The 113,515-nt window shown below is 68.0% G+C and carries 109 protein-coding genes, 2 tRNA genes and 2 pseudogenes (2 of these 113 only partly in view); 54 read left to right on the top strand and 59 right to left on the bottom strand.

The genetic code is table 11. From position 1 onward, the window contains the following. A pseudogene (locus tag ACFMRZ_RS33210) lies at nt 1-82 on the top strand (SDR family oxidoreductase) (it extends 798 nt beyond the left edge of the window). A 113-nt stretch (nt 83-195) separates the two neighbouring features. Here the strand turns inward: ACFMRZ_RS33210 and ACFMRZ_RS33205 are convergent. Further along, the gene (locus tag ACFMRZ_RS33205; RefSeq protein ID WP_400182161.1) at nt 196-2,397 is read right to left on the bottom strand and encodes a molybdopterin-dependent oxidoreductase; all 2,202 of its coding nucleotides are present in this window, start codon (nt 2,395-2,397) and stop codon (nt 196-198) included. A 187-nt stretch (nt 2,398-2,584) separates the two neighbouring features. Between ACFMRZ_RS33205 and ACFMRZ_RS33200 the strand changes: the two genes are divergently transcribed. Further along, entirely contained in the window at nt 2,585-3,076 is a 492-nt protein-coding gene (locus tag ACFMRZ_RS33200) for a carbonic anhydrase (RefSeq protein WP_280273731.1), read from the top strand. 30 nt (nt 3,077-3,106) lie between these two features. On the opposite strand, the gene ACFMRZ_RS33195 is transcribed toward ACFMRZ_RS33200, so the two are convergent. Then, nucleotides 3,107-4,012, bottom strand: coding sequence for an NmrA family NAD(P)-binding protein (locus ACFMRZ_RS33195; protein WP_400182160.1), 906 nt, complete (start codon nt 4,010-4,012; stop codon nt 3,107-3,109). 98 nt (nt 4,013-4,110) lie between these two features. Between ACFMRZ_RS33195 and ACFMRZ_RS33190 the strand changes: the two genes are divergently transcribed. Next, entirely contained in the window at nt 4,111-4,659 is a 549-nt protein-coding gene (locus ACFMRZ_RS33190; RefSeq protein ID WP_280273729.1) for a helix-turn-helix domain-containing protein, read from the top strand. A gap of 17 nt (nt 4,660-4,676) precedes the next feature. Here the strand turns inward: ACFMRZ_RS33190 and ACFMRZ_RS33185 are convergent, their stop codons facing one another. Next, a complete protein-coding gene (locus ACFMRZ_RS33185; RefSeq protein WP_400182159.1) occupies nt 4,677-5,252 on the bottom strand; it encodes a CGNR zinc finger domain-containing protein in 576 nt (191 codons plus the stop codon). A 102-nt stretch (nt 5,253-5,354) separates the two neighbouring features. Between ACFMRZ_RS33185 and ACFMRZ_RS33180 the strand changes: the two genes are divergently transcribed. From ACFMRZ_RS33180 to ACFMRZ_RS33140, 9 genes are all read left to right on the top strand, one after another. After that, on the top strand, nt 5,355-6,527 hold the full coding sequence (locus tag ACFMRZ_RS33180; protein WP_400182158.1) for an epoxide hydrolase family protein: 1,173 nt from the start codon (nt 5,355-5,357) through the stop codon (nt 6,525-6,527). Nucleotides 6,528-6,641: 114 nt separating this feature from the next. Then, nucleotides 6,642-6,830: a hypothetical protein gene (locus ACFMRZ_RS33175; RefSeq protein ID WP_280273727.1), complete on the top strand. Its 189-nt coding sequence runs from the start codon at nt 6,642-6,644 to the stop codon at nt 6,828-6,830. A 130-nt stretch (nt 6,831-6,960) separates the two neighbouring features. Then, nucleotides 6,961-8,100, top strand: a complete 1,140-nt coding sequence (locus tag ACFMRZ_RS33170; protein WP_400182157.1) for an LLM class flavin-dependent oxidoreductase — start codon at nt 6,961-6,963, stop codon at nt 8,098-8,100. 2 nt (nt 8,101-8,102) lie between these two features. Then, entirely contained in the window at nt 8,103-8,768 is a 666-nt protein-coding gene (locus tag ACFMRZ_RS33165; RefSeq protein ID WP_400182156.1) for an FMN reductase, read from the top strand. A gap of 293 nt (nt 8,769-9,061) precedes the next feature. Next, complete coding sequence (locus ACFMRZ_RS33160) at nt 9,062-10,066, top strand: Acg family FMN-binding oxidoreductase (protein ID WP_400182155.1); 1,005 nt, start codon at nt 9,062-9,064, stop codon at nt 10,064-10,066. Between the two features lie 190 nt (nt 10,067-10,256). After that, nucleotides 10,257-11,384: an acyl-CoA dehydrogenase family protein gene (locus ACFMRZ_RS33155; RefSeq protein WP_400183028.1), complete on the top strand. Its 1,128-nt coding sequence runs from the start codon at nt 10,257-10,259 to the stop codon at nt 11,382-11,384. A 95-nt stretch (nt 11,385-11,479) separates the two neighbouring features. Continuing rightward, nucleotides 11,480-12,193 carry a 3'(2'),5'-bisphosphate nucleotidase CysQ gene (locus ACFMRZ_RS33150; protein ID WP_400182154.1) on the top strand — a complete coding sequence of 238 codons (714 nt, stop codon included), beginning with the start codon at nt 11,480-11,482 and terminating at the stop codon, nt 12,191-12,193. A gap of 50 nt (nt 12,194-12,243) precedes the next feature. Further along, nucleotides 12,244-12,687: a pyridoxamine 5'-phosphate oxidase gene (locus ACFMRZ_RS33145; RefSeq protein WP_400182153.1), complete on the top strand. Its 444-nt coding sequence runs from the start codon at nt 12,244-12,246 to the stop codon at nt 12,685-12,687. An 87-nt stretch (nt 12,688-12,774) separates the two neighbouring features. Beyond that, entirely contained in the window at nt 12,775-13,911 is a 1,137-nt protein-coding gene (locus ACFMRZ_RS33140) for a Fic family protein (protein WP_400182152.1), read from the top strand. Nucleotides 13,912-13,919: 8 nt separating this feature from the next. Here ACFMRZ_RS33140 and ACFMRZ_RS33135 read toward each other — a convergent pair whose 3' ends face one another. Next, entirely contained in the window at nt 13,920-14,603 is a 684-nt protein-coding gene (locus ACFMRZ_RS33135; RefSeq protein ID WP_400182151.1) for a class I SAM-dependent methyltransferase, read from the bottom strand. 128 nt (nt 14,604-14,731) lie between these two features. Between ACFMRZ_RS33135 and ACFMRZ_RS33130 the strand changes: the two genes are divergently transcribed. Together ACFMRZ_RS33130 and ACFMRZ_RS33125 are read left to right on the top strand one after the other, a co-directional pair. Further along, entirely contained in the window at nt 14,732-15,577 is an 846-nt protein-coding gene (locus tag ACFMRZ_RS33130) for a 3-hydroxybutyryl-CoA dehydrogenase (RefSeq protein ID WP_400182150.1), read from the top strand. A 64-nt stretch (nt 15,578-15,641) separates the two neighbouring features. Further along, nucleotides 15,642-16,295: a TetR/AcrR family transcriptional regulator gene (locus ACFMRZ_RS33125; protein WP_400182149.1), complete on the top strand. Its 654-nt coding sequence runs from the start codon at nt 15,642-15,644 to the stop codon at nt 16,293-16,295. Nucleotides 16,296-16,297: 2 nt separating this feature from the next. Here ACFMRZ_RS33125 and ACFMRZ_RS33120 read toward each other — a convergent pair whose 3' ends face one another. The 9 genes from ACFMRZ_RS33120 to ACFMRZ_RS33080 are packed head-to-tail and all read right to left on the bottom strand — an operon-like array spanning nt 16,298 to nt 25,126. Continuing rightward, complete coding sequence (locus ACFMRZ_RS33120) at nt 16,298-17,170, bottom strand: hypothetical protein (protein WP_400182148.1); 873 nt, start codon at nt 17,168-17,170, stop codon at nt 16,298-16,300. A 27-nt stretch (nt 17,171-17,197) separates the two neighbouring features. Then, complete coding sequence (locus tag ACFMRZ_RS33115) at nt 17,198-18,160, bottom strand: MlaD family protein (protein ID WP_400182147.1); 963 nt, start codon at nt 18,158-18,160, stop codon at nt 17,198-17,200. Continuing rightward, the gene (locus ACFMRZ_RS33110; protein ID WP_400182146.1) at nt 18,157-19,179 is read right to left on the bottom strand and encodes an MlaD family protein; all 1,023 of its coding nucleotides are present in this window, start codon (nt 19,177-19,179) and stop codon (nt 18,157-18,159) included. Before ACFMRZ_RS33110 ends, ACFMRZ_RS33115 begins: the two co-directional genes overlap by 4 nt. 44 nt (nt 19,180-19,223) lie before the next feature. After that, on the bottom strand, nt 19,224-20,348 hold the full coding sequence (locus ACFMRZ_RS33105; protein ID WP_280368041.1) for an MlaD family protein: 1,125 nt from the start codon (nt 20,346-20,348) through the stop codon (nt 19,224-19,226). Beyond that, complete coding sequence (locus ACFMRZ_RS33100; RefSeq protein ID WP_400182144.1) at nt 20,348-21,403, bottom strand: MlaD family protein; 1,056 nt, start codon at nt 21,401-21,403, stop codon at nt 20,348-20,350. Before ACFMRZ_RS33100 ends, ACFMRZ_RS33105 begins: the two co-directional genes overlap by 1 nt. After that, nucleotides 21,391-22,398 carry an MlaD family protein gene (locus ACFMRZ_RS33095; RefSeq protein ID WP_400182143.1) on the bottom strand — a complete coding sequence of 336 codons (1,008 nt, stop codon included), beginning with the start codon at nt 22,396-22,398 and terminating at the stop codon, nt 21,391-21,393. The genes ACFMRZ_RS33100 and ACFMRZ_RS33095 overlap by 13 nt, the downstream gene beginning before the upstream one ends. Continuing rightward, nucleotides 22,395-23,429: an MlaD family protein gene (locus ACFMRZ_RS33090; RefSeq protein WP_400182142.1), complete on the bottom strand. Its 1,035-nt coding sequence runs from the start codon at nt 23,427-23,429 to the stop codon at nt 22,395-22,397. The genes ACFMRZ_RS33095 and ACFMRZ_RS33090 overlap by 4 nt, the downstream gene beginning before the upstream one ends. A 6-nt stretch (nt 23,430-23,435) precedes the next feature. Next, complete coding sequence (locus ACFMRZ_RS33085) at nt 23,436-24,290, bottom strand: MlaE family ABC transporter permease (RefSeq protein ID WP_400182140.1); 855 nt, start codon at nt 24,288-24,290, stop codon at nt 23,436-23,438. Beyond that, nucleotides 24,290-25,126, bottom strand: a complete 837-nt coding sequence (locus ACFMRZ_RS33080; RefSeq protein WP_280368067.1) for an ABC transporter permease — start codon at nt 25,124-25,126, stop codon at nt 24,290-24,292. Before ACFMRZ_RS33080 ends, ACFMRZ_RS33085 begins: the two co-directional genes overlap by 1 nt. Nucleotides 25,127-25,437: 311 nt before the next feature. On the opposite strand from ACFMRZ_RS33080, the gene ACFMRZ_RS33075 reads away from it, so the two are divergent. Together ACFMRZ_RS33075 and ACFMRZ_RS33070 are read left to right on the top strand one after the other, a co-directional pair. After that, nucleotides 25,438-25,986 (top strand): hypothetical protein, encoded by a 549-nt coding sequence (locus ACFMRZ_RS33075; protein WP_400182138.1) that lies wholly within the window; start codon nt 25,438-25,440, stop codon nt 25,984-25,986. A 172-nt stretch (nt 25,987-26,158) separates the two neighbouring features. Further along, the gene (locus tag ACFMRZ_RS33070) at nt 26,159-27,736 is read left to right on the top strand and encodes a GMC oxidoreductase (RefSeq protein ID WP_400182137.1); all 1,578 of its coding nucleotides are present in this window, start codon (nt 26,159-26,161) and stop codon (nt 27,734-27,736) included. Here ACFMRZ_RS33070 and ACFMRZ_RS33065 read toward each other — a convergent pair. Further along, entirely contained in the window at nt 27,714-27,857 is a 144-nt protein-coding gene (locus tag ACFMRZ_RS33065) for a hypothetical protein (RefSeq protein ID WP_280273706.1), read from the bottom strand. The genes ACFMRZ_RS33070 and ACFMRZ_RS33065 overlap by 23 nt on opposite strands. A gap of 282 nt (nt 27,858-28,139) precedes the next feature. Between ACFMRZ_RS33065 and ACFMRZ_RS33060 the strand changes: the two genes are divergently transcribed. Together ACFMRZ_RS33060 and ACFMRZ_RS33055 are read left to right on the top strand one after the other, a co-directional pair. Further along, entirely contained in the window at nt 28,140-29,387 is a 1,248-nt protein-coding gene (locus tag ACFMRZ_RS33060) for a cytochrome P450 (RefSeq protein ID WP_400182136.1), read from the top strand. Between the two features lie 292 nt (nt 29,388-29,679). Beyond that, the gene (locus ACFMRZ_RS33055) at nt 29,680-30,891 is read left to right on the top strand and encodes a cytochrome P450 (RefSeq protein ID WP_400182135.1); all 1,212 of its coding nucleotides are present in this window, start codon (nt 29,680-29,682) and stop codon (nt 30,889-30,891) included. A gap of 87 nt (nt 30,892-30,978) precedes the next feature. Here the strand turns inward: ACFMRZ_RS33055 and ACFMRZ_RS33050 are convergent, their stop codons facing one another. From ACFMRZ_RS33050 to ACFMRZ_RS33030, 5 genes are all read right to left on the bottom strand, one after another. Continuing rightward, on the bottom strand, nt 30,979-32,250 hold the full coding sequence (locus ACFMRZ_RS33050; protein ID WP_342213861.1) for a cytochrome P450: 1,272 nt from the start codon (nt 32,248-32,250) through the stop codon (nt 30,979-30,981). Nucleotides 32,251-32,555: 305 nt separating this feature from the next. Continuing rightward, nucleotides 32,556-34,316: a 3-deoxy-7-phosphoheptulonate synthase gene (locus tag ACFMRZ_RS33045; RefSeq protein WP_400182134.1), complete on the bottom strand. Its 1,761-nt coding sequence runs from the start codon at nt 34,314-34,316 to the stop codon at nt 32,556-32,558. Nucleotides 34,317-34,340: 24 nt separating this feature from the next. Beyond that, nucleotides 34,341-35,822 (bottom strand): NAD(P)/FAD-dependent oxidoreductase, encoded by a 1,482-nt coding sequence (locus tag ACFMRZ_RS33040; protein WP_280369076.1) that lies wholly within the window; start codon nt 35,820-35,822, stop codon nt 34,341-34,343. 576 nt (nt 35,823-36,398) lie between these two features. Further along, a complete protein-coding gene (locus ACFMRZ_RS33035) occupies nt 36,399-37,457 on the bottom strand; it encodes a hypothetical protein (protein ID WP_400182133.1) in 1,059 nt (352 codons plus the stop codon). Between the two features lie 386 nt (nt 37,458-37,843). Beyond that, complete coding sequence (locus ACFMRZ_RS33030; RefSeq protein WP_400182132.1) at nt 37,844-39,190, bottom strand: family 1 glycosylhydrolase; 1,347 nt, start codon at nt 39,188-39,190, stop codon at nt 37,844-37,846. Nucleotides 39,191-39,330: 140 nt separating this feature from the next. Between ACFMRZ_RS33030 and ACFMRZ_RS33025 the strand changes: the two genes are divergently transcribed. The 3 genes from ACFMRZ_RS33025 to ACFMRZ_RS33015 are packed head-to-tail and all read left to right on the top strand — an operon-like array spanning nt 39,331 to nt 40,384. Next, nucleotides 39,331-39,744 (top strand): phage holin family protein, encoded by a 414-nt coding sequence (locus ACFMRZ_RS33025; protein ID WP_280274549.1) that lies wholly within the window; start codon nt 39,331-39,333, stop codon nt 39,742-39,744. Beyond that, nucleotides 39,741-40,121 (top strand): DUF3618 domain-containing protein, encoded by a 381-nt coding sequence (locus ACFMRZ_RS33020; protein WP_400182131.1) that lies wholly within the window; start codon nt 39,741-39,743, stop codon nt 40,119-40,121. The genes ACFMRZ_RS33025 and ACFMRZ_RS33020 overlap by 4 nt, the downstream gene beginning before the upstream one ends. After that, entirely contained in the window at nt 40,121-40,384 is a 264-nt protein-coding gene (locus tag ACFMRZ_RS33015) for a DUF4235 domain-containing protein (protein ID WP_400182130.1), read from the top strand. Before ACFMRZ_RS33020 ends, ACFMRZ_RS33015 begins: the two co-directional genes overlap by 1 nt. 32 nt (nt 40,385-40,416) lie before the next feature. On the opposite strand, the gene ACFMRZ_RS33010 is transcribed toward ACFMRZ_RS33015, so the two are convergent. From ACFMRZ_RS33010 to ACFMRZ_RS32990, 5 genes are all read right to left on the bottom strand, one after another. Next, nucleotides 40,417-41,922, bottom strand: a complete 1,506-nt coding sequence (locus tag ACFMRZ_RS33010; protein WP_400182129.1) for a hypothetical protein — start codon at nt 41,920-41,922, stop codon at nt 40,417-40,419. Between the two features lie 113 nt (nt 41,923-42,035). After that, the gene (gene katG / locus ACFMRZ_RS33005) at nt 42,036-44,267 is read right to left on the bottom strand and encodes a catalase/peroxidase HPI (protein ID WP_400182128.1); all 2,232 of its coding nucleotides are present in this window, start codon (nt 44,265-44,267) and stop codon (nt 42,036-42,038) included. 36 nt (nt 44,268-44,303) lie between these two features. Then, entirely contained in the window at nt 44,304-44,708 is a 405-nt protein-coding gene (locus ACFMRZ_RS33000) for a Fur family transcriptional regulator (protein WP_280274555.1), read from the bottom strand. 120 nt (nt 44,709-44,828) lie between these two features. Continuing rightward, a complete protein-coding gene (locus tag ACFMRZ_RS32995) occupies nt 44,829-45,764 on the bottom strand; it encodes a sigma-70 family RNA polymerase sigma factor (protein ID WP_400182127.1) in 936 nt (311 codons plus the stop codon). Nucleotides 45,765-45,774: 10 nt separating this feature from the next. Beyond that, nucleotides 45,775-46,962, bottom strand: a complete 1,188-nt coding sequence (locus ACFMRZ_RS32990) for an NAD(P)/FAD-dependent oxidoreductase (RefSeq protein WP_400182125.1) — start codon at nt 46,960-46,962, stop codon at nt 45,775-45,777. 116 nt (nt 46,963-47,078) lie between these two features. On the opposite strand from ACFMRZ_RS32990, the gene ACFMRZ_RS32985 reads away from it, so the two are divergent. Continuing rightward, nucleotides 47,079-47,474, top strand: a complete 396-nt coding sequence (locus ACFMRZ_RS32985) for a hypothetical protein (RefSeq protein WP_400182124.1) — start codon at nt 47,079-47,081, stop codon at nt 47,472-47,474. Nucleotides 47,475-47,651: 177 nt separating this feature from the next. On the opposite strand, the gene ACFMRZ_RS32980 is transcribed toward ACFMRZ_RS32985, so the two are convergent. Beyond that, nucleotides 47,652-48,104: a GNAT family N-acetyltransferase gene (locus ACFMRZ_RS32980; RefSeq protein WP_400182123.1), complete on the bottom strand. Its 453-nt coding sequence runs from the start codon at nt 48,102-48,104 to the stop codon at nt 47,652-47,654. A gap of 104 nt (nt 48,105-48,208) precedes the next feature. Next, nucleotides 48,209-49,129, bottom strand: coding sequence for a class I SAM-dependent methyltransferase (locus ACFMRZ_RS32975; RefSeq protein ID WP_400182122.1), 921 nt, complete (start codon nt 49,127-49,129; stop codon nt 48,209-48,211). Here ACFMRZ_RS32975 and ACFMRZ_RS32970 point away from each other — a divergent pair. Next, entirely contained in the window at nt 49,010-49,786 is a 777-nt protein-coding gene (locus ACFMRZ_RS32970) for a TetR/AcrR family transcriptional regulator (RefSeq protein ID WP_400182121.1), read from the top strand. The genes ACFMRZ_RS32975 and ACFMRZ_RS32970 overlap by 120 nt on opposite strands. Here ACFMRZ_RS32970 and ACFMRZ_RS32965 read toward each other — a convergent pair. The 3 genes from ACFMRZ_RS32965 to ACFMRZ_RS32955 form a co-directional block, all read right to left on the bottom strand. Next, complete coding sequence (locus tag ACFMRZ_RS32965) at nt 49,738-50,742, bottom strand: hypothetical protein (protein WP_400182120.1); 1,005 nt, start codon at nt 50,740-50,742, stop codon at nt 49,738-49,740. The genes ACFMRZ_RS32970 and ACFMRZ_RS32965 overlap by 49 nt on opposite strands. 251 nt (nt 50,743-50,993) lie before the next feature. After that, complete coding sequence (locus tag ACFMRZ_RS32960) at nt 50,994-52,283, bottom strand: cytochrome P450 (RefSeq protein ID WP_400182119.1); 1,290 nt, start codon at nt 52,281-52,283, stop codon at nt 50,994-50,996. A 1-nt stretch (nt 52,284) separates the two neighbouring features. After that, nucleotides 52,285-53,583: a hypothetical protein gene (locus ACFMRZ_RS32955; RefSeq protein ID WP_400182118.1), complete on the bottom strand. Its 1,299-nt coding sequence runs from the start codon at nt 53,581-53,583 to the stop codon at nt 52,285-52,287. Between the two features lie 261 nt (nt 53,584-53,844). Here ACFMRZ_RS32955 and ACFMRZ_RS32950 point away from each other — a divergent pair, with 261 nt between their 5' ends. After that, the gene (locus tag ACFMRZ_RS32950; protein WP_400182116.1) at nt 53,845-54,843 is read left to right on the top strand and encodes a prephenate dehydrogenase; all 999 of its coding nucleotides are present in this window, start codon (nt 53,845-53,847) and stop codon (nt 54,841-54,843) included. Continuing rightward, nucleotides 54,840-55,808: an EamA family transporter gene (locus ACFMRZ_RS32945; RefSeq protein WP_400182115.1), complete on the top strand. Its 969-nt coding sequence runs from the start codon at nt 54,840-54,842 to the stop codon at nt 55,806-55,808. The genes ACFMRZ_RS32950 and ACFMRZ_RS32945 overlap by 4 nt, the downstream gene beginning before the upstream one ends. A 249-nt stretch (nt 55,809-56,057) precedes the next feature. Here ACFMRZ_RS32945 and ACFMRZ_RS32940 read toward each other — a convergent pair whose 3' ends face one another. Beyond that, on the bottom strand, nt 56,058-57,311 hold the full coding sequence (locus ACFMRZ_RS32940) for a serine hydrolase domain-containing protein (protein WP_400182114.1): 1,254 nt from the start codon (nt 57,309-57,311) through the stop codon (nt 56,058-56,060). Nucleotides 57,312-57,336: 25 nt separating this feature from the next. Further along, nucleotides 57,337-57,882: a dihydrofolate reductase family protein gene (locus tag ACFMRZ_RS32935; RefSeq protein ID WP_400182113.1), complete on the bottom strand. Its 546-nt coding sequence runs from the start codon at nt 57,880-57,882 to the stop codon at nt 57,337-57,339. A gap of 127 nt (nt 57,883-58,009) precedes the next feature. On the opposite strand from ACFMRZ_RS32935, the gene ACFMRZ_RS32930 reads away from it, so the two are divergent. Continuing rightward, on the top strand, nt 58,010-58,909 hold the full coding sequence (locus ACFMRZ_RS32930) for a LysR family transcriptional regulator (protein ID WP_400182112.1): 900 nt from the start codon (nt 58,010-58,012) through the stop codon (nt 58,907-58,909). Between the two features lie 13 nt (nt 58,910-58,922). On the opposite strand, the gene ACFMRZ_RS32925 is transcribed toward ACFMRZ_RS32930, so the two are convergent. Beyond that, entirely contained in the window at nt 58,923-59,570 is a 648-nt protein-coding gene (locus ACFMRZ_RS32925; protein WP_400182111.1) for a LysM peptidoglycan-binding domain-containing protein, read from the bottom strand. Nucleotides 59,571-59,906: 336 nt separating this feature from the next. Between ACFMRZ_RS32925 and arfB the strand changes: the two genes are divergently transcribed. Continuing rightward, on the top strand, nt 59,907-60,335 hold the full coding sequence (gene arfB, locus ACFMRZ_RS32920) for an alternative ribosome rescue aminoacyl-tRNA hydrolase ArfB (protein WP_280271875.1): 429 nt from the start codon (nt 59,907-59,909) through the stop codon (nt 60,333-60,335). Between the two features lie 199 nt (nt 60,336-60,534). On the opposite strand, the gene ACFMRZ_RS32915 is transcribed toward arfB, so the two are convergent. Then, on the bottom strand, nt 60,535-61,533 hold the full coding sequence (locus ACFMRZ_RS32915) for an alpha/beta fold hydrolase (RefSeq protein ID WP_400182110.1): 999 nt from the start codon (nt 61,531-61,533) through the stop codon (nt 60,535-60,537). A gap of 107 nt (nt 61,534-61,640) precedes the next feature. Here ACFMRZ_RS32915 and ACFMRZ_RS32910 point away from each other — a divergent pair, with 107 nt between their 5' ends. Beyond that, nucleotides 61,641-62,264, top strand: a complete 624-nt coding sequence (locus ACFMRZ_RS32910; protein ID WP_400183027.1) for a TetR/AcrR family transcriptional regulator — start codon at nt 61,641-61,643, stop codon at nt 62,262-62,264. Nucleotides 62,265-62,702: 438 nt separating this feature from the next. Here ACFMRZ_RS32910 and ACFMRZ_RS32905 read toward each other — a convergent pair whose 3' ends face one another. Beyond that, complete coding sequence (locus ACFMRZ_RS32905; RefSeq protein WP_400182109.1) at nt 62,703-63,182, bottom strand: hypothetical protein; 480 nt, start codon at nt 63,180-63,182, stop codon at nt 62,703-62,705. Nucleotides 63,183-63,774: 592 nt separating this feature from the next. Between ACFMRZ_RS32905 and ACFMRZ_RS32900 the strand changes: the two genes are divergently transcribed. The 3 genes from ACFMRZ_RS32900 to ACFMRZ_RS32890 all read left to right on the top strand — a co-directional run bounded on the left by ACFMRZ_RS32900 (nt 63,775) and on the right by ACFMRZ_RS32890 (nt 67,635). Then, on the top strand, nt 63,775-64,098 hold the full coding sequence (locus ACFMRZ_RS32900) for a transposase (protein ID WP_280330709.1): 324 nt from the start codon (nt 63,775-63,777) through the stop codon (nt 64,096-64,098). Next, nucleotides 64,098-65,015: an IS3 family transposase gene (locus ACFMRZ_RS32895; protein ID WP_400177742.1), complete on the top strand. Its 918-nt coding sequence runs from the start codon at nt 64,098-64,100 to the stop codon at nt 65,013-65,015. Before ACFMRZ_RS32900 ends, ACFMRZ_RS32895 begins: the two co-directional genes overlap by 1 nt. 325 nt (nt 65,016-65,340) lie before the next feature. Further along, entirely contained in the window at nt 65,341-67,635 is a 2,295-nt protein-coding gene (locus ACFMRZ_RS32890) for an AAA domain-containing protein (RefSeq protein ID WP_400182108.1), read from the top strand. A 616-nt stretch (nt 67,636-68,251) separates the two neighbouring features. On the opposite strand, the gene ACFMRZ_RS32885 is transcribed toward ACFMRZ_RS32890, so the two are convergent. The 7 genes from ACFMRZ_RS32885 to ACFMRZ_RS32855 form a co-directional block, all read right to left on the bottom strand. After that, a complete protein-coding gene (locus ACFMRZ_RS32885) occupies nt 68,252-68,437 on the bottom strand; it encodes a hypothetical protein (protein WP_400182107.1) in 186 nt (61 codons plus the stop codon). Nucleotides 68,438-68,854: 417 nt separating this feature from the next. After that, entirely contained in the window at nt 68,855-69,634 is a 780-nt protein-coding gene (locus tag ACFMRZ_RS32880) for a hypothetical protein (RefSeq protein ID WP_400182106.1), read from the bottom strand. A gap of 287 nt (nt 69,635-69,921) precedes the next feature. Beyond that, nucleotides 69,922-70,290 (bottom strand): hypothetical protein, encoded by a 369-nt coding sequence (locus ACFMRZ_RS32875; RefSeq protein ID WP_400182105.1) that lies wholly within the window; start codon nt 70,288-70,290, stop codon nt 69,922-69,924. A 237-nt stretch (nt 70,291-70,527) separates the two neighbouring features. Then, nucleotides 70,528-70,602, bottom strand: a tRNA-Val gene (locus ACFMRZ_RS32870). A 65-nt stretch (nt 70,603-70,667) separates the two neighbouring features. Continuing rightward, nucleotides 70,668-71,132, bottom strand: coding sequence for a peroxiredoxin (locus tag ACFMRZ_RS32865; RefSeq protein ID WP_280271883.1), 465 nt, complete (start codon nt 71,130-71,132; stop codon nt 70,668-70,670). A 99-nt stretch (nt 71,133-71,231) separates the two neighbouring features. Next, a complete protein-coding gene (locus ACFMRZ_RS32860; RefSeq protein ID WP_280271960.1) occupies nt 71,232-71,654 on the bottom strand; it encodes a DUF3052 domain-containing protein in 423 nt (140 codons plus the stop codon). Nucleotides 71,655-71,795: 141 nt separating this feature from the next. Next, nucleotides 71,796-72,245, bottom strand: coding sequence for a hypothetical protein (locus tag ACFMRZ_RS32855; RefSeq protein WP_280271884.1), 450 nt, complete (start codon nt 72,243-72,245; stop codon nt 71,796-71,798). A 354-nt stretch (nt 72,246-72,599) separates the two neighbouring features. Here ACFMRZ_RS32855 and aceE point away from each other — a divergent pair, with 354 nt between their 5' ends. The 7 genes from aceE to ACFMRZ_RS32820 all read left to right on the top strand — a co-directional run bounded on the left by aceE (nt 72,600) and on the right by ACFMRZ_RS32820 (nt 81,574). Continuing rightward, complete coding sequence (gene aceE, locus ACFMRZ_RS32850) at nt 72,600-75,479, top strand: pyruvate dehydrogenase (acetyl-transferring), homodimeric type (RefSeq protein ID WP_400183026.1); 2,880 nt, start codon at nt 72,600-72,602, stop codon at nt 75,477-75,479. Nucleotides 75,480-75,525: 46 nt separating this feature from the next. Continuing rightward, the gene (locus tag ACFMRZ_RS32845; protein ID WP_400182104.1) at nt 75,526-76,854 is read left to right on the top strand and encodes a PucR family transcriptional regulator; all 1,329 of its coding nucleotides are present in this window, start codon (nt 75,526-75,528) and stop codon (nt 76,852-76,854) included. Between the two features lie 128 nt (nt 76,855-76,982). After that, on the top strand, nt 76,983-77,897 hold the full coding sequence (locus ACFMRZ_RS32840) for an ACP S-malonyltransferase (RefSeq protein ID WP_280369352.1): 915 nt from the start codon (nt 76,983-76,985) through the stop codon (nt 77,895-77,897). A 129-nt stretch (nt 77,898-78,026) separates the two neighbouring features. Continuing rightward, the gene (gene acpM / locus ACFMRZ_RS32835) at nt 78,027-78,329 is read left to right on the top strand and encodes a meromycolate extension acyl carrier protein AcpM (protein WP_187684323.1); all 303 of its coding nucleotides are present in this window, start codon (nt 78,027-78,029) and stop codon (nt 78,327-78,329) included. Between the two features lie 12 nt (nt 78,330-78,341). After that, nucleotides 78,342-79,592, top strand: a complete 1,251-nt coding sequence (locus ACFMRZ_RS32830) for a KasA/KasB family beta-ketoacyl-ACP synthase (RefSeq protein WP_280271886.1) — start codon at nt 78,342-78,344, stop codon at nt 79,590-79,592. Between the two features lie 129 nt (nt 79,593-79,721). Further along, nucleotides 79,722-81,152, top strand: a complete 1,431-nt coding sequence (locus ACFMRZ_RS32825; protein WP_280271887.1) for an acyl-CoA carboxylase subunit beta — start codon at nt 79,722-79,724, stop codon at nt 81,150-81,152. A 182-nt stretch (nt 81,153-81,334) separates the two neighbouring features. Further along, the gene (locus ACFMRZ_RS32820; RefSeq protein ID WP_400182103.1) at nt 81,335-81,574 is read left to right on the top strand and encodes a hypothetical protein; all 240 of its coding nucleotides are present in this window, start codon (nt 81,335-81,337) and stop codon (nt 81,572-81,574) included. A 17-nt stretch (nt 81,575-81,591) separates the two neighbouring features. Here ACFMRZ_RS32820 and ACFMRZ_RS32815 read toward each other — a convergent pair whose 3' ends face one another. From ACFMRZ_RS32815 to ACFMRZ_RS32805, 3 genes are all read right to left on the bottom strand, one after another. Beyond that, nucleotides 81,592-82,125, bottom strand: coding sequence for a DUF3145 domain-containing protein (locus ACFMRZ_RS32815; RefSeq protein WP_187684327.1), 534 nt, complete (start codon nt 82,123-82,125; stop codon nt 81,592-81,594). Nucleotides 82,126-82,219: 94 nt separating this feature from the next. Further along, entirely contained in the window at nt 82,220-83,053 is an 834-nt protein-coding gene (locus tag ACFMRZ_RS32810) for a serine hydrolase domain-containing protein (RefSeq protein WP_400182102.1), read from the bottom strand. 65 nt (nt 83,054-83,118) lie between these two features. Beyond that, a complete protein-coding gene (locus ACFMRZ_RS32805; protein ID WP_400183025.1) occupies nt 83,119-84,168 on the bottom strand; it encodes a phosphotransferase family protein in 1,050 nt (349 codons plus the stop codon). 172 nt (nt 84,169-84,340) lie between these two features. On the opposite strand from ACFMRZ_RS32805, the gene pabB reads away from it, so the two are divergent. Together pabB and ACFMRZ_RS32795 are read left to right on the top strand one after the other, a co-directional pair. Beyond that, complete coding sequence (gene pabB / locus ACFMRZ_RS32800) at nt 84,341-86,449, top strand: aminodeoxychorismate synthase component I (protein ID WP_400183024.1); 2,109 nt, start codon at nt 84,341-84,343, stop codon at nt 86,447-86,449. Nucleotides 86,450-86,519: 70 nt separating this feature from the next. Next, complete coding sequence (locus ACFMRZ_RS32795; RefSeq protein ID WP_400182101.1) at nt 86,520-88,142, top strand: TerD family protein; 1,623 nt, start codon at nt 86,520-86,522, stop codon at nt 88,140-88,142. Nucleotides 88,143-88,449: 307 nt separating this feature from the next. Here the strand turns inward: ACFMRZ_RS32795 and ACFMRZ_RS32790 are convergent, their stop codons facing one another. The 4 genes from ACFMRZ_RS32790 to ACFMRZ_RS32775 form a co-directional block, all read right to left on the bottom strand. Continuing rightward, entirely contained in the window at nt 88,450-89,280 is an 831-nt protein-coding gene (locus ACFMRZ_RS32790; protein WP_400182100.1) for an alpha/beta fold hydrolase, read from the bottom strand. A gap of 82 nt (nt 89,281-89,362) precedes the next feature. Then, a complete protein-coding gene (locus ACFMRZ_RS32785) occupies nt 89,363-90,400 on the bottom strand; it encodes an NAD-dependent epimerase/dehydratase family protein (RefSeq protein WP_400182099.1) in 1,038 nt (345 codons plus the stop codon). Then, nucleotides 90,397-90,678 (bottom strand): hypothetical protein, encoded by a 282-nt coding sequence (locus ACFMRZ_RS32780; protein WP_280361150.1) that lies wholly within the window; start codon nt 90,676-90,678, stop codon nt 90,397-90,399. The genes ACFMRZ_RS32785 and ACFMRZ_RS32780 overlap by 4 nt, the downstream gene beginning before the upstream one ends. Further along, nucleotides 90,675-92,351 (bottom strand): fatty acid CoA ligase family protein, encoded by a 1,677-nt coding sequence (locus tag ACFMRZ_RS32775; RefSeq protein WP_400182097.1) that lies wholly within the window; start codon nt 92,349-92,351, stop codon nt 90,675-90,677. The genes ACFMRZ_RS32780 and ACFMRZ_RS32775 overlap by 4 nt, the downstream gene beginning before the upstream one ends. 462 nt (nt 92,352-92,813) lie before the next feature. Between ACFMRZ_RS32775 and ACFMRZ_RS32770 the strand changes: the two genes are divergently transcribed. The 10 genes from ACFMRZ_RS32770 (at nt 92,814) to ACFMRZ_RS32725 (ending at nt 101,132) form a co-directional block, all read left to right on the top strand. Next, nucleotides 92,814-93,815: a 3-oxoacyl-ACP synthase III family protein gene (locus ACFMRZ_RS32770; protein ID WP_400182096.1), complete on the top strand. Its 1,002-nt coding sequence runs from the start codon at nt 92,814-92,816 to the stop codon at nt 93,813-93,815. A 2-nt stretch (nt 93,816-93,817) separates the two neighbouring features. Continuing rightward, nucleotides 93,818-94,759: a hypothetical protein gene (locus tag ACFMRZ_RS32765; RefSeq protein WP_400182095.1), complete on the top strand. Its 942-nt coding sequence runs from the start codon at nt 93,818-93,820 to the stop codon at nt 94,757-94,759. A 196-nt stretch (nt 94,760-94,955) separates the two neighbouring features. Further along, nucleotides 94,956-97,076, top strand: coding sequence for a LuxR C-terminal-related transcriptional regulator (locus tag ACFMRZ_RS32760; RefSeq protein WP_400182094.1), 2,121 nt, complete (start codon nt 94,956-94,958; stop codon nt 97,074-97,076). A 401-nt stretch (nt 97,077-97,477) separates the two neighbouring features. Further along, nucleotides 97,478-97,858, top strand: coding sequence for a hypothetical protein (locus ACFMRZ_RS32755; protein ID WP_187684332.1), 381 nt, complete (start codon nt 97,478-97,480; stop codon nt 97,856-97,858). Continuing rightward, entirely contained in the window at nt 97,855-98,619 is a 765-nt protein-coding gene (atpB, locus tag ACFMRZ_RS32750) for a F0F1 ATP synthase subunit A (RefSeq protein WP_400182093.1), read from the top strand. The genes ACFMRZ_RS32755 and atpB overlap by 4 nt, the downstream gene beginning before the upstream one ends. 54 nt (nt 98,620-98,673) lie before the next feature. Continuing rightward, nucleotides 98,674-98,931 carry a F0F1 ATP synthase subunit C gene (locus ACFMRZ_RS32745; protein ID WP_187684334.1) on the top strand — a complete coding sequence of 86 codons (258 nt, stop codon included), beginning with the start codon at nt 98,674-98,676 and terminating at the stop codon, nt 98,929-98,931. 6 nt (nt 98,932-98,937) lie between these two features. Further along, nucleotides 98,938-99,447: a F0F1 ATP synthase subunit B gene (locus ACFMRZ_RS32740; protein ID WP_400182092.1), complete on the top strand. Its 510-nt coding sequence runs from the start codon at nt 98,938-98,940 to the stop codon at nt 99,445-99,447. Beyond that, nucleotides 99,444-100,019 carry a hypothetical protein gene (locus ACFMRZ_RS32735; protein ID WP_400182091.1) on the top strand — a complete coding sequence of 192 codons (576 nt, stop codon included), beginning with the start codon at nt 99,444-99,446 and terminating at the stop codon, nt 100,017-100,019. The genes ACFMRZ_RS32740 and ACFMRZ_RS32735 overlap by 4 nt, the downstream gene beginning before the upstream one ends. A gap of 168 nt (nt 100,020-100,187) precedes the next feature. Continuing rightward, on the top strand, nt 100,188-100,604 hold the full coding sequence (locus ACFMRZ_RS32730) for a group 1 truncated hemoglobin (RefSeq protein WP_280271903.1): 417 nt from the start codon (nt 100,188-100,190) through the stop codon (nt 100,602-100,604). 108 nt (nt 100,605-100,712) lie between these two features. Continuing rightward, nucleotides 100,713-101,132: a hypothetical protein gene (locus tag ACFMRZ_RS32725; protein WP_400182090.1), complete on the top strand. Its 420-nt coding sequence runs from the start codon at nt 100,713-100,715 to the stop codon at nt 101,130-101,132. A gap of 10 nt (nt 101,133-101,142) precedes the next feature. On the opposite strand, the gene ACFMRZ_RS32720 is transcribed toward ACFMRZ_RS32725, so the two are convergent. Genes ACFMRZ_RS32720 through ACFMRZ_RS32710 form a run of 3 tightly spaced genes read right to left on the bottom strand, consistent with a single transcriptional unit; the run spans nt 101,143 to nt 104,232 of the window. Then, nucleotides 101,143-102,345: a hypothetical protein gene (locus ACFMRZ_RS32720; protein ID WP_400182089.1), complete on the bottom strand. Its 1,203-nt coding sequence runs from the start codon at nt 102,343-102,345 to the stop codon at nt 101,143-101,145. Further along, nucleotides 102,338-103,909, bottom strand: a complete 1,572-nt coding sequence (locus ACFMRZ_RS32715) for a hypothetical protein (RefSeq protein WP_400182087.1) — start codon at nt 103,907-103,909, stop codon at nt 102,338-102,340. Before ACFMRZ_RS32715 ends, ACFMRZ_RS32720 begins: the two co-directional genes overlap by 8 nt. Beyond that, nucleotides 103,906-104,232: a hypothetical protein gene (locus tag ACFMRZ_RS32710; RefSeq protein WP_280271907.1), complete on the bottom strand. Its 327-nt coding sequence runs from the start codon at nt 104,230-104,232 to the stop codon at nt 103,906-103,908. Before ACFMRZ_RS32710 ends, ACFMRZ_RS32715 begins: the two co-directional genes overlap by 4 nt. 294 nt (nt 104,233-104,526) lie before the next feature. Between ACFMRZ_RS32710 and ACFMRZ_RS32705 the strand changes: the two genes are divergently transcribed. Then, the gene (locus tag ACFMRZ_RS32705; protein WP_400182086.1) at nt 104,527-105,297 is read left to right on the top strand and encodes a hypothetical protein; all 771 of its coding nucleotides are present in this window, start codon (nt 104,527-104,529) and stop codon (nt 105,295-105,297) included. A 51-nt stretch (nt 105,298-105,348) separates the two neighbouring features. On the opposite strand, the gene ACFMRZ_RS32700 is transcribed toward ACFMRZ_RS32705, so the two are convergent. From ACFMRZ_RS32700 to ACFMRZ_RS32690, 3 genes are all read right to left on the bottom strand, one after another. Further along, nucleotides 105,349-105,777 (bottom strand): type II toxin-antitoxin system VapC family toxin, encoded by a 429-nt coding sequence (locus ACFMRZ_RS32700; RefSeq protein WP_400182085.1) that lies wholly within the window; start codon nt 105,775-105,777, stop codon nt 105,349-105,351. After that, on the bottom strand, nt 105,774-106,028 hold the full coding sequence (locus ACFMRZ_RS32695; RefSeq protein WP_280271910.1) for a FitA-like ribbon-helix-helix domain-containing protein: 255 nt from the start codon (nt 106,026-106,028) through the stop codon (nt 105,774-105,776). Before ACFMRZ_RS32695 ends, ACFMRZ_RS32700 begins: the two co-directional genes overlap by 4 nt. 420 nt (nt 106,029-106,448) lie before the next feature. Next, nucleotides 106,449-106,525, bottom strand: a tRNA-Ile gene (locus ACFMRZ_RS32690). A gap of 106 nt (nt 106,526-106,631) precedes the next feature. On the opposite strand from ACFMRZ_RS32690, the gene ACFMRZ_RS32685 reads away from it, so the two are divergent. Then, entirely contained in the window at nt 106,632-107,063 is a 432-nt protein-coding gene (locus ACFMRZ_RS32685) for a nitroreductase family deazaflavin-dependent oxidoreductase (protein WP_400182084.1), read from the top strand. A 5-nt stretch (nt 107,064-107,068) separates the two neighbouring features. Here ACFMRZ_RS32685 and ACFMRZ_RS32680 read toward each other — a convergent pair whose 3' ends face one another. Then, nucleotides 107,069-108,064 carry a zinc-binding dehydrogenase gene (locus ACFMRZ_RS32680; protein WP_400182083.1) on the bottom strand — a complete coding sequence of 332 codons (996 nt, stop codon included), beginning with the start codon at nt 108,062-108,064 and terminating at the stop codon, nt 107,069-107,071. A gap of 265 nt (nt 108,065-108,329) precedes the next feature. On the opposite strand from ACFMRZ_RS32680, the gene ACFMRZ_RS32675 reads away from it, so the two are divergent. Both ACFMRZ_RS32675 and ACFMRZ_RS32670 read left to right on the top strand, forming a co-directional pair. After that, entirely contained in the window at nt 108,330-109,352 is a 1,023-nt protein-coding gene (locus ACFMRZ_RS32675) for a TerC/Alx family metal homeostasis membrane protein (RefSeq protein ID WP_400182082.1), read from the top strand. 81 nt (nt 109,353-109,433) lie between these two features. Next, nucleotides 109,434-109,895: a hypothetical protein gene (locus ACFMRZ_RS32670; RefSeq protein ID WP_400183023.1), complete on the top strand. Its 462-nt coding sequence runs from the start codon at nt 109,434-109,436 to the stop codon at nt 109,893-109,895. Nucleotides 109,896-110,338: 443 nt separating this feature from the next. Here the strand turns inward: ACFMRZ_RS32670 and ACFMRZ_RS32665 are convergent, their stop codons facing one another. The 4 genes and pseudogenes from ACFMRZ_RS32665 to ACFMRZ_RS32650 all read right to left on the bottom strand — a co-directional run. Then, nucleotides 110,339-110,476 carry a hypothetical protein gene (locus ACFMRZ_RS32665; RefSeq protein WP_400182081.1) on the bottom strand — a complete coding sequence of 46 codons (138 nt, stop codon included), beginning with the start codon at nt 110,474-110,476 and terminating at the stop codon, nt 110,339-110,341. A 50-nt stretch (nt 110,477-110,526) separates the two neighbouring features. Further along, nucleotides 110,527-110,718 (bottom strand): hypothetical protein, encoded by a 192-nt coding sequence (locus ACFMRZ_RS32660; protein ID WP_400182080.1) that lies wholly within the window; start codon nt 110,716-110,718, stop codon nt 110,527-110,529. A gap of 9 nt (nt 110,719-110,727) precedes the next feature. Further along, nucleotides 110,728-112,559 (bottom strand): annotated as a pseudogene (locus ACFMRZ_RS32655) (SDR family oxidoreductase). 20 nt (nt 112,560-112,579) lie between these two features. Then, a protein-coding gene (locus ACFMRZ_RS32650; RefSeq protein WP_400182078.1) for a PDR/VanB family oxidoreductase crosses the window boundary here: on the bottom strand, nt 112,580-113,515 show its 3' portion. The gene runs 174 nt beyond the window's last position; only the last 936 of its 1,110 coding nucleotides appear in the window; the start codon falls outside the window, past its right edge — the gene reads right to left on this strand; the stop codon is at nt 112,580-112,582.

The raw sequence follows: 113,515 nt of genomic DNA, 5'->3' as shown, positions 1-113,515 counted from the left end.
CGGCATGACCAAGGCCTTCACCCAACCCGACCCCGAGGCCCGCGAGATCTACCACCGCCGCATCGCGGAGTCGCACCGCTGAGCGCGAGCCATAGCCCTGCTCGGCCTGGGCGGTCACGAATCGCTCCGACATGGCACCCATTGCCACGTCGAGCCGGTTTGTGACCGCCCAGGCCGGATGATCTTGTCGCGGGGTTACGGCGCGCTCGCCGCTGCCGCTTCGACCGAGCGCTCCGGGGTGTCCGACGATGTGGCCGTGACGCTGACCCAGGTGTTGTTCACCGCGGAGGTGCCGGAGAGGGGATCCACCAGCGCGGGGTCGTGGAGGAGATTGACGTTGGCGCCGGGGAGGGAGGCTGCCAGTCGCCAGCCGACGCCCGGCTCCTGGTGGCCCCAGCCGTGCGGGATGGCGACGGTGCCGCGGCGGATGTCGTCGCTGATCTCCACGGTCACGACGATGGAGCCGGTGCTGGAGGAGACGCTGACCGAGTCTCCGTCGGCGAGGTTGCGGGGTTCGGCATCGTCGGGGTGCATGAGGACGGTGCAGCGGGCGCGGCCCTTCACCATGGCGGGCACGTTGTGCAGCCAGGAGTTGTTGCTGCGCAAGTGCCTTCGGCCGATCAAGCGCAGATCGTAGCCGTCCGGTCCGGCGGGCGGGGCCTGCCGGAGGTCTTCCACGATCGTGCGGGCGGCGGCGACGAAATCGGTCGGGGCGAGGTGCACCTTACGGTCGCGGGTTCCGATCAGTTTGGGCAGCCGGGGCCGCAGCGGGCCGAGGTCGATACCGCCGGGGGCCTCGCGAACATCCTTGACGCGCAAGCCTTTCCGCCCCCGCCGCAGCACACCGTAGGGACCGGCCGCGATACCCAGCGCGCCCAGTCGCAACGGGCTGAGCCGCTCGAACACGCCGTTGAGAGCGCGGCCGGTGAAGCGGCGGGCGAGCAGCGGCGCCAACTCGGTGACCATCCGCGCCAGAATCTGCCAATCCTCCAGGCCGTCGGCAGGCGGCTCGAAGACGCGGGCGTCGTACCGCAGGTTGTTGCGCACGCTGAAAACGGGGAACAACAGGTTGACGTCCTCGCGTTCCAGCGGGGACACCGGCGGCAGGATGATGTCGGCATGCCGGGTGGTCTCGGTGATGTACATGTCCACGGCCACATAGAAATCCAGCGATTCCAGCGCCGCGTCCAGGCGGCCCGCCTGCGGCGTCGACAGCACCGGATTCCCGGCGTAGGTGATCATCGCCCGGACCTGTCCCGCACCCGCGGTGAGGATCTCGTCGGCCAGCGCCGCCACCGGCAGTTCGGAACGGAAGGACTTGTACTTTCCGGAGCGATCGGTCCACGCGCCGTGGGCCATGGGCAGATACTTGCCGGCCCGAGGGGCGTCGACGGGCGGCGTCGAAAACATCTGCCCGCCCGCACGATCCAGATTTCCGGTGACCGCGTTGATCGTGTTCACCAGCCAGTGCGTCAACGTGCCGGTCACCTGCTGGCACACGCCGATGCGCGCGTACAGCACCGCCGACGGGGCGGCCGCGTGCTCGCGCGCGAAGCGGCGGATGGTCTCCGCGTCGACGCCCGCGTGCGGCGCGGCCAGTTCCGGAGTGAAGTCCGCGACCAGCGCGCGCAGTTCGTCCCAGCCCGCGCACTGCCGCCGAATCGCCGTGTCGTCACAGAGGTTTTCGGTGACCAGCACGTGCAGCACGGCCAGCAGCAGATGAACATCGCCGCCGGGGACTACGGCGATATGCTCGTCGGCCAGCCGCGCGGTCTCGGTGCGCCGCGGGTCGATCACCACGACCTTCCCGCCGCGGCCGCGCACATCCTTGATGCGCTGCTTGGCATTCGGCATCGTGGTCACCGAGCCGTTCGACACCGCCGGATTCGCGCCCAGGATCACCAGCCGGTCGGTGCGGTCGATATCGGCGATCGGCATGAGCACGTTCGAACCGAACATCCGCCAGGCCGCGAACTCCTGCGGGAACTGGTCGATGGACGACGCGGTGTAGAAATTGCGCGTCAGCAGCGCCATGCGCAGCAGTGCCCCATACAGCACCGAGGAGCTGTGTGCCGCCGGATTACCCAGATACATCGCGATCGCGCTCGGCCCGTGCGCGTGCCGGATCGTGCGCAGCCGCTGCCCGATCTCCCGGAACGCCTCGTCCCAGCCGATCGGCTCGAACCCGTCGGCAACCCGCCGCACGGGGGTCCGCAGCCGGTCCGGGTCGTGGTGCAGTCCGCCCATCGCGGTTGCCTTCGGGCAGATATACCCTTGGGAGAGAACGTCTTCCGGGTTTCCCTCGATCCGCGCGACCTGATCTCCCTCGACGGTGACCAGGATCCCGCAGTGCGCCTCACACAGGGTGCACTGCCGAGCAACAATGCGACTACTCATAGCTCATCCTCTCGAGCGGCCCACCGCGAGCGTACCGCTCCCCTCCGCCCCGGTACACCCATCCCGAGACGGATATCGACACGCCAGGTTTCAACTCAGCGTGGGTCTATCCATCGCGGCATCGGCGCCCGGCCTGCCACCGTGAATGCGCACATTCGCATATCGAAACCTTCGGAGGTTCGCGCACATGACCGTGACCGATGAGTACCTGGACAACAACGCGCGGTACGCCGCGCAGTTCAGCGGTCCGCTCCCCTTGCCGCCGAGCAAGCACGTCGCGGTGGTCGCCTGCATGGATGCCCGCCTGGACGTGTATCGCATCCTCGGTCTCCAGGAGGGCGAGGCCCACGTCATCCGCAATGCCGGCGGCGTGGTGACCGACGACGAGATCCGTTCGCTGGCAATCAGTCAGCGGCTGCTCGGCACCACCGAGATCATCCTGATCCACCATACCGATTGCGGCATGCTGACTTTCACCGACGACGACTTCAAGCGCGGCATACAGGACGAGACGGGACTGAAGCCGGCATGGGCGGCCGAGGCGTTCGCCGACCTGGACGAGGATGTGCGGCAATCCTTGCGCCGCATCGAGGCGAGCCCCTTCGTCACCAAGACAACGTCACTGCGTGGCTTCGTCTTCGACGTCGCCACCGGCAAATTGGCGGAGGTGACCGCCTGATTCGCCGTATCGCGTCGACATCCAGGCCCGTTATGCGCGGAAGGTAGTGGTGGCCCACTCCGCGAAAGTCGTAGTGGGCAAACCCAAGTCGTGCGCGGCTCGGGGGTGCGCCGGTGCGGGATGTGCGCTCACGTATCGCTGCGACCGGACGAATTCGGGCATCAAACCTTGCGCCGCAGCGTCTTCCGGACTGTCGGGAAGTTCGATCGTCGTGCCGAGCGCCTCGGACAGCAGCTTCGCGGCGGTGCGGAAGGTCAGGCGTTCACCGGCCAGTTCGAGTTCGACGCCATGGAACCGGGCCGGATCGGCGAACGCCGCGGCCGCGGCCGCCCCGATGTCGTCCACCGCGACGAAGGGCTGCGGGGTATCCGGATCGACGGCGACCAGCAGACGATCCGAATCACCTCCGGCGAAGTAGAAGGACGGCCGGACGAAATTCTCCATGAACGTCGACGGCCGCAGGATCGTCCAGTACCGGAAGCCCGCCTCCCGCACGACCTGCTCCACAGCGGCCTTGCTGCGCCAATAGTGCCCCATATGCGCACCCCAGCGCTCCTCGTCGATTTCGCGCGGATCACGGCCCGCGCCCGACACCGACGTGTGCACCATGTGCGACACCCCGGCCGCACGAGCCGCCTCGGCCAGGGCCCGGCCGTAGCGGACCTCCGCATCACCCATGAGATCGGCCATGTCGGGCATCTGCACCGAGAACACGCCGCGGGCGCCCTCGAGGGCCGCGCGCAGCGAATCCGGATCGCCCAGATCACCGCGTACCAGCGTGGCGCCCAGATCGGCCACCGCGCGGGCACGGCCGGAATCCGGATCACGCACCAGCGCACGCACCGCCACACCGTCGGCCAGCAGCGCCCGGGCGACCGCACCGCCCTGCCGCCCGGTAGCGCCGGTGACCAGTACGAACCCATCGCTCGACGACATCTCGGACTCCTCTCGACATAAATGGGGTGGTACCCCACTTCATGCCGACTAGCATATGGAGGAGCACCCCGTTTTGTCGAGGGCGAGAGGAGAGGGCGATGGCGCCGACCCGTGCGGCACGACCGCAGCGGTCGGATTGGCAGCGCAATCACCAGCGGCTGCTGACCGTGGCGGCGGAACTGGTCGCCCGCGACGGCGCCGGGGTGTCGCTCGAGGAGATCGCCCGGCGGGCCGGGATCGGCTCGGCGACGCTGCATCGGCACTTCCCCTCGCGACAGGCGTTGCTGGAGGAGATATTTCACGACGGCGTCGAACGACTCTGCCGCCGCGCGGACGAACTCGCCCGCGAGGATCCCGCGCACGGTCTGGTTCGCTGGCTGGAGGAACTGACCGTCTACACCGCGAACACCCGCGGCCTGGCCATGTCCCTCGCCATGCCCGCGCGGCCCGATACCTCCTGCCACGCTTGGGTTTCCGATGCCGCCGGCGGACTGATGACGCATGCGGTCGAGGCGGGCGCCGTCCGCGCCGGGGTATCCCTGGCCGACCTGCTCGACCTGGTCAATGCCATCTCGATCGCCACCGAGGGTGACGAACCGGCGGCCCGCCGCCTGCTACGCCTCGCAGTCGAGGGCCTGCATCCCTGAGCCGGCTCGCGTGTCGCTCACTCCGTTGACGCGGCGCCTTTGCGATGGTTGGCGTGGAAGCGCGCCTTCTTCTCCCGATTGCCGCACGTATTCATGTCACACCATCTACGGGTGCGGCTTCGGCTCGTGTCGAAGAAGGCGGCTCGACAGGTCGGCGAGGCGCACAGGGCCAATTTTCCGTCGCGTTCGCCCGCGATGATGCCGATCGCGTCGGCGGCGATGACTCCCAGGGCATCTTCCACACAGGACGGCGAGCTGAGTCGCCATTGCCGATTACCCTCGGGCGTCAGAACGGCCACCGCCCGGCCCTGAATGCTGCGGTCGTTGATGATTCGCACGGCGGACGCGGGGAGAGCGTCCCCGGTCGCGGCCGCTGTCGCGGCGGCGTGAATCGATTCCCTCAGTTCGCGAGCGAGTTCGAGTTGGGCTGCGGTGCAGGAGTTTACGGCCAGGCCGTTCACCGCCAGCCAGTCGACGAGTCGCCGCGGCGTGGGAATGCGTTCCACGGCATCGCCATAGCGCTCGGACAGAGTCCCGGTGAAGCTGGTCGCCAGCACATTACCGAGGCGGAAGTCAGGAAACCCAGCAGGCATGGAACCACCATAGCCGGTTGCACGCCCACCCGACGGCATGTTAGAACCGTCTTAGCCGGTTCACGAGAGGTGGTGGCCGCCGATCGACAGCCAGGAGGTCTCATGAACAGTCCAGCCAGCGACGTGCACGCATTCGAAGCCCACGCGACCGACGCCGACCTCGCCGACCTCCACGCGCGATTAGCCGCCGCGCGGCTACCGGAAGCCGAGACAGTCCCTCGCGCCGCGCCCGGACCGCGCCGGTGGGAACAGGGCGTCCCCCTCGCCGATCTCGTCGATCTCGTGGACTACTGGCGCACGGAATACGACTGGCGGTCGTTCGAAACGCGCCTCGACCGAATCGGCCAGTTCCGCACGACAATCGACGATCTCGGAATCCATTTCCTGCACCGCCGATCCGCGCGCGCCGATGCCACTCCGCTGATCTTGACCCACGGCTGGCCGGGCAGCGTCGCCGAATTCATCGATGTAATAGACGAATTGGCCGATCCGGAAGATGCGGACGCACCGGCGTTCCACGTCGTGGCTCCGTCGTTACCGGGCTTCGGATACAGCGACAAACCGGATACCACCGGCTGGGGCATCGAAAAGATCGCGGCCGCATGGGTGGAACTGATGGGAAGGCTCGGCTACCGCAAATTCTTGGCCCACGGCGGCGACTGGGGCGGCGTCATCACCACCATCCTCGGCGGCAGGTTCCCGGAGCACGTGCTCGGCATCCACACCACGACCGCGCAGGCACCGCCCGGCTCTACCACCGACGGATTGACGACACTCGAGCGCGAATGGACCGAGGAAACCCGCGACTTCTGGCGCCATCGCGCCGCGTACGCGAAGCAGCAGGCGACCCGGCCGCAGACCATCGGCTACTCGCTCGTCGATTCGCCGGTCGGGCTCCTCGCCTGGATCCTCGACAAATTCGCCGAGTGGACCGATACCGAGAACAGCCCGTTCGAGGCGATCTCCCGGGATCGCATTCTCGACGACGTCACGCTGTATTGGCTGACGCGGACCGGCGCGTCGGCGGCCCGCATCTACTACGAAAGCCACAACTCCCTCGACCCCGAACTCCGGGTCGACGTCCCGTCGGCGATCACCGTCTATCCCCGCGACATCGAGAAATACCCGCGTCCCCGGGCACAGGAACGGTTCCGCCAGATCGTCCGCTGGCGGTCCCCCGAAACCGGAGGACATTTCCCGTCCCTGGAAGTCCCCGAGTATTTCGTCGATGACCTGCGAGCAGGCCTCGCGGCGGTGCTGGCCGCCGGTCGGTGAACGAAAGACGGCTTCCTGAACTCGATTTCAGGCCGGTTCAGGCCCGCTTCAGTCACCCGTTGCGACAGTGGCCTCGCGATCGAGACCACCATCGAGCGAGAGGCGGAACAGGGTATGGACCACACAGTGCGCATCGGCCGGCATCCCTACCGGATCGTCGGCAAGGCTCCACTGTCCACGGTGTCGCGGGCCTGCTACGGCAAACACCGCTACACCTTGCAGCGCGTCACGGACGGGTCGCTGTGGCTGGCCTTCGGCGCCCGGCTCACCGCCGCGTCGGAACTGGTTTGCGCACACCGGTAGGTCCCGGGATGCCGTCCCGGCGTGCACCCGTCCCCGCACGCCGGGACCACCGGAATACGCGCGCACGGTACCGTGTTCCCTTGGTTGCCATGTCCACCAAATTGGTGGAGCGAGAACCGAGGAGGACACCGTGCAGTTCGGAATCTTCAGCGTCGGGGACGTCACCGCCGACCCGACCACCGGCCGGACGCCCACCGAGGCCGAGCGCATCAAGGCGATGGTCGCCATCGCGTTGAAGGCGGAAGAGGTCGGGCTCGACGTGTTCGCCACCGGTGAGCACCACAATCCGCCGTTCGTGCCGTCGTCGCCGACCACCCTGCTCGGCTACGTGGCCGCCCGCACCGAGCGGTTGCAGTTGTCCACCGCGACGACGCTGATCACGACCAACGACCCGGTGAAGATCGCCGAGGACTTCGCCATGCTGCAGCACCTGTCCGACGGCCGGGTGGACCTGATGCTGGGCCGCGGCAACACCGGCCCCGTCTACCCCTGGTTCGGCAAGGACATTCGCGAGGGCATCCCGCTCGCCGTCGAGAACTACCATCTGCTGCGCACGCTGTGGCGCGAACCCCGAGTGGACTGGCAGGGCAAGTTCCGCACTCCGCTGCAGGGCTTCACCTCGACGCCCGCGCCGCTGGACGGGACGCCGCCGTTCGTGTGGCACGGCTCCATCCGCTCGCCGGAGATCGCCGAACAGGCCGCCTACTACGGTGACGGTTTCTTCCACAACAACATCTTCTGGAACGCCGAGCACACCGCGCAGATGGTGCACCTGTACCGGCAGCGCAACGAGCACTACGGGCACGGCGGCGCCGACCAGGCCGTCGTCGGTCTGGGCGGACAGGTGTTCATGGCCGAGACCGAGGCGGCGGCGAAGAAGTTCTTCCGGCCCTACTTCGACAACGCGCCCGTCTACGGCCACGGACCGTCGCTGGAGGAGTTCACCGAACTCACCCCGCTGACCGTGGGAACGCCCGAGCAGGTCATCGAGCGCACCCTCGGCTTCGCCGACAACGTCGGTGATTATCAGCGTCAGCTGTTCCTGATGGATCACGCCGGGCTGCCGCTCGAGGTGGTGCTGGAACAGCTCGAGATCCTCGGCCGCGAGGTCGTGCCGGTGCTGCGCCGGGAATTCGAGGCCCGCCGTCCCGCGCACGTGCCCAGCGACCCGCCGACCCACGCCACGCTGGTGGCCGCCGGGCCGGACACGCCGTACCACCTCGTCGAGCCCGCCCGCGAGCGCATGCTCGCCGAAACCCGGAAGGAATGACCGTGAGCCGCACCGTCGTCGTCCTGACCGCAGGACTGTCCCAGCCCTCCACCACCCGGCTGCTCGCCGACCAGTTGTCCGGCGCGGTGGCCGCCGCCGTCACCGCGCGCGGCGAATCGGTCGACTTCGAGGTGGTCGAATTGCGGGAGCTGGCAACGGATCTGGCAACCACCATGACCACCGGCGGCCTGCCGACACCGGCGGTCGCCGCGGTCCGGGAGAAGATTTCCGCGGCCGACGGGGTCATCGCCGTCACGCCCGTGTTCGCCGCGAGCTACAGCGGCCTGTTCAAGATGTTCATCGACATCCTGGACCCCGACGCGCTCAACGGCATGCCGGTGCTGATCGCCGCCACCGCGGGCACCCCGCGCCACGCGCTGGTGCTCGACCACGCCATGCGGCCGCTGTTCAGCTATCTGCGCGCGGTCGTCGCGCCGACCGGAATCTTCGCGGCCACAGCGGATTTCGGCTCCGAAGGCCTCGACGAACGGGTCCGGCGCGCCGCCGCTGAGTTCGCGCCGCTCGTGCTCGCCGAACAGACCACGGTCGCGGGCTTCCGCGCCGAGCAACCGGCCCGCGCACGCACCTCCGGCAATTCCCTCCCGGCCCCGACGCCGTTCGCCGAACTGCTCGCCGGGCACAACGGAGTGCTCACCGGGGCCGAGTAGGACCGCCGCGCGAAGCGTGCGGCAGCGGGTTTACACGGCTCGGACGTGAGCGCCCTACTGGCCGGGTTGCGAGGTCGACGGACTGCTGCGCGCCCGGCCGCGGACCCGGCGTGAGCCGAGCCCGGGAGCGGTCCGTGCCGCGGTATCCGTCCGCTGACCCGGCATTGCGCCTCCGGCACCCACGTGGCGTTTGCGCAAACTCGGGGCAACGCCCAGCATGGACAGTGACCACTGGCCCGCCGCCCTGGACGCACGACCCTGACGGGTCACCGAACCCAACGGAGGCTGGAACCATGACCTTCCCGAACCCGTCCGGCACCCGCGCCGAACCCGACGAGGAGACCATCCTCGCGGTGCTGAGGCTCGCGCAGCGGGCGCCGTCGGTGCACAACACCCAGCCCTGGCAGTGGGTGCTCGCCGACGGCGAACTGCATCTGCACACCGACCCCGATCGCATGCTGCCCGCGGCCGATCCGCACAGCCGCCAGCAGGTCATCAGCTGCGGCGCCATGCTGCACCACGTCCGCACCGCGCTCGCGGCCCGCGGCTGGCACACCGACATCACCCGCCTGCCCGACCCCGCGCGCCCGGACCACCTGGCGGCGCTCGAGTTCCGACCCTGGCCCGATCCCCCGCCGGGCATCGCGGCGCGCGCGGCGGCGATCGAGCGGCGGCGCACCGACCGCCTCCCGCTGCTCGAACCGCGCGGCTGGGACGATCTGCTGCCCGCCCTGCGCAAGCTGGTGTCACCGCACGACTTGGCCTTCGAGGTGCTCGACGACGCCGCCCGCGAACAGCTCGCAAAGGTGTCCGCGCGCGCCACAACCGCCCGCGACGACGACGCCCTGTATCAGATGGAGTTGCATTGGTGGACAGGGCATTCCGGCACCTCGGAGGGCGTGCCGGAGAGCGCGCGGGTCTCGGCCGCCGAATCCGCCCGGGTCGACGTCGGCCGGGAATTCCCCGCCGCCCCGCACTCGATGCGCCGCCCCGCACTCACCGACCGCGCGGAACTGGTGGCACTCGGCTCGTACGGCGACGCGACGCCACAGTGGCTGCGCACCGGCGAGGCCCTGTCCGCCGTCCTGCTCGAAGCCACCGCTGCCGGCCTGGCGACCTGCCCGATCACCCATGTCACCGAACTTCCCGCGGGCCGTAGCGCCGTCGCCGACCTCCTTCCCGACCGAGCCGCGCCACAGGTCGTAGTCCGCATCGGCACCGCCCCCGCCGGTGAACCGGAACTACCTCCCACCCCGCGCCGCCCGCTCGCCGACATCCTCACCGTCCACCACAGCTGACAAAGGTTTCGGGAGGGACGGAGTTCCCGCTGCCACAGTCGAAGACGATGTGCTGACGGGATTGCCGGCTGGTGGATAGTCTTGGCCCGGCGGCATTCCGAGTGTCTCCGAACAGAGGTCGTTCGGCTGGCGCGTATCGGACGGCGGAGGAGGTCCTCACGTGGATGAACTGGCCGAAAAGGCCTCGCGCATGCGAGCTTTCATCGACGGGGAGGTCATTCCGCAGGAGTCGGCGCTGGTCGCCGATGACGCGGCCGCGCTGGCCCGATTGCGCGAGCGCGCCAAGGAACTCGGGCTGTGGGCGCTGGGCCATCCGGCCGAACTCGGCGGTGGCGGTGTGCCGTTCCTCGACTTCGTCCACCTGAACGAGATCATCGGCCGTTCGGAGTTCGGGCAGCTGGCGGTGGGCTCGGTCTCCATGCAGGACACGCTGATGCTGCACCGGCACGGTACCGAGGAGCAGCGCCGCCGCTGGATCCCGCCCATGGTGGCCGGCGACATCCTGCCGTCGGTGGGGCTGACCGAACCGGAGGTCGCGGGCTCGGACCCGACCCTGATCGCCAGTCGCGCCGAACTCGACGGCGACAGCTGGGTTATCAACGGGCACAAGTGGTTTACCACCGGAGCACAACAGGCCGCCTACTGCACCGTGTTCGCCCGGACGGAGCCGGAAGACGTCCCGAAGCACGCCAGGATCAGCGCGATCATCGTGCCGACCGATACTCCGGGCTTCGAGATCGTGCGCTCCATCCCGACCATGGGTCACGACCCCAGCGACCACTACGAGGTCCGTCTCACCGACGTGCGCGTCCCCGCCGAGAACCTGCTGGGCGAGCGTGGCAAGGGTTTCGCCGTGGCGCAGGACCGGCTCGGCCCCGGCCGGATCTTCCACTGCATGCGGTGGCTCGGGCAGGCCCAGCGCGCCTACGAACTCATGTGCGAGCGGGCCAACACCCGGTACGCGCACGGCTCCCTGCTCGCCGAGAAGGGCGAAATCCACAGGTACATAGCCGAATCCGCCGCCGAGATCCACGCCGCCCGGCTGATGACCCTCGACGCCGCCCGCGCGATGGACGCCGGAGAGGACTACCGGGTGCGCGTCGGCCTGGTGAAATTCTGGGGTGCGCGCATGCTGCACAACGTCATCGACCGCGCCATCCAGGTGCACGGCGCGCTCGGCCTGACCGCCGACACCCCGCTGGAACGCATGTACCGGCAGGCCCGCTACGCCCGCGTCTACGACGGGCCGGACGAGGTGCACCGCATGTCCACCGCGCGCCGCCTCCTGCGCTCCCCGGCTGCTGCACCGTGGCGGTGACACCGTAATCCGCAACCGCAGTGCCTGTGGACCGGGTGATCAACAGGCCGTGGCGGGCGGGCATACTCGGTCGGGTACCGAGGATTAGGACGGGCATGGACGATCACTACCTGGCGGCGGCGCTCGCCGAGGAAGCCGGTGAGCTGTTGCTCGCCATCCGGTCGGAGGGCGGGGCCGTCGGAGACCGTCGGTCCAACACGCTGCTGCTGGAGCGGCTGCGGCAGGAGCGGCCGGACGATGCCGTGCTGTCCGAGGAGAGTCCCGACGATGCGGTGCGTCTCGGCCGGTCGCGGGTGTGGATCATCGACCCGCTCGACGGCACCCGGGAGTACGGCCAGCCGCCCCGCGACGACTGGGCGGTGCACGTCGCGCTCGCGGTGGACGGCGCGCCGGAGGCGGGCGCGGTCGCGCTGCCCGCGCAGGGCATGGTGCTGCACACCGGCGAACCGCCCGTACTCACTCCCGCGCACTCCGGACCCGTCCGCGTCGCGGTGTCCCGCAGCCGGATGTCGCGGGAGGTGCAGCGGTTGACGACCGAGTTGTCGGCGACGCCGGTGCCGATGGGGTCCGCGGGCGCGAAGGCGATGGCCGTCGTGCGCGGCATCGCCGACGTCTACGCGCACTCCGGCGGTCAGTACGAATGGGATTCGTGCGCACCGGTGGCCGTCGCCGCGGCGGCCGGACTGCACGTCTCCCGCCTCGACGGCTCGCCGCTGCGCTACAACCGGCCCGACCCGTACCTGCCCGACCTGCTCATCTGCCGCCCCGAACTCGCGCAAACCGTACTGGCCGCGGTGCGGCACGGCTGAGTCCCCCGTTCACGACCGCGGGGCGGGTACGGCGCACGTAGACTCCGCACGTGACCGATCTCGCGGACTTCGCACGGCTGCTCGCCGGTGATCACGGCCTGTGCGTCGTGTCGACCGCCCGGGCGGACAGCAGCATTCAGTCGTCCTTGGTGAACGCCGGTGTGCTGCCCCACCCCGGCACGGGCGATCAGGTGGTCGGCATGGTGGTGCGGGGCGGCACGCGCAAACTCGAGAACCTCCGCGCCCGCCCGCACATAACGGTCGTCGCCCGCGTCGGCTGGCAATGGGCCGCCGCCGAGGGTCCTGTGTGGCTCGCCGGACCCGACGACCCGGCCCCCGAGATCGACCCCGAACGCCTACGCCTCCTCCTACGCGAGATTTTCACCGCCGCCGGCGGCACCCACGACAACTGGTCCGAATACGACCGAGTAATGACCGAAGAACATCGCACCGCCGTCCTACTGACCCCCACCCGCCTCTACAGCAACGGCTGAAGCCGACACCGTCTACTGCCGTCATCATGCTGAGACAGGATGCGACGCCAACTCGACGCAATGATTACGTCATAGTAGTCTAGCGTCATGCTGTTTCCGACGCCCGCCCTGACAGCCACCGACGAACACGTCTTGGCCGAAGTGGACCGGATGCGAGCCGAGCTACGTCACGAAGTGCAGTCGAAGCCTGGCAGGTGGGTCGGCGGTCTGCGCAAATTCCTGACAGCGGATGCTGTCGCGGCATCGAACTCCATCGAGGGGTTCAAGGTTTCGACCGTCGATGTCGAGGACCTGATCGCAGGTGAACGTGATGTCGAAGTCTCCGAGGAGGACAAGGCCGAAACGCTCGCCTACGAGCGCATGATGACCTACATCCAGACGCTGCACGACGTAGATGACTTCGCCTACAGCAAGGGTTTGCTCAATTCGCTGCACTGGATGCTGCAGGGGCACCGGCACACCGAGCGACGACCGGCCGGCCAGTGGCGACGCGGACCGGTGTATGTCACCGATGCCCGCGACCCGAGCATCGCCGCATATACCGCCCCGGATGCCGATGAAGTGCCGCAGTTAATGGCGGAACTGGTGGACTGGCTCGATGCCGACGATGGCACACACCCGCTCGTCCGCGCGGCGATGGCCCATCTGCACCTTGTCTCCATCCACCCCTGGGCGGACGGCAATGGGCGGATGTCGAGGTCCCTGCAAACGTTGCTCATCGCTCGGGAAAGCGTTCTCGCACCGGAGTTTTCGTCCATCGAGGCCTGGCTGGGTAGGCCCGGCAATACTTGGGAGTACTACCAGGTGCTCGGTCGGCGCGGCAGTACGTATCGGCCGGATCGGGATGTGGCCGAATGGATCACGTTCAATCTGACCGCGTATCACCAGCAGGCGCAGACCGTCCACGCCAGGTGGGTTCGGGCCGGTACCGTGTGGTCGATGCTGGAACAGTATCTAGCCGGTATCCGCATAGACGAACGGGCGGTCAGCGCGCTGCACGATGTAGCGCTGTCCGGTCGGGTTCGCCGGACTCGCTACGAGCAGGCCGAAGGGCTGAGTGTGCAGCAGGCACAACGGGATCTGCGTGATCTCGTGGCGCTTGGCGTCCTCGAACCGGTCGGCCGCACCAGGGCCCGCTTCTACAAGGCGGGGCCCGAGTATCCGGCGGATGTGCTGGCGGTCGCCCGGACGCCGACCGCGCTGACCGAACCCTATCGTCGTTGACGAGGCGATCAGTCGCGGTGGGCCGACAGCAGCCAGGCCGGGATGGATTTGCGGCCGTTGCCTTCGTCGCGTAGGCCCGCGCCCATCACCTCGTCGAGGTTGGGAAGGTGGTTGGGGAGATGGGCGTGGATGCGGGCGGGGCGGATCTCGTCGATCGTCCAGTAGCGGCCGACGATGTCGCGCAGTTCGTCGGCTGTGACCGGGTTGACCGGGTTCACGGGCACGGAGGCCCTGTCGAACACCAGCACGAAGTAGGAGGCGCCGGGGGCCGCGGCACGCACGATCGACTGCTGGTAGCCCTCGCGCAATTCGACCGGCATCGAGTGGAACAGGGTGCTGTCGACGATGGTGCCGAAGCGGTTGTCGTAGCCGGTGAACGCGCTGATGTCGGCCACCTCGAAGCTCGCGTTCGACAGACCGCGGGCCGTGGCCTCCTTGCGCGCGAGTTCGATCGCCGTCGGCGACTGGTCCAAGCCGACCGTCGTGAAGCCCCGCGCGGCCAGGTGCAGCGACAGCGCGGCCTCGCCGCAACCGGCGTCGAGCACCTCGCCATGGAACTTCCCGGCCTCGATCAGCGCGGCGATCTCGGGCTGCGGCTCGCCCAGACTCCACGGCGGACGATCCCCGCCCATCTCGGGTCGCTCACCGCGATAAGCGGATTCGAAGATCTCGTCGGACGAAGGTGTTGTCATACACCCGGTGTATCAGAGGTCGGCGTCGAGCGCACCGAGCGACAGGGCGGGCCGGGGCTGTGCGACCCTCGTAGCGAAAGTTGTCGCGCCGGGGGCCGGTGCGACGCCGCAGGACGAAGGAGAGACGCGTGCAACGGATCGGCGTGATCGGTGGCGGAACGATGGGGGCGGGCATCGCCGAGGTGGCCGCGCGAGCCGGCGGTGAGGTGCTGGTGCTGGAGCGCGACGCGGAAGCCGCGGACGCGGCCGTCGCCCGCCTGGAGAAGTCGCTGGCGCGGGCGGTGAAGTCCGGTCGGCTGGAGCAGGCCGACGCCGACGCGGCGCGGGCCCGCATCACGCTCACCGTCACGATCGACGACTTCGCCGACCGGGAACTGGTGATCGAGGCGGCCCCGGAGATCGAGGAGCTGAAGGCCGAGTTCTTCGGCAAGCTCGACGCCATCGTCTCCCCCGAGACCATCCTCGCCACCAACACCTCCTCCATCCCGGTGATCCGGCTGGCCAACGCCACCACCCGGCCCGGCCGCGTGGTCGGCCTGCATTTCTTCAACCCGGTGCCGGTGCTGCCGCTGGTCGAGATCGTGGTCACGCTGAAAACCGAACGGGCCGTGGCCGATTCGGTGACCGCCTACGCCCGAGACGTGCTGGGCAAGCGCACCATCGAATCCAAGGACCAGGCCGGTTTCATCGTCAACGCGCTGCTCATTCCCTACCTGTGCGCGGCGATCCGCATGTTCGAGACCGGCTTCGCCAGCGCCGAGGACATCGACGAGGGCATGGTGTCGGGCTGCGCCCACCCGATGGGCCCGCTGCGCCTGACCGACACCATCGGCCTGGATGTCACGCTCGCCGTGGCGGAATCGCTCTACCAGGAGTTCGGCGAATCGCAGTACGCCCCGCCGGTGCTGCTGCGCCGCATGGTCGAGGCGGGGTATCTGGGCCGCAAGACCGGGCGCGGGTTCTACACCTACTGATCCGGGGGCCGGTTTCCGGCGCATAGAATGGCTGGTCGTCGGCTAGGTGGTGGGAGGCGTTGGTGTGACGCAGTTGTCGGGCGTCTACGACGCGTCGAAGCCGGGGTTACCGCGGGGGCGCAGCAGCCTCCCGGCCGCACAGGCCCGTGAGGAGCAGCGGTCGCGGCTGCTGCGCGGGGTGATCTCGGCGGTGGCGGAGAAGGGGTACGCCGCCACCACCGTCGCGGATATCGTTGCGCGAGCGCGGGTTTCGCGTCGCGAGTTCTACCAGCACTTCACCGACAAGCAGCAGTGCTTCCTGGACGCCGCGCTGGCCGGCGCCGAGGTGGTGTTCGCCGCGCTGGAATCGCCCGCGGAGCGGAGCGACCCGCTGGACGAGCTGCGGCGGAGCATTCGCGGATACCTCGAATTATGTTCCGCCGAACCGGAATTCACGCGGTGCCTGATCATCGAGCTGCCGGGCATGGGCGAACTCGGGCTGGCGCTGCGCAATGTCGGTTATCAGCGGATCGCGGACATCCTCCGGGAGTGGCACATTCGGGCGCGGGCGGTGCACCCCGACTGGCCCCCGGCGCCGGGCGCGATGTTCACGGCGGCGGTGGGTGCGATCGAGGAGCTGGTGCTGGGGCCGATCAGCGCGGGGTTCCCGGAGGAGCTACCCGAGGTGGAGCAGTCGGCGGTGGAGGTGCTGGTGCGGCTGTTCGCCGTGCCGGGGTGAGGTCAGCGGGTGGGCAGGGCGCCGTCGAGTCCGCCGACGTCGGTGATCTGCCAGCCGCCGTTGCTGTCCACGGTGACGTTGTAGGTGACCGTCATCTGCCCGCCCTTGGGGTTCTGGGCATTGGTGGAGGTGACGTCGACGAAGACGTTGACCTTGTATACGCCACCCGACACCGAAGCGACCTTCGCCGCGATCGGCACGGCCGTGGAGGTCCACTTCAGCGGCAGCAGGATCTCCTCCAATTTCGGTGCGGTGGCGTCGAATTTGTTCGCCAGCTGCGGGCTGGTGTTGGCCTTGAGCTTGCTCACCCACGCCGCGACATTCTGGTGATCGATGGTCGACGCCCCCACCGCATAGTCCGTGGCCACCTGCTCGGCATGCCGCTCCCCCGCCGCCCCCGACCGCATCCCCTCCACCTCGTCCCGAGCCGACCACCACCCGAAACACGCCACCGCCAGCCCGGCCACCAACACCAGCACCCCGGCCCCCACAACAATCGCCGACAACGGCACCGACACGCTCCGCACCCCGTCCCCGGACCGACCACCCTCCCCAGCCTGTTCCTCCCCCACCTCTGAGATGCCTTGTTGCCCAAGCGTTTTACTGTCACCCGCGGCTACCGATGTCGCAGCGTTCGGATCGACGGCAGCCTCTACGGGCTCGTCGCCGGTCCCCGCGTTGTGCGGGTCCGGCATGCCCTCGTGCGGCGTACTCGCACCACCGAGTTCGGCGGCGACCGCGGCGAACCCTTCCGAGGCGGCGGTCTCCGGGGCTTGCGAGGTGGCGTTGCCCGTCTCGGCGAGAATGCGGTCCAGGGTTGACCGGTCTGGCGCGGCGTCGGGAATTGCGTTGCGGGGGTTGGGTTCCGGGGGCATGGGTGGGATCCTTTGCGCGGTCGGAGGTTAGTTGAGGGCTATGCGTAGGTGGATGGCGCCGTCGGCGGGGTCGGTGGCGGCGAGGGCGGCGGAGATGAGGGCGCTGAGGTCGACCCGCGGGAGGGCGGTGACGACGGTTTGGACGAGGGGTTGGAGCATGGGCGCCAGGGGGGCGAGCTGGGGGCCGATCTCGTCGACCCAGGTGCCGAGCCGGTGGACGAACGGCACCAGGCCCATGTCCTCCTGATACATCCGGGGCGCGTCCCCGGTGCGGAAGAGACGGCCGATCGACTCGGCGATATCGTCCACGCGGCGGCCGAATTCGATCAGCGGCGGCCGGGCGACCGTCATCGCGGGCCCGGCGTCGGCCATGTCCGGCGCGATGCTCTGCAGGTCGCGCAGCAGTTCCCCGACCGCGGGCGACCGGTCGGCGATGGCGGCGGCGAGCAGCCCGGTGGACCGCGACAACTCGGGAACCACCGCGTCGGTTCCCGTCAGCGCCGCGGTGAACGTGTCGACGAGGGCGTTGGCGGCGGCCGGGTCGATCCGGCCCAGTACCCGGGTGACCAGCCGGGCCAGCTCCGGTATCGACAGCGGCGGACGCACGAGCGCCGTATCGACCGCCTCCCCGTCGCGCAGGTTGCGCCCGCCCGGCGTCCGCGGCGCGAACTCCACGTAGGGCTCGCCGAGCCAGGACAGATTCTCGATGGTGACGAGGCTGTCGACCGGAACCTGGTACACCGAGCGAATATCCATCGTCACCCGCACACCGGCGGCGGTCGAGTCGACGGCCGCGATCTCCCCCACCTCGATCCCGGACAGCAGCACCGGCGACCCGATCGCGAGACCACCGGAGTCGGCCACCCGCATGGTGACGGTGGTGTACTCCGCGAACGGATCTACGCCCACGACACCGAAGGCGAGATACGCCGAGCCCACGACCGACACGACGGCGATCGCGCCGAGGGACAACACCGATCGCGCCTTCATCGCACCACTCCGATCATCCGCAGGGTCCGCAGAATCTGTTCGACCTGATCGTCGGCGGATACCGGCGGCCCTTGCTCCGGTGTCACCGTCACCCCGCGCAACCGCACCTTCGGCCCGTGCTCGACGAACGGGATGATCTTGTCGCGGATCACCGCCACCAGGGCATTGAGATTCGACGGCGCCCGCAGATCCAGCGGCCGGCTGGTGAACAGCAGCGGGAAGATCGCCCCGAGCGCGCCGTCGGCGGACTGCGCCACCGGGGCGAGCCAGGTGAGCGCGTGCGCCACCGGAGCCATGCCGCCGAGGACGCCGATCACGTTGACGATGGTCGCGACGGAGGCCGACAGCTGTTCGACGGCGGGTTCGGTGAGGAGCTCGGCCAGTGTGTCGCGCCGGCGATTCATCACCTCGGAATCCTTGGTGAAGCCGTTGAGCAGATGGTCGACCTGATCCAGATCGGCGGACAGATCCGCGGCATCGGCGCCGAGTACCTGGAAGATGCGCGCGGTCTGCGCCGGGTCCTCCGGCAGCACGCCGTTGAGGTCGGTGATCAGGCCCTGGAGGTGGTCGATCGCGCCGCCCTGCACGAATGTCGCGACCCCGGCCAGGGTGTCCTCGACGCGGACCGCGGGCCGGGTCTGGCCGACGGGAATGGTATCGCCGTCGTGCAGGAGCCGCCCGAAGCCGTCCGGCGGCGTGGTCAGCGCGATGTGGATGTCGCCGAGCAGCGTGTTCTGCCGCAGTACCGCCGTCGTCGTGGTGGGCAGTTCGACCGCGTCCTCGATCTCGGCGTCGACGACCACGTGTCCGCCCGATCCCCGCTCCGGCTGTGCCAGCACGATATTCGTCGCGACGCCGACCTGTGCGCCGTTGGCGATCACCTTGGCCCGCGCGGGCAGATTCAGCACATCGGTGAACTCGATACGGATGTGATAGCCGGACCCGGCCACACCGGCCCCGGGCAGCGGCAACTCCGCCGGATCGAACGCGCATGCACCGCAGGACAATACGGCGACCATCGCGGCAGCCGATCCCGCTCGGCGCAGGCCGGCGAACCCCCGCCTCATCGGGCGCCCGCCGAGGCCAGGATCATCCGCACCAGATCGACGTTCGCCATGCCGTCGGCGGCCGAACACCTGCCTGGCGCGACGAGATCAACTGCGGCACAGACCTTCTCCGCGTCGGGCGTCGGAATCGCGACCCGCGGCGGCGCGAAGGTGAGCCCGGGCGCGCCGGTGCGGGGATCGAGGATCGCGGTGAACGCGCCGGTGATCACCGGAACCATGTCGAGGATCTGCCGCAATGTCGCGATATGCGCGCCGAGGAACCGGATCAGCGGCACCGACGCGTCCAGCAGCAGGAAGATCGGATCCCCGAACATCGTGGTGATGTCGTTGAGCATGGGCAGAACTCGGCGGAAGTGATCGATGATGACGGTGGTCTCGCTGAACAGTTCGTTGTTGACCTGACGCAGGATCTGCTCCAGCCCCAGCACCATCGCGTCAATGGTGCCCCAGTGCGTGGAGACGCTGTCGGCCAGTGCCGAGAGGCTGTCGATGATGCCGGACAGCCGGCCGATGGCCGCATCGGGATGGTCCAGTGCGGCACCGAGCTTGCCGATGACGGCGTTGAGTTGCGGCCCGGTGCCCGCTGTTGCCGCGTTCAATTGTGTGACCAGGCGGCCGATCTCGTCGTTCTGCTCGGGTTCGGGGCCCAGCAGCTGTTTCGACAACTCCGCCACGGCGTGCAGGGTTTCGGTCAGGCTTTTCGGCGTCAGCGTTCGGGTGAGGCACTGTGCCGGATCCCACCGATCGAGGACGGTCCCGCTGTTCAGCACGGCCAGGTCGCGGTCGGTGGTGACATTGCGCGACAGCGTGGTCGCGGCGGCATCGGCCGGCACCGGATGCTCGGCGTCCACGGCGAAGTCGACCCGCACCTTGTCTCCGGCGGGCCGGACAGCCGTGACGGTCCCGACGGGAATGCCACGCATCGTGACGTGGTTGCCCCGGTACAGCCCGACGCTGTCGGGCATCAGCGCGCAGTAGGACACCTTCTCGCGCAACGGATTCGCGACGACGAGATAGCCGACCACGGCGACCACGACCAGCGCCAGCGCCCCGGCCGCCGACATGGTCGCCCGCGAACCGAGCACGCTGTGCGGAGCCGTTGTCCGGTGTCGTCGGAACATCAGCAAGCCTTTCCGGGGACCGGGACGCAGATCTGCCCGAGCAGTGTCCCGGTATCGATCGGCTGTTCGGCCACCACGGTCGCGGCCGGATCGCCGACCTGCACCCGGCCGTCGGGCAGCACGAGTCCGGTCAGGTGCTCTCCGATACCGTGCACGGAATCGACCAGGGCGCCGAGCTTTTCGCCGATGCCCTCCAGCTCGTCGATGGCGTCGGCCAGTTGCCGGGCCATCGGTTTCAGCGTCGTCTCCCAGGACGGTTGCAGGGCCGCGACGCGGCCGAACACCGAGCGCAGCAGCTGCACGGCCTCACGCACCTCGGCCCGCTTGTCCCCGAGCAGCGTCTCCAGCAGTGTGATCTTCTCGATCATCCGGCGCAGCTGACCTTTTCCGAGATTCACGACGCCGAGATATTCCTGGGCGACAGCGATGGCCTTCGACACGTCGGTGCGCTGACGGTTCAGGACGTCGACGAGATGCTCGGCGCCGGTGAGCATGTCCCGGATACTGCCGGGCGCCTGGGTGAGCGAGTCGGCGAGAGCCGTCAGATTTTCGCGCAGGGTGCCGCCGTCGATGCCGCGGACCGGGTCCACCGCGTCCTGGAAGGTTTCCATGAGGCTGTACGGCAGCCGCACGTGGTCGGCCGGAATCGCCCGGCTACCAAGCGGTTTCGTCCCGGTCGGGAACAGTGCCACGTAATGCCCGCCGACCAGGGTGAGCATCCGCACGTCCAGGGTCGTCTCGCTGCCGACGAAAACGTCGCTGTCCACGGTGAACCGCATGATCACCTTGTCCGGTCGCAGGTCGAGTGCGTCGACCGTGCCCACCGAGATACCGGCCAGCCGCACGTCGTCACCGGCTTTCACGGTCTCCGCCTCGGCGAGTTCGGCGGTGTAGGTGGTGTGGCCGAACGGGATCGCGTAGACCGCCGCGGTCACCAGCAGCGCCAGCGCCACCAGGACCGCGCCGAACGCGCCGAGGCCGAACTCCCTTCGCCGCGTGTTGATCTCGTCGCGACCGAAGCGGAGCCCGCGCACCGTCCGGGTCAGGCGTTGCATATCGACACCCGCCCTCCGTCGAGAAGGATCTGCAACGGTCGCGGCACGGCCGCCGTTCCCTTGCTGCACACCGGCGACGAGCCCGGAATGCGCCGCGGTATCGACGCGTCGAGCGCGGCCAGCGCCGCGGGCAGCCGGCTCAGCACGTCGACGACCAGCTGCGGGTCCGGGATCAGCAGGCGCAGAACGGCTTCGATGTCGGGGTTGTCGTTCTCGGTGAAACCCAGCGTGGACAGCAGACTGTCGGCCGGGCGCAGCACCGGCGGCGCGGTGAGCGAGAAGTCGATGAGGCCGACGACATTGCGCTGCAGGGAATCGAAGATGTCGGCCGCGTTGCCGAGCAGCGTGATCAACGGCGCCGACGCGCCACCGATCTTGTCGTTGATCTGGGACATATTGCGTATCAAGGTGGTGATGACCTGCTGACGGTCGGTGACGTAGCCGGCCAGCTCCCCGATGGCGTCCAGAGCCGGGCCGACACCGCTGCCGTTGCCCTCGATCACGGCGAGCATGCTTTCGGTGAACTTGTTGAGCCGCTCCGGCGACAGCGTGGCCAGCACCGGTTTCAACCCGTTGAACAGGCTGGTTACATCGAACGAGGGCACGGTGTGCGCGACGCCGACGGTCGTGCCCGGACGCAGGGGCGCGCCGGGCTCGGGCGCGTGCTGCACGTCGATGTAGCGCTGTCCCACCAGGTTCTGGTACCGGACGGCGAGTGTGCTGTTGTCGAACAACGGTGTCGAGGTGGTGAGATCGAATCCCACCCTGGCCTTGTCGCCTTGCAGCGCAATGGTTCTCACCTGGCCCACGGCGATGCCGCGCAGCCGTACCTCGTCGCCCGCGCGCAGGCCGTTGACATCGGTGAACAGCGCCGCGTACCCGCGGGTTTCGCCGTCCACCGGCTGCCGGATCACCGAGACGATCGCGGCCAGCAACAGCCCGATCACCGCGGCGAACAGGGCGAACCGCCAGGCGGCGGCGCGCATCGTCCTCATCGTCCACCTCCGTCGGGGAGCGCGGCCGCCGGCGCCGCGAGCACGGGAATATTGCGCAGGTCCACGTCGGTCTGCAGCACCGGGCCGTCGGGGGTGTCGGGCAGGACGGCACCCATCCGATCGATCAGTTCGCGCAGCTCCGCGCCGGACCGCCGCGGCTCGGGCACCGCCTGCGCCACCACCTGCAACACCGGTATCGCCAGGTCGGTGTAGCCGGCGAAGCCGGTCCCGGCGTAGCGCAGGGCCCGTGCCACCTCGGGCAGCAGCTGATCGATCACCATCGAGATGCCGCCGTCGATGCGTACGCGATCGTTGCGCAGCGTCTGGATCCGGTACACGCGGTCGAGCAGGTCGACGAGGGAATCGATGAAGTCGCCGCCGCCGTCGAGGGTGGTGCCGAAGCGCCCCAGGATCAGCGACAGCGGCACATCCTGCACCTCGGTGACGGTGCGGGCCAACGTGACAACGGATTCCAGGAACGGGGTGAACGCCCGAATGTCGGCGGCCAGGGTGGCGAGCAGCGTCGCCATGCGCGGGGTGAGCACGGCGTCACCGACCTGCGACACGCTGCGCAGCAGGTTGCCCATGGTGGCGTCGTACACCGCGTCGGACGCGGACAGATTCAGCACCGTCCCCGGCCGCAGCGGCGGTCCGCCGGGCCCGCGGCGCAGCTCGATCTCGCTGATACCGAACAGGTTTCCGGTCGCGTAGTCCACGCGCAGGCTGGCGTCCAAGCCGGGTAAGCGCGCGGAATCCAGTCGGAGCGCGATGTTCTGGGTACCGCGCTCGCCGGGTGCGATGCCGGTGACGCGGCCGACTCGCACACCGTCGAGCCGCACCTCGGTGCCCGCGGTGACGCCGTCCCCGATGCGGCTGGTGCGCAACATGATCCGGAGGCCGGGCTCCTCCCGCACCGCGCGATATCCCGTCGTCACGAGCGCGGCCAGGACGACCAGCGCGAGGGCCAGCGCACCGACGGCCAGCGAACGGCGCCGGTCGACGGCCACCCCGGGAATCCCATAGTTCGGCATCGGCGCTCACCCCGTGAAACTGACCGCGGAGTCGATGCCCCACAGCATGATCGACAGCACCATGTCGATGGCGATGATCGCCACCGAACTGGCGCGCACGGCCCGCCCCGACGCGATCCCCACCCCTTCGGGACCGCCCGCGGCGAAGAACCCGTAGTAGGAGTGCACCAGGATGACCACGGTGGCGAAGATTCCCACCTTGAGCACCGCGGCGACCACGTCGAAGCCGGAGACGAACTGGAAGAAGTAGTGGTCGTAGACCCCCGCCGACTGCCCGTGCACCAACGTGATCAATCCCCGGCACGCCAGATACGACAGGATCAGCGCCATCAGGAAGGTCGGCACCATCGCCACCGCTCCGGCGATCACCCGGGTCGTCACCACGAACGGCACCGAACGCAGCCCCAGCGCCTCGATCGCGTCGATCTCCTCGCTGATCCGCATGGCCCCGATCTCGGCGGTCATCCGGCAGCCCGCCTGACCGGCAAAGCCGACCGCCGCCGCGATCGGCGCCAGCTCGCGGGTGATGGCGTAGGCCGACACGATGCCGGTGACCGGGCCCATGCCGAGAATGTCGAGGGTGGCGAAGGATTCGATCGCCACCGACGCGCCCATCACCAGGCCGAGCACGATCATCATCGGCACCGTGCCACCGCCCACGATCACCGAACCCGCGCCCCAGGTCATATTGGAGATCGCGCGCATCGTCTCCGCGCCGTAGCGCCGCAGCGTCAGCGGAATCGCCGCGAGCACCTGCCAGGTGAAGGCCAGCACGAAGCCGAGCGACTCGATCCGGGGCAGGCCGAACCGGCGGCGGCGCAGCCGACGGAATCCCCTGGGGGCGTAGCTCGATGCCGTCATCAGGCCAGCCTCGTCGGCAGGAACATGGCGGTGATCTGCGTGATGACCAGGTTCACCAGCACGATCGACACCACCGACAGCACCACCGCCGCGTTCACCGCGTCGGCCACCCCGCGCGGCCCGCCCTCGGCCTCGAGACCGCGCTGGCAGGCGATCACCACCACCAGGAATCCGAAGATCATCGCCTTCACCAGCGAGATCCAGACGTCGGCGAGCGTGGTGAACGATCCGAACGTGGTCCAGTAGCTACCCGGAGTGACGTTCTGGCCACCGACGGCCACGGTGTATCCGGCCAGCACGCCCACGAAGATGATCAGCACGTTCAGTAGCGGCGCCACCACCAGCATGGCGATGATCCGCGGAATCACCAGGCGGTGCACCGGATTGATGCCCATGGTGGTCAGCGCGTCGATCTCCGCGCGGATGGTGCGCGAGCCGAGATCCGCGGCGATGGCCGCCGCGCCCGCTCCGCCGAGCAGGAACCCGGTCGCCAGCGGCGCGCCCTGTTTGATGACCCCCAGCCCGCCGGTCGCGCCCAGCAGCGAATCCGCGCCGAGCGTGCGAATCAGGTTGCCGACCTGCACCGACACGATGACGCCGAACGGGATGGCCATCAGGATCGCCGGAATCGCGGTCACCGTGACCAGCCACCAGCCCTGCACGATCGCCTCGCGCCAGTGCAATCGGCCGCGCACGAGGTCGGCGACCGCGCCGAGCACCGCCTCCGCGGCGATGCCCACCGCGCGGCCGAAGGTGCGTACGGCGGACAGCGCCGTGTCGGAGAAGTTCCGCCGCAGCACTGCCACGGCGGACGGGTGCACGCGGCGCGGCGGCATGTCCGGCGGGTTCGGATCGGTCACTGTCACAACGGCTTCGTTCGACGTCGGGGCGGTACGGCGTTCATTGGTACGAAATATTTCCTTTGGCGGACGCCGGATCCGGTCAACGCTGGAGGTGTCCCAATCGCGGGCCGCGAGAGCGCCGCGATGTCACAATGCGGCGTCCTCGCGAACAGGCGCGCGTCGTTCCCGGACGGTAGTATCGGCATCCGGTCGCCGGGTTCGGTGACCGAACGAAATGTCTGGCCGGGCACGGCCATTCAGGGGATGTGTCGGCACGAACGCTGCCGACGGAATGTGGGGAATCGATGACAGTCGACAAGTTCGCCGCCGCGGCCCTACTCGCGATCGGCGCCACCGTCGCCACCGCCGGGGTCGTCCACGCCCAACCGGTACCCGCGGGCGAGATCGCCGTGCGGGCAAGCGATCACGGCATCGGCTACACGACCGCGCCGACCGCGGACCACTTGGGCGTGACCACCACCGTCGAGTCGGGACGGTTCGTCGCCGCGCCCGACGCCGCCTCGATCGCGCTCACCGACGCCGCCGGCGTCACCGTCGCGGTCGTGCCGCTGGGCCTGCAGACCGCCGCCGGAGCGGTCGGGATCACCCCCCGCATCGACAACGACGGCCGCACCCTCACTCTCACACCGCAATCGGCCACCGCGCAGACGGCGCAGTCGATCGACGAAGCCGCCGACACCCTGGCCCGCAAGCAGTACAACGCGGGCGTCGGCGCCCTCATCGGCGCCGGTATCGGCGCGGTGATCGGCTTCTTCCTCGGCGGCGTCGGCGCCCTCGTCACCGTCCCCCTCGGAGCGGGGCTGGGTGCGCTGATCGGCTACTCCACCCCGTAGCGCGCCTCGAGAGGACTGCCCGCGGACGCTGAAGTCTTTGGTGCACTTCATAGTTCGCGGGCAGCGCGGGGAACCGTCACCACATAATTTCGACGAACCCGCCGCGCCGTCGCCCGTACCGTCTTTCCCTGGATCGCACAGCAATTCATCCTCGGTGCGATCAGGAGTCACCATGTCGGACGAGGAAACGGCATTCACGGCGGCCGGTCGCCGCGACTTCCTGCGGTACGCGGCGGGTTTCGCGGCCACCGCGAGCCTCGGCGGGGCGGCGGCGCCCGCGCCGGTCGGCGCCCGGTCTCCCGGCCCGCTCGGCGCATTCGAGGCGTTGGTCCTCGACTCGGTGCGCGGCGTGTGCGTGATGGTATTTCCGGGGCCGGACGAATGGTCCCGCGCGCAAGGCGTGTCGCGGCCCGGACCGGGCCCGATCGAGGCCGGTGGCGGCGAGTTCACGGTCGCGCTGTTCGATCAGTACCTCGCCACCGGCGACCAGCTGACCAGGCCGCTGGCCGCCGCGCTCGCGGCCGGGCTGACCGATCTCGGCATTCCCGCGCCCCCGCTGCTCGGGGTGACACCGGAGCAGGGACGAACCCTGGACCAGATGCTGGGCTTCGCCTATTCCGATCGCACACTGCCGTTGTCGCTCCTGGTCGGGCTCGTGCTGACGTTCGGTGCGCTGCTGATCGCGCCAGGCAGTCTGGTCGGGCCGCTCGGGTCGCCGTTCGCGCGCCTGAGCCTGCCGGACAAGTGCCGGGTGATCGAGTTGCTCGAACGGCCACTGCCGGCACTGGTCTCGCTGATCGACGGCGGACTGCCCGGGCCCCTGCGCGGCTCGGCCAGCGGCTTCCTGCGGTTCGCGGGCGGAATCCTGTTGGAGGGCACGGCTTTCGCCGTGCATTCGGAAATGACGATGTTCGATCCGGTGGCCCGGACCGTCGTGGGTCGGCCACCGTCGTGGGAACTCACCGGTTACCGTCCGGACGGATTGGTCGAGGGTCACGACGAGCTGATCGGCTATTACCGGCACGGCGGCATCGAGAACGTCGGGCTGACCCCCGCCATCCAGGCGTTCTCGCTGTCGCTGTCCGACAGCGGCATTCGCGGCGTCTACGACAACGGTCGCGGCCCGCTCGGTCCCTGGGACGGCCCGGCCGGGCGGCTGGTCGGCGCGGAGCTGACCGAACTGCTCTCCGACGGCATCGACCATCTGCTGAACTTCCTGGTCCTCACCGACGACCATGTCGAACCGCGGAACCGGATCAGCCTCGCGCTGTTCCCCGCCGACGAGAACGGCGCCCCCGCCAAGATCGATGTCGCACGGCGGCAACGCGATCCGCGGACACTGGCGAACCGGGAATTCATGTCCACCCGCGCCGCGGAGATCATGCGAGCGGCCGGTGCGCGGAAGGTCTACCGGATGGACTGGGCGCCGCTGCTGCTGCACGTGCACTCGTCGATGCGGATGGGCGCCTCGCCGACCGATTCCGTGCTCGACTCCGACGGACAGGCGCGCTGGGTCCGGCGGCTCTACATCGCCGACAATTCGGCCCTGCCGAACTCGCTCGGCGGCCCGAATCCGACCCTGTCCACCCAGGCGCTGGCGACCCGGACCGCGGAGCACATCTTCCACACCTATTTCGGCGGCGACCCCTGGGTCGGCAAGGAGTCGCCGATCGTCAGTACCGACGCGCGCATCTCCGCGCGCCTGGCCGAACTCGGCGACCCCGGCGTCACAGCAGCAGCAGGCCGATAGCCGCGGCGGCGACCAGCAGCGCCCACACGGCCATGACGCCGTGCGCGGAGGTCGTGGAGCCGAAGCACTCGGCCACGCGAATCGGTCGATGGTCTCTGGTCACCGGATCAGAGGTGTTCATTGTCGATCATCCTCTCGGGACTCGTCACGCGGACGCGCATTGCGTCCACACCTGTCGCGATACCCGCCCGCGTTGCGTACCAACAGGTTTGAAGTTCGAAAGGCTGTGACACCGCTCACCGATGCGGCGATCCGGCCGGTCCGCCGTTCGGACTGCGGGACCGGCGGCGGGTGCGTAGGATCGAACACCGTTGCCCGAAAGATGCTACAGGGCAATGATTTTGCGGTGACGTTCCCACCGCCGGACCCGCAACCGTCCGGCTTCAGCCAGTAAGGCTTCCCGATGTTGGAGTCTGTGTCGCACCCGATCGTCCTGAATCCCGACGGACTGGACATTCAAGGCGAGTCCGCCCGCATCCGCGCGCAGGGTCCCGTCACCGCGGTCGCGCTACACGACGGGGTGCGCGCCTGGTCCGTGACCGACCAGGCCATCCTCCGGGACCTGCTGCGCGACAAGCGCGTATCCAAGGACCCACGGCAGCACTGGCCCGCCTTCCAGGACGGCCGGATCACCCCGGCCTGGGGCCTGTTCACCTGGGTGGCGGTGACCAACATGTTCACCGCCTACGGCTCGGACCACACCCGCCTGCGCCGGCTGGTCCAGCCCGCGTTCACCCAGCGGCGCACCGACGCCATGCGCCCGCGCATCGAGGCGATCACCCAGGACCTGCTGGATCGGCTCGCGCAGACGCCTCCCGGCGAGGCGGTCGACCTGCGCGAGGAGTTCGCCTACCCGCTGCCCATCCGGGTCATCTCGGAGCTGATGGGGGTACCGGAGTCGCTGAATCCCGGCCTGCGCACCTGCGTCGACGGCATCTTCGACACCTCGCTGACCGCCGAGCAGGCCCAGGCCAATTTCGCCGAGATGCAGCGCATCCTGCGCGAACTGGTCGAATACCGCCGCGGCACCCCCGGCGACGACATGACCAGCGTGCTCATCGCGCACCGCAGCGAGGAGGACGGCTCGGCGCTGACCGAGCAGGAACTGGTCGACACGCTGCTGCTGGTGATCAGCGCCGGCCACGAGACCACTGTGAATTTGCTGGATCAGGCGATCTTCCTCTTGCTGACCCGGCCCGACCAGCTGGCGCAGCTGAATTCCGGTGCGGTCGACTGGAAGAACGATCTGGTCGAGGAGGTGCTGCGATACGAGGCGCCGGTCGCGCATCTGCCGCTGCGGTACGCCGTCGAGGACATTGATATCGAGACCGCCGACGGCATCGTCCACATCGGCCGCGGCGAACCGATCCTCGCGTCCTACGCCGCGGCCAATCGCGACCCGAAGGTGCACGGCGACACCGCCGACCAATTCGACGTGACGCGAATCAACAAGGCGCACATGGCCTTCGGATACGGCGCCCACCTCTGCCTGGGCGCGCCGCTGGCCCGGATGGAGGCCGAGGTGGCGCTGCCCGCGATATTCCGCCGCTTCCCCGGCATGCGCCTGGCGGCCGACCGGTCGGAACTGGGAACCGTGGCGAGTTTCATCTCCAACGGCCACAAACGACTGCCGGTGCTACTGACCTCCTGACCCTCGCATCACCTTTCGAACGGTCCGGTCGCCACGTTTCCGGCGGCGTCCGGACCGGCCGGTCATCGCCGCCGATTTCCGAATAGCCTGCGGGATGCTCCGAGGGTAGCTACGATGTAGGGCTGTTGCCCGAATTGTTCTCAGGGGCAACGAGTTTGACTCATCATGGGTTTTTCACCGCGAGTGCCGGACGCATCCCGGTCGTCGGCTGGGAGGGCGCCGATGCCCGTATTACGTCTTGTCTACCGTTTGGAGATCATCTGTGACCGGTTCTCGTCCACCAGGCGCCTTCATGGACTCGCCGCTGTTCATCGAGGGGCAGCGATTCTCGATGTACACACCCGAATTCGCCGCCGACCCCCATCCCGCCTACCGGGAGATGCGCCGCCAGCACGGTTCGCTGGTGCCCGTCATGCTCGCGCCCGGCGTGCCGGCCACCTTGGTGATCGGCTACCGCGCCGCGCTGGAGATCCTCAACGATCCGGCCCATTTCCCGGCCGATCCCCGGGCATGGCAACAGTCCGTCCCGGAGAACTGCCCGCTGCTGCCGATGCTCGAGTGGCGCCCGAACGCCCTGCGCACCGACGGGCGCGAGCACGACCGCTATCGGGAGGCCAATACCACCGCTATCGACAGCATCGACCTGAACACCATGCACACGGTGGTCGAGCGGATCGCAATCGGACTGATCAACACGTTCTGCGAAGAGGGTTACGCCGATCTGCTCGACCAGTACATCTACACGCTGGTCCGCAGCACGCTCGATCACATGCTGGGCTGCACCGCCGAAATCGGCGAACGGGTCGCCACCGGCAGCGCGATGATGTTCGATGCCCAGGGCGACGCCGAGGCCGGTAACCGGATGCTGCTCGAGGCCCTGCAGGAACATATCGCGTACAAGCGCGCACATCCCGGAAACGACATCACCAGCAGGCTGATCGGCCATCCCGCCGGGCTGGACGATGCGGAGATGGTGCATCAACTGGTCACGCTCTACGCGGCCGGTGTCGAGCCGGGTGTCCATCTGATCGCGAACACGCTGCGCATCATGCTGACCAACGACCGCCTCGGCGGGGATCTGGTGGGCGGCAGCCTGTCCACCCGCGACGCGCTCGACGAGGTGCTGTTCACCGATCCGCCGCTGGCGAACTACTGCGTCAGCTACCCGCGACAGCCGATTCTCATCAACGACGTCTGGCTGCCGGCGAACCAACCGGTCGTGATCAGCATGGCCGCCGTCGGCGCCGACCCGTCCGTCTCCGGTGGCGACCGCACCGGCAACCGGTCACACCTCGCGTGGAGCGCCGGCCCGCACGCCTGCCCCGCCCGCTCGGTGGCATACCTGATCGCGCAGGACGCGATCGACCAGCTGCTCGACGCCCTGCCCGACATCCGCCTCGCCGTGCCGGTCGAGGAGCTGACGTGGCGGCCGGGCCCGTTCCACCGCGCGCTGGTGTCGCTGCCGGTGGCGTTCCCGAAATCCGCACCCTTCAACCTGGTCTGAGGACACCGGCCGCCCGCGGCCCGCGCTTTTCCCACGGCCGCGACGGCGGTGGTCGGCGCGGGCCGCGCTCGGGTTCCGGCGTCCGGCCTACATGGCGGGCAGCGGTGGCGACGGCGAGAAGGTGACCGGCAGGTCCACCAGGGCGCGGTGGAACGGCCCGGGCCGCCACACCAAATCCTGTTCGGCCCTGGCCATCTGCATGTCCGGGATGGCGTCGAAGAGCTGATCGATACCGGGCTGCACGGTCAGCCGGGCCACGTCCTGCGCCGGGCAGCGGTGCGGGCCGGCGCTCCACGCGAGGTGCGAGCGATTGCCGATGCTGCTCTCGCCCAGCTCGGTACCGCGGATCTCCGGGTCGTTGTTGCAGGCGGCCAGGCTGATCACCACCGGCTTGTGCGCGGGCAGCCAGACCCCGTCGACCATGATCGGCTGCCGCGGGTAGGTGGTGCAGAAGTTCGCCATCGGCGGGTCGTTGAACAGCACCTCGTCGATCGCGTCCACGGTCGACAGGTTCCGCCCGAGCACGTTCTGGCTCTGGAACCGGTCGTCGGTCATCATCAGCCGCAGCGCGTTGGTGATCAGATTGCGCTGCGCCTCGAATCCCGCGCCGTAGAAGCTCATCAGCTGCGCGAAGACCTCGTCGTCGTTGAGGTCGTACTGCGGGTCGGCCAGCACGGAGGTGACGTCGTTGCCGCCGTATTCGCGCTTGAGCTGGATGAGTTCCATCAGCGCCCGCTTCAGCGTCTGCATGCCCTCGGGACGGCCCTCGAACCGCTCGGCCATGCCCTGGGCCACCCGGGTCCCGATGTCGGGCGGGCAGCCGACCATATCGTTGATCACGTCGAGCACGAGCGGAAACGCGTACTGCGTCACCAGATCCGCGTAACCGTTGCCACAGAAGTTGTTGATCAGCGGCCGGGCCAGCCGCTCGACCGTGGCGGGCACGACGTGCAGGTTGATGTTGTTGATGGCGGCGACCGAGGGCCGCCGGTACCGTTCGTGCGCGGGGCCGCTGTTGTATCGCGCGGCAGGCAGGTAGGCCATCATCGGGCGGACCGGCGAATCCGCGGGGATGGTGTCCTGCCAGGTGCGGGGGTCGGTGGGGAAATGCTCCGGATCGTTGAGGATCCGCACGGCGGTGGCGTATCCGATCACCAGGGTGGCCGGCACACCGGGCGCGAGCATGACCGGTACCAGGGAGCCGTACCGCTCACGCCAGTTGCGGTAGGCGCCGTGCGGGTCGTCGACGAACTCCTGGGTGTACATGGGTACCCCGTCGTCGATGTCACCGGAGGCCGCGTGCTGGACGGGGCACATTCCGGTCGCGGTGGTGTAGGAGGGGGGCTGTGGTGTGGTCAAAGACGTGACTCCAGACAAGCGAACTGAGGTAAGCGATCAGTGAGCGCGGGCACGTAAAACACGTAATACCGGCCGCGTGCCGCGAGCGAATACCGCGGCGCGCCGGGTCGCTGAGGGGTCGAAACTGCAGCCTCCATGACCCGTCGACCGGAAACCTGGCGACTCGCCCACGGGTAGCAACATAGCAACGATCGCCACCGCGTGCGGCAGCATCATCCCAGAGCTGGCCCGAACTCACCATCGACGCGCGGATGTAGCTGCGCACCAACCCAGCACACCGCGGCCCAGAACCCGCCGCGCCCTGGTCAGGTTGCTCGCAGCTCGGCCAGCGCGGCCATCACGCTCCGCAGAATGTGCGTTTCGCCCCATCCGTCGAATTCCGCGGCGCCGGACGCACATTCGAGATGCAGTCCGCCGGGAACCGTACCGACCGCCCGGCAAACGCGGAGAAACTCCGCGATCGCGGCGCTCACCTCGCCGACGCGAGAGCCGCTGTTGCCGTTGCGCGTTCGCCCGCTGGCCCGCATCGGATCGCCCATCCAGCACACCGGGGTCTCCCGCGCGGCGGCCGCCTCGAGCAACCCCGGCAACCAGTCGCCGATCGGTTCGGCGCCCAGCCGCGCCACCAGCGTGAGCCGGCCCGCGCGTTTGCCCGGATTCAGCTCCAGGCACAACCGCTCGACCTCGCGGGGCGTGGTCCGCGGCCCCACCGGCACGGCCACCGCGTTGCGCACCCGAGCGGCGAACCTGATGTGCGCCTGGGCATTTCGAGCGCGCTCGCCGATCCACACCAATTGCGTCGAACAATCCCACCAGTCGGGACCGTGACGGGTGAGCGCGGCCGCGTACCGCAGCGTGGGCGCCTCGTGCGAGATCCGCAGCCGCGTCATGGAACTGAACAGCTCACGCGCGGCCGTCGGCGCGGCCGCGGCCAGCGGCAGCAGCCCGGCGACCTCGCGGAACACATCGCGCGCCACCAGATCGGTGGACCGGTCGGCGGCATGGCGCAGCAGGTCTCCGCTCAGCCCGACCGGCGCGTGCCGGGTGTGCCAGTAGTTGACGGCGGCCGCGGCGTGAAAGTAGGTCTGCAGCAGCGGATCCGGCGTCTCCGCGACCGTGCCGAGGCTGCCGGTCAGGTGACTGACGGGCACGACCCGCACCTCCGCGCCCAGCCCGTGGGTGAGCACGGCGGTGGCGGCGTGGATGAGCGCGCGCCGGGCGGCGAGCGAACGGGTGTCACAGGCCAGTGGCGCGTCGTCGCTGTCGCCGAGGTGCAGCAAGAAGGCCCGGCCGCGGGTGGCCGCGGCCAGGTCGCCGAGCAGCGCCTCGCAATCGCTCGGGTCGACCAGCGGAGGCAGCGCCCGCAGCCGCTCGTCGCTGCCGGGCAGCGTCTCGTCCTGCGGGACCGCCGACTCCCACAGCGCCGTCGCCGGGTCGGCCGCGTCCGGTTCGGGGGTATCGGGTTCGTCGAACCAGGGCAGATCACCGTCGGCAGCGATCTCGGCGCAGTCCGGCGGAATCACGTCGGGGTTGAACGATTCCCGGATGTAGCACAGCGGCCGATCGCCGAGCACGATGATGTACGCCTTCGCGGCGCACAGGCGGCCGTCGGGCCACCGCGCCACGCCCGCGCGCAGCACCTGTCGCCGCTGCGGCACGCCGCGCGACACCAGGGTGTACCCGATCGGCATATGCACGTCGTCCACCCCGCACGCCGCGGCCGGACCGCTGACGGTGACGACGTGGTTGACCGACACGGTCACCATGTCGGGATCGATCAGGCACGAGCGGCGGACGATGACCCGGTCGGTATCCGACACCTGCAGGGCATCGGTGACCGCGGCCGGGATCCGCGCGGCCGCGACGTCGTCCTGTCGCAGCACCCGCACCTGGAGTTCGGTACGCAGGATCGCCTCCAGGACCGGCATCGTGAAGCCGTCACTGGCGAGCAGCATCCTGGTGAGTGGATGCGCGAATTGCGCGATTTCGCTTCTGGGGGACCGCGCCCCCGAATCGCCGGGCGACTGATCGCCGGGCGATTCGGGGACGGAGTGAATAATCGTCACGACAACATCCGTGTCCGAAGACCGCTACAGCGCCTCGGCGTCGCGCTTCGGTGGGATGAACGGCCGGACGACGCCCTCCATTTCCGCGGCGGTGCGCGGCCGGCTGGTGAGGCCCAGGACCGGTGCCGTCGTGATGCGCACATCACCCATCACGGTGTCCGCGCCCAGCGGGTCACGCCAGATGTTCCATACCGGGGACATGTCCAGATGCCCCATGTATTTGATGTTCACGCCCTCCTCGTTGACGTGCTCGGCCTCGGCGACGATGGTGTCGGTCTCGATACGCTTCTGCTCGCCCGCCGACTCGCTCACGTCGGTCAGCCCGGCCATGATCCGGGTGAACGATTCCTCCGGTGTGTCACCGGCTTTCACGTCGGTCAGCGTGCTGGCGTGCGAGAAGTACTCGTTGGCGCCGATGTACTGCTCGTACATGCGCGACACCAGTACCAGGAAGCGCTCGTAGGCGCGGCGATAGGTGTAATCGAAGAACGCCAAGGCCTCGGCCTCGGGCATCTCGCCGCGCAGCGCGGTGGCGATCGATGCCGCGGCGCACAGCCCGCCGTACGTCGCGAGGTGCACACCGGTCGACAACAACGGGTCCAGGAAGCACGCCGAGTCGCCGACGATGGCGTAACCCGGCCCGCAGAACCGGTCGGACACATAGGAATAGTCCTGCTCGGCGCGCACGTCGGTGACCTGCCGCGCGCCCTCGAGCATCACCGCCAGCTTCGGGTTCTTGCGGATGGAGTCGTGATAGAACGCCTCCCGCGAGCCGAGTTCGCGCACCCGCGCGCCGGCGACCGTGGTGGCGACCACGTAGCCGACGCTGTAGCGACCACCGGCCAGCGGGATGTGCCAGAACCAGCCGCCCTCGTCGGTCGAGACCACGTTGATCGCGCCCTCGGGGCTGTCGGGGTGCAGCTGTGCGCCCTCCCAGTAGGACCAGACGGCGATATTGCGAAAAGCGTTGTGCTGCTTGCGCATATCGAAGTACCGACGGGAGAGCAGACCGGCCCGGCCGGAGGCGTCGACGAGGAAGTCGAAGGTGGTGGTGCGGACCTCGTCGTCACCGGCGAGGGTCCATTCGACCGCGGTCGGACGGTCCTCGTCGAATACCACGTTCTGCACCGTGGCCCGCTCGATCACCTCGGCGCCCTGCTTGGCGGCGTTGCGCAGCAGGATGTTGTCGAATTCCGCGCGATCGACCTGCCACGACCAGGCCTCCGCGTCGACGAGCTTGGACCAGTCCAGCAACCAGGTGTCGTCCTTCCATTGGAAATATCCACCGCGCTTCACCTGGAATCCGTGGGCGGCAACCTCGTCGTACGCGCCGGACAGGCGCAACGTCGACAGGCAGGAAGCCAGCAGCGATTCCCCGATGTGGTACCTCGGAAATTGGTCCTTTTCCAGGAGTGTTACTCGAATGCCCGAGCGTGCGAGCAGGGCTGCGGTGGTCGACCCGGCAGGGCCTCCACCTACTACTAGGACGTGCGGATTGTTCCCCATAGCAAACTCCCTGGAAACTGCCGACAACAAGAATGCGCGCGTCCGCACCGGCGACCGGACCCGCTCCGGGCTCCAGGCTGGCCAGCAACCCGAAACAAGCATTGCCGCTGGATAACTAGAAGACGTGGCGCAATAGTTATTGTAGGAAACGATCATTGAAAGCTCAAGTGCAAGAACATTTCTCGGCGATCACCAGCACCACTCGGAAGGGTGCTGAAAGGTAGCGGGTACCCACAGAGGGCGCGGCCTGCCGCGCTGTCGCCCACGGCATGTCGGATATTGATGCCGAAGGAATCGGGAAACCCGGAAGGTGTCTACCGAGCCGTACGCTTCGCCGGGAACGTCACCGGAGGGACGGAAGGCCTGGCCGGAAGCGGCAACGATCATCTCGTCTCGTCATCACCCGCTCTTCCTCGTAAAGAATTGGTTTGGCGGCCTTGATCCAGGGTAAAGCCATCGACGACCGCACGGGGGCGTTGCGGGCAAATCGGTCGAAACCCTGTGTTCGCACTATTGCGAATCCAGAGGACAGGCTCCGCCCCCGGGCGATTCGTCGATACTTCGGTGTCGGTCTGTCTACCCGCGTGGACCAGCGGCGACGGCGACCGTCGTGGCGGCGGCCTGTTCCGCCTCGGCCACCGAGCAGCGGCCGAGGCCACAGGCGGTCGCGACGCCGTAGGCCGCGCGGCCCGCCGCCGCCTCGAACAGGTCACGGGCGCGGGCGCTTTCGTCGCCCGGTTCCGACGACGCCACTCCGGCGATCACCCGCCAGCCCGGATCGAGTCGGCGCAGTGGCGCATAGAACTCCGGGTCGAGCGGTGCCGGCTCGGCGCCGAACGCGCAGGGCACGTGCGCCGGCGGTAGCGGGAGCCCGGCCTGGTGGAGCCGTCGCGCGGTGTGGTTGAGGAGTGTGACCGCCGGGGCGAGATCGCGGGGCGACAGCAGGCTCTTGTGCCCATAGTCGCCGTAGCAGAGATGGACGATCCGGTCCGCCCCGATCGCCGCCATCCGCTCGAGAAATCCGGCGAGCTGCCCGGCGACGAGGGGCGCCACCGCCCACTGGGACCGCAACTGCTGGGCTTTGACCATGCTGAGCAACGCGAAAGGCGACTCCACCTGCCAGACGACGCTGTCGCCGTAGCGCTGCTGGACCTCGGACATCTCGCCCAGCACCGCCTCGGTGAACACCGGCAGATGCCGTAACGCGGCGACCACGACACCGCTGTGCCGCAGCGCCTTTCCGACCGGCAGCCCGGCCGAGACGGCCGCACCGGCGAAGACGAACATCGCCAGATCCAGCGGATTCGGTTGGCTGATCTGCACTTTCACCCCGGCCAGCTCCGGGCGCTCGCCCTGCAGCGCCTGCCACGCCGAGACGACGTCGCCGATCCGCTCGACCCGCTCCATGGCCACGTGCTCGGGCTCCAGCCGACGGCCCTGTCGCACGCCGTAGCTGGGGAAAGTGCTGTAGTCGGTGTAGTCACCGGCAGCGACGATCTCGAAGACATCGTGCTTGCCGCGGGTCTGCAGGTATTCGAGAATCCAGTCGGGGTCCAGATCGCAGGGCAGGCCCGTCACCGGGGTGCCCGCGGTGTGGTCGGCGAACCATCGCAGAACGGCTCTGTCCCCCGTCATCAACTCCCCCGGAAGAGACCCGACAAAGTGTGCGTACCTGGCCTGATGCGGCTCTTCTGTGCTGTTCATGCGGGGCCCTGCCATCCGTAGCTCGAGCCGGGCACCGGCCCGGCCACGTCGTTCGTCAGCCTTTCCAGGGTACCCGGGCATACCGCCCCGCTACTCCCGTTCGTGAGAGACGAACGCATCGCAGCAGCTCGGGAGGGTTCTGGACGGCCTCCCAATAGCATTAGCGGGCAACAGCTTTCACGACGCCCCGCGAACCGGGCGAGAACATCGTCCGAACGCGCCCGGCCCGGCCGCCGCATCCGGCAACCCCCCTCGGCGCCTCCGGCAAACGGTTCCGCGGCGGCGCGCGGCCGCCGCGGAACCCCGGCCCCGGAGTGTCAGCCCGCCGCCAGCGGGGTGAGGCAGCTGGCCGGTGGGTCGACGAAGATGCACAGCGACGGGGCGTGCGAGGGGCGGTACCCGGCGGGGACGCCGCCCGCGGCGACGATCTGCGAATAGGCGCCCACGGCGTCGGTCGGGCGGCGGGTGAGGGCGGGATCGGTGCGCACGTCGACCGTGTAGAGGCCGAAACGTGGTGTGTAGCTGCCCCATTCGTAGTTGTCGGTGAGGCTCCAGTAGTTGTAGCCGATGACGTTCATGCCGTCGGCCTTGGCGCGCTGGAGCCAGTACACGGTGTCGCGCAGATGATCACTGCGGGTATAGCCGTCGGCGCGGGGCAGGCCGTTCTCGGTGGGCATGCCGTTCTCCACGATGTAGAGCGGCTTGCCCGGAAAGCGCTTCGAATAGTGTTGCAGCGCATAGTAAATACCCTCCGTGCGCAGCGGCATCTCCCAGATGCGCGGCCCCGGCAGGGTCGGGATGGCCGAACCGCTGGCCCGGGAGATGGCGCCGAGCAGCGACTGCGCCGGATCGAAGCCGAAATAGTAGTCCACGCCCACGAAGTCGAGCCGGGCCCCGACCCGGTCGGCGAACGCGCCGTTGACCTGATCCTCGGAACCGGCGACATATCCGACGTTGGCGGTCACCTGCGCGCCGGGCTGCACCTGGTGGATGTAGTCGTAGATGTCGTTGTGCGCCTGCACGATTCGATCCTGCATGCTCCCCGCGTCGGCGGCGCCGCCGCGGATCTCGTGCTGAATGTAGGCAGCGGGTTCGTTCACGGTGACCCACAACGGATTTCGCGAGGCGTACCGGTCGACGACCGCGCGCATATTGGCCAGCCAGTCGCCGACCATGCCCGCGCCGCGCCAGCCGCCGCGGTCCACCGCCCAGCCGGGGTACACCCAGTGGTCCAGGGTGATCATCGGCCGCATCCCGGCCGCCACGATGTTCGCGACGACGTCGTCGTAGAAACGGAAGGCGTTCTCGTCCCAGACCCCGGGCTCGGGCTGCAACCGCGCCCATTCGATTCCCACCCGGAACACCCGCACACCCATGTCGGCGGCCAGGCGAATATCCGAGGCGTACCGCTCGGTGAAATCGACCGAGTCCTGTAGTGGCTCGAAGCTCGTGTTCTTGGCGATGTAGCGCGTCCAATTACTGTCCGGCGCACGGCCTTCGGACTGGAATCCGGAACTCGCCACCCCCCAGAGGAATTCCGAGTCGAGTGGTGCCAGGGCGGCCGACCGCAACGGCGGGGCGGCCAGGGACTGCGTACCGAGCAGCAGAGTCGACGCGACGACGACGAACGCGGCCAGGACACATCGTTGAAACCGAGATCGCATCGACTCAGCGTAACGGGCGCCGAGGGGTCGACGCCGGAGATCGCGGCTAGTCGATACAGCCGCAAAGACTTCCGCGATTGACCGCCGCCCGACCGGGTAGCCGAAACAACGACACGCCTCAGCGAGGAAAGGAGTCCCTGGTGGTAGACGAAATCAGGGCGGCGCCGGCCCGGGAGCGCCCGGTGGGCGAGCTGGTCGGCGACGCCTCCGAGCAATTGTCCCGCCTGGTCCGCGACGAGATGCGGCTCGCGGTCGCCGAACTGCAGCAGAAGGGCAAACGGACCGGGATCGGGGCGGGCCTGTTCGGCGTGGCGGCCGTGCTGGCGTTCTACGGCGGTGCGGCGCTGGTGGCCTGCGTCGTGCTGGCGCTGGCCACGGCGCTCGCCGGGTGGCTGTCGGCGCTGCTCGTCGGCGCGGTGCTCCTGCTGATCGCGGGAGTGGCAGCGCTGATCGGGAGCAAGCAGGTACGCGCCGCGACCCCGCCGGTACCGCAGGAGGCGGTGAGCGGCGTGCAGACCGATATCGAGACCGTGAAGGAGGGACTGCGCCGATGACCGGATCACACCGTGACACCGACGCCGAGGCGGCGGCGCCGACCGAACCGGACGCCATCAGACGCGATATCGAGCGGACGCGCGCAGAACTCGGCGAGACGGTCGACGCGCTGGCGCACAAGGCCGATGTCCCCGCCCGCGCCAAGGAGAAAATTCACGACGCCTCCACCACCGCGCAGGCGAAGGCGAGCGAGTTGTCCGCGCGGGCCGAGGACGCCGCCGGCCGGGCGATCGCCACGACGGAGGCGCGCGCGGACCAGGCGGGCGCGGCAGTCCGCCGTCGTCCGCTCCCCGCCGCCGCGGCCGCCGCAGCCGCCGCGGTCCTGGTGACGTGGCGGCTTGTGCGCCGCCGCAACCGCAAGGATCGGCGGTCGTGATGAAACTGCTCTACAAACCGCTGGGCATGCTCGTCGGCGTCTTGGGCGGATTGGCCGCGTCCGCCGTGTTCGCACACACCTGGAAGCTGCTGACCGGTGAGGACGACGCGCCCGCCGCCACCGACCGCGACCGTACCTGGGGCGAGATCGTGGCCGCCGCCGCCCTGCAGGGCGCGGTGTTCGCCACCGTCCGAGCCGTCATCGACCGCGGCGGCGCCACCGGTTTCCGAAAGGTCACCGGTACCTGGCCCGGCGCCGACTGAGCGGCACGGCAGGCGGCGTCACCGCAGCGCGCTCAGGGCCGCGGGTCGTGGCGCGTCGGTGCCGTGGTGGGCGCGGGATCAGCTTGTCTTTCAGGTGATTTCGATGGTGCGGCGGCGTCGGTCGACTCCGGAGCGAACGCCTTGGGAGACGGCGGAGGGGCGTGGGTCTTCTCCGACCACGGCGTCCGTGGGGTATCGCGAGATTCCTGCGCACGATTCCCCGTTCGGCCGCCCGTCGGGCGGCGCGGCTTCCGAGCGGTTTGCCGCCCGCCCGCCTTCGGCCGTTCCCAGGGTGTCGAGGACTGAGACCTGTTCGCCGCGGCCTGCGCACCCCCGTGACCACCGGACTGCGCCGCGCCCGGTGGGGAAGAATCGTGGCCCGCTACCGGCCGCCGATCACTCCTCGGCACGACATCCGCCGACTCCGGCAACGGATCCTGCTGTGCAGGTGTAAATGAAACTTGTTGCGCGGCTATGCTTTTTGAAGCATACGGTACTTCCGTCGAAGGCATTCGCGCCGCAACCCCGCCGTCCGTAGCGACCTCGCCGTCCGTAGCTACTTCCCCACGTCGCGAGCCCGAGCCGTCGACCGAGGGCTTCCCATCGGCAGCAGCGCCACCCGGCCGCTCACCACCCTCCGGTCCACCGGCCGGTTCGTGCGCCCCCGGCCGAGCCGTCCGCTCGGCGGCACTGCTGTGGTCCGAATCCCTCTCGCCCGCAGTGCCTTTCGGGTCGACCGGCGAAGGTACGCCACGATCCACCGCCTCGGTCGGCGCACCGCCGGGCCCGGAAGACGCCGCCCACTCCGACCCGGCCGAACCCCCGAAATTCAGCGCCGCGACATTGTCCGCGAACCGCACGGCATGCCGGAGAATGTCGTCGGCATACTCGTCCATCAGGTCCGCGTACCGCATCACCTCGTCGGGTTCGATGTGCAGGGGCGCACTCGACGACGGCGGTACCCCGAGCGCCTTCTCCGCCGCCTCGTAGATCACCCCGTTCACCATCCGCCCCACGAGGTCCTCGAGCGGCTCGATCGCCTTTCCGATCACCTCGGCCGCCACATACGCGATCAGCATCTGCTCCATCGCGGTGAGCAGCCGGCTCGCGGCCGCCCGCACCGCCGTGGTCAGCGCCGCCGACACCCCCATCGTGGCCGCCGACGCCGCGAGCAACGACAGGTACCCGGCGGCCAGCCCCGCCAACTCCGCCAGCACCGCGGCCTTGACCACGGCGATCACCTCGGCGGCGACCTCCAACGCCCGCGCGACCACCGCACACGCCCGGTCCAGCCCCGCCATGTGGTCGGCGCTCATCCGCGCCCACGACGCCGCCAACTGCTCATACGAGTAGCCGGAATACACCGCGCCCATGTCGCGCACGGCACCGGTCGCCGCCTCGTGCGTCTGCGCGACGTTCGCCGCGAACGACCGCACCTGCCGGGCCAGCTCGCGCACCTGGTCCTCATCGATATCCGGGTACGGCACGCCCAGCAGGTTCAGGAACGTCGCCACTTCGTGGGGTATCTCGATACTCACCCCGTGCCCCCCGAACTCACCTCGGAGACAAGGGATTTGGATAGCACATCCTCTTATTGATCCGACAGCGACGCCGGGCCGTCCCGTGGGACAGCCCGGCGTCGCCTACGGAATCAGCGGAGGTCGAACCGATCGTTGTTCGCCACCTTGACCCAGGCGGCGACGAAATCGTTCACGAACCGCTGTTCGGCGCCCTGCTGGGCGTACACCTCGGCCACCGCGCGCAGCACCGAGTGCGAGCCGAAGACGAGATCGTTGGCGGTAGCGGTCCACTTCGCCGCGCCGGAGCGGCGGTCGAAGCCCTCGTAGACGTTCTCGGCCGACTCCGACGCCTTCCACTCGGTGTTCTGATCGAGCAGGTTGACGAAGAAATCGGTGGTCAGAGTGCCCGGCCGCTCGGTGAAGACGCCGTGCGCGCTGCCGCCGAAGTTGGCGCCGAGCGCGCGCAGCCCGCCGATCAGCACCGTCAGCTCCGGCGCGGTGACGTCGAGCATGTACGCCCGGTCGAGCAGCAGACGTTCCAGCGGAGCCTTCTCACCGGCGCGCACATAGTTGCGGAAGCCGTCGGCCCGCGGTTCGAGCACCGCGAACGACTCCACATCGGTGTCCTCCTGCGTCGCGTCCGTGCGTCCCGGCGCGAACGGCACCGTGATGTCCTGGCCCGCGTCCTTGGCCGCCTTCTCGATCGCCGCCGATCCGGCGAGGATGATCAGGTCGGCCAGTGAGACCTGCTTGCCCCCGGCGGCCGAGTCGTTGAACTCCTGCTGGATCTGCTCCAGCACGGGCAGCACCTTCGCCAGTTCGGCCGGCTCGTTGACCTCCCAGTTCTTCTGGGGCTCGAGCCGGATCCGGGCACCGTTGGCGCCGCCGCGCTTGTCGGTGCTGCGGAAGCTGGCCGCCGACGCCCACGCCGTCTTCACCAGCTGCGGTACCGACAGGCCCGATTCGAGGACCTTGCTCTTCAGCGCCGCGATGTCCTGCTCGTCGATCAGCGTGTGCTCGACGGCGGGCACCGGGTCCTGCCACAGCTGCGGCTCGGGAACCCACGGACCCAGGTAGCGGCTGACCGGTCCCATATCGCGGTGCAGCAGCTTGTACCACGCCTTCGCGAACGCCTCGGACAGCTCCTCCGGGTGCTCCAGCCAGCGGCTGGTGATCTCCCGGTAGATCGGGTCCTCGCGCAGGGCCAGGTCGGTGGTCAGCATGGTGGGCGTCCGCGCGGGGCCGTCGAACGGGTCAGGGATGGTGCCCGCGCCCGCGCCGTCCTTGGGCTGCCACTGCCAGGCCCCGGCCGGGCTCTTGGTCAGCTCCCACTCGTAGCCGTACAGGTTTTGCAGGAAACCGTTGCCCCACTTGGTCGGGGTGGAGGTCCACACGACCTCGAGGCCGCTGGTGATGGCGTCGCGACCCTTGCCCGACCCGTAGCTGCTCTTCCAGCCCAGACCCTGCTGCTCGATCGGGGCGCCCTCGGGTTCGGCGCCCACCAGGTCGGCGTCGCCCGCGCCGTGGGTCTTGCCGAAGCTGTGCCCGCCGACGATCAGCGCCGCGGTCTCCTCGTCGTTCATCGCCATACGGCCGAAGGTCTCCCGGATGTCACGCGCCGCGGCCACCGGGTCCGGACGACCGTTCGGACCCTCCGGGTTCACGTAGATCAGACCCATCTGGACCGCGCCGAGCGGGCCCGACAGTTCGCGGTCACCGCTGTAGCGCTCGTCGCCGAGCCAGGTGTCCTCCGGGCCCCAGAAGATCTCTTCAGGTTCCCAGATGTCGGGTCGGCCGAAACCGAAACCGAAGGTCTGGAAGCCCATCGACTCGAGGGCCACGTTGCCGGCGAACACCAGCAGGTCGGCCCAGGAGATGCTGGTGCCGTACTTCTGCTTGACCGGCCACAGCAGGCGGCGGGCCTTGTCCAGGTTGGCGTTGTCGGGCCAGCTGTTCAGCGGCGCGAAACGCTGCGCGCCCTGGCCACCGCCACCGCGCCCGTCGGCGATGCGGTAGGTGCCCGCCGCGTGCCAGCTCATCCGGATGAACAGGCCGCCGTAGTTGCCGTAGTCGGCCGGCCACCAATCCTGCGAATCGGTGAGGACCGCCGCGACATCGGCCTTGAGCGCCTCGACGTCGAGCTTCGCGAATTCCTTCGCGTAGTCGAAGTCCGCGCCCAGCGGGTTCGACTTGGACGAGTGGGCGTGCAGCACCGAGACGTCGATCTGCTCCGGCCACCAGTCCTTGTTGGTGTGGGGGCGGTGGTCGGTCTTGGCGGTCGGGGACGGGATCGCCGGGTTCTCGCTCTCGCTGTTGCTTCCGGTCGCGGTGTCAGGAGCGGGCGGGCGGCTTTCTGATGTCACGTCATTCCTTCCTGAATGGGTGATGCGGGCTGCGAATCAAGGACGTTGTGATGCCGCGCAATCGGGGCACTGGCCCCAGTAGATGACTTCTGCTTCGTCGATCGAGTAACCACGGTCGTCGGACGCGGTCAGGCAGGGCGCGGCACCGACCGCGCAGTCGACGTCGGCGATCGCCCCGCACGACCGGCACACGACGTGATGGTGGTTGTCACCGACGCGCGCCTCGTACCGGGCCACCGACCCCGACGGCTGAATGCACCGCAGCAGACCCGCCGCGGTGAGCGTGCGCAGCGAGTCGTAGACCGCCTGGTGCGACACCGTGGACAGCTGGTCGCGCACGGCGCGGATGACGGAATCCGTATCGGTGTGCGGATTCCCGTGCACCGCCCGCAGCACCGCGATCCGCGGGGCGGTCACGCGCAGCGAAACCCCCCGCAGCATCTCCTGGAACTCCGTGGCCGTAGGCACCTTTGGAAGTGTCGTCCCCATTCTGGAACGAGTCAAGCATTTGATTCAGAACGATCGAACTTCCCGCGTCGGACCCGCGCTGCGCGGACTCGGCTACCAGGATTCGATCAAGGGCGCCTCGTGGTCGTGGCGTCGCCACTGCGCGGTGAGGCGGCCGAGCCGGGCGGGCGACGCCATACCGCACACGGCCGCGATCTTGTCGCCGCGCACCTCGAGGACGGCGATGCCGACGACGCGATCGTCGAGGACGGCGAGGACCGCCGGGGCACCGTTGATCACTCCGGTATGAATCGACGGAGATCCGCCGGCCAGTCGGCGCTTCGCCGGAGTCGGCTTGAACGCGGCCCGCACCGCGGCCGCGAACCGCTCCGGAACCGAGTACCGCAGCAACTTGTCGTTCAGCCCAGCGCCGTCGGAGACCGCGGTCGCGTCGGCGGTCAGCAGCGCCACCAGCCGCTCGGTCCGGCCCGAGGCGGCGGCATCGACGAACGCCGCCGCGATCCGATGCGCGGCGGCGCGATCCACCTGCGTCGTGTTGCGGGCGGCGGCGAGGTGGCGGCGGGCGCGATGCGCGTGCTGCTGGCTCGCGGACTCGGTGATGTCGAGAATCCGCGCGATCTCGGCGTGACCGTACGAAAAGGCTTCGCGCAGTACGTAAACCGCCCTTTCGACCGGCGACAGCCGCTCCATCAGCAGCAGCACCGCCAGGCTGACCGATTCGCGCTGCTCGACGGTGTCGGCCGGGCCCAGCATCGGATCGCCGTCGAGCAGCGGTTCGGGCATCCAGGCGCCGACAGCGCGTTCGCGCCGCACCTTGGCCGAACGGAGCTTGTCGACCGCCAGATTCGTGACGATCTTGGTCAGCCAGGCCTCCGGCGTCACGATGTGCTCGCGGTCGGCGGCCTGCCAGCGGAGGAACGCGTCCTGCACCGTGTCCTCGGCGTCGGCGGCCGAGCCGAGCAGGCGGTAGGCAATCGAGGCCAGCCGGTCCCGGCTGGCCTCGAAGCGCGCCACGGTGGCGGTGTCCATGGGCGCCACCTTAAGCGGCGACGGCCTTCGCCGAACGCTCCCGCGTCGGTGCCAGGCGGTGCTTGCGCCCCGGCATCCCGTAGGTCGGGCGGCTGATGCTCCAGGCGGCGGTCGTGAGGATCGCCGACTTGAAGCGGGCGGCCGTCCGGCCGAGCAGCGCCCAGGATTTCGACTGCGCGTCACCGTCGACCGCCTGGAAGATCCCGTCCCGGCGGCCGAGACTGATGTGGTTGCCGACGTAGGCCAGCGCGGTCGTCGAGATCTTGCGCCCCGTCAGATCGCCGATGATCGCCGAGGTCGCCTGCATGCCGGTGAATCCCGCCGAAGCGCACGACATCGGTAGCGGACGCCCGTTCTCCCCGATGACGAACACGCTGTCGCCGGCGACATAGACGTCCGGGTGCGAGACCGACCGCATCCACCGGTCGACCGTGATCCGGCCGTCCGGTTCCACCGCGAGCCCGCCCGCCGCGGCGATCGGATGGGCGGCGAACCCGGCCGCCCACACGGTCGCGTCGGCGGCATAGGTGGTGCCGTCCGCGACGACGACGCCGTGTTCGGTCACGCGGTCGACGGTGGCGTGCTCGTGTACCGCGATATCGAACCGGTCGAAGGCGCGCAGCAGGTGACGCCGCGCCCGCGGTCCCAGCCAGCCGCCGAGTTCGCCACTCGTCACGAGACTGACCCGCAAGCCGGGCCGGGATTCCGCGATCTCGGTGGCGGCCTCGATCGCGGTCAGGTTACCGCCGACGACCAGGACTTTCCCGTGCTCCCCCAGCTCGTCCAGCCGCGCCCGCAGGCGCAGTGCGGCCGGGCGGGCGGCGACCTGGAAGGCGTGCGCGTCCACCCCGGGAACGCCGTGTTCGGCGGCGGTGCTGCCGAGCGCGTAGACCAGGCTGTCGTACTCCAGACGCTCGACGCCCGCGTCGTCGGCGACCACGACTGCCCGGCGCTCCGCGTCGAGGTCGGTGACCCGTGCCACCCGCAGCCGAATCCCGGTGCCCGCGAAGACATCCGCCAGCGGACGGTGTCGAAGGTCCTGTCCCGCCGCGAGCTGATGCAGCCGCAGCCGCTCGACGAAATCGGGCTCGGCATTGACGACGGTGATCTCGAAGTCGTCGGCATGCAGCCGGCGCGCCAGATATCCCGCGACGTAGGCTCCGGCGTATCCGGCCCCGAGAACGATGATGCGATGCATGGTCCGCTCCTGTCTGTTGCGTTCGCACCCTGAACGAGACAGCCCCCGGTTTCCTGACAAGCTGTCCTATGGCGTGCATCACCCCGGGTGCCCTGTCAGAAATCGGAGACCAGGCCATGACGAGACCGGACGCAACGCCGGGACGCGGGCAGACACTCGCACTGTTTCTGATGCTGATTGCCGGACTGGTTGCGGGAGTGGTCGTTACGACGGTGGCCGCGATCGGGCTGTTCATGCATCGCACCGAAACAGTTCACACCTACCCGCAATCGCCGCCCGGCGGTTACGCCGCGGCGGTGAAACGAATCCACAGTCCGATGGACATCGACCGCTACGAAATCTGGCTGGGACCGTCGGCCGGCGATGATGTGCCGCGCGGCCACGTCGTGGCGATCCCGCTGGCCTGGAGCACCGAGCCGCGCATCGACTGGACCCCGGACACGGTCGTCCTGTCCTTCGAGCCCGGCGGAGAAATTCGCGTTCCCATGACGATGGTGCTGGACAAGCGGTAGGCCCGGTAAAGGGAGTCCGAACGGATGGATGGCCGAAACCCTCCCCGGCCTCACCCTTTCCCCCGCCGCATCATCAGCAAACCTGAGCCGAGACCTCTCGGCCCAGCTGAGCGCCTGGATGCTCCTGGAATCAGACCACCAACTCACAGCCGCCGGCCTCTGATCCTGCCGAGCAACTCAACGCCCCGGAAACTCGTTCTCCCACATAAAGCTCAGCTGCGCACCCAGTTCACAAATTCCGAGAGCCCCGGCAACCCGCCTGGATTCCGTTGTGCGAGCGCGCCATTGCGGAACCAGCCCCTCCGCGAGAGCATGCTCCACGGCAGCCCCCGCGGCCACGCGCGCCAGCCCATGCCCGCGCAGACCACGCGCCGTCAGCACCGACATGTGCGCGGTACCCCGCAGCCATATCCGATACCCAGCGGCCGATACGACCTCCCCGCCCGATCGCACGACGAACGCGGGCGAGGTGATCTCGTCCAACCCGCTTTCCTCCCGGTCCGCTTCTCCAGCGGACTCCAACAGCCCGGTCAACGCTGTCATCTCCTCCATCACCCGCTGCCCCCGCACCGGGCGGAACAACTCTCGATCGGTGTACGCAAGGGTGGCAGGACCGAGCGCCTCGGCCACCGGCAGCACGCTCCCGAGCCGCTCCGCGACAACGACATCCGCAACCGGAATACGTCGACAAGCGCGCCTGATCGACACCGATTTCTCCGACATCGCAATCCCCCTCAAAAACCGCATTCGCGACGAGCGCCACTGACGTAGAGCACGTCGCCCATACGCAAATCATCCGCCCCGAGCGCTGCAAGTCCGTTGGCGGCGAAGAGATCTCGGTTGCTGATGGTGTTCAGCGCCCAGCCGCGGTCGGCCAGGTAGGGGCCTGCTTCGTTGCGTTCACCGAAGTATCGCAGCCTCGCGTGGTCGATATCGAAACCGTGTGCGCGCCAACGTTCGGAGAGGCGATACAGGCCTTCCTTCGTCTCGGCCTCCTCGCCGGGCCGCGGATTCGGCCTGCTCTCGGTAGCCACCCGGCTTCCCGGCACGCTGAGTGCGGTGACGGTGTCCAGCAACCGATCCTGCGCCTCGGGCGGCAGATAACCCAGCAGCCCTTCGGCGCTCCAAGCGGCCTGCCGCTCCGGATCGAATCCGGCGCTCCGCAACGCGGCGGGCCAATCGTCGCGCAGATCGGCGGCGACCACCCTCCGATCGGCGGTGGGCACAGCACCCAACTCGGCCAGCGCGCGGGTCTTGAACTCGAGAACCTTCGGCTGATCGACCTCGAACACCACGACCCCGTCCGGCCAGGACAACCGATACGCGCGGGAATCCAGCCCCGAACCCAGGATCACCACCTGCGCGAGACCCGCATTCACCGCGTCCGAGAAGAACTCGTCATAGAACTTGGTACGCACCTTGGCCCCGTCGATCGCCACCTGCTCGACCAGATCGTCGGGCTCCACTTCGCCGGTCGCGAACCGGGTGAGGAAATCGATGCCGACCGCCCGCACGAGCGGCTCGGCGAACGGATCATGAATGAGCCTCGGATCCGTACGACTCGCTATCGCCCGCGCCGCCGCGGCCATGGTGGCGGTCGCACCGACACCGGATGCCGGATCCCAAGAATCCCCGTCGTGTCTGGTAGGAGTCACGCTCGGACCATAGCCAACACCACTGCCCGCCTGGCTAAAGTGAGAGCGATGACAGCCCGTTCGTCTCACCCTCCGCGTTCGGACGCCCGAGACAATCGCGCCCGCATTCTCGACGCGGCCCGCACGGTCTTCATCACCGCTGGCCTGGACGTACCGATCAGGGAAATAGCCCACCGCGCCGAGGTCGGCCCCGCCACCGTCTACCGCCACTTCCCGACCAAACAGATGCTGGCCACCGAGGCGTTCACCGCCGAACTGCGCACCTGGCAATCCGTCATGGAGAAAGGTCTCGCCGATCCCGACCCCTGGCACGGCTTCTGCCGAACAGTCGAAAACCTTTGTGCCCTGCGAGCATCCGACCACGCCTTCACCGCGGCATTCAAATCCACCTACCCCCGCGCAATGAACTTCAGCGCAACACGCGCCTCCTCACTGACCTCCGCAGCCGAACTGATCCGCCGCGCCAGGACCACCGGCCACCTACGCCCCGACGTAGTGCCGAACGATCTAGCTCTCATGCTCATGGCCACCGACGGCCTCCGCCCAAGCTCACCGTCAGCTTCCCAACGCTTCGCCACCCACATCATCCGAGCGTTCCGAGCCGGTGCTCACCCATCCCCATCCGAAGGCTCTCTCCGGGCAAGCGCCCCGAGGTAGTCGGTGAACCGCGATGTCGGCCGGATCGCGATGCCGTCGTCACTCGGACGGGTGGTGGCGGCCAAGTCCAGAGTTCCGTTGTGCCACCAATACACCCACGGGTTGATCGGCCACGGATCCTGCGCGGCATGCGACGCAGCCAGGTGCGCGAGCACCGTGACCGACCGAATCACCTCCAGGCCTGCGACCGGGTAGGCGTACATGGATTCCTTGGCCGGCAAGATCAGCACCGCCCCGTGTGGGCCGGTCACCGGGTACGCGCCGAGCCAGCGGGCATGCGCGGTCAGATATTCCGGGCCCGTGAGCAACGCGATCGGTGCAAGCCCCTCGGCAAGGTCCACGTCGAATCGAGTGCGGTGAATGTCGACACCGCCATCGGCGTACACGTTTCGATCGGCGAGGGCGAAAAGCTCCCATTCACCGATCGCCCAGTGCGCCAGCATGTCGTACGTGACGGGTCTGACGGTATGGACCCGGTCGATCACCACGCGCTGGATCAGCCCGGGCGCGACGACCCGTCGCACCTCGTTCCCGAGCCCGCCGGCGGTGGAGTACAAGCGGGTCCGGATCAGATGACGCATCACACCGAAATCGGTGTAGTCGAGCGGACTGTCACGATCCAGCGCCTGCTCGACCTCCTCTGTGTCGAGGACGTCGGCAACCAGCACCGGCCATTCCTCCGCGTCGAGCGGCGCGACCTGCCGCCGCAGGTTATCCAGGAACCACACGAAAGTGGTTGGTCCCGAAAGCCGCATCGCGTTCCGCGCAATCAGTCGGCAGGTGTATCCGCGGTGCCGCGCGACCGACTCCACCACCGCCACCAGCGGATCCTCGTTTGTCCCCGACATGTCGATCCCCCGATCTCCACCGCCCGCCGGCACGAACTCATCCATGCCCGTCGCGTCATTATGGCCCGGGGCACCGACACATTCCGGCGCGAAGTTGTCGGCTGACATCCCAACTCCAGCCTTTCTCACCCGGGGACGCGGCGGCCGCCTGGTGTGCGACATGCGGGCGCGATATCCGTATTCGGGGCAACGGACCATCCGGTCCCCGCCGATCAGCCACGCATGGGATGCCCGCGGCTGCTCGGCAGATCTTCCCCCTAGGCGTGCGGAGTCGCGACCCGGCGCACGGGGTCGCGACTCCGTGCGCCGGGCCGCGGGGATCGTCGCCGGGCGGCTCGCGGGGGCCGCGATGTTCAGCGCTACCAAGGCGTGACGCGCATGCGCAGGCGGTCCGGGGTGAGGGCGGCGGAGGGCTTCGGCGAGGTGGGTAGCACGGGATCGAGCCGGAACCGAGCGGCGATCGTCGCGGCGACCGTGGTGATCTCCAGCATCGCGAGGCCCTCACCGATGCAGTTCTGCGACCCCGCACCGAACGCCAGGAACGCGGTTCTGGAAACCTCGGCGCGACGATCGGGCAGCCAGCGGTCCGGGTCGAAGACGTCCGGATCCGGAAAATGATCCGGATGTCGCTGCAGCGCATAGGGACTGAACAACACGTGTGCGCCCGCGGGGAGACGATACCCACCGAGTTCGACCGCAACGCGGGTCTGCCGGGACACCAGCCACGGCGGCGGATACAGCCGCAACGTCTCCCGCGCGACCCGCTGCGCGTAATCGACCGAGCCACCGCATGATTCATCGTGCAGCCGCTGCGCGACCGCCGGATGTGCCGAAACGGCGTGCCACAACCAGGCCATCGCATTGCCGGTCGTCTCGGTGCCCGCGAACAGCAGATTCACCATCTCGTCGCAGACCTCGTCATCGGTCGGGCCCGCTCCGGTATCCGGATGCCGCGCGGCCAGCAGCAGCGACAACAAGTCGCCGTTGTCGACACCCGCGGACCGATAGTGGGCGACCAGGTCGGCGACGACCTGCCGCAGCCGCCGATTCGCGGCGGTGAACCGGCGATTCGCGGGCAGCGGCAGGCGTTCGAGAACCGGCGCGGAGACCAGCACCCGCCACGCCACACCGCGCAGGACGGTGGGTAGGTCACGGCGAATCACCGTGATCGCCTGCGTGTTCGGAGCCGCCGAGCACAGCGCCCTGGCCACCACGGTGAGAGCCAGCTCCCGCATAGCGTCGTCGATCGCGAGCACCGCGCCCGCGCGCCAACCGTCGATCAACTCCAGCGTGGACTCGCGGATGAGGTCGGCATAGCGGGCGAGATGACCGTGGTGGAATGCCGGTTGCAGCAGTCGACGCCGCTCGCGATGGCGGCGGCCGTCGGTTGTCGACAGCGAATTACCCAGCAGCGCAGCAAGTTTCTGGTAGTGCAGACCCTTGGTGAACCGGGCGGCATCGGCGACCAGCACGCGCCGGACCAGTCTGGGATCGGTGACCAGATACGCCGAGACCGGCCCCAGCCGCAGATGCACGACCGGCCCGGTGTCGGTGAGCGACCGGAGGAACGGCAGCGGCCGGCGTAGTAGCACCGGCGCGTGTCCCAGTACCGGAAACCGCTGCGGCGCAGAGGGTATCGAGGTCGGCACGTCAGATCGCATAGTCGCCGGCCAAGGTGTCGTAGCGGTGGGAATACAGGTGCTCGTGGAAGTCGACGAAGCGCCGCGCCAACTCGATGCCGCGCCGATCCCGCAGTCGCCGTTCGAGTTCGGCGAACTGCTGTTCCAGCTCTCGGCGCAGCCGGGCGTAGCGGCGAGCGAAGTAGTCGAGGTCGTCGATCAGGATTCGAAACCCTTCCGCGGCGTCCTCGGCGGTATGCAGCGCACTCAGACAGATGTTGAACTCGTTGTGCGCCAGGTCCTTCCGGAATCGGTTGAGGGGCGGTTCGTCGGCGGCACGGGCGAGAATCTGCAGCGTGCTCGCCCCGGCGTTCCGGTCGTGTCGCCGCCGCACCGAGGCGAACAGGTCGGCGCGCTCGGTGCAGGTCATGTGCAGTAATGCCGTGCCGATGTCGTTCTGCAGTCGCACCAGAACCGCGGCCGTCTCGAAAGACGCCATCAGCGAGCCGTCCCGCAAAGCCGCGAGGTAGCCGCGGTCGGTGCCCGACATCTCACCGAACACGGTCGCGAAATAGCCGAGCGTCGCGGTGACGAGAATGGCCTTGCTCCCGGTGCCGAGCAGTTCGGCCCTGGTGCGGTCGAGGTGACGGACAGTCCGATCGACGGCCGTGTACCGCTCGATCGTGGCCGTCCGCACCGCCCGTTCGCCCGCCGTGTCCGCGATGGCCGCGAGGACATCGCGCCCGGAGACCAGATTGGCCACGAGCCCGCACCACACGCTGTACTCGAGCGCGGCCGGGGCATCGGCGAGTCCGCGATCGGCGCGGTAGCGGTCGGTGATCTTGCGCTGATGCTCCGCGGTCAAACTCTGCTCGAAGCCGGAGATCCGGTCGCAGCGGGCGCGCAGCGGCGCCAGCAGTTCCGTAACCGGCCGCGACGACGGGTGTCGCAGATCGTCGGTGGCGACGGTGTCGAAGTCCAGCAGGAGGTCACGCACTTCCGGCCGCGCGCCGGGGACGGCGAGCCCGATACCGAGATTGTCGGAAACGACCTCGAAGATCTGGTACAGGTTCACCGGGACGGCATGCCGCAGCAGTATCGGCCATTCGGCGGCGTCCGACAGCCCCGCCAGCAATTCCGCCGTGAGATTTCCCAGCTGCGTCAAGGCGATGATCCGGGTGAACAGATCGCGATCCGGATTCTTCGCCGACAGCGCCCATGCGAAGAACTCGCGATATTCCGGATCGGGCAGGAATCGGTCCAGCCGCGCCAGCAATGCCTGCCGCGTCACGTCCACGGCCTCGCCGCGCTGCGCGGAACTACTTCTCATTACAGAACCCTGCCATCGCGTGAACGGAGGTCAGGACTATAACCAGGGAAGACGCACGTGACAAGCGGTGGACAACGGTCGTGATACATACCTACGAAGCGGGCGCCTCTAAGCATTCTTAGGTACCCATAGGTAATTCCGGAATCATTCTCGGCCAACGCAGTCCGAGCCATTGACCGGCCTCCGCGCGGCGGCGTACATTTGCCCGCGTTCGGACGTGGTCAAGCGTCCGGAAATACATCGCAAAGATGAGGGTTCGCGATGGTTATCAAAGAAACACCTGTCGGCGTTACCGCTGCGCATACCGCGCCTTCCGATACCGGGCGACGGCCTTCCGGCAATCCGGCAATACACACGGTCGCCGTGATCGGCTGCGGGTTGATCGGCACCTCGGTGGCCTTGGCATTGCGTCGGCGCGGGGTGATTGTCCACCTGAACGACATCGATCCCACCCAGGCCGTCGCGGCCGCGAACCTGGGTGCGGGAGTTCCGGGGCCGCCACCCGCTCCCGTCGACCTGACGGTGATCGCGGTGCCGCCCGGCAGCACCGCGGCCGTACTCGCCGATTGCCAGGCCAAGGGCCTGTCGCGGATCTACACCGACGTGGCCGGCGTCAAATGCGCTCCGGCGCGAGAGGCGGAGTGGCTCGGCTGCGACCTCGCCACCTACGTGGGCGGGCATCCCATGGCCGGCGGCGAGCGGTCGGGTCCCGCGGCGGCCTCCGCCGGACTCTTCGACGACCGAGTGTGGGTCCTCACCCCGGACAGTCGGACCCGGCCCGACGCACTACGAGCGGTCGAGGAACTGCTCACCCGCCTCGGCGCCCGCCCGGTCGTCATGCCATCGCCCGACCATGACCGCGCGGTTGCCCGCACATCCCATGTGCCACACCTGATTTCGGCGCTACTCGCCGCCCGCCTCGCGGACACGAACGAGTCGGTACTCACCCTGTGCGGCGCCGGCATCCGCGACACCACCCGAATAGCCGCCGGCAACCCCCACCTGTGGACCGAGATCCTGCGCGCCAACGCCGACGAAATCACCACAGTCCTAACAGAATTCGCCACCGACCTCCACACCGCCACCCAAGCCCTACACGACGACCCCACCCCCCTGACCGCTCTACTGGCCCGCGGCAACGCAGGCCGAGCGGCCCTCACAACACCCCCACAGTCGAAATCCCCAGCCATCTCGCCGCCGACCACACCCCGGACAGCATCCGGCGTCCTACGGCGGCTCGTCGCCGCGGTGTCGCGATGACGCTCGATATCCGCGGACCGGCGGCCGTGCTGGGTGGGCGGATCGAATTGCCGCGCGAGACGGTGCTGTTGTCGACGGCCGTGGGGCCGTGCCTGTTCGGCACCGCGTTCCTGGTCACGGCATACCTGCCGGGCACACCCGGGTGGAATGCGATCTATCGGGTGCTGCCCGCGGGGGTATTGCTGCTCGCGCTGCGCCCGGCCCGGCCGCACGGCGTGTGGTGGCTGCGCTCGATGTTGCTGGGCGCCTTGAACTTCGGTGGTTTCTTCGCCTTACAGGCACTGGCCGCGCACCGCCTGCCCGGCGGCGTGGTCGCGACGGTCTCCGCGGCCCAATGCCTGGTGGTGCCGGTGCTGTTGACCGCGCTCGGCCAGCGCGTCGGCAGCCGCGATTTCTGGGTACCCCCGATCGGACTGGCCGGCATCGCACTGCTGGTCTTCGAGGGCGAGACGGCGTTCGACGCGCTGGGCCTCGGCGCCGCGGCCGGACTGGCGGTGCTCTCGGCCACCGGCATGGTGCTGACGCGTCGCTGGGGCGCGCCGCCCGGCGTGCACCCACTCAGCGCCACGGCATGGCAGATGATCGCGGGCAGCCTCCTGCTACTACCGATCGCCACCCTGATCGACGGAACGCCACCACCATTGAGCCTCGGCCAGCTGAGCGCGACGATCTGGCTCTCGGTAGGCGCTACGGCCCTGGCGTTCGCGCTGTTCTTCGGCGGGCTCTACCGCGGCGTCCCCGCGACGACGGCATCCCGGCTGATGCTGCTGGGCCCCGTCGTCGCCACCACCCTCGGCTGGACCATCGCTCACGAAAGCCTGCGCCCCGCCCAACTGGCCGGAATCTTCCTGGTCCTCACCGCACAACTGATCGGCCTGCCCCGCCCCGCCGAACCAGCCACCCGCAGACCGAAGGCAACCGTTATCGGAAGTCCGGAAGGAACCGCCCCGATGGGCGCCTCCTGAAATCGAACAAGGGCCCATAGTCACGCAGCCCACCAACAGCGAATCGCCGCCGGACGTAATGTCCGGCGGCGATCACGCTGGGAAGCCGACGTCCAACAAGCGCCTCTCGGCGAGTGGTCGCTCGAAGCGACAAATGGGGTGCGGCCCGGGGCTGTCCGGACGCCGACAAGTTCTTCAACGGCGGTACCGTCCCGACAATTCCACCGAACCTTGTGACTCACCTCATCCTCGAGGTGCGGGAGAGCGCACTCAGGCGATCGCTTCGTAGGCGGCAGCACGGAAGTCGCTGTGTACCTGCGGGAGTCCCGGCGAGTCGAACAGCCGTTGGGTCAGCACGAGCACCGTGAGGTCGTGCCGAGGATCGGCAATCCACGAGGTACCGAAGCCGCCGTCCCAGCCGTACGCGCCGCTGTCGGCGACCGACACGCCATATCCCCAGGAATTGCCGGTGAAGAAGTCCGGCAGCAGACCGCCGTACGACCGTTGCTCCGGAGTCAATTGGCCGGTGGTCATGGCACGAACCGACGCGCCGGACAGCACCGGCGCGCCGCCGCGCAACAGCATGCGGGAGAAGGCGAGCATGTCGTCGGCCGTCGACACCAGCCCCGCCGCGCCGTCGCCGAAGGCCGGCGGCCGAGACCACGCCCCGTCGGGTGGATCGGCCACGTCGAGTCCCTGCGCCGTAGCCCGGTAGGCCGTGGCCAAGCGGCTGGTGTCCTGCGCCCAGAACCCGGTGTCGCGCATACCGAGCGGCTCGAACACCCGGTGCCGCAGGACGTCGGCGAAGGATTCCCGCTCGGCCCGGGCCAGCAGCACACCCAGGATCGAGGAGCCCGTGCTGTACAGCCACCGCTCCCCCGGCGGGGACATCAGCGGCAGTCGCCCCAGAGCGGCGATCCAGGTGTCGGGGTCGGGCTGCACGCCGGGATCGGGCGGGCCGAGTGTCGCCAGGTGCGCGTCCTCCGCCGCGGAGACGATCGGCCACGGCGACGCGGCGGTCATCATTTCCCCGGCCGCGCCGAACCCGCAGGTGAAGGTGAGCAGGTCACGAACGGTCACCGGCCGATGCGCGGGCACGGTGTCGCCGAGCGGCCCGTCCATTCTGCGCAGCACCCGCCGGTCCCGCAGTTCCGGCAGCAGGCGGTCGACCGGTTCGGTCAGATCGAACAGTCCGGCCTCGACGGCGGCGAGGGCAGCGACCGCGGTGATCGGTTTGGACATCGAGGTGATCCGGAACAGCGAATCTCGCTGCACCGCAGAACCTTCCAACGACAAGGCACCCGCCGTCTCGACATGAACCTCGTCGCCACGAGCAACCAGTGCGACCAGGCCCGGCACCAGATCCGGGCCGATGTGACGGCGAGCGACGTCGCGCAGACCATCCAGCCGCAGCCGCGAGTCGCCGTGATCGGTCACCGCGCACCCCGCGGCCGCGAGTCCGGCAAGACCGATGCTCCGCAATGCCCGCCGACGAGACAAATGCGCCCGCGAGGATGATGCCATCGACTGCTCCTGCGCTCCGCGACTCTCATCGCCCCGCGACGTCCGCGGCGAGCGTATAAGTATGCTCCACCGCCCCGTCCTCCAGCGCCCGGGTCGATTCCAGGCGCAGATACTGCGGCGGACTGCCGGCCGGTGTCAGCCGCATGCCCTCGCCGAGCAGGATCGGCAGCAGCACGACACCGAAGCTGTCCAGGGCGTGGATGCGACGGAACGCCTCGATGGTCTGCTGCCCGCCGACCAGATGGACGTCACCGTCGAAGTCCGCCTCGCGCATCAGTTCCAGCAGCTTCTCCGGTGTCGGCGCGGAGACCACGTCCTCGGGCGATCCGGGCGGCAGCGGGCGAGTCGTCAGCACGAACACCCGCAGCCCGGGCCACGGCCAGTGCGGCGCGCCCACCGCGGGCTCGAAAGTGTTGCGGCCCATGACCACCGCACCACACCCGGCGATGAATTCCGGCAGTCCGTGCGATCGCCCGGGTTCGAAGGTCGGCATCGACAACACCGCCGGAAGACCGTCGGGCGAGGTGATGAAGCCGTCGAGGCTGACACCGATGTGGGTCTTGATCTTCATATCCGCTCCTGGATACTCGAATGGAATCCGCCCTCAGCCTCGTCCCAGCGTCGTGCCTGATCAACGGCAGAATAAGCACACCAGCCATTAGCGGGACTTATCAATACCGGCTGCCTAGTATTCGTCCATGGAGTTGCGCGAGGCGGAGATCTTCCTGGTGCTGGCCGAGGAACTGCACTTCGGACGCACCGCGCAGCGGTTGTTTCTCACCCAGCCCCGAGTCAGCCAGACCATCCGCGCGCTCGAGGACCGCATCGGAGCCAAGCTGTTCGACCGCAGCAGCCGCAGCGTCCGCCTCACCGCGCTCGGCGAGCGACTGCGGGACGAGTTGCGCCCCGCGCACGACCAGTTCCGCCGAGCGATCGCCACGGTCACCGAACTCGCCCGCGGCGTCAGCGGCGAACTGCGCGTCTGCGTCGCCAGCTACGCGATGGCGGGCCGGTCGTTCACCGCGATCGTGCGGGAATTCCACACCAGATACCCCGACTGCCGACTCACCGTGACCGAAGAATTCCCCGGAGAATTCACCCGCCTCCGCACCGGCACCTACCACCTCATGTGCCACCGTTTACCCATCACCGACCCCGACCTGACCATCGGCCCGATCCTGAGCCGCGAGCCGAGCATCCTGCTCGTGCAGGCCGGACAGACGCTCGCGCAACGCGGTTACGCGACACTGGAAGACCTCGGCGACTACGCGGTCATCCCTCGCGGCGATATCCCGAAAGCCTTGTACGACACCTACTTTCCCACCGCCACCCCCGCCGGACGCCCCATCCGCCGCGGCTCCCCGATCGCGACCACAACGGACATCCTCCACCGCATCGCAAGCGGCGAGGTAGTCCACCCCACCTCAGCATCCTTCATCGATTACTACCACCACCCCGACGTGACACACGTTCCGCTGCAAGGCAATCCGCCGGTGGAGGGGGCGCTGGTCTGGGTCACTGCCATGGAGAACGCGGCGATTCGGGCTTTCGCGGAGGTTGCGGGGGAAGTGGTCGAACCGGCCCCCGCGAGTGAGTGATTCGGACCCGCAGTCACGACGGGAAATGAATCACCTGACGGGAGAAGAGCGTGTCCACGTTCGAGAGGTAGTTCGCCGCGGCGACCACCCCGATCCGGGTGTCCAGGTCCGCGGGCCCGTACTCGTCGCGGCACATCGTGCGCAGGGTGCCACCCGAGACGGCACGGCGCCGGTTGAGGCCCGGCTGGACGAGCACCTGCCCGGGAGCCGGTTCGGTCCCCACAGGTAGCCGGTTCGCCAGCGCGATCACCAGCGCGAGGTGTTCGTCCCCGTACCAGCGGCCGGCGAGGACAGCGAGAAGCTCACCCTCCACCACCGTGTGATGCCCGACATCACCCAACTCCGGCATGAGCAACCACGCACCCTGCTGAATCTCCCGCTGCGCCACACCGTTGACGACTTCCCAGGTCAGCTGGACATCAACGTCCTCGGTCCCGTAATACCGCCGAGTGATCTCCTTGCGCGCCGCGGTGGAGTCGGGACCACCGACCAGGTGCCGCCGGGTGATGTACGGAAGCAACAACTGCTGCCCGACATCGATCCGATCCGGATCCGCAAGATGATTCTGCCGCGCGATCGCGGGGAACAGCCGGCTGTCACCGTACTCGCGCTCCGCGATCCCGGAGAGCGTGTCACCCGCCCGAACTTCATACTTCTTCATGTCTTCCGCCTTTTCGAACGCCGGGATTCGTTGCGGCACATACGCACTCATCAACAGCCGACGGGCATCTCACGTGCCGCACCCGCACTACCGATCCTCGTCCCTACCGCCCCGGCGGTCGCGGGTAGACCACTACTCGTTTCCGATACCGCACAGCGACAACCCGGGCTTGCGATTCGCGACGGCGTTGATCAGCGAATCCTGACGACGCCCAGACAACCGTGATGTCGCATCGGGAATGGGCATCGCTATCGTGAATGACAAGGTCACCATTCAGTCGCGGCTGGACCGACGCTGCCGCGTCGACTCGCGAACCGGGAAGAACGGCGTCGAATCATGGCAGAAGACCTGACCGTGACCCGGATGCTGGTGATACCCGCGTCCGAGTTGCGTGAGCGGTTCTCGCGGTCGTCCGGGCCGGGAGGGCAGCACGTCAACACCACCGACAGCCGGGTAGAGCTGTCGTTCGACCTCGCACACTCACCGTCGGTGCCGCAGTGGCTGCGCACCCGGATGCTCGACCGCCTGGCCACCCGCCTGGTCAACGGAGTTCTCACGGTCACCGCATCGGAGCAGCGCGCACAGCTACAGAACCGCGCGGCCGCTCGCGAACGCCTGGCCTCGCTACTACGCGACGCCGCTGCCGCCCCACCACCTGTGCGCCGCGCCACCAAGCCCTCGCGCGGGGCGAAGGAACGTCGTATCTCCGCGAAGAAGCGGCGCGGCGTCACCAAACGCAACCGGCGCGTCTCCCCCGACGACTAGCGACAACAGCGCCACAGGTCGGCGTATCGGCGGCACAATCATTGTCGAAGAACGCGCGCCCCCTAGGCACGCGTCCGCATCCTCTCGTCGCCGACCGCAGCCTGAGCATTGGCACACGCCTTTCGAGTGTGCCAGGCACGAACAGCGCTACATGCGACACGTGCGGAAACCCTGAGCCGCAACACCTCTCGCCCAGCGGCTAGTTCCCAGACATCGACCGACCCGGCCTCAGGTCGGGCGTGTCCGAGTCGAGGAAGTCCAGCAGTAGAGCAGTGACTTCGGCCGGGCTGTCGACGTGGGCGAAGTGGGATGAGTGGTCCAACTGGTGGAGTTGCGCAGCGGGGATGAGCGCGGCCAGTTTCGGTCCGGTGGCGGGCGGCACCATCGGGTCCTGCCGAGAGTAGATGAGCTGCAACGGCATCGGGAACGGCTGCCGCGCATTCCGGCGCCGGTCGAGTTCGGTGGCGAAATCGGCGAACCCGCGCGGCGACATCACGTCTCGTAGGTAGCTGACGAAGGTTCTAATGCCCTCGACGGAGTCCAGCGGTGCGCCGTACTCGCGGGCCTCCTCGAGCGATTTGAGCGTGTCGTCGTAGTAGTGCACGATCCGGTGCGCCCATCGCACGGTGTCACGCCGGACCCACCACCCGAAAGCCGTTGCCGCACCGGGAAGTAACAACGCTGCATGCAGTGCGTGCATCCGTGCGACCGGGAATGTCGGGGCGTGGATATTGACCAGCCGGGAGAACGCGCCGGGGTCGGCGAGGGCGTGACGCATGACCAGATACCCGCCGAGGGAATTGCCGGCGGCAGCGCAGCCGCGCAACCCGAGTGCCGTTTGGAATTCGCCGATCCATGCCGCCATCGCCGGAGCCGAAAGCCGCACGCCCGGTTGGCTACTGCGGCCATTGCCCGGCAGGTCGGGGACGATCAGGCGGAAGTGTGCGCCGAGACCATCGAGCACGTACCGCCACGAATAGCTGGTGGTCATCAAGCCATGAATCAGCAGAAGCGGTGTCCCACTGCCGTATTCGCGGTAATGCACCCGGATCCGTCCCAGCGATGCCGAGTCCATCTCCAGGTCGTGTGGCGTCGACGCGAAGTAGGGATGCGGCCGCGCCGGCAACTCCGGCAGTCGAGCGAACTGCTGCTGCTGGAACGGACGCAACGTTCGTGATGACGCCTGGCCGACGGTCATGAGCTTCCTCCCCGATTCCGAGTTCTTGCAACGCTTGCATGAACCCTCGGGCGGTACGCTACGCACCGACCGAACTTATTGCAACGATTACAAGAGGCGGACCGATTGTGGATCCTCGGAAGCAGCGCACGATCGACGCGCTCCTGCAGGCCGCGGGTGAGGTTTTCAGTGACCGCCCGGCAGACGAGGTGACCGTGGACGAGATCGCCGATCGCGCGGGGGTGGCGGTCGGCTCGATCTACAACCACTTCGGATCCAAGGCCGGCCTGCACGCCGCGGTGGTCGAGCGCGTACTCGACGCCGACCGCCGTTTCATGGACCTCGCCTTCACCGCGGATCGAAGCCCCGCCGAACAGATTTATGCCGTAGCCGAGCAGTACTTGCAGTTCTATCTGCAGTACCCCGAGTACTTCCGCATGCTGGCCTTCCCAGCCGATCCGGGCCGATACTCGGCCGGACGCGAGCTCTCCGACCGCCTGGCGCGAAACATCAAGCGACAGAACGACCGCCTGGCCGAAGCCCTCCGCGCCGGGATCGACGCAGGCATCGCCCGCCCCGTCGATCCATCGAACGTCGCCGCGATCCTCCTGGCCACCTGGAACGGCATCATCAGCCTCAACTGGCGCCCTGACCAACTCCGCAGGTCGGAAGCCGAATTACGAGACCTACTCGAATCCGCCGCCGACGTCATCGCCAATGGGCTCTTGCAAGACCGAAACAGCCGTACCTGACCACGCAGAACGTGGCTAGTAGGGGCGATAGTCGGCCGCACTCAGCGGCATGTGCGCAGCGGGATCGTTTGTCCCCCAACGACTGAACCCCAGCCTCCACAAGCAGAGGGGGCTCGAACCCCGGTGTGTAAGGCGAGTGGGGACTTCTGCGGGTCCGGGTGGTGGTGGTCCGTCCGATCGGGCCTCGTTCGTCCGAGTCCTTGCCTGTTCTTGGCCATCTCAAACTAGCTGGTGGCTTGTTCGGCGAGCCTCAGGTACCGATACCTCGGCAGGCAAGCGGCACCGGGCGCGAGGCATACGCTCCCCCAAACCACCGATGGCCGCCTCCACGCAATCCTTCCCTGACACAACGGTGTTGGGACAGCGCAACGCTCATCACAGCCGCGCACCGTCGGGATGAACGGACATGCGGTCGTCCGGAAGTAGCGACCGAGCCGCTTATCCGTTACGGAGTCTTCCGCGGGCATCGTTCAACTGCTGCATCAGTCTGGTATCCCCGGTCTTCACGTCCGGATGCAGGCAACGTGACATGGCCTTGAACACAGCATCGATTCGGGACTCCCCGACAGCGGTGAACAGCTGTTCGGCCCAACTCCCCGACGCCGGCGGGGCACTGGCCTTGGCTGCAACTTCTTTCAATTTCCGCAGCGTCTCCTCGTGCTCTTCCTGGAGTTGCAACTTCTCCTCATGCATCCGCTTGGCAGCCTCGGCCATCGCCTCGAATTTGCGTCGCCAGTGGTCGACGCTCTCGCGTTCGTTAGGTTCCCGCTTCGCCTGGCCACGCTCGCCGACGACGGTAACCGGCACACTGCGGCGGTCGAATTCATCATGCAGTTCCGCGATGCCGCCGACGATGCGCCATTCGACAGCGTCGTTGTTCCGCTGGCGTCTGTCGCTGGGAATGATCGACTTGAGCACCCTGAGTAGTTCCGGATCACGCCTACCGAAGGCGACCGCCCAGTACTGTCCCCTGGATGTGATGGTAACGGTAGTCCTCACTGGTTGCAGTTCCTCGTCATGGATTCCCCCATACAGTTTCGGCCGGAACGTGTGGCATCGAGCGGATCGGCGACGTGCGAATCATGTTCGCACACAATCCCTTCCATTCGCCCCGGACGGAGCAGACGCGAGTTTAGCTCTACCGTCGCCGCACGATCCAGCGGGTGACCGGGCTCAACTCGCGATAGGCTCGCCGTGCCTGTTATCGGTGAAGGGGGTTGGGGAGTGATCGATCCACGTCAAGTGTCGATACTGATTCATGATCGAGGGAGCGGGGTCTTCGTGAACCGCACGAAGGACATCGCAGGACTACAACAGGGGACAACAGGAGTGCGCGTCACTTTCAAACGCGGTGGCCTCTTCGAGTACGGGTGGGATCGCGTGCTTACGCTGAACAATCCCCATGCCGTATCGCTCGGCCCTCAGATGAGAATCCTGGTGGATTGAGGTTCACCCCGGGTTGTGGACACCGAGTTGACAGGATCACTGATCCTGTTGAAAGGATGTCTGCATGCCTCCTCGTAAGCGCCGGTCGTTCACGGCCGAGTACAAGGTCGAGGCTGCGCATCGTGTGATCGATTCCGGTCGCACGGTCGCCGAAGTTGCCCGGGAACTGGGCATTCACGAGAGTCTGCTGGGGACGTGGGTCAAAGACGAGCGGCGCAGGATCGCTGCCGCCGAGATTCATGGTGAAAAACCCCTCGATGCGGCGGAGCGAGCCGAGTTGCAGCGACTGCGAAGGCAGGTCGCTGACCAGGACAAAGACATCGCGTTCCTGAAAAAAGCGTCGGCGTACTTTGCCGCGATGCAGACGAACCGGCCCGGTTCGATCTGATGGCCGAGTACGCCGGCCCCGACACTGTCACCGGCGTTGCTGGTACTGATCAGCCTGCAGGGCACCGGTTTTCGATTCGCCGCATGGCACGACTGCTGCAGGTGTCGAAGTCGGGCTACTACGCGTATGTGAAGCGCAGGGCGGCAACGGTTCTCACCGACCGGCAGCAGCGGCGTGCGGATCTGGAAACGAAGATCGCCACGGTGCATCGCGAATCGCACGGCACCTACGGATCACCGCGTATCACCGGTGAGCTACGCGATCAGGGCGAACGGGTCTCAGCCAAGACCGTCGCCAAGATCATGGCCTCCGCCGGGCTCGAAGGGATCAGTCCCCGAACGTTCAAAGTGCGCACCACCGTGGCCGATCCGGCGGCGTCGTTCCCGCCGGATCTGGTGAAGCGCTGCTTCGACCAGGGCCGCCCCGACGCTGTCTGGACGACCGATATCACCTACCTGACCTGTGGTCACGGGGATCTGTTCCTCTGCGCTATCCGTGACGGCCACACCCGCAAGGTGCTCGGCTACAGCCTGGCCGATCATATCGGCGCCGATATGGTCACCGAAGCCATCGATGCCGCGGTCGCGGTGCGCGGCGGCCGAGCCCAGGGCACGATCCTGCACTCGGATCGCGGCGGGGAGTTCACCGCGCATCTGACCGCGCAAGCCTGCCGGCGGCACGGGCTGCGCCGGTCGATGGGAGCGACCGGAATATGCTGGGACAACAGCCCTTCCGAATCGCTGTGGTCAAGTTTCAAACACGAGCACTACTACCGGCACACCTACGCGACGAAGACCGAACTCGTTGTCTCGGTTGACAAGTGGATGAACTACTACAACACTACCCGGCGGCACTCCGCGATCGGGAACCAAAGCCCCGACAACTACGAGCGTTCACTTCGAACCGCTGCCGCCTGAAAATCTGTAAGCCCCTGTCCACCATCCGGGGTGAACCTCAGATGGCCAACTGTGGGAGAACGCGCGCGAGGCTTACTACTTCGCCGGGCCAGAGCTGGGATGGTGGCACATCTTCTATGGCGATGACGGGAAGTATTCCGTGCGGCCCGCGGAGTCTGTCGAGGTCATACCGAACGCGGCCGGCGAACCACGTGCAGCGCAGGTGCTGGCGCACTGGAGTGCTGTGGCGAGCCTCCTTCCTGAGAGCGCCCGATCACTGCGAGAGGCGTACGGACAGTCGATATTTGTTCACCCAGAGAGCGCGCTGTACCGGTATCTCCACTCCGTGCCGATCGAGCCTATCGAACGACCGGCATCGCCACCCCTGTATCCGTTCCACACCAACCTCAGCCAACGCGCTGCCATCGAAAACGCTCTGCGACATCCGATTTCGGTAATCGATGGCCCGCCCGGAACCGGGAAGACGCAGACGATCCTCAATCTGATCGCCAACCTCATCGTCGACGAGTCGAAGACCATAGCCGTGGTCTCCTCGAACAACGCCGCGGTGGACAATGTCCACACCAAACTCGCCGAAGCGGGATTCGGTTATGTAACAGCGAACCTCGGCCGGAAGTCAAAGCGGGAGCGATTCTTCGCGGAGCAAGATGAACGGAATCGTAGAATCGAGGCACTGCAGGCATCGACTCCGGTCCCGCTGCCCCGAGCCGAAGAGATGGACCGGCGGGACAACCAGCTCGTTGGCCTGCGAGAAATCGAACGGGAAGTCGCACAATTACGTTCGAAGCTGGCTGCGTACTCGCTGGAACGTAACCATTTCGTGGGATACCTCGATCGACACGAACTGCCTGGTCAAGAACGGTTGCCGGTACTGCGGTGGGGTTCGGACAAGATCCTCGCCTTCATCGCCGCCACCGATCCGGAGCTGGCTCCAACCAGCGGCATCTCGCACTTGGTCGAACGAATCGGCAACTACTTTCGATTCCGATCGATGCGCTCGATCGATCCGGGTGATGTAGATGTCGTCCTGCGTCTGCAGCAGCTGTACTACGACACGAGGATCGCCGAACTCGAGCGACGAATTACCGAACTCGAGAAATCCCTGGATCGATCGAAGTTCGAGAAGCTGGTAGAGGAACAACGCACGCTGTCCGTGGACTGGCTCACCGAGCATCTGCGACGCCGCTACGCAGGGCGGCCAATACAGCGGTACGGCAACGGATTCCGCGGCAAGTGGGACGAATTCAGCCGCGACTACCCTGTCGTCTTGAGCACCTGCCATTCACTGGAACGCAGCATCGGCAACGGGAAACTGGTCGACTACCTCGTCATCGACGAAGCCTCACAAGTCGACCTGCTCGCAGCCGGAGTGGCACTGGCATGCTGTCGCAATCTGGTAATCGTCGGCGACCTCCAGCAGTTGCGGCCCGTCATCGAGGATGGGATCCGAGAATCCTCCTGCCCACCCACACCCGCCGCCGAGTATCACTACCACGGGCACAGCATCCTGTCCTCGGTGATCGAACTGTTCGGAGATCGACTCCCGCGCGTCATGCTGCGGGAACACTACCGGTGCGATCCGACCATCATCGGATTCTGCAACCGGAAGTTCTACGAAGACAACCTCGTTCCCTACACCCGCAGCACATCCGGGTACCCGGCCATGGTGGTGGCACGCACCGTGGAAGGCAATCACATGCGTCAGTTCGACATCGGGGGCGGGCGCATCAATCAGCGAGAGATCGACGTCATTCGGCAAGAGGTATTCCCGCGATTCTGCTCCGACTTCGAACCGGAAGAGATAGGGGTGACCACTCCCTACCGCAAGCAGGCGGATAGAGTTACCGACGCACTGATCGCGAGTATCGAGGCCGATACCGTGCACAGTTTCCAGGGCCGCGAAAAGAAGGCCATCGTGATGACCACGGTCCTGGACGAATCGAAAAGCGGCCATGTGGGCTTGAGATTCGCTGACGCCGCGGAGCTGGTCAACGTTGCGGTCTCCCGTGCGATGAGACGTTTCGTCCTGGTGACGAACCACGCCATGCTGCCCCGGAGCAGGAACCTTCGCGATCTAATCGGCTACATCCGGTACCAGAATCCCACCGAGGAACTCTTCGACAGCTCAGTGGTATCGGTCTTCGATCTACTCTACCGGGACTATTCGGCTCGCCTGCGTTCGCGGGCCACCCGCCTGCGGGGAAAATCAAGTTACAAATCCGAGGACATCATGCGGACAGTCCTCGAAGATCTACTGCAGGAGAACCATTTTCAAGGACTCTGGTTCAGGGAACAGGTATACCTCAAGAACCTGTTGCCGCACACCGACCGCCTCACCCCGGAGCAACAGCAGTTCGTCCGGAACCGCTCATCAGTCGACTTCGACATCTTCAACCGCGTCACCAAGGACCGCATCTGCGTAATCGAGGTGGACGGATTCAAGTACCACGAGAACAGGCCCGACCAACTCGCCCGCGACGCACTCAAGGACGCGATCTGCGCCACCTACGACATACCGCTACTCCGGTTCCCCACCACCGGCAGCGGGGAGATCGAACGTCTACGCACCGAACTGATCTCGCTCGTGGACAATCAACGCACATCGACGAGCAGCATGTGACGGCATGCGTTCGGCGAGGTTCCTGCGGCCGCGCGAAGACACGGTCAAATGACCAAGAGCAGTAGAACAGCGACCGCTCCGGCGATGACAACGGCCGTAGGCCATCGCCGCCGTGCACGAATCTCACTTAACCCGCTGCTTGGCGGCAGCTCCGGTCTACTGGACTCGGGCAGAGCCCAATATCGGTTCGCCCGCCGGAGCGTTGTCGAATCAACGACTGCGAAGACTCCCGACCCGCCCTCGGTACCGACGTACAACACGTCGTTCCTGCCCGTGTGCGGACCGTATCCCTGGGACACTCGACCCGCGATCAACGACCCTGATTGAGCTGTCGTCCACCAGAACCAGGCGTCACGGGACAAACCGGTACCACCCAGGCGCACACTGGCTTTCGTTCCCCTACGTCCGCTTTGATAGACCCGATCGACGGACAGAATCGAAAGCCCTTGCGAGGCAGCGTAGTTCCGAAAATCATCCAGAATTCTGGCTGCTCGGGCGTCCTTGCGCCGCAGCCACCTCATCAAGCTCCCCACCGTAGCGAGAATACTCGGCTCTGGCACGGGCTCTCCGATATCCACGGCCGATCCGTCGCCACCAAGGGCGCTCTCCGCAACAGTTAGTCGATGTCGCCTAGGTAGTCGAGGTAGTCTTGATCAGCTTGGTCCAGATGGTCCAGATGGTCCAGATGGTCCAGATGGTCCAGATAGTCCAGATAGTCCAGATGGGCTTGATGGGCGTCTTCACGCTCACGATCCAGATCATCCTGGTAGTCCTGATGATCGTCCTCATCCAGACGATTCAAATACTCCAGATACTCTTCGTAGTGCATACGCTCCCGCTCCCGTGCAGTCACCACTTACGACCGACCGCGCAGGTTCGGCCCACACCTTGGCGCCGCTGTCGACATCAGCCACCTCGGCTGCGAAGGTCGCCGTTTCAGCCGCTTGGGCAACGCATCGCTGAACTTCAAGCTCACCATTGATCTCTCGGTTCGGACGAGCCGGGGTCTACACGGATGTCTCGGACACTTACGGTTGGGACATCACCAGACGAGCGAATGGCCCGGACTCTGCCGAATGCGCGAACTCATGCTCATCACCAGCGTCTTGCCGGGGCTCGGACAGCGGCCGGAGATCGCGGCCGAACACCGGTACTGTCCCCACGTTGCGACGTGAAACGCATGGTCCTCATTGGCATCCCGACCGCTGACCATCAACCCTCAGCACCACCAGTGGCGGCGGCAGAGACGACTTTCACCGCCGCCCCCGCCGCTACTGCTTCCATTGTTCGAATAATCGTGGGGCGGATCATCATCGGTACCGGGTTTCCTGTCCGCTCCCCACCTCTGGCGGCGCTGCTCGTCTTCACGATCCACACGCACACGGCAGTCGGCGATTGCTCCGACGCGACTGTTCCACGCAGCGATGTCGGCGGCAGACAATGCGTCGATGTATGCGGCGGTCTCAACCGTCGCGCCGGCGCGGACCGTCAGGACTTGCTCGGCAACCGGTGGCGCTTCCTCACTTCGCCGAATCGGCGGATCCAGCACAGCGTTGCCTTCCGCGACGAGTTGTTCGTTGAGGCTGATGCCGTATGGGTTCTCGGTGGCGTCCTTGCCCGGCTCTGCCAGATGGATGTATGCCTCTTTGGGGCCGGACGGCGCGGACTGCGGTTGCGACCACACCACAGTCACCGAGGCTCCGATGGGAAGCGAAGCTGCCAAACGCAATTCGAAAACTCGCAAAAGCTCGGAACCGCAGCTGCCATGCGAGGCGGTATGCGCCAACTTGACATCAATCTTCTTAGTGCCGACTTTCACGGTGATCCGGTACGACGTGGGCGAGCCATCAATGGTTGCCACGAATCGGGCAAGCGCCGTGGGGTCTTTCGGCGCTGCGCTCGTGGACACGGTTCGCCCCGTCGACGTGGTGGCCTGCATCTTGCCCTTGTCCTGATCAGTCATCGAGCTGACGCACCCGCCGAACAGCAGCAGCACCACCGCACCGACGATCTATGGCCATTTCTTCTTGCTTGGGCGCCGGGGTGCCCCGGGGCCCTCTGCGGGCCGCGGTAGAGCGGTGTTCCGGGATGTCGGTTCGGACGTTGATAGGTCACTCGTGGTCCCTTTAATTAATGCGGATATCACCCCCTGCGACACACGGATCGATGGCACGCCTGACCCACTCGATAGCAGATGAGCACGGAAGTACCTGCGCCTCAGAGAAACTCGAATTCATCTACCGCAGCGCAATGAGCGGTCACCCGGCCGTCTAGTAAGGCGGAACATCAACGCCCCGGCGTGTTCGGCTGGGATCGAAAGAGCGGGGCTTCGGGCAGGCCCGAACCACCAGCCAGGTAGTCGGCGTTCTGCTCGTCGGCCCGTCTCCGAAGTGCGTCCTCGAATCCTCTCTGCTGGACCCGTTTCCGGGCCGCGACGGCGCGCTGCTGCTCGATCCAGCGGAAGGCCGTGTTGGTCAGCCAGATCGCAGCGATAACAAGCGCGACAAGACAATAGATCTCGAAGAGCAGCGTGTAGACGAACACCATCGCCATCGAGTAGAGCAGGGCGAGAATCAGGCTTCGGGGCGGCCGGTAGGCCGGGAACAAGCGCCGCGTGCCCGTGTCGATACGGAACGTCCCCAGTTCGACTTGCATGACCACCTCGATCGTGAACCAGATTCTTAGGCGCCACCCACCGTGAAGGATCGAGGCGTCGCTGTTCTCCGGATCCCTGACGGAATCCCACAGCGCTCAATGATCAGACGGCCACGATCTCGAAGACAGGGTCGAAAGTCCCGAAGGAGCCCCAGTCAGCTGCCGCAATTCGCACCGACCGGGCTGTGCCCACCCATATCAATCCACCCGAGAAGAGCGAGAGACCAGCAAACTTGCTGGTGGGCGCAGAGGGGTTCGAACCCCCGACCGCTGGTGTGTAAAACCAGTGCTCTACCACTGAGCTATACGCCCGAGTCCGCGCCCGCCGGACGAGAGCGGGGACGGAAGTGCTGGTTGCCCCGAGGCAACCCAGCGGGTTAAGAATCTAACGCAGCGAGGGCTTTCTCCCAAGCTGCCTGGTCACGGGGTTCGCCGGGGCCGTTCATTTCGGAGAAACGGATGATGCCGTCTTTGTCTACGACGAAGGTGCCGCGGTTGGCGAAGCCGGATTTGTCGTTGAAGACGCCGTAGGACTGGGCTACGGCGCCGTGCGGCCAGAAGTCCGAGAGCAGGGGGAAGGTGTAGCCCTGCTCCGCCGCCCAGATCTTGTGGGTGGGCGGCGGACCGACGGAGATCGCGAGGATCTCGGCGTTGTCGTTCTGGAACTTCGGCAGTTCGTCACGGACCTTGCACAGCTCACCCTGGCAGATACCGGTGAACGCCAAGGGGTAGAACACGATCAGGACGTTCTTGTGCCCGCGGTAGTCCGAGAGGCTGACGTCCTGGTTGTTCTGGTCCTTCAGCGTGAAATCCGGTGCGGCCGTGCCCTCTTCGAGTGGCATGCGCGGTCCTCCTGTGATCGATGCGGCGCCTACGATCCCGGCGTGGGCGCACCGGCGGGCAGCACGGGCCCACCCCCACAACCTTAATCGAGCCGCCGGTCAGCGCTGCTTCGAGGGCGTCTTGGGCTGCGTGAGTTTGGTGCCGGTCCAGTCCCCCAGACTCACCGGTGTGGTCGAGGTCAGGCCGGCCGTGGGGGCCGACTCCGCGATCTCGCTCGGATCCACGTGGCCGGGATGTCCGGTCTTGGGGGTCAGCACCCAGATCACGCCGTCGTCGGACAGCGGGCTGATCGCGTCCATCAGCTCGTCGGCGAGATCACCGTCACCGTCTCGCCACCACAGCATGACGACGTCGACCACCTCGTCGGTGTCCTCATCGACCAGCTCGGAGCCGACCACCTCCTCGATGTCCGCCCGCAGGCCGTCGTCGGTGTCCTCATCCCAGCCCAGTTCTTGGACCACCATTCCGTGTGAGATGCCAAGCTTCTGAGCGTTGTTCTGCGCGTCCGCCGCGGCGACCACGGTGGTGTCCTCCTCAACTGCCGACAATAGATAGGTGCAAGCGAACATGGTTATCGGCCGCAGCGCAAGCCGATCGGCCCAACTACATTCCGAAATGTCGCGTAATAAGACGCATCGTCCGAGGTCGGACCGGTAAGCCGGTCACCGTGCGGGACAAGCATTCCGCACCGTGTTGAGCGCGTCGTTGACGCGCTTGCTGGCGTCGTTGAGCGGTCCGACGGGTGCGGTGTAGGTCATCTTGCGCGATTCCTCCGCCAGCGCTCGCGCCGCCACGACGTAGTCGGTGAACTTCTGCCCCAGGTCCGCGGGTAGGGCCTCGCCCGAGGCGGTCACGCGGCTCTCGACCGTGCGGGCCGCGTTCTCCAGCGTCTCCGCCGCGGCGTCGCGCTTGGCGTCCTGATCGGGCGCGTTGGCGTCGTGGGCGTCGACGAATTCGTTGTACTTGGTCACCGCGACGCCGGACAGATCGCGGAACGGGCTGCAGTTCTCGGAGACGGCCTTGTCCTGCGCGGCCGCCTTGGCCGAGGACGTCGCCGCTGCCGACGACGCCGCCATCTCCGACCGGAACGATGCCGCGTCCGCCTCGTTCACGGTGGCGGTACCGTGGACTGAGCTGGAGCATCCCGCTACCACCAGTCCTGTGCCGACCGCAAGGGTCGCGCACGCCAACCCGAACCCGCGTGGGTTCAGCAGTTTCATCATCCTCCCCGCTTCTCGACCTCGGCGGTGTCCATCGGGCGTTGTTCACGGTGCGCACACCGCAGTTGCCTGGAGAACGGTACTGGATTTCCGGCTGACATGATGACCTGGGACGCATCATCGACAAGGATGTGAGGTGCGCCCCACCGTGAGGCACGGACAACCCGCCCACCAGCGCGGCTGTCCGGGGTTAGAGCCATCCGCTTGTCCACCCCTGTACGAGGAGCTTTGATTTTGACAGACGTGATGCACCCGAAGTCGTCGAGTTCCACCGCCAACGGCGCAGCCGCCGATTCGGAGTCGGCGCCCGCGCGTCCGGCCGGTGCCCGTGTGCGTGTGATCCGCGAGGGGGTGGCATCGTACCTACCGGACATCGACCCGGAGGAGACCGGCGAATGGCTGGAGTCCTTCGACGAGATGCTCGACCGCGAGGGGCCGGGACGTGCGCGCTACCTGATGCTGCGCCTACTGGAACGCGCCGGTGAACGCCATGTCGCCATCCCCGCGCTGACCTCCACCGATTACGTCAACACCATCCCCACCGAGAACGAGCCGTGGTTCCCCGGCGACGAAGAGGTGGAGCGCCGCTACCGCGCCTGGATCCGCTGGAACGCCGCGGTCATGGTGCACCGCGCGCAGCGGCCGGGAATCGGTGTGGGCGGCCACATCTCGACCTACGCGTCGTCGGCGGCGATGTACGAGGTCGGCTTCAACCACTTCTTCCGCGGCAAGGACCACTCCGGCGACGGCGACCAGATCTTCATCCAGGGGCACGCCTCCCCGGGTGTGTACGCCCGCGCGTACCTCGAGGGCCGGCTGTCGGAGGATCAGCTCGACGGGTTCCGCCAGGAGTACAGCCACGGCGGTCCGGGTCGCGGGCTGTCGTCGTACCCGCACCCGCGCCTGATGCCCGACTTCTGGGAGTTCCCCACGGTCTCCATGGGTTTGGGCCCGATGAACGCCATCTACCAGGCCCGGTTCAACCACTACCTGCACGATCGCGGCATCAAGGACACCTCGGATCAACATGTCTGGGCGTTCCTGGGCGACGGTGAGATGGACGAGCCGGAGTCGCGCGGCCTGATCCAGGTGGCCGCCAACGAGGCCCTGGACAATCTGACCTTCGTCATCAACTGCAACCTGCAGCGCCTGGACGGCCCGGTGCGCGGCAACGGCAAGATCATCCAGGAGCTGGAGTCGTTCTTCCGGGGCGCGGGCTGGAACGTCATCAAGGTCATCTGGGGCCGCGAGTGGGACACGCTGCTGAGCGCCGACCGTGACGGCGCGCTGGTGAACCTGATGAACTCCACCCCCGACGGCGACTACCAGACCTACAAGGCCAACGACGGCGCGTACGTGCGCGAGCACTTCTTCGGTCGCGACCCGCGCACCAAGGAATTGGTGAAAGGCCTGTCGGACCAGCAGATCTGGAACCTCAAGCGCGGCGGCCACGACTACCGCAAGATCTACGCGGCCTACGCGGCGGCGCTGGCGCACCAGGGCCAGCCGACGGTCATCCTGGCCAAGACCATCAAGGGCTACGGCCTGGGCAAGCACTTCGAGGCCCGCAACGCCACGCACCAGATGAAGAAGATGACGCTGGACGATCTGAAGGCGTTCCGCGACGTGCAGCGCATCCCGTTCACCGACGAGCAGCTCGAGGCGGACCCGTACCTGCCGCCCTACTACCACCCCGGCCAGGACGATCCGGCCATCCAGTACATGCTGGACCGGCGGCGCACCCTGGGCGGTTTTCTGCCCGAACGACGCACGGCAGCAAAGCCTCTGCAACTTCCCGGCGACGAGCCGTATCGCTCGGTGCGCAAGGGTTCGGGCAAGCAGAACGTGGCCACCACGATGGCCTTCGTGCGGCTGATGAAGGAGCTGTTGCGCGACAAGGAGATCGGCAAGCGGATCGTGCCGATCATCCCGGACGAGGCCCGCACCTTCGGGATGGACTCGTGGTTCCCTTCGTTGAAGATCTACAACCGCAACGGCCAGTTGTACACATCGGTCGACGCGGAGTTGATGCTTGCCTACAAAGAGAGCCAAGTGGGCCAGATCCTGCACGAGGGCATCAACGAGGCCGGATCGACCGCCTCCTACACCGCGGTGGGCACCTCCTACGCCACCCACGGCGAGCCGATGATCCCGCTCTACATCTTCTACTCGATGTTCGGTTTCCAGCGCACCGGCGACGGACTGTGGGCCGCGGCCGATCAGCTGACACGCGGATTCATCCTCGGAGCAACCGCCGGGCGAACCACCCTGACCGGTGAGGGCCTGCAGCACAACGACGGTCACTCGCTGCTGCTGGCGTCCACGAATCCGGCCTTCGTGGCCTACGATCCGGCCTTCTCCTTCGAGATCGCCCACATCGTGCGCGACGGCCTGCGCCGGATGTACGGCGGCGGCGAACCCGCGCCGGAATCGACGGTGCTGCCCGGCACCCACCCGAAGATGGCGAACGACACCTTCGGCGGCGAGAACATCAGCTACTACATCACCATGTACAACGAGCCCTACCCGCAGCCGGCCGAGCCGGACGACCTCGATATCGAGGGCCTGCTCAAGGGCATCTACCTGTACAAGCGCGGTGGCGAGGGCGAGGTGCGCGCGCAGATCATGGTGTCCGGCGTGACCGTGCCCGACGGGCTGCGCGCGCAGGAACTGCTGGCCTCGGAATGGGGTGTGCAGGCGGACGTGTGGTCGGTGACCTCGTTCAGCGAGTTGCGCAAGGAGGCGCTGGCGAAGGAGATCACCGCACTGCGCGACCCGAACGCCGATCCCGGCATTCCCTATGTGACGCAGGTACTTTCGCGAGCCGAGGGCCCGTTCGTCGCCGCCTCGGACTGGCTGCGCTCGGTACAGGACCAGATCCGCAAGTGGGTCCCCGGCGACTATGTCACCCTCGGCACCGACGGCTTCGGCTTCTCCGATACGCGCCCGGCCGCGCGGCGCGTATTCAATGTGGACGCGCAGTCGATCGCGGTCGCCGCGCTGCAGGCGCTGGGCCGGGCGGGCAAGGTGGACCAGGCCAAGGTCGCCGAGGCCGAGGCCCGCTACCGCATCGGCGACGTCGATGCCGCGGAGAAGTCGACCAACACCGAAGACCAGCCGGCGTGAGCGCATCGGGCGCGGGGGCACGGCCGCCGCAGGAGAGTATGGAGTAGTGGAACGTAAACCGCCGCGGCCGCGCCGGATCACCGACACGTCCTCGTCACACGAGGTATATCTGCCGACCGGCGCCCTCTCGCCGTATCAGCAGACCCGCGATCCGCTGCCGGACACGCTGCTGAAGCGGGTGAAGCAGTTCTCCGGGCGATTGTCCACCGAGGCGATCGCGTCGATGGAGGACCGGCTGCCGTTCTTCGGTGATCTGGACGCCGCGCAGCGGGCCGGCGTCCAGATGCTGGTGCAGACCGCGGTGGTGAACTTCCTGGAATGGCTGCAGGACCCGGAGAGCGATATCCGCTTCAGCCTGGACGCCTTTCAGGTGATCCCGCAGGATCTGGCGCGGCGGCTCACCCTGCGCCAGACCGTCGACATGGTCCGGGTGGCCATGGAGTTCTTCGAGCAGTGGCTACCGGCGCTGGCCCGCAACGACCGGCAGCTGGTGGCACTGACCGAGGCGGTGCTGCGCTACGGCCGCGAACTCGGTTTCGCCGCGGCCTCGGTGTACGCCAGCGCCGCCGAGTCCCGCGGCGCCTGGGACACCCGGCTGGAGGCACTGGTCGTCGACGCCGTTGTGCGCGGCGACACCGGGCCCGAAATGCTCTCGCGCGCGGCCACATTGAACTGGGACGCCACCGCGCCGGCGACGGTGCTGGTGGGCATACCCCCTAGTGACCAGGTCACCGTGGTCGGCTCGGTGCACACCCTCGCCGCCCGGCACGGCCGCGCGGCGCTGGCCGTCATCCAGGGATCGCGGCTGGTCATGGTGGTCAGCGGGAATCTCGGCGATATCGGCTACCCCTCCCCGTTCCTGGTCGATCTCCTGGCCGAATCGTTCTCGGAGGGCCCGGTGGTGATCGGCCCGACCACCCGCACGCTGTCGGCCGCGCACGTCAGCGCGGTCGAGGCGATGGCCGGAATGGAGGCGGTGGTGGGCTGGCGCGGGGCGCCGCGACCGGTACACGCCTCCGAGTTGCTACCCGAACGAGCCCTGCTCGGAGATCGTGCTGCGGTCGAGGCTCTCAACGAGTATGTTGTGCTACCGTTGGCCGCCGCCGGGTCGGCCTTGGCCGACACCCTCGATGCCTATCTCGATTGCGGCGGAGCCGTCGAGACGTGTGCACGCCAGCTGTTCGTTCATCCAAATACGGTCCGTTATCGGCTGAAGCGAATCGCCGACATCACCGGCCGTGATCCGATGAATCCGCGAGACGCGTACGTGCTCCGGATCGCTGCGACAGTAGGTCGCCTGACACGAACTCGTAACGAATCGCCAACTTCTGCCCCAGAAGCCTCTTCGGGCACCTTTTACGAAGATGGGGTGTAACGACTCCGGGTAGGGGGTCGATCCCGGCGAGCCACATGCCGTTTTGTGGGGTCCACACAAAAGCGGTCCGAAACCTTCATCGGCGTCGACATCTCGCCGAAGGCCCTCCACGGTGTTTTGTTAGAGGCGTGATCGCGTTGTACGCCCCAGGACAGGGCTCCCAGACACCCGGCATGCTCGCGCCTTGGCTCGATCTTCCCGGCGCGCGTGACCGTCTCGAACTGTGGTCCAAGGCTTCCGGCCTGGACCTGGTGCAGCTCGGCACCACCGCTACCGCGGACGAGATCAAGGACACGGCGGTGACCCAGCCGCTCGTGGTCGCCGCGGCGCTGCTCGCCTACGCGGAGATCTCCGACGCCTCGGTGCCGGCGGACACCATCGTCGCCGGCCACTCGGTCGGCGAGTTCGCCGCCGCGGCCATCGCGGGGGTCATCACCCCCGACGAGGCCGTCACGCTGTCGGCCATCCGCGGTGCGGAGATGGCCAAGGCGTGCGCGCTGGAACCGACCGGCATGTCCGCCGTGCTCGGTGGCGACGAGGCCGCCGTGCTCGACCGGCTCGCCGAACTCGACCTCGTCCCGGCCAACCGCAACGCGGCCGGCCAGATCGTGGCGGCGGGCCGGCTGGACGCGCTGGCCGAACTCGCGGCGAATCCCCCGGAGAAGGCACGCATCCGCGCGCTGCCCGTCGCCGGCGCCTTCCACACCGCGTTCATGGCTCCGGCTCAGGACGCCGTGGCGGAGGCCATCGCCCAGATCACCCCGGGCGAGCCGACCCGGACCCTGCTGTCGAACTTCGACGGCAAGCCGGTCACCTCCGGGCGCGACGCCGTCGACAAGCTCGCCGCGCAGGTCACCCGACCCGTACGGTGGGACCTGTGCACCGAGACGGTGCGCGCGGCAGGGGTCTCCGCGGTGGCCGAGCTGCCACCGGCCGGAACCCTGGTCGGCATCGCCAAGCGGGAGCTGAAGGGCACCCCGAATCTGGCCCTGAAGACCCCCGAAGACATCCCCGCGTTGGCCGAACTGTCGGCAAACGGTTAGCTTTCCACGCGGTGCGCAACGATGCGGCCGCGAATGAGACGGACGGAAACGCCCGGCCGTCTCGGATCGACAAAGAAAACAGACCGAAACCATCGGACCCCCCGAGAGTAATAAGAAGGGAGCCACCAAGTGGCCGCTCTGACCCAGGAACAGATCGTCGAAGAGCTCGGCAAGATCATCGAAGAGGTGACCGGCATCGAGCCCTCCGAGGTGACGATCGAGAAGTCCTTCGTCGACGACCTGGACATCGACTCGCTGTCGATGGTCGAGATCGCGGTGCAGACCGAGGACAAGTACGGCGTGAAGATCCCCGACGAGGATCTCGCCAGCCTCAAGACCGTCGGTGACGCGGTCAACTACATCCAGAAGCTCGAGGCCGAGAACGCCGACGCGGCCGAGGAGCTCAAGGCCAAGTTCGGCCAGGGCGAGTAAGGGCCCGATACCGTGACCACTCCTTCCACCTTGAACGGGAACTTTCCCAACGTCGTCGTAACGAGCCTGGCGGCGGCCACGTCGATCGCGGGCGACGTCGATACGACGTGGAAGGGTCTCCTCAACGGCGAGAGCGGCATCGACGTTCTCGACGGGGACTTCATCGAGGAGTACCAGCTCCCGGTGCGCATCGGCGGCCGGATCAAGCTCAATCTCGAGGATGAGATCCCGCGCGTCGAGCGTCGGCGCATGTCCTACGTCGAACAGCTGGCGTTCGCCCTCGGCAAGAAAGTCTGGGAGAACGCCGGTGCGCCGGATGTCGACAAGGAGCGTCTCGGCGTCGCCATCGGCACCGGCCTCGGCGGCGGCGACGCGCTCATCGACTCGGTCGACAAACTGAAGAACGGTGGCTACCGCAAGATCTCGCCGCTGGCAGTTCAGATGGTCATGCCGAACGGGCCGTCCGCCGTGGTGGGTCTGGAATTGCAGGCCCGGGCGGGAGTGGTCACACCGGTCTCGGCGTGTTCGTCGGGTTCGGAAGCCATCGCGAACGCATGGCGGATGATCGTCATGGGCGACGCCGACATCGTCGTCACCGGTGGCGTCGAGGGCTACATCGACGCGGTGCCGATCGCGGCGTTCTCCATGATGCGGGCGATGAGCACGCGCAACGACGATCCGAAGGCGGCCTCGCGGCCGTTCGACAAGGACCGTGACGGTTTCGTCTTCGGCGAGGCCGGCGCGCTGATGGTCATCGAGACCGAGGAGCACGCCAAGGCGCGCGGGGCCACCATCCACGCGCGGCTGCTGGGTGCGGGCATCACCTCGGACGGTTTCCACCTCGTCGCACCGGATCCCACGGGTGACGGCGCGGCGCGGGCCATGCAGCGCGCGATGCGTTCGGCGGGGCTGTCGCCGCAGGACATCACGCACATCAACGCGCACGCGACCGCCACACCGATCGGTGACACGGCGGAAGCGAACGCGATCACCAAGGCCGTCGGCAACCACGCCTCGGTCTACGCGCCCAAGTCCGCCCTGGGCCACTCGATCGGCGCCGTCGGCGCCCTCGAGTCGGTGCTCACCGTGCTCAGCATCCGGGACGGCATCGTGCCGCCCACGCTGAACCTGGAGAACCAGGATCCGGAGATCGACCTCGATATCGTGCACGGCGAGGCCCGCCGGCAGGAGATCGAGTACGCGATCAACAACTCGTTCGGTTTCGGTGGGCACAATGTGGCGCTCGCCTTCGGCCGGTACTGACCCGTATCGGTCAATTCCACAGCGATCCCGGTGGGGTTTCCGGTAGCGGACAACCCGCGAAAACCCCACCGGGGCTTCCACATTCGCAGCCGCGTGAGCGACTCCACATTCCCTCGAGGAGAGAACGCGATGACCATCATGGCCCCCGCCGCGGCGGACGCCACTACCGATCCCCGGGATCCACTGGGTCGGTTGCAGCGCTTCTTCGACCCCGGCACCGTTCTCCCGCTACATCCTCGTGACAAGTCCGGCGTGCTGGCCGCGATCGGAGAGGTCGACGGTGTCCGGACCGTCGCCTACTGCTCCGACGCCACCGTCATGGGTGGCGCCATGGGCGTCGAGGGCTGCAAGCACATCGTCGACGCGATCGACACGGCGATCGAATCCAAGATCCCCGTCGTCGGCATCTGGCACTCCGGTGGCGCCCGGCTGGCCGAGGGCGTCGAGGCGCTGCACGCCGTCGGCACCGTGTTCGAGGCCATGGTCCGCGCGTCGGGCCTGGTCCCCCAGATTTCGGTGGTGGTCGGCTTCGCCGCCGGCGGCGCCGCCTACGGTCCGGCGCTGACCGATGTCGTGATCATGGCGCCCCAGGGCCGCATCTTCGTCACCGGCCCCGACGTGGTGCGGTCGGTGACCGGCGAGAACGTCGACATGGAGACGCTCGGCGGCCCGGTCACGCACGGCAAGAAGTCCGGCGTGTGCCACATCGTCGCCGACGACGAGGACGACGCCATGCACCGCGGCCGCCGGTTGGTCTCGATGTTCGCCGAGCAGGGCGAGTTCGATATGACCGCCGCCCAGCACGGCGACGTCGACCTGAAGGCCATGCTGCCGGCGTCGGCCAAGCGCGCCTACGACATCAAGCCGGTCATCCACGAGCTGCTCGACAATGTCGACGGCGAGTCCTCCTTCGAGGAGCTGCAGGGCGGTTACGCGCGCAGCATCGTCACCGGCCTGGGCCGGCTCGGCGGTCGGACCGTCGGTGTGCTCGCGAACAATCCGCTGCGCATGGGCGGCTGCCTCACCTCCGAAAGTGCCGAGAAGGCAGCGCGTTTCGTGCGGCTGTGCAATTCCTTCGGCATTCCGATGGTGGTCGTCACCGACGTGCCCGGTTACCTGCCCGGTGTCGGCATGGAGTGGGAGGGTGTGGTGCGCCGCGGCGCGAAGCTGCTGCACGCCTTCGCCGAGGCGCAGATTCCGCGCGTCACCCTGGTGACCCGCAAGATCTATGGCGGCGCCTACATCGCCATGAACGCTCGCTCGCTGGGCGCGACCGCGGTGTATGCCTGGCCGGAGGCCGAGGTGGCCGTCATGGGCGCCAAGGCCGCGGTCGGCATCCTGCACAAGAAGGCCATCGCCAAGGCTCCGGAGGAGGAGCGCGAGGCGCTGATCGAGCGGTTGACCGCCGAGCACGAGGCCATCGCCGGCGGTGTCGGCCGGGCCTTGGCCATCGGTGTCGTGGACGAGGTCATCGACCCCGCCAAGACCCGCTCCACCATCGCCGCCGCGCTGGCCTCGGCGCCGGCGAAGGCCAGCAACAACAAGAACATTCCGCTGTAAGCGGTTGTGCCGCAAGGGGCGGGCGGTCCGGTGTCTCCGGGCTGCCCGCCCTTTTGTCGTATGCCCTGTGGACTACTCGCGGGCTGTGGACAACCTCCGTCGCGAGCCGGGTCGCCGTCGCGTCCGGCGCGTAGGCTCCCAGACGTCCGCACACATACCGCGGCACCATCGAGGGGGATCACATGAACGCGGAAGAACAGCTCGCCGAGATGCGCACCGACCTGCTCGCCGCGCAGCACGCGCTGGAACAGGCGCACGACGACTACCGCCTCCTCCGCGACGACTACGTGCTCATGCAGTACGAGCAGATCGCCATCCGGCACGAGGTCATCGAGCTGGAACATCTGGTGCGCGAGAAGATGCGGGCCATGGCCGAGGAACTACGCCTACTCCGGGGCGACGAGGGCTCGCCGGACAGCTGAGGGGCGGTGGCCTCCGCTCAGCCCACGTCGCGGCGCAGCCAGGTGACCTCGGCGCCCTCGCCGCCCCAGCGGAAGGGCTCGAGGTCGTCGTCCCAGGGGGTGCCGAGGGCGTTGTCGATCTCGGCGGCGATCTCCGCCGGGGTGTGCCGGCCGCGCTCGCGCGCGACCCGCACTATTTCCCGCAGGCGGTTTTCTCCCACCATCACATCGCCGTTGGCGCCCGTGGCGCCGCGCCACAGACCGAGGCCGGGAGCGAAACTGTAGCGTTCGCCGTCGACGCCTTCGCTGGGATCCTCGGTGACTTCGAAACGCAGTACCGGCCATGCCCGCAAAGCGGTAGCAATCCGAGATCCGGTGCCCACCGGCCCGACCCAGTCGGTGGTGGCGCGCAACTGGCCCCGTGCGGCGGGCTGCGATGTCCAGCGCAATTTCGCGGGGGCCTTCAATGTCGACGAGAGCGTCCACTCGATGTGCGGGCACAGCGCCGCCGGCGACGCATGGATGTACACCACACCAGACGTCGCGTCAGCGAACTGATTCGATGCGCGCACCTGTACCTCCAGCTTCGACGTAGGACGTCTTCCCCAACATCCCGTCGAGCCGGTGCGTTGCCCGAGTTTACTGGAGTGCCCGGTGTTACGGGTGTTACTTTTCGGCCGTGTCGCGTGACGTCGTGATTTCGTCGATCACCGCGTCGCTGAACGTCGGCCACACCGCGCGGGCCCAGTCGCCGAAATTCTCGTCACTGAGCGCCACGCAGGCCACCCCTAGCGCCGGGTCCACCCACAGGAACGTGCCGGACTGCCCGAAGTGCCCGTAGGTGCGCGGCGAGTTGGCGGCGCCGGTCCAGTGCGGAGTTTTGTGGTCGCGGATCTCGAATCCCAGACCCCAATCATTGGGGCGTTGCGTGCCGTACCCGGGCAGCACCCCGTTACGGCCGGGAAATTGCGTCTCGGTGGCCTCGGCCAGCGTTTGCCCGGAAACCAGTGTGGGTCGCAGCAACTCGCCGGCGAAACGCAACATGTCGTGTAGCGAGGAGCGCGCCGCGTGTCCGGCAGAGCCGGTGAGGACGGAGGATTTCATTTCGAGTGGTTCGAATACTGCCTCGTGCAGATAATCCGCGAAGTCGATTCCGGTCTGGTCGGTCACGAACTGCGCGAGGCACTCGAATCCGGAACTCGAGTAGATGCGCCGCTCCCCCGGCTGGGCCATGATCACGTTGGTGTCGAAGGCCAGCCCGGAGGTGTGTGCCAGCAGGTGCCGCACCGTCGATCCCGGCGGCCCGGCCGGCTGGTCCAGTTCGATGGCGCCCTCCTCCACGGCCACCAGAACCGCGTATGCCACAAGCGGTTTCGTCACCGAGGCGAGCGCGAAGACCCGCTCCCCGTCGCCCTCCACCTCGATGCTGCCCTGCGGGGCCACCACCCCGGCGGCGGCATGCCGAACCGGCCACTCCCGAATCTGTTCCAGCGCTCGCACCCGCACGAGCCTACGACCCGCCTTCCCTGCCCCCACAACGGGATCGGCGTGTCCCGCTGAGATTTTCACTCCATGAGGTCGCGCGCCATGTCGAACAGCTCGAGGGTGACGGCGTGCAGGAAATCACCGACCTGCTTGGGCGCCTTGCCCGCGAAGGCGCGAGCGTGCGTGCCCTCCAGGACGATGCCGAGTTTGAAGCAGGCCAGCACCGTGTACCAGGTGACGTTGCTCAGATCGCGGTCGGAGAATCGCCCGTAGTGCTCGATCATCTCCTCCGGCGTCGGCAGCCCGCCGACCTCACCCAGCTTGCCGATCAGCGTGCTCCTCGTGCCGCCCGGCTCCGGCCGGGTGGCGATCTGCCAGCCCAGGTCCAGCAGCGGATCACCGATGGTCGACATCTCCCAGTCCACCAGCGCCGCGACCTCGGGCCGGTCGTAGGAGAACATGATGTTCGCCAGATGGCAGTCGCCGTGCAGGATGCCCGGCCGCCAGTCGGCGGGCCGGTTGCGGTCGAGCCAGTCGCCGACCCGCTCGACGCCCGGAATCTCCGGTCCCGGGTAGCCCTCGTTGGTGCTGTAGGACTCGAGTTCGCCCAGCCAGCGCGAGACTTGCCGCTCCAGGAAGCCTTCGGGTTTGCCGTAGTCGGCCAGTCCGAGCGCCCGATAGTCCAGCGCGCCGAGGCGCGCGATGGCCTCCACCGCCGACAGCCCCATCTGCCGCCGCACCTCCGGATCGTCGGCGTACAGCGCGGGCAGCTCGTTCTGCGGATTGAATCCGGTGATCGGTTCCATCAGATAGAACACCGCGCCGAGCACCGATTCGTCGGGACACGCGGCGATCACCTCGGGCGCACGCACCCCGGTGCCGGTCAGCGCCCCGAGCAGCCGGGCCTCCCGCCGGATCACCTCATTGCTCTTGGGACGCAGGTGTTTCGGGCCGCGGCGCAGTACGTAGTCGCGCCCGCCGCGGGCGAATCTCAGCATGATGTTCTGGGTGCCACCGCCCAGCGCCGTCACGTGCTCGAACTCGCCGCCGGGCAAGCCCTGCTCATCCATCCATTTTCCGACGATGGTGAAGTCGACGACGTCACGGTCCACTTCGGCCGGTTGCACCACAGACATGCCCCACATTCTGCACCAACGACCACAGGCAACTGAAGGCATCCGCCATCAATGCGGTGTGCGGGCGGTTCGCCCACACCGGATACGGTGACATCATGAGCACGACCCGCTCCCATCGGTACGGGAGCCGCAGCGTACGGCGGTCTTGTCGGTGACCGTTCCACCCCTGCGCACACTGCTCGTCGACAACTACGACTCGTTCACCTACAACCTCTATCAGCTCATCGCCGAGGTGAACGGCCTCGAACCGGTCGTGGTCCGCAACGACGCGGCCGAGGTGCCGCCGTTGACCGGCTTCGACAACATCGTGATCTCCCCCGGCCCGGGCCGCCCGGACGTGCCCCGCGATTTCGGCATCTCGCGACGCCTCATCGCGGAGGCCGACCTGCCGCTGCTCGGGGTGTGCCTGGGACACCAGGGCATCGTGCTGGCGGCGGGCGGGACGGTAACCGCGGCCCCGTCCGCCCGGCACGGCCACCCCGACCGGATCACCCACGACGGCCGGGATCTGTTCGCCGGGGTGCCCGCCGGATTCACCGCGGTGCGCTATCACTCGCTGTGCGCGGCCCAGCCCCTGCCCGAGGCCCTGGAGATCACCGCAACCTCTCCCGACGGCGTCGTCATGGGCGTCCGGCACCGCGACCGGCCGCAGTGGGGCGTGCAGTTCCACCCCGAATCGGTCTCCAGCGAGCACGGCGCCGCGCTACTCCGCAACTTCGCCCGGCTCACCCGCGACCACGCCGTCCGCCACAGACCCGGGCGACGCCCCGATCGTGCTTCGGTCGAGGCGTCGCGCGGGAGCGTTCCGCGCGCAGAGCCCGCGGAGCGCGTGGAGTTGCGGGTGCTGCACGAGGTGGTGGGGCGGGCGGTCGACGGCGAGGCGGTGTTCGGGGCGCTCTACTCGGCCTCGACGGACGCGTTCTGGCTCGACAGCGCGCATGTGGAACCGGGGCTGGACCGGTTCTCCTTCCTCGGCGACGCGGCGGGGCCGCTGGCCGAGGTGGTGCGGTACCGGGTGGGCGACGGATGCGTGGAGGTGCGGTCGCGGGCGGGGCGGCGCGTGGTCGCCGGAACGGTGCTCGACTATCTGTCGGACGGCCTACGCCGGCGAACGGCCCGATTACCCGATGTGCCTTTCGATTTCGCGGGCGGATACGTCGGCTACCTGGGTTACGAGGTGAAGGCCGACTGCGGGGGCGCCGCCGCGCACCGCTCCCCCACTCCCGACGCGCAGTGGATCTTCGCCGACCGCCTGATCGTCATCGATCACCTCGCGGGACGCACCCACCTGATCGCCCTCACGGACTCGGATTCCCTTGCGGCCAACCAGCATTGGCTTGCCGAGACCCGCGCCCTGCTCGGCACGCTGCCCGCCTGGTCCGAGCCCGAGCCGTTGCCGCTGCCCGCCGACGAACAGGAGGTCGCCGCCGGAGCCGGGCGCGGCCGCGAGCGCTATCTGGCCGATATCGAGGCCATCCGGGCGCAGTTGCGGGCCGGGGAGACCTACGAGGTCAATCTCACCGACAACGTGCGCGTCGCCGACGACGCGGACGGCGCGGCGGTGTATCGGCTGCTGCGCCACCGCAACCCGGCGCCCTACGCCGCGTTCCTGCGCTTCGGCGATCTCGAGGTCGCGTGCTCGTCGCCGGAGCGGTTCTTGAAGGTGAACCGCACCCGGATGGTGGAGAGCAAACCGATCAAGGGCACCGCGCCGCGCGGGCACACCCCGGCCGCGGACGAGAACCTGCGCCGCGCATTGGAATTGGATCCGAAGACCCGCGCCGAGAACCTGATGATCGTGGACCTGCTGCGCAACGACCTGGGCCGGGTCTGCGAGGTCGGCAGCGTGCACGTGCCCGAACTCATGACCGCCGAGAGCTACGCGACCATGCACCAGCTGGTGTCGACGGTGCGCGGCCGGTTGCGCCCGGAGGTCGACGTGATCGGCTGCCTGCGTGCGTGTTTCCCCGGCGGGTCGATGACCGGTGCGCCCAAGCTGCGCACCATGGAGATCATCGACGGGCTGGAAACCGAAGCGCGCGGGGTGTATTCGGGCACCATCGGCTTTCTCGGGCTGAACGGCACGGCCGACCTCAATATCGTCATCCGCACCGCGGTCCGGTACGGCGGGCAGTGGCGGATCGGGGCGGGCGGGGCCATCGTGCTGGACTCCGACGCGCAGGCGGAATACCACGAGATGGTGCTCAAGGCCGCCGCCGCGCTGCGAGCGGTCGCGGCGGCACGGCGGTCGAATCCCGCCGTGGCGTCCTCCTGAACGCGCGCTTCACCAGCGGAGGCGTCGAGTTTCCGGCATGTCGGCACCCCCTGGCATAGTTCGGATCACGATGACAGCCACCCACAGCGGCTCCACGCCGGTACCGACCTCGCTGCTCACCGTGCTGCTCTCCTGGCGGTCGGGGCACACGGTGGACGCGCACGCCCTGCTGCTGTCGGACAGCGGGCGAGTCCGGTCCGAGCGTGACGCGGTGTACTTCAACGCGCCCCGGCATCCGTCGCAGGCCGTCACGCTGGATCAGCAGCCGCTGCCGGGGACCGCGCGGCTGTCGGTGTCGCTGCCACGCACACCGGCCGAGGTCACGCGCATCGTGGTCGCGGGGTCGGTCGAGGAGGGTGAGCTGGCCGCGGTGCCGGGGCTCACGATCAGCGTCGAGGACGCCGCCGGGCTGGTGGCGCGGGCCGATATCGCGGCCGCGGCGGGCGTGCGGGCGATGGTGCTCGGCGAGTTCCATCGAGGCGAGGATCGCTGGTGGTTTCGCGGCGGTAGCCTCGGAAAGGCCGGGCTCACGGAGCTTTTCACCGATTTCGGCGTCCAGCCCGGCCGGTCCGTCTCACTGCACCGCACCACCGTCGATGAACGAGTGGGCGAAATCTTCTCGCCCCCAACGGATTCCGACCGTCCCGACTGGCATCCGGACCCCGGCGGCAGCGCCGCGCTGCGCTGGTGGGACGGCACGGCGTGGACCGAGGAGACCGCACCGCCGCGGCCGTCGGACCCGCGCGCCTGCAACCGATGCGGGCGGCGACGCGGCTGGCGGGTCCTCGGCCCTCCATCGCCGTGCCGGGCCTGCGCCGCCGAGATAACGGAGTACCTGCGCGGCTGGCGCGCCCGAGCCTGGCGCGTCCTGACCGGCGCCGGCCCGCGCTCGCCCGAGTGGGCGGACCTGTGGACCGCGCTGCGTTATCGGCACATCCCGCCCGACACCGGCCGAGCGGCGCTCCGGGATCCGGGCCTGGCCTGGCTCGAGCGGCTCACCGCGTTCGCCGGGGCCGACGGCGAGGTCACCGCCGATACCGTGGACGACTTCGAGACGGTCGCCGAGTCGTTGCGGCTCACCGGCCCGACGGTCGACGAGCTGCGCCGCCGCCTGCATCGCGGCCGCGCACTGTCGCGGTTGCGCGCCGGCATGCTGCCGTTCGTGCGCGCGGCCGACCTGCATCTGGACCCGGAGGAGCGGGTCCACGTGGACGTCGCCGCGGTCCGTGTCCGGCACCTGGCCCGCGGGCCGAAAACCACTGCGGGACGGCTGATCTGCTCCAACAAGAAGCTCCGGTTCGTCGGCCCCGAGGCGGGCGTGGAACTGCCGTGGGCGCGCATCGTGTCCGTCACCGCCGCCGGGGGCACCGTCTCGATCTCGGCGACCTCCGCGCGCGGCGGGGCCGACTTCGAGGTCGACGACGCGGAACTGGTGGCCGCCGCGATGGAGGGTGCGCTACGGGTGGCCAAACGGCTCGCCCTCGCGCCCGGTCGCCGCGACCGCCGCTCCATCCCGCCGGAGATCAAAGCCGAGGTCTGGCGCCGCGACGGTGGTCGTTGCGGCGAGTGCGGCGCCACCCACTACCTCGAGTTCGATCACGTCATCCCGCTCAGCCGCGGCGGCGCGACGAGCGCGGCCAACCTGCAGATTCTGTGCCGCGCCTGCAACCGCGCCAAGGGCTCACGGATCTGAACGACTATCGAGTTGTCCAGGCGGGTTCCCGGTGGACGGCCCAGGTTGATCGGTTGCGCGCCGCACGTCGTTGTCCGGCACCACCTCCGACACGTGCGCCGTTGCACGCGCCTGCCGTCTCGACACCCGCCTGGTACCGGGATTCCCCGTCTTCGCCCCTGAAACCTCTCGCTGCTGACGAAATCGTTCCCACCCGGACCGCCCCTGATCGCAGCCTCGGCCCCAGCTGACGTTCCGGCAGCAGCGGGTCGATCCGGTTCAGGAGATCGTCATCGAGCTACCCCGATCTCAGGAAAGATGTGCCCGGTCAGCTGGCGAGCGCGGCATGGTTCGCGGAACGGATTGCCGCGGTGACCGTTTCGGGGGATTCCAGCATGACCAAGTGGCCGCAGGACGGCACGGTGAGTGCCGCGGCGGGATTGAGCGTCTCGTTGAGCCGGGCGCCCGCCGCGGGCGAAAGGATGCGGTTCTGCTCGCCCCAGATCGTGGTCATCGGCGGAAAGGCCGGGCCGGGCCGGAATCGGTCGAGTTCGCCGAGACGGTGCAGGTCGCGGGCAATGGCGGCCGCCGGCAGCAGGCGCCGGGGTTCGGTCCAGCGCCGGCGCAGCCCGGCGGCGAACTCGGCGCCTTGTTCGCGCCCGACCGAACCGAACTGCTCACGCACCACCAGACCGGCGACCGCCCCGGGCAGCCGAGTCATTCCGGCGACCGACTCGACGCGCAGATACCGCGCCGCACGGGCCGTCCAGCCGGTCGGGGTGGGCCGCAGCGTGGCCGCGGTGAGCGGGCTGCTCAGCACCAGCGCCCGGACTCGCTGCGGATTGCGGCGGGCGTACAGCAGCGACAGCGCGCTGCCGAAACAGTGGCCGACCAGGGTGATGTCGCGCAGCCCCTGGGCGTCGACGAATTCCGACACCATGCGCAGATAGTTGTCGATGGTGTATCCCGAGTCGGGCAGATCGGAGTCGCCGTAACCGATCAGGTCGAGGGCATACACGGAATGCGTCTGCCGCAGCGCCCGGAACTGTTCCGACCAGATGGTGCGATCGCCACCGATGTTGTGCAGGAACAGAATCGGGTCGCCGGAACCGGCGTGGTCGTACGCGATGGACACGCCGTGGTAGTCGAACACCGGCATCGGGCGCTCTCCTCATTGAGTAGCGATGCTGCATGGCAATGGCACCCATACTAGCTGGTACCCCGCGTAACACGAGAAGCCCCTAACCCGTCAACCCGGGCAGCACCCCCTCGTCGCGCAGCAGCCATTTCTGCAGTTCCGCCATCCCCGTATCTCGATCGATCACCGGACGGTACTCGAAATCCCTTGCGGCAGCGGAGGTGTCGTAGGTGCCGGTGCGTGTCATGACGGCGACCGTGTACCGCGACAGCGGCGGTGTCCAGCGGGCCGCGACGAACGGCACGCGCCGGAACGTCTCGATCACCGCGACGGCCGAGCGCACCAGCCGTGGATCCGGCTTCCGCGACGGCGGCCGGTAGCCCAGTTCGGTGGCGACCCGCGCGAGGAACCGCCACACGTCGGTGCGTTCGGCGTCGGCGACGAAGTAGGGCTTGCCACCGACATCGTCCGAGGCAGCGGCCTTGACACAGGCGTCGACGATATTGTCGACGTGGCACAGCGACGCGTACACGTCCCGGCCGAACGACAGGTCCGGCAGCGTTCCGGCGGCGGCGCGTTCCAGCAGCCGCACGATCGGGCCCGACCGGTCGCCCGCACCCCAGATGGCCCGCGGCCGGAGCGCGCAGGTGGTGAAGCCCGGCGCGTTCGCCGCCAGCACCAGCCGTTCGGCGGCCGCCTTGCTCTCGCAGTAGTGGTTCAGATAGTGGCGTGGGTACGGCGCCGACTCGTCGATGTCCACCTGATCGCCACCGTCACGGTCCATCAGTGCGCTGGGGCTGGAGACGAAGACGAACCGCGACGCGCCGCCCGCCCGTGCCGACGCCAGCAGCCGCTCGGTCGCGCGCACGTTCGCCACCCAGAACTGGTCCCGGGTGCCGCGCTCGTCAACCCTTGCGGCGCTGTGGAATACGACATCGACGCCCGACGCGGCCCGGTCCAGCGAATCCGGATCGGTCAGGTCGCCGGTGATGCGCTCGACCCGGTCGGCCGCCGTGCCGAGATCGCGAAGATTGCTGGTCGCCCGCACCAGGATCGCCACCTCGCAGGCACCGTCCCGCACCAGCCGCCGGACCAGGGCGCCGCCCAGAAATCCGGATGCCCCGGTCACCAATGCCTTCATCGCGCCTCCTCGGCAGGCGGCCGGGCCCGCCACCAGGTCAGCCCGAAAATCTGGGTCATCGCGGCGGTTTCGAGCCGTGGGCGGCCGGCGAGTTCGTCGGCGGCCAGCGCGATCGGGATCTGCGCGGCGTGCCCGACCGTGCTGAGGAACATGTCGGCCCACCACAGCGCGCGCAGCACCCGGCTGGTCGGGGCCCGGCCCGTGAACGCCGCTACCAGCCCCGCGAAAATGTACAACCAGCCCAGCACCGGAACTGCCCGGAGCGCAAGGGTTTTCACACGTTCTCCTTCTGTAGCCGCCGCTGTGCCCAGACCGCGAGCCGCTCGCGCCCGATCTTCGCGTTGTGCCGGACGTCGACCGGGAAACCCGGGTGGAAGAGGAATTTCCGGACCGGCGCGGCGACCTCGAATCGTTCTCGGCGGGAGCGCAGTTCGGCTTCCACCTGACCGGCATCGGCGCCCGGCTCGAGTTCGACGCACAGCACCGGCCGCTGCGCGCCGCGAGCCCCCACTCCGACCAGCGCCGTGCGCGCCACTCCCGGCACCGTGTTGAACACCTGCTCGAGCTGCACGGTGAACAGCGGTCCGGCGGCGGTATGGACGCGCTGGCTCTTGCGCCCGCAGAACCAGATTCGCTGCTCCTCGTCGATCCAGGCCAGGTCGCCGGTGCGGTGCCAGACCGTGGGACCGTCGACGATCTTGCCCATCGTGTTGGCCGCTTCCGGCCAGAAGTAGCGGGTGCTGACGTTCGGCCCGGCCACCACGAGTTCCCCGACGCCGCGCGAGCGGGCCGAATCCGACTCCCACGCCCGGACATCCGCCCACGTGGGCAGCGGCTCGTCGGTGATCGGGACGATACGGGCGCGCACGTCCTTGGCCGGGCGGCCCACGCACACGCCCGCGCCGCGGTGCGCGCGCTCCACCAGGCCGCCCAGCAGTTCCCGCGACTCGACCGTCGACATGGGCAGCGCCTCGGTCGCCCCGTACCCGGCGTACACGCGGACATCGCCGGGCAGCACCCGCCGCAGACCCGCGATGCACCAATCCGGCACCGGCGCACCGCCGGAATAGACGCTCCGCAGGCTCGGCAGCGCCACACCGCGCTCCTCGACATGGCGCAGCAGCGGGATCAGCACCGCCGGCGAGGCGAACATGGTGCGCACCCCGAACCGGTTCACCGCGTCCACCACATGCGCCGGATCCGTGGAGCCGACCCGCGAGGGAATCAGGGGCGGCAGGACACAGCGCGAGCCCAGCAGCAGTTCGAGAATGCCCGCGACCGGCGCGGTGATCAGCGATGTCCCCGGGGCGATCCGCTCCCGCGCGGCGTCGACCTGATCGATCATCGCGCTGATGTTCCCGTGCGTGAGCACCACCGCCTTCGCCGGGCCGGTGCTGCCGGTGGTGTATGCGATCAGCAGCGGATCGTCGTCCGGCGCGGGCTCCCGAAGTGGTTCCGCCGCAACGGGTTCGCGACCCCAGCTCGCCAACGTGGGCCCGCACCGGAACCACCGGCCGCCGACCGTCACCGTCACGCGCACCCTGCGGAAGTAGGGACGGAACAGCACCCGCACCGCCTGCGCCCGCGGCACTCCCACGAACGCCTCGGCATCGGCGGCCCGCAGGCAGCGCAGCATCTTGCGCAGGCCCATGCCCGGGTCGATGACCACCGGCACCGCGCCGACCGTGAACAGGCCGTACAGCACGGCATACAACTCAGGACCGGGCGTCACCAGCACGATGGTCCGCGTACCGCGCGCCACGCCCGCGGCGGCGAAGCGCTCCGCGATCGCGGCGGACCAGTCGTCCAGTTCCGCGTAGGACAGCCGTCGATACTCCGGCAACCCGCCGGGCCGGGCGCCGGCGGGATAAATCACGGCCTCCCGTTTCGGATGTGCCGCAACGATTTCCCGGAATCGGTCCAGTGCGCGCCAGTAGACCGTGGCGCTCACGGCGCTGCCCGGTGCCCGAGCGCGGGAATGGCGAATACATATTTCGGCACAGCGGCCCCCTGAAATTATCGCGGAATGCGAGAAAGATACGGAGAGATTACCGCAGCGCGGATCCGCTCGCTACCGTAACAGGTTTCGAGATACCCCCTATATCCCCCTATCGCGTCGCCGCGAGCGGTTACCCGGCAGTCACCGCCCACCTGATCTTTTGCTCCACGTGGACGGGAAAAGCACCGGTTACCAGCTGGATTCGAGCGCCGGGCCGCCGGTCCGCGGTCGGCCGGTCCTGGTAACGTTCGTTTCGGCATCGGGGCTACTGGACAACGACGGCACCCGGTATCGGAAATTCTTCCGAATACCCATTCGCCGCACCAGAATTCGACCGCATTCGCTGAACAATCCTGAGAGTAGGGGGCCATGCGTACCCGTTTCGAGTCTCTGGGGGCATACACACCCAGCACCGTGCGATCCACCGAAGACGTGATCTCCAGCCTGTCCGTTCCGCGAACACTGGACCTGGAACGAATTACGGGGATCAAGAATCGCCGCGTCCACAATTCCGATCCGGACGACTACGAATCGTCGTTCGAACTGGCACTGCGGGCGATCGACGATTGCCTGCGACATTCCGATTATCGCGCCGACGAACTGGACGTGGTGATCTCGGTATCCATCACCCGCTTCCGCGGGCCCGACAAGTTCTGTTACGCACCGTCTTTCGCACTCATGCTGCGCAACGCCATCGGCGCCACCCGCGCCCTGCACTTCGACGTCTCCAATGCCTGCGCGGGCATGGTGACCGGCGTACTGGTGCTGGATCGGATGATCAAGGCGGGTGTGGTCCGCAACGGGCTGGTGGTCAGCGGCGAGCAGATCACGCCCATCGCCGACACCGCGGCCCGCGAGATCAGCGAGCCGTATGATCCCCAGTTCGCGGCGTTGACCGTCGGCGACGCCGCGGTGGCGGTGGTGGTCGACGACCGCGGCGACGACCACGACGAGATCCACTACATCGAACTCACCACCGCGGCCTACGGCGCCGAATTCTGCCTGGGCATGCCCAGCGACAAGACCACCGGCATCGCGATGTACACCGACAATCGTCAACTGGCCAGCGAGAAGAGATATCGGCAGGCCCTGGACCGGATGTCGGATTTCCTCACCGAGACCGGACGGACCTGGGAGAGCGAGAAATACGACTACTGGATCCACCACCAGTTCAGCGGCCCGGCGATCGAGCACATCAGTCAGCTCGCCGCACAGCATTTCGACACCCCGATGCCGCAGGCGCTCAACGTCTACGACGAGTACGGCAACACCGCCTCCACCTCGCACTTCCTGGTGCTGCACGAACATCTTGCGCGGCAACGGATTCCACGCGGCTCGAAGGTGCTGCTGATCCCGGAGGCATCCGGCATCGTCTCCGGCCAGCTCGCCGCGACCATTTCCCGACTGGAGGCCTGATCGTGAGTACCGCCATCGTTTCCGCCGCCACCTGCCTGGACCCGGACACCGGCAGCTACTTCGAGCTGGCCACCCGCGCCGGGCGGTCGTGCCTGGATCAGGCCGGTGTCTCGCCCGATCGGGTGGGCGTCCTGGTCAACGCCGGAGTCTTCCGGGACAGCAACATCTCCGAACCCGCGGTCGCCGCGCTGATTCAGCAGCGGCTGGGAATCGGACTGGAGTATCGGACCGGGCGGGTGCCGACCTTCTCGTTCGACCTGATGAGCGGGGCCTGCGGCCTGGTGCACGCCCTGGTGGCCACGCATTCCTTCCTGGCGCCCGGCGAATTCGAGTACGCGATGGTCGTCGCCGGTGACGCGCATCCGTCCACCGAGCGCGTGGTCGAGGGCTTTCCCTATACCCCCGGCGGGGCGGCGGTGCTGCTGCGTTCGTCGCCGGGCGCGGGCGGGTTCGGCCGCCTGTACACCGCACAGACCGAGGGCGCCGCGGAGCCGACCGCCTGGGTGGATCTGACCGCCGCGGGCACCGCGGGCCGCACGGCCCTGTCGCTGCGCGCCGGATCCGGCGACTCGCTGGCGTACGCGGTCGAGGCGGTCCTGGCCTGCCTCGCCGGTGAGGGGCTGGACCGGGGCGATTTCGCCATCGGCAGCGCCGTGCTGCTGGCACCCGCCGCGGAGCCGGGCTTCCGGGAGCGGCTGGCGTACCGGCTGGGAGTGCCGTCGGTGGCGATCGCCGGAGTCGATCCGGATATCGGCGACCCGTGCACCGCGGCCCCCGTGCACGCCTATCTCGACGCGGCCGCGGCGGGCCGGCTCGACGCCGCGCGCGCGGTGCTGTTCCTGGCCGCCGACGACAGTTCCGCGGCGTGCCTGGCGTATCGGCCGCAACCACTCGAACCGACCGGTAACGCGGACTCGCTTCAGACCAAACACATTGACGTGTAGCATGATTCACGCGGTGAGCCGCCACCGGCCAGGGTGGGCGAGTGCCTCGGCGGCCACCATAGATCTGTGCACCGGCTGAATCCGGATGTCCACGAGACATCCACCGCCGCAATGATGCCGCTTCTCCAGACCCGGTCCCCGACGGGGCCGACACTCCCTTCAGTCGGGCACATCCGACCGATGAAGGGACTGGAGTATGCAGAGGTCGGTCGCTCGGGACCGAGTCCGGACATCGATCGTCGCCACACCGCGCGAGCAGCACGCCGCGCGACCGCGACGAGTCGACGGGGACGAGACAATCACCGCGCTGCTGCAGGGGGACGATCCGGAGCGGCTGCGGGCCGCCTCGGCGGTGGCGGTGCTCGGTGGCGCCGCCACCGTGCGGCTGTCGGCCGCACTGGCCGAGCTGGCGCCGGACCGAATACGCAGTGTCGTAGCGGATTTCACGGAGGCGGGCTGGGTCGAGCAGGAGCGCTTCGCGCATCCGGCGATCGCGGCGCGCGTCCTGCGGGACATTCCGGACGAGGAGCGCCGCGAATTGCACGGCCGGGCGGCGGAACTGCTGCATCGCAGCGGGTTTCCCTGTACGGTCGTGGCCGGGCAACTGCTGGCGGCTGGTGACGCACGCAGCACCTGGGCCGCCCAGGTGCTGGTGGCCTCGGCCGACCAAGCCCTGTCGGACGATGAGATAGACAGTGCGGCAAAGCAACTCGAACTCGCGTACCGAGCCAGTCGGCGCGCGGGTAATCGCGCCGCGATCGCGGGGCGGCTGGTCTCGGTCGAGTGGCGGCTCAATCCGTCCACCCGCACCCGCAACTTCGGTCGCCTCAAAGCGGCGCTCTACACCGGCCGGGTGCCCTATGCCGAACTACCCGCGGCCGTGCTGCACATGCTGTGGCACGGTTACCAGCAGCACGCCGACCACGCGCTGTCCAGGCTGGCCCGTGGACCAGCGGGCACACTGACCTTCAGCCCGCGCGTGGATTTCCTGTGCGCGTGGCTGCGCTACACCCATCCGACCCATCTGGAGCGACATCACCGGCTGTTCGCGGACCGGGTCCGGATCGGCGCGGGCAGCACCGCCGACCGGGAATCGCCCCATCGGCAGGCCGCGGACCTGCTCACCGGGCTGCACGTGCAGCACCCGCCCGCCGACCTGGCCGCCGCGGCGCAGCGCATCCTGGCCTGCCACCGGCTCGGCCCCGCCACCGTGGAGACGCTGGTCGCCGCCGTCGACTGCCTCATCCACACCGACCGTCTCGACACCGCCGACGCCTGGTGCGCCTCGCTGCTCGCCGAGGCCGAGGCCCGGCACGCGCCGACCTGGTGCTCGATCTTCGCCGCGCTGCGCGCGGACGCCCTGCTGCATCGCGGGAATCTCACCGCGGCCGTCGAATTCGCCACGCTGGCGCTGAATCTGGTGCCGTCGGAACATCTCGGGGTGTGGGCGGGCCGGCCGATCGCGGTGCTGGTGCGCGCGCTCACCGCGCAGGGCAATCACCTCGAGGCGGCCGCTCAGCTGCGCCGTCCGGTGCCGCGCGCGATGCTGGAGTCGCGGTTCGCGCTGTCGTATCTGCGAGCCTCCGGCCAGCACTGCCTGGCGGCCGGGCGGCCGGCGGAGGCGCTGCGGCATTTCCGCCAGTGCGGCACCCTGATGCGGCAGTGGGGACTGGACTTCGCCTGGCTGATCCCTTGGCGCAACGACATGGCGACGGCCTATCTCGACCTCGGCGAGCGACGCCGGGCCCAGGCGCTGGCGACCGTGCACCTGGAGCTGATCGGCGGGCCGGAACGCCATCCCAGCGGCGGGGTGTCGCTGCGGGTGCTCGCCGCCACCGGCGACGCCCATCGCCGCGTACCGCTGCTGCGCCGCGCCGTGGCGGTGGCCCGCACGGGCGCCGACGGCCTCGAACTGGCCACGGCCCTAGGCGAACTCGGCCGCGCCCACCGGTCGATCGGCGACGCCGACAAGGCCAGGCCGCTGCTGCGGGAGGCGGTCCGGCTGGCCGAGTCGTGCGGGTCCGGCGTCCTGGTCCGGCGCCTGCGCGGCGACCGCCACCCGCCCAGCGCCGCGCCGCAACCGCCGGTGCGGGCGACGCCCGGCCGCGTCGACGCGCTGAGTCCCGCCGAGCGGCGGGTGGCCGAACTGGCCGCGCTGGGCAAACGCAACCGCGAGATCGCCGACCTGCTCGAGATCACCACCAGCACGGTGGAGCAGCACCTGACCCGGGTGTACCGCAAGCTCGGCGTCGCCCGGCGCGGGGAGTTGCGTTTCGTCCTGGCCGTGCGCGAAACGGCCGAATCGGCCGCCGGATAGGGGATGGCGGGGCCCGAACGGACTGCGGCCGTGAGTATTTCGTGGGTATTTCGTGAACATTATCCCTATTGTCCGTAATTCTCCATTGATTAGCTTTCCCGGCAGCAGTCCGATTCGCGGCGCGGTAGCGATTTGTGCTGATACACGACGGTTTTCGACCGCGATCGGAAGGACCGGACCGGCAACAAGCCACAACGGATTGCGATAACGAGTGCTGCGAAGTTGCCATCGATTTCCGCCGGGAATACGCGGGAATGGTAGCGGAGCAGTGGCTGCGAAACAATTCAAGATCAACTAAAGAAAGATCAAACAGCTTGCTACGCAACGAACTTCGCCTGTGTATGCTGAGGATCGATCGAGTTCCCATAACGGAATGGGACGACGCGAGGGCGGTGTCGTAGGTGAATGTCAACAGGCTCCGGATACGTCGTGCGGCCATCGTAGCGATTGCTGTCGGCGTGCTGGCCCTGATGGCGGCGGGCGCATTGGATCATTTGTTGCTGGGTGTATTCACTTGCGTCGGCCTCGGATTGGGCTGGGCGAATGCACGACTCACCTGGTCTTCGGTCACCCGCATAACCCGGTCGGAAACGCCGAGCAAACAGGCCCTGACGGTATCCACCGCCGGGCGGCTGTTCGGTATCACGGTGCTTTCCCTGCTGGTGGCGTTCCTGGCGCGTCCCGACGGAATCGGAATCTTCTTCGGACTGGCCGTATTTCAGGTCGTCCTCATTCTCCTCACCGTCGTGCCCGAAGTGAAAGGGCTCCGCCAGCTGCCATGACGACTCCCGCTGTACTACTCGCCCAGGAAGGCGAATCCGAACCGAAGATCAAGGTCGGTCACCACGCGGTGGCGCACGCCTTCGGCATGGAATTCAATGTCGACACCGTCGTGTCCACCTGTGTCGCGGCGCTGATCGTCATCGCGCTGGCGATCGCCCTGCGAATCAAACTGACCTCCGGCGTGCCCAACGGCGTGCAGCTGTTCTTCGAAACCGTCACGGTCGGAATGCGAAATCAGGTGGAGAGCGCGATCGGCATGAAGATCGCGCCGTTCGCGCTGCCGCTGGCGGTCACGCTGTTCACGTTCATCCTGCTGTCGAATTGGCTGTCGGTGTTGCCGGTGCAGTACGGCGACGGTGAACTGATCGCTCCCCCGGCCTCCGACGTCAATTTCGTCTACGCGCTGGCGCTGTTCGTCTTCGCCTTCTATCAGGGCGCGGGTATCGCCCGGCGCGGGCCGCTCACACACGGCAAGCTGCTGCTGAAGGGCCATACCGGCTGGGGACCGATGGTCTTCGTGAACGTCATCGAGGAGATCGCGAAACCGATCTCGCTCTCGCTGCGGCTGTTCGGCAATATGTTCGCCGGCGGCGTGATGATCTCGGTGATCACGCTGTTCCCCTTCTGGATCAGCTGGGGACCCAACGCCGTATGGAAACTGTTCGACATGTTCGTCGGATTCATCCAGGCGTTCATCTTCTCGCTGCTGACCGTCCTCTACTTCAGCCAATCCATGGCGTTGGAGCACGAGGACCACTGAGTCAAACCTGATCGGCGCCGCCGGTCGACCAATGTTCGAGAACAGGAAGTGAAAATGGCAGATCCAGCAACCGCGACCATCATCCAGGGCGCTCTCATCGGTGGCGGTCTCATCATGGCCGGTGGCGCCATCGGTGCCGGGATCGGTGACGGTCTCGCGGGTTCCGCGCTGATCAACGGGGTCACTCGGCAGCCGGAGGCCGAGGGCAGGCTGCGCGGCAACTTCTTTCTGACCGTCGGTCTGGTCGAGGCCGCCTACTTCATCAACCTGGCCTTCATGGCGCTTTTCGTATTCGCTACTCCCGGTAAGTAACTCACCATGTCCCCGCGAACAGATGTGGCCGCCGAGGGGAATTTCCTCATCCCCAACGGCACCTTCTTCGCCGAGCTGGTGATCTTTCTGATCGTGCTCGGCGTCATCTGGTTCTTCGTCGTTCCGCCGATCCGCAAGGTGCTGGCGGAACGCGAGAACCGGGTCTCCGAGACCACGGTCAACAGCAAAGCGGCGAAGGAGACCTTCGCCGAGGCCGAGGCCCGCTATCAGACCGCGCTCGAAAAGGCCCGCGCCGAGGCCGCCGACATCCGCAACCAGGCCCGCGCCGAAGGACGGGCCATTCTGGAGGAGATGCGCGGCGAGGCGCAGCGGGAGGCCGACGAGATCGTCGCCGAATCCGCCGCGCAATTGCGCGCCCAGGCGGACCAGGTGGCCGCGGAACTTCGTCAGGAGGTCGAGCCCCTGGCTCAGTCGCTGGCCGCACGCGTGGTCGACGGCGATGATCGGCACGCCGGATCGGGATCCGGCCATCAAACAGGACGGGCGTCGTCATGAACCATCCCAGCGGCGTGCTCGCCGAGGGCGTCTACGACATCACCATCGACTGGCCGGTGTTCCTCAGCCAGCTGTTCGGTTTCGCGGTCATCGTCTTCGTGGCCGTGAAATGGATTGTGCCGCCGGTGAAAACGCTGATGGCCAAGTCCCAGGAGGTCGTGCGCAAACAGCTCGAGGAGAGCGAGCAGGCCGCCGTCCGGCTCACCGAGGCCAAGCGGGCGTACGACAACGCGCTCGCCCAGGCACAGGCCGAACTCGAGGTGCTGCGGGCCGACGCCAAGGCCGACGCGGAATCCATCATCGCGCAGATGCGCGAGGCGGCCGCCGCGGAAGTCGACCGGGTGCGCAAGCAGGGCCGCGCGCAGATCCTGCAATTGCGCCGCCAGATGATCCGCGATCTCGAGACCGATCTGGCCGCCGCCATGCTGGAGCTGACCGAGGAGAAGGTCCGCAATCGGGTCAGCACCCCGCAGGCCAAATCGGACAGCATCGAACGTTTCCTGGAAGACCTGGAGGCCCTGGCCAATTCGGGCAGCGGCGTCCAACGCCAGGTGCAGCCGCGCTGGAACTGATCACAGCGCCGCCGAGGGCACATTGCCTCGGCGGCGCTGTGTTTTCGCGCGACCTCACAAGGCTCCATTCCGTGCTGTGAGTGTGGCGCAACGCACAGGCCATAACCCGACAACGGCCCGCGACCTTCGAATAACCGTTTCGCAATCAACGGGTGGTGTCCTTGAACCATGAGCATCACGTCATGGTTCAGGTCCAAGTCCGAGCCGACCGCAGTGGTCGAGCCGGGCACGATCTACGAGCAGATCGGCGGCCAGGAGGCGCTCGAGGCAGTCGTCGAGGATTTCTATGTGCGCGTCCTCGCCGACGCGGAACTGGCGCCGTTCTTCACGGGCACCAACATGTCCCGGCTCAAGGGCCGGCAGGTCGAATTCTTCGCCGCCGCACTGGGCGGACCCGAGCCGTACACCGGTGCGCCGATGAAGCAGGTCCATCAGGGCCGCGGCATCACCATGCACCACTTCGGCTTGGTCGCCGGGCATCTCACCGATTCCCTGAAAGCGGCAGGGGTACCGGACGATCTGGTAGCGCAGATCATCGGCGCGGTAGCCCCATTGGCCGACGACATCGCCTCGGACGCCAAGTAGCGGTCGCGAACGCCGATCGACCCCAGCGCTGGGAATCGGGCGCTGGCCCGCCGAGTTGTCGCGAAGTACCGTTGCCGGGCCCAGCCACCCCGTCACCGGAACGAGGACATGCTCTACCTGAAGATTGTCGCGTGGGGCTTGGTCGCGGGCCTGGTCAATTCGGCCGCAATGGCGATCCTGTACGGAAACCCGTGGGTGGCGCGCATTCATGCCGCGGACCACAGGGCGAATGTCGCCGGACCGAGCACACGCTCCGGCTCGAGGAACTTCAGCGCTCATTTCCTCGGCACCCAGCTCGAGGTGTACGTCGTCACCATCGGCTACGCCTGGTTGCATCCACTCCTTCCGCTGCACGGACTGATCGGCGCGCTGGCCCTGGCTCTACTCTTCGCGGCACTACGAACCTGCGCGCCGGTGTGGGCGCTGTGGCTGCAGGCCACCCACTCCGGCCGCTACCTGGCGGTAGAGGTCGCGGCGGGCATCCTCAGCAGCGTCGCTGTCTCGCTCACTCTGTATCTACTCATGTGACTGGGAATCACTAAGTACCGTCGACGATGGCGTTGATCAGAGTGCGGCCGTCGTGATTGGTCACGGTGACCTTCTGGACGAATTGCGCCGGCAGAGTGCCGGGCCATTGTTCGAACAGATCCAAGCGCCACAGTGTGCCGCGAGCGTCGGGCAGCCTGGTGATCCGGGTGCAGTATCGGGTGCCGGCCGGGGTGCGGTCTATACCCTGCTGGATCACGTCGGCCGACGGAACGGTCGCGTCCGGGGCAACCACCGCGCGGGCCGCGGCGCCGGAGCGCTGCACGTAGTAGGCGTGTTCGAAGGCCAGGATGGCGCTGGGCGCGTCGGCGGTGCCGCCGGGGCCGGTACCGGTGGCGAAATCCGAGCCACGGGTGTCGCGACAATCCGCGATAGCCATCGCGTCCGTGGATGGCGCGGGGTCGCGACCGATCGACGGCGCGACCGGTGCGCCGATCACGGGTACCTCGGTCGCTCGCGCACTGTCGTCGCTGGAACTGCCGGGGGTCCGCACTACGGCGTTGATCAGCATCGCAAGGGCGATCATGACCAGCCCCGACCCAGCCACCAGCGACAACATCAGCGCGCGACCGCGGCGACGCCGCGCACTGCCCGCCTCGCCGCGACCACGTCGTGACCGGCGGCGAGCCGCGGCGCCGGAGGACGGATCGACCAGTGCCGCGACCGCGGTATCCGGAATGGCCCAGCCACTCGGCGGCGGCCGGTCGTCGGACGGCTTCTCGTCGTCGCCGCGCCAGGTTTTCCACACTTGTGTGTCCGCGACATCGGGGTCGAAATCGTCGTCGTATGCCGGGGGCGGTTTCTCGTAGCCGCGCGCATCGGCGCCGAGGTACGTGGCGACGTCGATCTCCTCGATGCCGGTGCCCACCGCTGCCGCCGCGACCTGGGTGGGTGTGGGGGTCGGCGGGTGTCGGGCGTCGTTCAGGTGCTCGATGCCGTCCTTGCGCGCTGTGCTGTTCCGGCGCACGGCGTCGATCCAACGTGGTTGGGAGCCTTGATGTTCGGCGTCGCCCTGGCGGTCGCCTTCATGTTCCAGGCTCGATGGCTCGACGTCGCCGCCGCCCATCGCCGCTGGTGGTTGTGGCGGGGAGCTGCCCGCACGCAACAACGGCAGCGGAGGTGCGAACGGGTTGGCTCCGGCGCCGCCGGTCTGCTCGACGCCCGCCTTTTCGGGCCCGGTCTCGCGGTCACTCATCGGCGTCGAAGTCGGCAGGGAACGATCCGAGAGCGAGCACCGTCTCGCCGGCATCCGCAGTGATCTGCTCCCCGGTCGGAATCACGGTGACGCCGAGCTGCCCACGGCGCGGCACCTCGGTACCGGGCGGTGGTGGCGGTACTTCCGCACCAGGCGGCGGCGGTACTTCCGCACCAGGCGGCGGCGGTACTTCCGCACCAGGCGGCGGCGGTACTTCCGCACTAGGCGGCGGCGGTGGTTCCGCGCCAAGCGGCGGTTCCGCGCCAAGCGGTGGCGGCGGTTCCTCGACACCGGGGCCTGGGGGCGGGCGGTTGGTGGATGGCGGCGGCAGCGAATCGCCCGGGGGGACAAGCGGTTCCGACGGAGGCGGAGCGGACTGCTGGTTCGGCCCGCCTCCGGTATCAGGCGACGGAACCGGAATATCGCTGTGTCCTGCCTCGGGCGAGGGCGCCGAATCACCACTATCACCAGCCTCGGGTGACGGCGCCGAATCACCACCCTCACCGGCCTCAGGCGACGGCACCGGACCACTACCCTCATCAGACGACAGCGCCGAATCACCACCGTCACCGACTTCAGGCGACAGCGGCGAATCACCACCGTCACCAACTGCGGGTGACGGCTCGGAATCACCGCCCTCACCAGCATCAGAGGACGGTTCCGGGGTGTCGCCCGCGGCGGTGCCCTGGCCATCCTGGCCGGCCTGATCTGGACCGGAGCCGTCCCCCGGCTGTAGTCCGAGGACGGCCGGGAGACCCTCCTCGATCGCCTTCTCGGCGACCTTGCCGCCCTCTTCGACGCCATACACGACCGCCTCGGCCACGCGCTCGACGAGGCCGGTCCCGGCCTGCACCGCCGCGTGTAGCGCGGTGGTGCCCAACTGCACCGCCGTTTGCAGAGCTGCGATTTGCACTTGCGCCTCAGCGAGTTTCGTCATAGCGGGCGATGTCGCCGCGTTGGCGCCGGGGCCGGAGGTCTCGGGCTCGGCAGTCGTGGAGGCCTCGGGGGCGGGGGGAGCGACGGCGTCCAGGCGGCGGCCGTGGTCGTCGAGTTCGGTACGCGCCGCGCTGATCACCACGAGGGCTTCGCGCAGTGCCAGCGCGCCGCGGTCGATCACCGCGTCGGTATCCGAGAGCGCGGTGGCGACGGACATCATTCCGTTTGCGTCACTGCGGAATTCCGCGATGATGCGGTCCATCCGGGCGCGGGCGATGCTGGTGGTGGTGTGCGCGGCGGCCAGCAGATCCAAGTAAGTACCGGTGCGGTCGTGCAGTGCGTTCACGTCGGCCGCCGCCGCGCGCATCGCTGGGACCGCCGTGTCGGCGGCCGAACCGAGGGCGGTCGACTCCACCGCGGCGATACCGGCACGGTGCACGGCCTCGGTTCCGCCGATGTGTGCGGCCACGTCACCGAGAGCGCCGGAAATGGCGGCGGACGGCACACTCGCGCCCGATCCGAGCGCGGCCCGCAACGCGTACAACGGACCGACCAGCGCGGCCACCATCGGCGGATCGGGGATCTCGACGCCGGTCGCGTCGGCACCCGTGGAAGTCAGGCGTCTCATGCGAGCACCCACCCGGCGTGTCCGATCTCGGCCGCGGCGTCCGCATCGGTCGCACCGGTGACGCCGACCAGGCAGGACAGCGCCTCCCCGCAACGACCGACCTGCCCGGAGGCGGCGGTCAGCGCATCGACATGGCCACCGACCGCGGCCACCCAGCGAGCAGCGAAATCGCGGCCGATCTCGCCGAGATCGTCGGTCAGACCATCGATGTCGGTGGCGCCCGCGGCGGATCGCGCCGCGATGTTCAATATGGCGGCCACGTCGGCGGCAGCCGCGGTGTACGTGGCCACGGCCGCAGCATCGACGTGTAGCTGCTGCTGCATGCGGTCTCCCTCACCCTCGCATCTGTCGAATACTTGGACGGCGGCCGGAGCGGATCGGTTCCCTCTCCACCGATTTGGCGGAAAGGCTGACGTCACCGCAGGTCGCAGGGCTCAGCAAGGGCGACCGTCCGCCCGACTCGCATTCGCGCAGTTAGAATCTCGGCCATGCCTCCAAGTTCAAGGCCTTCGGTTCGCGATAGTCTGGTTATTTGCACGACAGTTCTGAACCCGGGCCCGAACTACCAAAGTTGGATCGATTACCACCTGCGGCGAGCCGACCTGATTCTGATACTCATGGACGATCCCGCCGAGCGGCCGCAGTTCGAGCCCTTCACAAAAGACCCGCGAGTTATCTTGCTACCGGGAAATCCCGACCGCAGTGATATGACACCGTCGGGCCTCATGGATCGAATCAACGACAATACGCAATTCGTCGTCAATTTCGCCGCGAAACACGGGATCGACTGGGTCATGGCGTTGGACCAGGACGAAATCCTGTTCGACCGAGGCGACAGCAGCTGGCGGACCATGGACGACGTCGGACAGGTCACGTTCATGAACCACGAAGCGGTACCTGTCGCCCACGAGATCGATAATTTCTACACCGAATGCACGCTGTTCCGGGTCAACGGCCGAAACGAATTCATGGCGTACGGAAACGGCAAGAGCGCCGTACGGGCAGCCCCCGGCGTCCGCGCGGGAGCCCACGAATTCTCCGGCCACCGCGGAGAGCGACGCATCATGGAAAGCCCCGCCATCCTGCACTACCCGAACCCGACATTCGAGAGCTGGGTAGCAAAGTTCAAGAACTTCACCACCTTCTCCGACCACTGGCGAGACAACCCCGAAGACCCCATCCTCCTGTCCTTCATGCTCCGCTCCCGCGACCTGGTACACGCCGCCCTCGAAAGCGGCGACTGGAACGAGGCCCGCACCTACTTCCACTCCTGGATCCCCGACAACAAGACCCGCGACCAACTGCTGGCAACAGGAGCCTTACAACACTTCGCCCCCATGGCAGAACTATCCAGCCCTGAAACCCGCTCGATCACGGTCGGTGAGTAAGAACTCGAACTCATACCCCTGGTGAGGTGAGTGGGACGGGTAGGGCGGTGTTCAGCTCGCTCCGGCTGTCCAGGGATCAATGACTGAAACACGTGCCGCGCGAAACGGCGCTGTGTCTCGTGTCGCCACGGCCATACCCGCCGCGGTGGCGGTCGCAGCGATCTGACCGTCGGCGGTACCGATCGCCGATCCAGCCGTTCGAGCTGCTGCCATTAGTTCGGCATAGGCCCCGGCAGCGGCGAGGTCGAACGCGAGCACGCGGCCGGCGAACAACGGCAGCACGCGGGCCTCGAGCCGGTCGTACAGCAGGTCCCGCCGCTTGCCCGCTGGCAGAGTTGCGACGCCGAACCGCAGTTCTGCGATGGTGATCGCGGACAGGTACAGCGTGCGTAGCGGCTGGCGGTCGATCCAGGCCACCACGCCCGGATCCGGCGCTTTGCGCATGGTCTCGGAAATGACGTTCGTGTCGAGAACGATCACGAGTCGAACTCCACCGGTTGTGCCGGAATGCGATCCCGCGCGGTGAGTGCCGCGTGCTCGGCGTCGGTTAGCTCAACCTCGCGGCCGATATCGGCCAGCAGCGACCCCAACCTCACGTCCGGGGCCGGCATGACGGCCTCGGTGAGGATCGCCCGGACTTCGGCCTCGGTACTCCGGCCGTGCTCGGCGGCACGGCGGCGCAGTGCTTCGCGAACGTCGTCGGGTAGGTCTCGCACCGTCAATCTGGCCATGGTCAATCACCTACTCCTAGGATGTGACGCCAACGGCGTCACTGCCATCAATGACGTCATTGCCTGCAATAATACGACAGGTTCCCGATGGTCAGGTCGATTCCGTACCGCCGTTTGAAGCACTCGTCTGCTGCCACCCCCCTGTAGCACTCGACGTAAAGAGCACCGTATTGGTTCCGCTGCATGTCTCCTTGGTTCAGCTAGGAATGCCTTACGCCCCGGACCCGGCAGAGACCGTGACACAAGGCATCGAATGCACAAAAACTACTGCGCAAGAAGGGAATTCACGATTTCCGCCGCTTAGGCAACAACACCACCGCCTGTTCGCTCGGGAGACCGGACGATGCGCGATCGATCCCCATAAGCGCTGTTCTGGATCAACTCGGCTGCAAGATTCAGCGTTTCTGCTGGTGAGGTGGGTGGTGGGACGGGTGGGGCTCGAACCCACGACCAACGGATTATGAGTCCGCGGCTCTAACCGACTGAGCTACCGTCCCCCGGGCGCCGCGTGGTTGGCGGGCGTTGCGATGGTACCGGGTTCGGTGGGGCGGTTCCTAGTCGGATCGCCGGGATAGGGTGGGGGCGACGGATGGGAGGTCGGTTGTGGCGGGATTGTTGGTGAAGGTGCTGCGGGGGCATCAGTGGGTTTATGAGAAGTCCGGTGGGGTGGTGGGGCATCGGCTGTTGTTCGGGAATCCGACGTTGCTGCTGCGGACGGTGGGGCGGAAGACCGGGCAGGCGCGGACCAGTGCGCTGACCTATGCGCGAGACGGGGAGGATTATGTCGTCACCGCGTCCAATGGTGGGTCGCCGCGGCCGCCGGGGTGGCTGGCGAATGTGAAGGCGCGGCCCGACTGTGAGATCCAGGTCGGGCGGCGGCGGATACCCGTCACCGCCCGCCCCACCTACCCGGAAGATCCGGACTACGCCCGGCGATGGAAGCTGGCCGACAAGGTGAACGGCGGCCGATACACGCAGTACCAGACGATGACCGAGCGGCCGATCGCGCTGGTCGTGCTGAGTCCCCGGACCTGACGCGCTCACACCGTGAGAATCGTGCGGCCCACCGCCTGCCGGCCCTCGATGGTGGCGTGCGCCTCGGCGGCTCGTTCCAGCGGGAAGGTCTGGCCCACAACGACTTCCAGGCTCCCCTCGGCGGCCAGAACCAACGCGCGGGCACCCAGTGCGTGGAAATCGGTGCCCGCGGCGGTGATGTCCATCAGCGTCGACACGGTGATGCCCTGTGCGGCAGCGTGTTCGGTGTCGAGTTCGGCGAATCCGCCTGCGGCATTGCCGTATCCGAAGAAGCGCCCGCCCGCCGCGACAACGCCGAGGGCGTCGCGGCCGATGGGTCCGCCCGCACCGTCGAGCACCACGGCCACGCCCGCGTCGCCGGTCAGCTCCAGCACGCTGTCGGCCCAGCCGGGTTCCTCGTAGTCGATCACCTCGGTCGCGCCGAGTCGCCACGCCAGGTCGAGCTTGCGCTGTCCGTGCGCCGCGGCGATCACCCGCGCTCCGGCGGCCCGGGCCAATTGCGTGAGTAGTATGCCGAGACCGCCACCGGCCGCCGTGATCAACACGGTTTCCCCGGCTTGTATCGCCGCCTGCTCGGCCACCGCCAGCGCGGTCGTGCCGTCGTGGACCAGGGCCGCGGCGGGCACGAAGTCCAGGCCGCCGGGCAGTTCGGCGAGGGTCTCCGCCTTGGCGAGCGCCTGCTCAGCGTAGCCGCCGATGGGCAGCCCGCCGCCGATCCCGCTGGCGGCCGTCGCGCTCGCTACCCGTTTGCCGAGCCACGCCGGCTCGACGCCCGCACCCACCGCCGACACCACACCGGCGACCGCGCCGCCCGGCACGTACGGCGGCCGCAGGGGGAAGAAGTCGGTGCCCCAGCCGCCGCGCAGCCGCGCGTCGAGGAACATCACATCCGCCGCCGCGACGTCGATCACCACCTCGCCCGTTCCGGCCACCGGAGCCGGCGCCGTACCCGGCACCAGGACATCCGGTCCCCCGAAAGTCTTCGCCTCGACCACTCGCATCCTCGCCACGTCCCTTCGATTCGGCATTGCGGAACCCAGCCTGTTACCTGAAGCATGGTTCAGGTCAAGGGGCGGGATGCCAGAATTTCGCCACACGGCCCGCTCGGTTGGTGATCGCACAGGAACTCCGTTACTCTGGTCTGCGAGGGGAGTACTTCCCAAGTGCCATGCCGGTCAGTACGGATTCCGCCGTCGGAATCCCCGGGTGGCCACCCGAGTGAGGGTGAAGGAGACCTCGGGTGAGTTGCCATGCCCGAGGAGACTTATGAACCCCACCGATACCGTTCTCGCAGCCAGTGCGCTGCACACCATCGGCACGCCGTGGCTGTGGGCCGCGACCATCGCCGGTGTGCTGGTGCTGCTGGCGCTCGATTTCGTCGTCACCCGGAAACCACACGAGGTGTCGATGCGCGAGGCGGTCGGCTGGTCGGTCTTCTACATCGCGCTGCCGGTGATCTTCGGGCTCGTCCTCTGGATGGCCTACGACGGCACCGTCTCCACCGAATTCTTCACCGGCTATCTGCTGGAGAAATCGCTGTCGGTCGACAACCTGTTCATCTTCATGCTGTTGCTGGCGGCCTTCGCGGTGCCGGCGGCGCTGGCGCAGCGGGTGCTGTTGTTCGGCATCGTCGGGGCGTTGGTGTTGCGCGGCATCTTCATCGCGCTGGGCGCCGCCGCGCTCGCGTCGCTGGACTGGGCGTTCCTGCTGTTCGGCGCCATCCTGCTGGTGACGGCGGCGAAGCTGCTGATGGACGCGGCGAGCGGGCACGAGCAGGAGGTCGACATCTCGCGCATGCGGTCGGTGCGGCTGATGCGCAAACTGATGCCGGTCACCGACGACTACCGCGGCACCCGGATGACCGTTCGCGAGGCGGGCAAGCGGGCCCTGACCCCGCTGGCCTTGGTCGTGACGGCCGTGATGGCCACCGATGTGGTGTTCGCGGTCGATTCGGTGCCCGCGGTGTACGGCGTCACCGGCGATCCCTACCTGGTGTTCGCGACCAACGCATTCGCGCTGCTCGGCCTGCGCGCGCTGTACTTCGTGCTGCAGGCGGCGCTGTCGCGGCTGGTCCATCTCGCCTACGGCCTGGCCGTCATTCTGGCGTTCATCGGGGTGAAGCTGGTGCTGCACTGGGCCCACGGCATCTGGGACTGGCTACCCGAGATCCCGACGGTGGCGTCGCTGGGCGTGATCGTGGTGGTGCTCGCGGTGGTGACGCTGACCAGCTTGCGGGCGACGCGCGGGCCGCGCGAAAAGGATTCGACCACCACGGCGGCGTCGTCGTAAGGCCGACTTGCCTGCTCGAATCGGCTCGCCATACTGGAACTCGTGCTGCTACAACGGTTTCGTCGCGTCGATCTGAACCGCATGCACCGGGCCGTCGGCGAATTGCGGTTGCCGGAGGCGGTGTTCAAGACCTGCCCCTGGCAGCCGCGCGAACTCGTGGAGACCGGCCTGCGGCAGTGGCTGCGCTGCTGCGGCGCGGCCATGCGTGACGATCAGGTGATCGGAATGCCGTCGCATGCCGTCGACGAGGCGTGGCACGGGCTGATCCTGTGCACCGCCCGGTACGCCCGGTTCTGCGAGGCCGCGTACGGCCGCTTCCTGCACCACTTTCCCGAGGGCGACGGCTTCGGCGGCGGTTCCGGCGATTCCATGGACACCCAGCTCGGCCGGACCGTCGTCGCGTGGTCCATGGTGGCCGAGCCCGGCGAGCGGTGCGTGCTGTGGGATCTCGACAGCGCGGTGGGCGTCGAACATCCGTGGGGCGTCGCGCGCGAACGTGTCGAGGGCATCGAATCGGCGCTGCTGGCCAAGGAGTCCCGCTAACCGCTGCTGCCTCCACCGCCACCGCAGCTGCTGCCTCCACCGCCACCACAACTGCTCCCGCTACCTCCACCACAACTGCTCCCGCTACCGCCCCCGCAGCTGCTTCCGCCGCCGCAACTGCTACCGCTACCCCCGCCGCAGCCGCTGTTTCCCCCACCACCACAACCCGGCCCGCTGTGGCCTCCGCCGGAGAAATCAAGGCCCGAGTAATAGACGCCGTTGTACCCCGAGTCGCCGGAACCTCCGCCGCCGTATCCCGGTCGCCCGTGCCGCCATTGGTTTTGCCGCCGAGACTTGTTGCCCGCCAAGACAACCAGCGTGATTATCGCCGCGAAGAATCCGATCGCGATCATGAGGACACCGATCAGCAACAGAATTACCATGCCCCGGACGGTAACCGGTCGGCATGAAGATCGGCTGAAGAACTCCTTGCATACTCGGCGTCAGCCAGTCCCGCTGTCACTGGAGTCGCCGTTGTTCCAGCGGTGACGGCCGCGACGGGGACCGGCGACGGTGTGCTTGACGACGATGAGCACGAGCCAGAGCAGGTAGAGCACGGCCGCGACGAGCATGACGTTCATGAACGCAGGCTATGAATCCGCGCCAATGATCGGCCAAAGATCCGGTTGCCCTAGCTGGTACCGCAGATCTGCGGGCACAGCACTCCGGGTGCGTCGTCACAGTCGTAGCCCGGGTCGTCGTCTTCCCCGGAACCGGTGTGTCCCCGATCGTTCGGATCCTGGGCATCGGCCACAGCCTGGATGGTGAGTGCGATACACCCGCAGACCAGAACGACGGCAACGACGAGGGTCACGGTCTCCATAGCCGCAACCTAGGAACGTCTCCCTATGACCCGCTTAAGGTTCGGTTGGAGACGGACCGCTACGTCAGCTTCACCCGAGCGGCGACGAAGCGGGCCAGCGCCGGCGCCAAGCGGTGGAAGTGGTACTGGAGGTGGGCCTCCGGGGTCACCGGCACCACCGCGCGCCCGCGCTCGACGGCGCGGACGATCTGCGCCGCCACCTTCTCCGGTCCGTAGCTCCGCATCCGGTAGAGGTTGTCGTACTTGGCCTGCTTGCGAGCCTCCTCCTCGGCGGAGACGCCCGAGAACTTGGTGGTGGCAACGATATTCGTATGAACGATGCCGGGACAGATGGTGTGGACGGCGATGCCCTTGCCCGCCAGCTCGGCGCGCAGGCAGTCGGAGAACATGAACACCGCCGACTTGCTGGTGGAATACGCGCTGAACCCGCGCTGCGGCGTATAGGCGGCCATGCTGGACAGATTCACGATGTGCCCGCCGAGTCCGCGCTCGGCCATGGCGGCGCCGAAGGTGCGGCAACCGTTGATCACACCGCCCAGGTTCACCCGCAGCACCCGGTCGAATTCGCTTGCGCTGGTGGCGAAGAAGTCACCGGCCTGCCCGATGCCCGCGTTGTTGATCAGGATGTCGGGCACCCCGTGCGCGGCCAGCACGGCGGCGGCGTGCTCGGCCACGGCGGCCTCGTCGGAGACGTCCAGCGCGTAGGGATGCGCGAGACCGCCTGCGGCCGTGACGAGTTCGGCGGTTTCCTTGGCCGCGCTCGTGTCGATGTCCGACAGCACGATCTCGGCCCCGCGGCGCGCGAACTCCAGCGCCGTCTCCCGGCCGATCCCGCTGCCGCCACCGGTGATCACGACGAGCTGGTCCTCGAACGGCCTACGCTCCCGGCCCACTTCGGCCCGCCGCAGCGCCCGCGAGGCCGTACCGCCGCCGACCGAGTCCACGAGTTCGGTCGTGGCCGTGGCCAGCAGTTCCGGATGCGAGAAGGGCAACCAGTGGCCGCTGCCCACCTCACGACGCCACAGCCGCGGCGCCCACTGCTGCGTATCGGCGTATCCGGCCGGTCGCACCGCCACGTCACGGCGCGCGATGACCAGTTGCACCGGAACCTCGGTGCGGCGTTCGCGCGGACTCAGCAGGCGCTGCACGATATTGGCGCGGTAGATCCGCATCCCGTCGAAGAAGTCTGACCGGAACGTCGGGCCCAGTTTCACGTTCCGCGGTTCGGTCTCGTTCATCAACCCGACGAAGCGCTGCCAGACCTTCTCCGCCGACAGCGGCCGCAGCACCACCCGCGGGACGCCCGGCGTCATGAACAGGAACGTGTACGCCGAGGACAGCAGCTGGGTGAACGGGCCCCACACCGCGCCCCGAGACAGCTTGTCGCGCATCCACTTTCCCAGATGGTCCAGGTTGGGCCCGGATACCGAGGTAAACGAGGCGATCCGGTCGGCGGCCTGCGGTTCGCACACCGCCTCCCACATCTCGACCGAACCCCAGTCGTGCGCCAGCACGTGCACGGGCCGGTCCGGACTGACCGCGTCCGCGACGGCGAAGAAGTCGGCGGCGAACCGATCCAGCCGGTAGTCCTCGGTGCGGCTGGTCCGGGTGGACCGGCCGTGCCCACGGGTGTCGTAGGCGACGACGTGGAATCGCTCGGCCAGCAACGGGATCACCCGGTCCCACAGGTGGTGGTCGTCGGGCCAGCCGTGCACCAGCACAATGGTTTCGGCATCCGGCTCGCCGTATTCGTAGACGGCCAGGTCGAATTCGCCGCTGCGGACGGTCCGTTCCACCTCCGGAACGGGAAGCTGATCGGTCACGATGTTCTCCTTCGGCACGTCGCCGGGCGGGTGGAAATTCACAGATCCAGCACCAAACGGTCACCGTCACAACGGGATACGCAGATCAGCATGTCGCCGTCGGCGCGCTCGTCCGGGGTGAGCACGGTGTCGCGATGGTCGACCGTGCCGGACAGCACGCGCACCTTGCAGGTGCGGCAGAACCCCTGCCGGCACGAGTACGCCGTGTCCGGGCGCGCCGCCAGCACCTGTTCGAGCGCCGTCCGGTCGGCGGGAACCGTCACGACCTCGCCGGTGCGGGCCAACTCGACCGCGAACGGCTTGCCGTCGACGACCGGCGGCGCCGAGAATCGCTCGGAATGCAGTTCCACGCCGGGCATCTCGCGCACGGCGGCGGCGATCACGGTGGTCATCGGCACCGGGCCGCAGCAGTACACCGCGGTGTCGGGCCCCACTCGCGGCAGCAGGTCCGCGGCGGTGGGCAGGCCGTGGTCGTCGTCGGTGCGCACGCTCACGCGCGCACCGAAGCTCTCGATCTCGTCCAGGAACGGAATGGTGTCGCGGCTGCGCCCGGTGTACACCAGCGTCCAGTCGACGCCGAGCCGGTGCGCCATGCGCACCATCGGCAGAATCGGGGTGACACCGATCCCCCCGGCGACGAAATGCACTCGGGTGGCGTCAGATCCGTAACCGGGCAGGACGAACGGAAAGGCGTTGCGGGGGCCGCGGACGGTCACCCGCGCACCGGTGCGCAAGGCCTCGTGCACCTCCCGCGAACCGCCGCCGCCGTCCGGGATGCGCCGCACCGCGATCCGGTAGTGGCGCCGGTCGGCCGGGTCGCCGCACAGCGAGTACTGCCGCAGCCTGCCCGAGGGCAGCTCCAGATCGAGGTGCGCGCCGGGCCGCCAGTTCGGCAGTTCCCGGCCGTCGGGTGCGGTGAGCAGCAAGCTGATCACGTCGGTGTCGCGGGCCTCCACCCGGCGCTGCACCACCGT

Source organism: Nocardia sp. N2S4-5, from assembly GCF_044628355.1.
GTDB classification, from domain to species: domain Bacteria; phylum Actinomycetota; class Actinomycetes; order Mycobacteriales; family Mycobacteriaceae; genus Nocardia; species Nocardia wallacei_B.
The sequence above is the reverse complement of the archived record's forward strand: the minus strand, read 5'-3'. Positions and strand labels throughout refer to the sequence as shown.

Excerpts from the sequence above, each read along its gene's own strand:
- ACFMRZ_RS33205 (WP_400182161.1), bottom strand. The coding sequence starts at position 2,397 with ATGAGTAGTCGCATTGTTGCTCGGCAGTGCACCCTGTGTGAGGCGCAC.
- ACFMRZ_RS33200 (WP_280273731.1), top strand. The coding sequence starts at position 2,585 with ATGACCGTGACCGATGAGTACCTGGACAACAACGCGCGGTACGCCGCG.
- ACFMRZ_RS33195 (WP_400182160.1), bottom strand. The coding sequence starts at position 4,012 with ATGTCGTCGAGCGATGGGTTCGTACTGGTCACCGGCGCTACCGGGCGG.
- ACFMRZ_RS33190 (WP_280273729.1), top strand. The coding sequence starts at position 4,111 with ATGGCGCCGACCCGTGCGGCACGACCGCAGCGGTCGGATTGGCAGCGC.
- ACFMRZ_RS33185 (WP_400182159.1), bottom strand. The coding sequence starts at position 5,252 with ATGCCTGCTGGGTTTCCTGACTTCCGCCTCGGTAATGTGCTGGCGACC.
- ACFMRZ_RS33180 (WP_400182158.1), top strand. The coding sequence starts at position 5,355 with ATGAACAGTCCAGCCAGCGACGTGCACGCATTCGAAGCCCACGCGACC.
- ACFMRZ_RS33175 (WP_280273727.1), top strand. The coding sequence starts at position 6,642 with ATGGACCACACAGTGCGCATCGGCCGGCATCCCTACCGGATCGTCGGC.
- ACFMRZ_RS33160 (WP_400182155.1), top strand. The coding sequence starts at position 9,062 with ATGACCTTCCCGAACCCGTCCGGCACCCGCGCCGAACCCGACGAGGAG.
- ACFMRZ_RS33155 (WP_400183028.1), top strand. The coding sequence starts at position 10,257 with ATGCGAGCTTTCATCGACGGGGAGGTCATTCCGCAGGAGTCGGCGCTG.
- ACFMRZ_RS33150 (WP_400182154.1), top strand. The coding sequence starts at position 11,480 with ATGGACGATCACTACCTGGCGGCGGCGCTCGCCGAGGAAGCCGGTGAG.
- ACFMRZ_RS33140 (WP_400182152.1), top strand. The coding sequence starts at position 12,775 with ATGCTGTTTCCGACGCCCGCCCTGACAGCCACCGACGAACACGTCTTG.
- ACFMRZ_RS33135 (WP_400182151.1), bottom strand. The coding sequence starts at position 14,603 with ATGACAACACCTTCGTCCGACGAGATCTTCGAATCCGCTTATCGCGGT.
- ACFMRZ_RS33120 (WP_400182148.1), bottom strand. The coding sequence starts at position 17,170 with ATGCCCCCGGAACCCAACCCCCGCAACGCAATTCCCGACGCCGCGCCA.
- ACFMRZ_RS33115 (WP_400182147.1), bottom strand. The coding sequence starts at position 18,160 with ATGAAGGCGCGATCGGTGTTGTCCCTCGGCGCGATCGCCGTCGTGTCG.
- ACFMRZ_RS33110 (WP_400182146.1), bottom strand. The coding sequence starts at position 19,179 with ATGGTCGCCGTATTGTCCTGCGGTGCATGCGCGTTCGATCCGGCGGAG.
- ACFMRZ_RS33105 (WP_280368041.1), bottom strand. The coding sequence starts at position 20,348 with ATGTTCCGACGACACCGGACAACGGCTCCGCACAGCGTGCTCGGTTCG.
- ACFMRZ_RS33100 (WP_400182144.1), bottom strand. The coding sequence starts at position 21,403 with ATGCAACGCCTGACCCGGACGGTGCGCGGGCTCCGCTTCGGTCGCGAC.
- ACFMRZ_RS33095 (WP_400182143.1), bottom strand. The coding sequence starts at position 22,398 with ATGAGGACGATGCGCGCCGCCGCCTGGCGGTTCGCCCTGTTCGCCGCG.
- ACFMRZ_RS33090 (WP_400182142.1), bottom strand. The coding sequence starts at position 23,429 with ATGCCGAACTATGGGATTCCCGGGGTGGCCGTCGACCGGCGCCGTTCG.
- ACFMRZ_RS33085 (WP_400182140.1), bottom strand. The coding sequence starts at position 24,290 with ATGACGGCATCGAGCTACGCCCCCAGGGGATTCCGTCGGCTGCGCCGC.
- ACFMRZ_RS33080 (WP_280368067.1), bottom strand. The coding sequence starts at position 25,126 with ATGCCGCCGCGCCGCGTGCACCCGTCCGCCGTGGCAGTGCTGCGGCGG.
- ACFMRZ_RS33075 (WP_400182138.1), top strand. The coding sequence starts at position 25,438 with ATGACAGTCGACAAGTTCGCCGCCGCGGCCCTACTCGCGATCGGCGCC.
- ACFMRZ_RS33070 (WP_400182137.1), top strand. The coding sequence starts at position 26,159 with ATGTCGGACGAGGAAACGGCATTCACGGCGGCCGGTCGCCGCGACTTC.
- ACFMRZ_RS33065 (WP_280273706.1), bottom strand. The coding sequence starts at position 27,857 with ATGAACACCTCTGATCCGGTGACCAGAGACCATCGACCGATTCGCGTG.
- ACFMRZ_RS33060 (WP_400182136.1), top strand. The coding sequence starts at position 28,140 with ATGTTGGAGTCTGTGTCGCACCCGATCGTCCTGAATCCCGACGGACTG.
- ACFMRZ_RS33055 (WP_400182135.1), top strand. The coding sequence starts at position 29,680 with ATGGACTCGCCGCTGTTCATCGAGGGGCAGCGATTCTCGATGTACACA.
- ACFMRZ_RS33040 (WP_280369076.1), bottom strand. The coding sequence starts at position 35,822 with ATGGGGAACAATCCGCACGTCCTAGTAGTAGGTGGAGGCCCTGCCGGG.
- ACFMRZ_RS33035 (WP_400182133.1), bottom strand. The coding sequence starts at position 37,457 with ATGACGGGGGACAGAGCCGTTCTGCGATGGTTCGCCGACCACACCGCG.
- ACFMRZ_RS33030 (WP_400182132.1), bottom strand. The coding sequence starts at position 39,190 with ATGCGATCTCGGTTTCAACGATGTGTCCTGGCCGCGTTCGTCGTCGTC.
- ACFMRZ_RS33020 (WP_400182131.1), top strand. The coding sequence starts at position 39,741 with ATGACCGGATCACACCGTGACACCGACGCCGAGGCGGCGGCGCCGACC.
- ACFMRZ_RS33015 (WP_400182130.1), top strand. The coding sequence starts at position 40,121 with ATGAAACTGCTCTACAAACCGCTGGGCATGCTCGTCGGCGTCTTGGGC.
- ACFMRZ_RS33000 (WP_280274555.1), bottom strand. The coding sequence starts at position 44,708 with ATGCTGCGGGGGGTTTCGCTGCGCGTGACCGCCCCGCGGATCGCGGTG.
- ACFMRZ_RS32995 (WP_400182127.1), bottom strand. The coding sequence starts at position 45,764 with ATGGACACCGCCACCGTGGCGCGCTTCGAGGCCAGCCGGGACCGGCTG.
- ACFMRZ_RS32990 (WP_400182125.1), bottom strand. The coding sequence starts at position 46,962 with ATGCATCGCATCATCGTTCTCGGGGCCGGATACGCCGGAGCCTACGTC.
- ACFMRZ_RS32985 (WP_400182124.1), top strand. The coding sequence starts at position 47,079 with ATGACGAGACCGGACGCAACGCCGGGACGCGGGCAGACACTCGCACTG.
- ACFMRZ_RS32970 (WP_400182121.1), top strand. The coding sequence starts at position 49,010 with ATGAATGAGCCTCGGATCCGTACGACTCGCTATCGCCCGCGCCGCCGC.
- ACFMRZ_RS32965 (WP_400182120.1), bottom strand. The coding sequence starts at position 50,742 with ATGTCAGCCGACAACTTCGCGCCGGAATGTGTCGGTGCCCCGGGCCAT.
- ACFMRZ_RS32955 (WP_400182118.1), bottom strand. The coding sequence starts at position 53,583 with ATGAGAAGTAGTTCCGCGCAGCGCGGCGAGGCCGTGGACGTGACGCGG.
- ACFMRZ_RS32950 (WP_400182116.1), top strand. The coding sequence starts at position 53,845 with ATGGTTATCAAAGAAACACCTGTCGGCGTTACCGCTGCGCATACCGCG.
- ACFMRZ_RS32945 (WP_400182115.1), top strand. The coding sequence starts at position 54,840 with ATGACGCTCGATATCCGCGGACCGGCGGCCGTGCTGGGTGGGCGGATC.
- ACFMRZ_RS32940 (WP_400182114.1), bottom strand. The coding sequence starts at position 57,311 with ATGGCATCATCCTCGCGGGCGCATTTGTCTCGTCGGCGGGCATTGCGG.
- ACFMRZ_RS32935 (WP_400182113.1), bottom strand. The coding sequence starts at position 57,882 with ATGAAGATCAAGACCCACATCGGTGTCAGCCTCGACGGCTTCATCACC.
- ACFMRZ_RS32930 (WP_400182112.1), top strand. The coding sequence starts at position 58,010 with ATGGAGTTGCGCGAGGCGGAGATCTTCCTGGTGCTGGCCGAGGAACTG.
- ACFMRZ_RS32925 (WP_400182111.1), bottom strand. The coding sequence starts at position 59,570 with ATGAAGAAGTATGAAGTTCGGGCGGGTGACACGCTCTCCGGGATCGCG.
- arfB (WP_280271875.1), top strand. The coding sequence starts at position 59,907 with ATGGCAGAAGACCTGACCGTGACCCGGATGCTGGTGATACCCGCGTCC.
- ACFMRZ_RS32915 (WP_400182110.1), bottom strand. The coding sequence starts at position 61,533 with ATGACCGTCGGCCAGGCGTCATCACGAACGTTGCGTCCGTTCCAGCAG.
- ACFMRZ_RS32900 (WP_280330709.1), top strand. The coding sequence starts at position 63,775 with ATGCCTCCTCGTAAGCGCCGGTCGTTCACGGCCGAGTACAAGGTCGAG.
- ACFMRZ_RS32895 (WP_400177742.1), top strand. The coding sequence starts at position 64,098 with ATGGCCGAGTACGCCGGCCCCGACACTGTCACCGGCGTTGCTGGTACT.
- ACFMRZ_RS32875 (WP_400182105.1), bottom strand. The coding sequence starts at position 70,290 with ATGCAAGTCGAACTGGGGACGTTCCGTATCGACACGGGCACGCGGCGC.
- ACFMRZ_RS32865 (WP_280271883.1), bottom strand. The coding sequence starts at position 71,132 with ATGCCACTCGAAGAGGGCACGGCCGCACCGGATTTCACGCTGAAGGAC.
- aceE (WP_400183026.1), top strand. The coding sequence starts at position 72,600 with ATGCACCCGAAGTCGTCGAGTTCCACCGCCAACGGCGCAGCCGCCGAT.
- ACFMRZ_RS32825 (WP_280271887.1), top strand. The coding sequence starts at position 79,722 with ATGACCATCATGGCCCCCGCCGCGGCGGACGCCACTACCGATCCCCGG.
- ACFMRZ_RS32820 (WP_400182103.1), top strand. The coding sequence starts at position 81,335 with ATGAACGCGGAAGAACAGCTCGCCGAGATGCGCACCGACCTGCTCGCC.
- ACFMRZ_RS32795 (WP_400182101.1), top strand. The coding sequence starts at position 86,520 with ATGACAGCCACCCACAGCGGCTCCACGCCGGTACCGACCTCGCTGCTC.
- ACFMRZ_RS32790 (WP_400182100.1), bottom strand. The coding sequence starts at position 89,280 with ATGCCGGTGTTCGACTACCACGGCGTGTCCATCGCGTACGACCACGCC.
- ACFMRZ_RS32785 (WP_400182099.1), bottom strand. The coding sequence starts at position 90,400 with ATGAAGGCATTGGTGACCGGGGCATCCGGATTTCTGGGCGGCGCCCTG.
- ACFMRZ_RS32760 (WP_400182094.1), top strand. The coding sequence starts at position 94,956 with ATGCAGAGGTCGGTCGCTCGGGACCGAGTCCGGACATCGATCGTCGCC.
- atpB (WP_400182093.1), top strand. The coding sequence starts at position 97,855 with ATGACGACTCCCGCTGTACTACTCGCCCAGGAAGGCGAATCCGAACCG.
- ACFMRZ_RS32745 (WP_187684334.1), top strand. The coding sequence starts at position 98,674 with ATGGCAGATCCAGCAACCGCGACCATCATCCAGGGCGCTCTCATCGGT.
- ACFMRZ_RS32740 (WP_400182092.1), top strand. The coding sequence starts at position 98,938 with ATGTCCCCGCGAACAGATGTGGCCGCCGAGGGGAATTTCCTCATCCCC.
- ACFMRZ_RS32735 (WP_400182091.1), top strand. The coding sequence starts at position 99,444 with ATGAACCATCCCAGCGGCGTGCTCGCCGAGGGCGTCTACGACATCACC.
- ACFMRZ_RS32730 (WP_280271903.1), top strand. The coding sequence starts at position 100,188 with ATGAGCATCACGTCATGGTTCAGGTCCAAGTCCGAGCCGACCGCAGTG.
- ACFMRZ_RS32725 (WP_400182090.1), top strand. The coding sequence starts at position 100,713 with ATGCTCTACCTGAAGATTGTCGCGTGGGGCTTGGTCGCGGGCCTGGTC.
- ACFMRZ_RS32720 (WP_400182089.1), bottom strand. The coding sequence starts at position 102,345 with ATGAGTGACCGCGAGACCGGGCCCGAAAAGGCGGGCGTCGAGCAGACC.
- ACFMRZ_RS32715 (WP_400182087.1), bottom strand. The coding sequence starts at position 103,909 with ATGAGACGCCTGACTTCCACGGGTGCCGACGCGACCGGCGTCGAGATC.
- ACFMRZ_RS32710 (WP_280271907.1), bottom strand. The coding sequence starts at position 104,232 with ATGCAGCAGCAGCTACACGTCGATGCTGCGGCCGTGGCCACGTACACC.
- ACFMRZ_RS32705 (WP_400182086.1), top strand. The coding sequence starts at position 104,527 with ATGGACGATCCCGCCGAGCGGCCGCAGTTCGAGCCCTTCACAAAAGAC.
- ACFMRZ_RS32695 (WP_280271910.1), bottom strand. The coding sequence starts at position 106,028 with ATGGCCAGATTGACGGTGCGAGACCTACCCGACGACGTTCGCGAAGCA.
- ACFMRZ_RS32680 (WP_400182083.1), bottom strand. The coding sequence starts at position 108,064 with ATGCGAGTGGTCGAGGCGAAGACTTTCGGGGGACCGGATGTCCTGGTG.
- ACFMRZ_RS32675 (WP_400182082.1), top strand. The coding sequence starts at position 108,330 with ATGAACCCCACCGATACCGTTCTCGCAGCCAGTGCGCTGCACACCATC.
- ACFMRZ_RS32670 (WP_400183023.1), top strand. The coding sequence starts at position 109,434 with ATGCACCGGGCCGTCGGCGAATTGCGGTTGCCGGAGGCGGTGTTCAAG.
- ACFMRZ_RS32665 (WP_400182081.1), bottom strand. The coding sequence starts at position 110,476 with ATGAACGTCATGCTCGTCGCGGCCGTGCTCTACCTGCTCTGGCTCGTG.
- ACFMRZ_RS32660 (WP_400182080.1), bottom strand. The coding sequence starts at position 110,718 with ATGGAGACCGTGACCCTCGTCGTTGCCGTCGTTCTGGTCTGCGGGTGT.